At 57.6% G+C, this 115,343-nt stretch carries 87 protein-coding genes and 25 pseudogenes (1 of these 112 only partly in view); 87 read left to right on the forward strand and 25 right to left on the reverse strand.

The window, feature by feature from the left end:
- Positions 1 to 44: 44 nt before the first annotated feature.
- From ABOC21_RS00860 to ABOC21_RS00870, 3 genes and pseudogenes are all read left to right on the forward strand, one after another.
- Positions 45 to 194: a hypothetical protein gene (locus ABOC21_RS00860; RefSeq protein ID WP_426812009.1), complete on the forward strand. Its 150-nt coding sequence runs from the start codon at positions 45 to 47 to the stop codon at positions 192 to 194.
- 20 nt (positions 195 to 214) lie between these two features.
- Positions 215 to 535, forward strand: a complete 321-nt coding sequence (locus tag ABOC21_RS00865) for a CII family transcriptional regulator (RefSeq protein ID WP_426811962.1) — start codon at positions 215 to 217, stop codon at positions 533 to 535.
- A 333-nt stretch (positions 536 to 868) separates the two neighbouring features.
- Positions 869 to 1,219: pseudogene (locus ABOC21_RS00870) on the forward strand (replication protein); the annotation flags it as partial.
- 29 nt (positions 1,220 to 1,248) lie between these two features.
- Here ABOC21_RS00870 and ABOC21_RS00875 read toward each other — a convergent pair.
- Positions 1,249 to 2,417, reverse strand: a protein-coding gene (locus ABOC21_RS00875) for an IS3 family transposase (protein WP_426811963.1) whose coding sequence is annotated in 2 segments (ribosomal slippage) — positions 1,249 to 2,162 and positions 2,162 to 2,417 — 1,170 coding nt in all. Because the reading frame shifts where the segments join, the coding sequence is not laid out codon by codon here.
- Positions 2,418 to 2,571: 154 nt separating this feature from the next.
- Here ABOC21_RS00875 and ABOC21_RS00880 point away from each other — a divergent pair.
- From ABOC21_RS00880 to ABOC21_RS00940, 13 genes and pseudogenes are all read left to right on the forward strand, one after another.
- Positions 2,572 to 3,108: a hypothetical protein gene (locus ABOC21_RS00880; protein WP_426811964.1), complete on the forward strand. Its 537-nt coding sequence runs from the start codon at positions 2,572 to 2,574 to the stop codon at positions 3,106 to 3,108.
- Positions 3,108 to 3,698, forward strand: coding sequence for a DUF6475 domain-containing protein (locus ABOC21_RS00885; RefSeq protein WP_426811965.1), 591 nt, complete (start codon positions 3,108 to 3,110; stop codon positions 3,696 to 3,698). The genes ABOC21_RS00880 and ABOC21_RS00885 overlap by 1 nt, the downstream gene beginning before the upstream one ends.
- 68 nt (positions 3,699 to 3,766) lie before the next feature.
- The gene (locus ABOC21_RS00890) at positions 3,767 to 4,282 is read left to right on the forward strand and encodes a lysis protein (RefSeq protein WP_426811966.1); all 516 of its coding nucleotides are present in this window, start codon (positions 3,767 to 3,769) and stop codon (positions 4,280 to 4,282) included.
- Between the two features lie 36 nt (positions 4,283 to 4,318).
- Complete coding sequence (locus tag ABOC21_RS00895; protein ID WP_426811967.1) at positions 4,319 to 4,483, forward strand: hypothetical protein; 165 nt, start codon at positions 4,319 to 4,321, stop codon at positions 4,481 to 4,483.
- 506 nt (positions 4,484 to 4,989) lie between these two features.
- Complete coding sequence (locus ABOC21_RS00900) at positions 4,990 to 5,505, forward strand: hypothetical protein (RefSeq protein ID WP_426812010.1); 516 nt, start codon at positions 4,990 to 4,992, stop codon at positions 5,503 to 5,505.
- Positions 5,429 to 6,240, forward strand: a pseudogene (locus ABOC21_RS00905) (hypothetical protein). Before ABOC21_RS00900 ends, ABOC21_RS00905 begins: the two are co-directional and overlap by 77 nt.
- A gap of 237 nt (positions 6,241 to 6,477) precedes the next feature.
- Positions 6,478 to 7,116 (forward strand): annotated as a pseudogene (locus ABOC21_RS00910) (anti-CBASS protein Acb1 family protein); the annotation flags it as partial.
- 34 nt (positions 7,117 to 7,150) lie between these two features.
- Positions 7,151 to 7,699 (forward strand): phage minor head protein, encoded by a 549-nt coding sequence (locus ABOC21_RS00915; RefSeq protein WP_426812011.1) that lies wholly within the window; start codon positions 7,151 to 7,153, stop codon positions 7,697 to 7,699.
- A 477-nt stretch (positions 7,700 to 8,176) separates the two neighbouring features.
- Positions 8,177 to 9,375 (forward strand): annotated as a pseudogene (locus tag ABOC21_RS00920) (DUF2213 domain-containing protein).
- Between the two features lie 11 nt (positions 9,376 to 9,386).
- A pseudogene (locus ABOC21_RS00925) lies at positions 9,387 to 9,865 on the forward strand (structural cement protein Gp24).
- A gap of 11 nt (positions 9,866 to 9,876) precedes the next feature.
- Positions 9,877 to 10,408 (forward strand): annotated as a pseudogene (locus tag ABOC21_RS00930) (major capsid family protein); the annotation flags it as partial.
- A gap of 37 nt (positions 10,409 to 10,445) precedes the next feature.
- Positions 10,446 to 10,613 (forward strand): annotated as a pseudogene (locus ABOC21_RS00935) (head-tail adaptor); the annotation flags it as partial.
- Positions 10,605 to 11,192, forward strand: a pseudogene (locus ABOC21_RS00940) (DUF3383 family protein); the annotation flags it as partial. The pseudogenes ABOC21_RS00935 and ABOC21_RS00940, both read left to right, overlap by 9 nt.
- On the opposite strand, the gene ABOC21_RS00945 reads toward ABOC21_RS00940, so the two are convergent.
- The gene (locus ABOC21_RS00945) at positions 11,187 to 11,384 is read right to left on the reverse strand and encodes a hypothetical protein (protein WP_426811968.1); all 198 of its coding nucleotides are present in this window, start codon (positions 11,382 to 11,384) and stop codon (positions 11,187 to 11,189) included. The pseudogene ABOC21_RS00940 and the gene ABOC21_RS00945 overlap by 6 nt on opposite strands.
- Positions 11,385 to 11,459: 75 nt before the next feature.
- Here ABOC21_RS00945 and ABOC21_RS00950 point away from each other — a divergent pair.
- From ABOC21_RS00950 to acpS, 9 genes and pseudogenes are all read left to right on the forward strand, one after another.
- Positions 11,460 to 11,618: pseudogene (locus ABOC21_RS00950) on the forward strand (recombinase family protein); the annotation flags it as partial.
- Positions 11,619 to 11,628: 10 nt separating this feature from the next.
- Positions 11,629 to 11,709 (forward strand): annotated as a pseudogene (locus ABOC21_RS00955) (helix-turn-helix domain-containing protein); the annotation flags it as partial.
- 763 nt (positions 11,710 to 12,472) lie between these two features.
- The gene (lepA, locus tag ABOC21_RS00960) at positions 12,473 to 14,272 is read left to right on the forward strand and encodes a translation elongation factor 4 (RefSeq protein WP_426811969.1); all 1,800 of its coding nucleotides are present in this window, start codon (positions 12,473 to 12,475) and stop codon (positions 14,270 to 14,272) included.
- 16 nt (positions 14,273 to 14,288) lie between these two features.
- A pseudogene (gene lepB, locus ABOC21_RS00965) lies at positions 14,289 to 15,264 on the forward strand (signal peptidase I).
- Positions 15,265 to 15,557: 293 nt separating this feature from the next.
- Positions 15,558 to 16,238, forward strand: coding sequence for a ribonuclease III (rnc, locus tag ABOC21_RS00970; RefSeq protein WP_041146753.1), 681 nt, complete (start codon positions 15,558 to 15,560; stop codon positions 16,236 to 16,238).
- Positions 16,235 to 17,140 (forward strand): GTPase Era, encoded by a 906-nt coding sequence (gene era, locus ABOC21_RS00975; RefSeq protein ID WP_426811970.1) that lies wholly within the window; start codon positions 16,235 to 16,237, stop codon positions 17,138 to 17,140. The genes rnc and era overlap by 4 nt, the downstream gene beginning before the upstream one ends.
- Positions 17,141 to 17,271: 131 nt before the next feature.
- Positions 17,272 to 18,012 carry a DNA repair protein RecO gene (gene recO / locus ABOC21_RS00980; RefSeq protein WP_426812012.1) on the forward strand — a complete coding sequence of 247 codons (741 nt, stop codon included), beginning with the start codon at positions 17,272 to 17,274 and terminating at the stop codon, positions 18,010 to 18,012.
- Positions 18,013 to 18,020: 8 nt separating this feature from the next.
- Complete coding sequence (gene pdxJ / locus ABOC21_RS00985) at positions 18,021 to 18,752, forward strand: pyridoxine 5'-phosphate synthase (protein ID WP_426811971.1); 732 nt, start codon at positions 18,021 to 18,023, stop codon at positions 18,750 to 18,752.
- Positions 18,752 to 19,132, forward strand: a complete 381-nt coding sequence (gene acpS, locus ABOC21_RS00990; RefSeq protein ID WP_426811972.1) for a holo-ACP synthase — start codon at positions 18,752 to 18,754, stop codon at positions 19,130 to 19,132. The genes pdxJ and acpS overlap by 1 nt, the downstream gene beginning before the upstream one ends.
- On the opposite strand, the gene ABOC21_RS00995 is transcribed toward acpS, so the two are convergent.
- Together ABOC21_RS00995 and ABOC21_RS01000 are read right to left on the reverse strand one after the other, a co-directional pair.
- On the reverse strand, positions 19,129 to 19,389 hold the full coding sequence (locus tag ABOC21_RS00995) for a YfhL family 4Fe-4S dicluster ferredoxin (protein WP_426811973.1): 261 nt from the start codon (positions 19,387 to 19,389) through the stop codon (positions 19,129 to 19,131). The two genes, acpS and ABOC21_RS00995, sit on opposite strands and share 4 nt — an antisense overlap.
- Positions 19,390 to 19,444: 55 nt before the next feature.
- Positions 19,445 to 20,294: pseudogene (locus ABOC21_RS01000) on the reverse strand (MurR/RpiR family transcriptional regulator).
- A gap of 220 nt (positions 20,295 to 20,514) precedes the next feature.
- Between ABOC21_RS01000 and yfhb the strand changes: the two are divergent.
- Together yfhb and tadA are read left to right on the forward strand one after the other, a co-directional pair.
- A complete protein-coding gene (gene yfhb, locus ABOC21_RS01005; RefSeq protein WP_189339871.1) occupies positions 20,515 to 21,138 on the forward strand; it encodes a phosphatidylglycerophosphatase C in 624 nt (207 codons plus the stop codon).
- Between the two features lie 60 nt (positions 21,139 to 21,198).
- Complete coding sequence (gene tadA / locus ABOC21_RS01010) at positions 21,199 to 21,705, forward strand: tRNA adenosine(34) deaminase TadA (protein WP_426811974.1); 507 nt, start codon at positions 21,199 to 21,201, stop codon at positions 21,703 to 21,705.
- On the opposite strand, the gene mltF is transcribed toward tadA, so the two are convergent.
- Positions 21,702 to 23,321 (reverse strand): membrane-bound lytic murein transglycosylase MltF, encoded by a 1,620-nt coding sequence (gene mltF, locus ABOC21_RS01015; RefSeq protein WP_426811975.1) that lies wholly within the window; start codon positions 23,319 to 23,321, stop codon positions 21,702 to 21,704. The genes tadA and mltF overlap by 4 nt on opposite strands.
- Before the next feature lie 174 nt (positions 23,322 to 23,495).
- Between mltF and purL the strand changes: the two are divergent.
- The 5 genes and pseudogenes from purL (at position 23,496) to glnB (ending at position 32,021) form a co-directional block, all read left to right on the forward strand.
- Positions 23,496 to 27,384: pseudogene (gene purL, locus ABOC21_RS01020) on the forward strand (phosphoribosylformylglycinamidine synthase).
- Positions 27,385 to 28,039: 655 nt separating this feature from the next.
- A complete protein-coding gene (locus ABOC21_RS01025) occupies positions 28,040 to 29,476 on the forward strand; it encodes a sensor histidine kinase (RefSeq protein WP_426811976.1) in 1,437 nt (478 codons plus the stop codon).
- 17 nt (positions 29,477 to 29,493) lie between these two features.
- The gene (qseG, locus tag ABOC21_RS01030; protein WP_426811977.1) at positions 29,494 to 30,198 is read left to right on the forward strand and encodes a two-component system QseEF-associated lipoprotein QseG; all 705 of its coding nucleotides are present in this window, start codon (positions 29,494 to 29,496) and stop codon (positions 30,196 to 30,198) included.
- Entirely contained in the window at positions 30,185 to 31,522 is a 1,338-nt protein-coding gene (glrR, locus tag ABOC21_RS01035) for a two-component system response regulator GlrR (RefSeq protein ID WP_426811978.1), read from the forward strand. Before qseG ends, glrR begins: the two co-directional genes overlap by 14 nt.
- A gap of 160 nt (positions 31,523 to 31,682) precedes the next feature.
- Entirely contained in the window at positions 31,683 to 32,021 is a 339-nt protein-coding gene (glnB, locus tag ABOC21_RS01040) for a nitrogen regulatory protein P-II (RefSeq protein ID WP_041146740.1), read from the forward strand.
- A 37-nt stretch (positions 32,022 to 32,058) separates the two neighbouring features.
- On the opposite strand, the pseudogene hmpA reads toward glnB, so the two are convergent.
- Positions 32,059 to 33,250: pseudogene (gene hmpA / locus ABOC21_RS01045) on the reverse strand (NO-inducible flavohemoprotein).
- 322 nt (positions 33,251 to 33,572) lie between these two features.
- On the opposite strand from hmpA, the pseudogene glyA reads away from it, so the two are divergent.
- Positions 33,573 to 34,828 (forward strand): annotated as a pseudogene (glyA, locus tag ABOC21_RS01050) (serine hydroxymethyltransferase).
- A gap of 66 nt (positions 34,829 to 34,894) precedes the next feature.
- On the opposite strand, the gene ABOC21_RS01055 reads toward glyA, so the two are convergent.
- Positions 34,895 to 35,317, reverse strand: a complete 423-nt coding sequence (locus ABOC21_RS01055) for a DoxX family protein (RefSeq protein WP_426811979.1) — start codon at positions 35,315 to 35,317, stop codon at positions 34,895 to 34,897.
- Between the two features lie 74 nt (positions 35,318 to 35,391).
- Entirely contained in the window at positions 35,392 to 36,585 is a 1,194-nt protein-coding gene (locus ABOC21_RS01060) for an ROK family transcriptional regulator (protein WP_426811980.1), read from the reverse strand.
- Between the two features lie 115 nt (positions 36,586 to 36,700).
- Between ABOC21_RS01060 and ABOC21_RS01065 the strand changes: the two are divergent.
- The 7 genes and pseudogenes from ABOC21_RS01065 (at position 36,701) to ABOC21_RS01095 (ending at position 46,887) form a co-directional block, all read left to right on the forward strand.
- Positions 36,701 to 39,986: pseudogene (locus ABOC21_RS01065) on the forward strand (DUF5107 domain-containing protein).
- Positions 39,987 to 40,126: 140 nt separating this feature from the next.
- Positions 40,127 to 41,110 carry a substrate-binding domain-containing protein gene (locus tag ABOC21_RS01070; protein ID WP_426811981.1) on the forward strand — a complete coding sequence of 328 codons (984 nt, stop codon included), beginning with the start codon at positions 40,127 to 40,129 and terminating at the stop codon, positions 41,108 to 41,110.
- 31 nt (positions 41,111 to 41,141) lie between these two features.
- Positions 41,142 to 42,656 (forward strand): sugar ABC transporter ATP-binding protein, encoded by a 1,515-nt coding sequence (locus ABOC21_RS01075; protein ID WP_426811982.1) that lies wholly within the window; start codon positions 41,142 to 41,144, stop codon positions 42,654 to 42,656.
- Positions 42,657 to 42,683: 27 nt separating this feature from the next.
- Positions 42,684 to 43,682 (forward strand): ABC transporter permease, encoded by a 999-nt coding sequence (locus tag ABOC21_RS01080; protein WP_426811983.1) that lies wholly within the window; start codon positions 42,684 to 42,686, stop codon positions 43,680 to 43,682.
- Positions 43,683 to 43,709: 27 nt separating this feature from the next.
- The gene (locus ABOC21_RS01085; protein WP_426811984.1) at positions 43,710 to 44,771 is read left to right on the forward strand and encodes a zinc-dependent alcohol dehydrogenase family protein; all 1,062 of its coding nucleotides are present in this window, start codon (positions 43,710 to 43,712) and stop codon (positions 44,769 to 44,771) included.
- Between the two features lie 9 nt (positions 44,772 to 44,780).
- Positions 44,781 to 45,662: an aldose 1-epimerase gene (locus ABOC21_RS01090; RefSeq protein WP_426812013.1), complete on the forward strand. Its 882-nt coding sequence runs from the start codon at positions 44,781 to 44,783 to the stop codon at positions 45,660 to 45,662.
- Positions 45,663 to 45,753: 91 nt separating this feature from the next.
- The gene (locus ABOC21_RS01095) at positions 45,754 to 46,887 is read left to right on the forward strand and encodes a 3-phenylpropionate MFS transporter (protein WP_426811985.1); all 1,134 of its coding nucleotides are present in this window, start codon (positions 45,754 to 45,756) and stop codon (positions 46,885 to 46,887) included.
- Here the strand turns inward: ABOC21_RS01095 and csiE are convergent.
- Positions 46,884 to 48,161 (reverse strand): stationary phase inducible protein CsiE, encoded by a 1,278-nt coding sequence (gene csiE / locus ABOC21_RS01100; RefSeq protein WP_426811986.1) that lies wholly within the window; start codon positions 48,159 to 48,161, stop codon positions 46,884 to 46,886. The genes ABOC21_RS01095 and csiE overlap by 4 nt on opposite strands.
- Positions 48,162 to 48,285: 124 nt before the next feature.
- Between csiE and ABOC21_RS01105 the strand changes: the two genes are divergently transcribed.
- Both ABOC21_RS01105 and ABOC21_RS01110 read left to right on the forward strand, forming a co-directional pair.
- A complete protein-coding gene (locus ABOC21_RS01105; RefSeq protein ID WP_426811987.1) occupies positions 48,286 to 48,924 on the forward strand; it encodes a DUF1007 family protein in 639 nt (212 codons plus the stop codon).
- Positions 48,915 to 49,895, forward strand: a complete 981-nt coding sequence (locus ABOC21_RS01110; RefSeq protein WP_426811988.1) for a nickel/cobalt transporter — start codon at positions 48,915 to 48,917, stop codon at positions 49,893 to 49,895. The genes ABOC21_RS01105 and ABOC21_RS01110 overlap by 10 nt, the downstream gene beginning before the upstream one ends.
- 43 nt (positions 49,896 to 49,938) lie before the next feature.
- On the opposite strand, the gene suhB is transcribed toward ABOC21_RS01110, so the two are convergent.
- The gene (suhB, locus tag ABOC21_RS01115; RefSeq protein WP_426811989.1) at positions 49,939 to 50,742 is read right to left on the reverse strand and encodes an inositol-1-monophosphatase; all 804 of its coding nucleotides are present in this window, start codon (positions 50,740 to 50,742) and stop codon (positions 49,939 to 49,941) included.
- Positions 50,743 to 50,862: 120 nt separating this feature from the next.
- On the opposite strand from suhB, the gene trmJ reads away from it, so the two are divergent.
- The 11 genes from trmJ to sseB all read left to right on the forward strand — a co-directional run bounded on the left by trmJ (position 50,863) and on the right by sseB (position 59,925).
- Complete coding sequence (gene trmJ / locus ABOC21_RS01120) at positions 50,863 to 51,594, forward strand: tRNA (cytosine(32)/uridine(32)-2'-O)-methyltransferase TrmJ (protein WP_426811990.1); 732 nt, start codon at positions 50,863 to 50,865, stop codon at positions 51,592 to 51,594.
- A gap of 241 nt (positions 51,595 to 51,835) precedes the next feature.
- Positions 51,836 to 52,327, forward strand: coding sequence for a Fe-S cluster assembly transcriptional regulator IscR (gene iscR, locus ABOC21_RS01125; RefSeq protein ID WP_426811991.1), 492 nt, complete (start codon positions 51,836 to 51,838; stop codon positions 52,325 to 52,327).
- 173 nt (positions 52,328 to 52,500) lie between these two features.
- A complete protein-coding gene (gene iscS, locus ABOC21_RS01130) occupies positions 52,501 to 53,715 on the forward strand; it encodes a cysteine desulfurase (protein ID WP_426811992.1) in 1,215 nt (404 codons plus the stop codon).
- Positions 53,716 to 53,741: 26 nt separating this feature from the next.
- A complete protein-coding gene (gene iscU, locus ABOC21_RS01135) occupies positions 53,742 to 54,128 on the forward strand; it encodes a Fe-S cluster assembly scaffold IscU (protein ID WP_005120408.1) in 387 nt (128 codons plus the stop codon).
- Between the two features lie 15 nt (positions 54,129 to 54,143).
- The gene (iscA, locus tag ABOC21_RS01140; RefSeq protein ID WP_110272092.1) at positions 54,144 to 54,467 is read left to right on the forward strand and encodes an iron-sulfur cluster assembly protein IscA; all 324 of its coding nucleotides are present in this window, start codon (positions 54,144 to 54,146) and stop codon (positions 54,465 to 54,467) included.
- Between the two features lie 145 nt (positions 54,468 to 54,612).
- Positions 54,613 to 55,128: a co-chaperone HscB gene (gene hscB / locus ABOC21_RS01145; protein ID WP_426811993.1), complete on the forward strand. Its 516-nt coding sequence runs from the start codon at positions 54,613 to 54,615 to the stop codon at positions 55,126 to 55,128.
- A 75-nt stretch (positions 55,129 to 55,203) separates the two neighbouring features.
- Positions 55,204 to 57,054, forward strand: coding sequence for a Fe-S protein assembly chaperone HscA (hscA, locus tag ABOC21_RS01150; protein WP_426811994.1), 1,851 nt, complete (start codon positions 55,204 to 55,206; stop codon positions 57,052 to 57,054).
- A gap of 1 nt (position 57,055) precedes the next feature.
- Complete coding sequence (gene fdx / locus ABOC21_RS01155) at positions 57,056 to 57,391, forward strand: ISC system 2Fe-2S type ferredoxin (RefSeq protein ID WP_041146722.1); 336 nt, start codon at positions 57,056 to 57,058, stop codon at positions 57,389 to 57,391.
- A 1-nt stretch (position 57,392) separates the two neighbouring features.
- A complete protein-coding gene (iscX, locus tag ABOC21_RS01160) occupies positions 57,393 to 57,593 on the forward strand; it encodes a Fe-S cluster assembly protein IscX (protein WP_041146721.1) in 201 nt (66 codons plus the stop codon).
- A 179-nt stretch (positions 57,594 to 57,772) separates the two neighbouring features.
- A complete protein-coding gene (gene pepB, locus ABOC21_RS01165) occupies positions 57,773 to 59,059 on the forward strand; it encodes an aminopeptidase PepB (RefSeq protein ID WP_426811995.1) in 1,287 nt (428 codons plus the stop codon).
- A gap of 89 nt (positions 59,060 to 59,148) precedes the next feature.
- A complete protein-coding gene (gene sseB, locus ABOC21_RS01170) occupies positions 59,149 to 59,925 on the forward strand; it encodes an enhanced serine sensitivity protein SseB (RefSeq protein ID WP_426811996.1) in 777 nt (258 codons plus the stop codon).
- Positions 59,926 to 59,956: 31 nt separating this feature from the next.
- On the opposite strand, the pseudogene sseA reads toward sseB, so the two are convergent.
- Positions 59,957 to 60,803 (reverse strand): annotated as a pseudogene (gene sseA / locus ABOC21_RS01175) (3-mercaptopyruvate sulfurtransferase).
- Between the two features lie 205 nt (positions 60,804 to 61,008).
- On the opposite strand from sseA, the pseudogene ABOC21_RS01180 reads away from it, so the two are divergent.
- From ABOC21_RS01180 to der, 10 genes and pseudogenes are all read left to right on the forward strand, one after another.
- Positions 61,009 to 65,959 (forward strand): annotated as a pseudogene (locus tag ABOC21_RS01180) (alpha-2-macroglobulin family protein).
- A pseudogene (gene pbpC / locus ABOC21_RS01185) lies at positions 65,960 to 68,285 on the forward strand (peptidoglycan glycosyltransferase PbpC).
- Positions 68,286 to 68,445: 160 nt separating this feature from the next.
- Positions 68,446 to 68,877, forward strand: a complete 432-nt coding sequence (gene ndk, locus ABOC21_RS01190) for a nucleoside-diphosphate kinase (protein WP_041146713.1) — start codon at positions 68,446 to 68,448, stop codon at positions 68,875 to 68,877.
- A 334-nt stretch (positions 68,878 to 69,211) separates the two neighbouring features.
- A complete protein-coding gene (locus tag ABOC21_RS01195; protein WP_426811997.1) occupies positions 69,212 to 70,378 on the forward strand; it encodes a bifunctional tRNA (adenosine(37)-C2)-methyltransferase TrmG/ribosomal RNA large subunit methyltransferase RlmN in 1,167 nt (388 codons plus the stop codon).
- 272 nt (positions 70,379 to 70,650) lie between these two features.
- Positions 70,651 to 71,640, forward strand: a complete 990-nt coding sequence (gene rodZ / locus ABOC21_RS01200) for a cytoskeleton protein RodZ (protein WP_426811998.1) — start codon at positions 70,651 to 70,653, stop codon at positions 71,638 to 71,640.
- Between the two features lie 26 nt (positions 71,641 to 71,666).
- The gene (gene ispG, locus ABOC21_RS01205; protein WP_426811999.1) at positions 71,667 to 72,788 is read left to right on the forward strand and encodes a flavodoxin-dependent (E)-4-hydroxy-3-methylbut-2-enyl-diphosphate synthase; all 1,122 of its coding nucleotides are present in this window, start codon (positions 71,667 to 71,669) and stop codon (positions 72,786 to 72,788) included.
- A 91-nt stretch (positions 72,789 to 72,879) separates the two neighbouring features.
- On the forward strand, positions 72,880 to 74,154 hold the full coding sequence (gene hisS, locus ABOC21_RS01210; protein ID WP_426812000.1) for a histidine--tRNA ligase: 1,275 nt from the start codon (positions 72,880 to 72,882) through the stop codon (positions 74,152 to 74,154).
- 34 nt (positions 74,155 to 74,188) lie between these two features.
- Positions 74,189 to 74,809: a YfgM family protein gene (locus ABOC21_RS01215; protein ID WP_426812001.1), complete on the forward strand. Its 621-nt coding sequence runs from the start codon at positions 74,189 to 74,191 to the stop codon at positions 74,807 to 74,809.
- Between the two features lie 10 nt (positions 74,810 to 74,819).
- Positions 74,820 to 75,999, forward strand: a pseudogene (gene bamB / locus ABOC21_RS01220) (outer membrane protein assembly factor BamB).
- 114 nt (positions 76,000 to 76,113) lie between these two features.
- Entirely contained in the window at positions 76,114 to 77,592 is a 1,479-nt protein-coding gene (gene der / locus ABOC21_RS01225; protein ID WP_426812002.1) for a ribosome biogenesis GTPase Der, read from the forward strand.
- A gap of 796 nt (positions 77,593 to 78,388) precedes the next feature.
- Here the strand turns inward: der and ABOC21_RS01230 are convergent.
- Complete coding sequence (locus ABOC21_RS01230; protein WP_426812003.1) at positions 78,389 to 78,487, reverse strand: YoaK family small membrane protein; 99 nt, start codon at positions 78,485 to 78,487, stop codon at positions 78,389 to 78,391.
- A gap of 500 nt (positions 78,488 to 78,987) precedes the next feature.
- Here ABOC21_RS01230 and ABOC21_RS01235 point away from each other — a divergent pair, with 500 nt between their 5' ends.
- Positions 78,988 to 79,287: a PerC family transcriptional regulator gene (locus ABOC21_RS01235; protein WP_426812004.1), complete on the forward strand. Its 300-nt coding sequence runs from the start codon at positions 78,988 to 78,990 to the stop codon at positions 79,285 to 79,287.
- Positions 79,288 to 79,494: 207 nt separating this feature from the next.
- On the opposite strand, the gene ABOC21_RS01240 is transcribed toward ABOC21_RS01235, so the two are convergent.
- Complete coding sequence (locus ABOC21_RS01240; protein WP_426812005.1) at positions 79,495 to 79,989, reverse strand: MarR family winged helix-turn-helix transcriptional regulator; 495 nt, start codon at positions 79,987 to 79,989, stop codon at positions 79,495 to 79,497.
- Between the two features lie 86 nt (positions 79,990 to 80,075).
- On the opposite strand from ABOC21_RS01240, the gene ABOC21_RS01245 reads away from it, so the two are divergent.
- From ABOC21_RS01245 to ABOC21_RS01270, 6 genes and pseudogenes are all read left to right on the forward strand, one after another.
- Positions 80,076 to 80,642 (forward strand): class I SAM-dependent methyltransferase, encoded by a 567-nt coding sequence (locus tag ABOC21_RS01245; protein ID WP_426812006.1) that lies wholly within the window; start codon positions 80,076 to 80,078, stop codon positions 80,640 to 80,642.
- A 141-nt stretch (positions 80,643 to 80,783) separates the two neighbouring features.
- A pseudogene (locus ABOC21_RS01250) lies at positions 80,784 to 81,019 on the forward strand (transposase); the annotation flags it as partial.
- A 174-nt stretch (positions 81,020 to 81,193) separates the two neighbouring features.
- A complete protein-coding gene (locus tag ABOC21_RS01255) occupies positions 81,194 to 81,571 on the forward strand; it encodes a TonB family protein (RefSeq protein ID WP_426811835.1) in 378 nt (125 codons plus the stop codon).
- A gap of 55 nt (positions 81,572 to 81,626) precedes the next feature.
- Positions 81,627 to 82,019 (forward strand): cell envelope integrity TolA C-terminal domain-containing protein, encoded by a 393-nt coding sequence (locus ABOC21_RS01260; RefSeq protein ID WP_426811836.1) that lies wholly within the window; start codon positions 81,627 to 81,629, stop codon positions 82,017 to 82,019.
- Between the two features lie 254 nt (positions 82,020 to 82,273).
- A complete protein-coding gene (locus tag ABOC21_RS01265; protein ID WP_426811837.1) occupies positions 82,274 to 83,365 on the forward strand; it encodes a Gfo/Idh/MocA family oxidoreductase in 1,092 nt (363 codons plus the stop codon).
- A gap of 49 nt (positions 83,366 to 83,414) precedes the next feature.
- Complete coding sequence (locus ABOC21_RS01270) at positions 83,415 to 83,639, forward strand: zinc ribbon domain-containing protein (RefSeq protein ID WP_426811838.1); 225 nt, start codon at positions 83,415 to 83,417, stop codon at positions 83,637 to 83,639.
- Here the strand turns inward: ABOC21_RS01270 and xseA are convergent, their stop codons facing one another.
- Positions 83,640 to 85,010, reverse strand: a complete 1,371-nt coding sequence (gene xseA, locus ABOC21_RS01275; protein WP_426811839.1) for an exodeoxyribonuclease VII large subunit — start codon at positions 85,008 to 85,010, stop codon at positions 83,640 to 83,642.
- 158 nt (positions 85,011 to 85,168) lie between these two features.
- Between xseA and guaB the strand changes: the two genes are divergently transcribed.
- Entirely contained in the window at positions 85,169 to 86,635 is a 1,467-nt protein-coding gene (gene guaB, locus ABOC21_RS01280) for an IMP dehydrogenase (protein ID WP_426811840.1), read from the forward strand.
- A gap of 65 nt (positions 86,636 to 86,700) precedes the next feature.
- Positions 86,701 to 88,278 (forward strand): glutamine-hydrolyzing GMP synthase, encoded by a 1,578-nt coding sequence (guaA, locus tag ABOC21_RS01285; protein ID WP_426811841.1) that lies wholly within the window; start codon positions 86,701 to 86,703, stop codon positions 88,276 to 88,278.
- A 119-nt stretch (positions 88,279 to 88,397) separates the two neighbouring features.
- Here the strand turns inward: guaA and ABOC21_RS01290 are convergent, their stop codons facing one another.
- The gene (locus ABOC21_RS01290) at positions 88,398 to 88,784 is read right to left on the reverse strand and encodes a DUF6157 family protein (RefSeq protein ID WP_426811842.1); all 387 of its coding nucleotides are present in this window, start codon (positions 88,782 to 88,784) and stop codon (positions 88,398 to 88,400) included.
- A 167-nt stretch (positions 88,785 to 88,951) separates the two neighbouring features.
- Positions 88,952 to 89,924: pseudogene (locus tag ABOC21_RS01295) on the reverse strand (AraC family transcriptional regulator).
- Positions 89,925 to 90,021: 97 nt separating this feature from the next.
- Between ABOC21_RS01295 and ABOC21_RS01300 the strand changes: the two are divergent.
- From ABOC21_RS01300 to ABOC21_RS01315, 4 genes are all read left to right on the forward strand, one after another.
- Positions 90,022 to 90,801 (forward strand): SDR family oxidoreductase, encoded by a 780-nt coding sequence (locus ABOC21_RS01300; protein WP_426811843.1) that lies wholly within the window; start codon positions 90,022 to 90,024, stop codon positions 90,799 to 90,801.
- Between the two features lie 307 nt (positions 90,802 to 91,108).
- Positions 91,109 to 91,546: a nuclear transport factor 2 family protein gene (locus ABOC21_RS01305; RefSeq protein WP_426811844.1), complete on the forward strand. Its 438-nt coding sequence runs from the start codon at positions 91,109 to 91,111 to the stop codon at positions 91,544 to 91,546.
- 10 nt (positions 91,547 to 91,556) lie between these two features.
- The gene (locus ABOC21_RS01310; RefSeq protein WP_426811845.1) at positions 91,557 to 92,060 is read left to right on the forward strand and encodes an RNA polymerase sigma factor; all 504 of its coding nucleotides are present in this window, start codon (positions 91,557 to 91,559) and stop codon (positions 92,058 to 92,060) included.
- Positions 92,061 to 92,081: 21 nt separating this feature from the next.
- Positions 92,082 to 92,915 carry an anti-sigma factor family protein gene (locus ABOC21_RS01315; protein WP_426811846.1) on the forward strand — a complete coding sequence of 278 codons (834 nt, stop codon included), beginning with the start codon at positions 92,082 to 92,084 and terminating at the stop codon, positions 92,913 to 92,915.
- A gap of 74 nt (positions 92,916 to 92,989) precedes the next feature.
- On the opposite strand, the gene ABOC21_RS01320 is transcribed toward ABOC21_RS01315, so the two are convergent.
- Both ABOC21_RS01320 and ABOC21_RS01325 read right to left on the reverse strand, forming a co-directional pair.
- Complete coding sequence (locus tag ABOC21_RS01320) at positions 92,990 to 94,447, reverse strand: YncE family protein (protein WP_426811847.1); 1,458 nt, start codon at positions 94,445 to 94,447, stop codon at positions 92,990 to 92,992.
- A 50-nt stretch (positions 94,448 to 94,497) separates the two neighbouring features.
- On the reverse strand, positions 94,498 to 94,926 hold the full coding sequence (locus ABOC21_RS01325) for a DUF305 domain-containing protein (RefSeq protein ID WP_426811848.1): 429 nt from the start codon (positions 94,924 to 94,926) through the stop codon (positions 94,498 to 94,500).
- A gap of 288 nt (positions 94,927 to 95,214) precedes the next feature.
- On the opposite strand from ABOC21_RS01325, the gene ABOC21_RS01330 reads away from it, so the two are divergent.
- The 3 genes from ABOC21_RS01330 to bhsA all read left to right on the forward strand — a co-directional run bounded on the left by ABOC21_RS01330 (position 95,215) and on the right by bhsA (position 97,690).
- Positions 95,215 to 95,955: a response regulator gene (locus ABOC21_RS01330; protein WP_426811849.1), complete on the forward strand. Its 741-nt coding sequence runs from the start codon at positions 95,215 to 95,217 to the stop codon at positions 95,953 to 95,955.
- Entirely contained in the window at positions 95,952 to 97,268 is a 1,317-nt protein-coding gene (locus ABOC21_RS01335) for an ATP-binding protein (protein ID WP_426811850.1), read from the forward strand. Before ABOC21_RS01330 ends, ABOC21_RS01335 begins: the two co-directional genes overlap by 4 nt.
- Positions 97,269 to 97,432: 164 nt before the next feature.
- Positions 97,433 to 97,690 carry a multiple stress resistance protein BhsA gene (bhsA, locus tag ABOC21_RS01340; protein ID WP_133601199.1) on the forward strand — a complete coding sequence of 86 codons (258 nt, stop codon included), beginning with the start codon at positions 97,433 to 97,435 and terminating at the stop codon, positions 97,688 to 97,690.
- Between the two features lie 153 nt (positions 97,691 to 97,843).
- On the opposite strand, the gene ABOC21_RS01345 is transcribed toward bhsA, so the two are convergent.
- A complete protein-coding gene (locus tag ABOC21_RS01345; RefSeq protein WP_426811851.1) occupies positions 97,844 to 98,434 on the reverse strand; it encodes a TetR/AcrR family transcriptional regulator in 591 nt (196 codons plus the stop codon).
- A 115-nt stretch (positions 98,435 to 98,549) separates the two neighbouring features.
- On the opposite strand from ABOC21_RS01345, the gene ABOC21_RS01350 reads away from it, so the two are divergent.
- Positions 98,550 to 99,317, forward strand: a complete 768-nt coding sequence (locus ABOC21_RS01350) for an SDR family oxidoreductase (protein ID WP_426811852.1) — start codon at positions 98,550 to 98,552, stop codon at positions 99,315 to 99,317.
- Between the two features lie 42 nt (positions 99,318 to 99,359).
- On the forward strand, positions 99,360 to 100,115 hold the full coding sequence (locus tag ABOC21_RS01355) for an SDR family NAD(P)-dependent oxidoreductase (protein WP_426811853.1): 756 nt from the start codon (positions 99,360 to 99,362) through the stop codon (positions 100,113 to 100,115).
- 1 nt (position 100,116) lies between these two features.
- Here ABOC21_RS01355 and ABOC21_RS01360 read toward each other — a convergent pair whose 3' ends face one another.
- A complete protein-coding gene (locus tag ABOC21_RS01360; protein WP_426811854.1) occupies positions 100,117 to 101,313 on the reverse strand; it encodes an MFS transporter in 1,197 nt (398 codons plus the stop codon).
- 98 nt (positions 101,314 to 101,411) lie between these two features.
- On the opposite strand from ABOC21_RS01360, the gene ABOC21_RS01365 reads away from it, so the two are divergent.
- Positions 101,412 to 102,299: a LysR family transcriptional regulator gene (locus tag ABOC21_RS01365; RefSeq protein WP_426811855.1), complete on the forward strand. Its 888-nt coding sequence runs from the start codon at positions 101,412 to 101,414 to the stop codon at positions 102,297 to 102,299.
- A gap of 39 nt (positions 102,300 to 102,338) precedes the next feature.
- Here the strand turns inward: ABOC21_RS01365 and ABOC21_RS01370 are convergent, their stop codons facing one another.
- On the reverse strand, positions 102,339 to 102,512 hold the full coding sequence (locus tag ABOC21_RS01370) for a YfgG family protein (RefSeq protein ID WP_426812014.1): 174 nt from the start codon (positions 102,510 to 102,512) through the stop codon (positions 102,339 to 102,341).
- 370 nt (positions 102,513 to 102,882) lie between these two features.
- Between ABOC21_RS01370 and ABOC21_RS01375 the strand changes: the two are divergent.
- Positions 102,883 to 105,112, forward strand: a pseudogene (locus ABOC21_RS01375) (EAL domain-containing protein).
- Positions 105,113 to 105,153: 41 nt separating this feature from the next.
- Here the strand turns inward: ABOC21_RS01375 and ppx are convergent.
- The 4 genes and pseudogenes from ppx to purM all read right to left on the reverse strand — a co-directional run bounded on the left by ppx (position 105,154) and on the right by purM (position 110,713).
- Positions 105,154 to 106,687 (reverse strand): annotated as a pseudogene (gene ppx, locus ABOC21_RS01380) (exopolyphosphatase).
- A 3-nt stretch (positions 106,688 to 106,690) separates the two neighbouring features.
- Positions 106,691 to 108,751, reverse strand: coding sequence for a polyphosphate kinase 1 (gene ppk1, locus ABOC21_RS01385; protein ID WP_426811856.1), 2,061 nt, complete (start codon positions 108,749 to 108,751; stop codon positions 106,691 to 106,693).
- A 286-nt stretch (positions 108,752 to 109,037) separates the two neighbouring features.
- Complete coding sequence (purN, locus tag ABOC21_RS01390) at positions 109,038 to 109,679, reverse strand: phosphoribosylglycinamide formyltransferase (RefSeq protein ID WP_426811857.1); 642 nt, start codon at positions 109,677 to 109,679, stop codon at positions 109,038 to 109,040.
- The gene (purM, locus tag ABOC21_RS01395; RefSeq protein ID WP_426811858.1) at positions 109,676 to 110,713 is read right to left on the reverse strand and encodes a phosphoribosylformylglycinamidine cyclo-ligase; all 1,038 of its coding nucleotides are present in this window, start codon (positions 110,711 to 110,713) and stop codon (positions 109,676 to 109,678) included. The genes purN and purM overlap by 4 nt, the downstream gene beginning before the upstream one ends.
- Positions 110,714 to 111,019: 306 nt before the next feature.
- On the opposite strand from purM, the pseudogene bglK reads away from it, so the two are divergent.
- The 4 genes and pseudogenes from bglK to uraA form a co-directional block, all read left to right on the forward strand.
- Positions 111,020 to 111,872: pseudogene (gene bglK / locus ABOC21_RS01400) on the forward strand (beta-glucoside kinase BglK).
- 10 nt (positions 111,873 to 111,882) lie between these two features.
- Complete coding sequence (locus ABOC21_RS01405) at positions 111,883 to 113,313, forward strand: 6-phospho-beta-glucosidase (RefSeq protein ID WP_426811859.1); 1,431 nt, start codon at positions 111,883 to 111,885, stop codon at positions 113,311 to 113,313.
- A 183-nt stretch (positions 113,314 to 113,496) separates the two neighbouring features.
- Positions 113,497 to 114,123, forward strand: a complete 627-nt coding sequence (gene upp / locus ABOC21_RS01410) for a uracil phosphoribosyltransferase (RefSeq protein WP_045856265.1) — start codon at positions 113,497 to 113,499, stop codon at positions 114,121 to 114,123.
- Positions 114,124 to 114,218: 95 nt separating this feature from the next.
- On the forward strand, positions 114,219 to 115,343 hold the 5' portion of the coding sequence (gene uraA / locus ABOC21_RS01415; RefSeq protein WP_426811860.1) for a uracil permease. The gene runs 174 nt beyond the window's last position; only the first 1,125 of its 1,299 coding nucleotides appear in the window; the start codon lies at positions 114,219 to 114,221; the stop codon falls past the right edge of the window.

Raw genomic sequence — 115,343 nt, forward strand, 5'->3', positions numbered from 1 at the left:
TGCAATCAAGCGCGCTATCGATATTGCTGGCTCTCAAACAGAGGCTGGCGAGAAAAACCGGCGTAAACCAATCAACCGTTAGCAAATGGCTCAATGGAGCGGAAATTGGCTCCCGATTTATCAAGTCAATTGTTGTTGCTACTGAAGGAAAGGTCAGCGCTGCTGAAATCCTTAACTCCATTTCCCACCGTTAACACCAGAGGAAGTATCACAGATGAAAAACTCAATATCCCGCAATTCAGAACCTCCCGTCATCAAACCGACTGAGATTGAGAGTGTGCTGCTCAACCGCCTTTCGTCCATCAGTCAGAAGGTTTACGCCGAACATCTTGGGATTAGCGAGTCGGCAGCCAGCCGCCGAAAGGGGGAAGGGCACTTTGCCGTACTGGCAAGAGAACTCTCGATTCTTGGTCTGCAGATTGTGCCACCCGAATCGGTGGTCGTTTCCCGTCCTTACCTGGAGTCATTAGAGACTCTGGCTGATATTGGCCTTCGCGCCAAAAGAGGTCGGGATGAGGCATCGGGATGGTGCTGAATGAACCACATCGAATTCATTGAGAAGAACGTCCGCGAAGAGCTCATGCGTCAGGGGTTCACCCAGGCAGTGGCTCAGGGGGGGGGGCATACGAGGCCGTCGATATGTACAAGCGCATGTCACAGGCAAGTCGTAAGGGGAGGATTTTTGATGATGTTTTACGCCACGCAAAGCTATGGGCAGAGAAGCAGACATTGCCGTCTGACAAGTTCGAAAAGAAAAGAGCAAAGCCTGTTAAGCGGCAGGGGCTGTTCTGAAAAAGGCGAAAGCCGCAGTGCTCGAACACTAACGGCTTTCTACGCGAATTAACTGGATCAATTCACAGGAGTAATTATGGCAAATACCGCCGAATTAATCAATTTTCCTGTGCCTGTCGTGGCACTACAGGAGCTACGTGTGGCCGATACAGACGATGGATATACCCGTCTGGCTAACGAGCTGTATGAGGAGCTTATCGGTGCGAACCTGACTAAAAATCAGGCAAAGGTTGCTCATGCCGTTTGCCGCAAAACTTACGGGTTCAACAAAAAGCTGGACCGTATTGCAGACACTCAGCTTGCACAGTTGACCAGACTCCCACGGCAGAAGGTGAACGCAGCTAAAAATGAGCTTCTTGAGATGCGCGTACTTGTCGCGGAAGGGGCTTTAATTGGCCCGAATAAAAATCTGAACGAGTGGGAAGTGCCAGCTGCTAAAACAGGGCCTTGTAGTGGTCAACTAATACTGGCCACCGCATTAGACTGTATGTAGTACAGTCGCTCCGATTCGTTTGGCGTTAAGCCGCCGTTGTACCAGTGAGGCCGCACGGCGCTGTAATAGCCCGTGATATATCGGATTATCGCGCTCTGGGCCTCGTTGAAGCTGTTGTAGCCCTTCGTCGGCACCCATTCTGTCTTCAGGCTCCGGAAGAACCGCTCCATTGGGGCGTTATCCCAGCAGTTGCCCCGCCGACTCATGCTTTGCTTTATCCGACAGCGCCACAGTGCTTGCCGATATTTGCGGCTGGTATAATGGCTGCCCTGGTCACTGTGGAACATTACGCCTGTTGGGCGACCTCGCATCTCCCAGGCCATCTGCAACGCTTTGACCGTCAGTGTCGAGTCCGGCAACGTCGACATGGCCCAGCCCACCGGTTTACGGGCGAACAGATCCAGCACCACCGCCAGATAAGCCCAGCATTTACCTGTCCAGATGTAGGTCACATCGCCACACCAGACCTGGTCTGGTTCTGTGACCGCGAACTGGCGGTTGAGATGATTCAGTATTTCAACGTGCTCGTTACCGCCACGCCTGTACTTGTGGGTGGGTACCTGACAGCTGGCGATGCCCAGCTCAGTCATCAGCCTACCGGCCAGCCAACGCCCCATTTTGACACCGGAGTCCCGGGTAACGATGCTCGCGATGCTTCGGGCGCCGGCAGAACCGCCACTGGCGTTCCAGGCCTCCATGACCTGGCTGCGTTTATTCACGCGCTCCCCGTCTGGCTCATTGGCCGAAGCCTGCCAGTGCCTGTAGCTGCTGCGATGTACCTTAAAGGTCAGGCACAGGGTCGTAACCGGGTATCGCGCCCTTAGCCTGTCGACTACCGTGAACCGTTGAGTGAGTCCGACATTAAGAGCGCCGTAGCCTTTTTTAATATTTCATTTTCCATTTCAAGGCGTTGTATTTTTTTCTTCATCTCACGCAGCTCAAGCTGCTCAGGGGTGAGAGGAAGCCCGGCAGGGGTTTTACCTTGTCGCTCCAGCCTGAGTTTATTGACCCAGCGAGTCAGAGCGGAATGGCTGACATTAACCGCTTCGGCGGCCTTAACAAATGTGTAGCCGTGGTCGACAACCAGTTTTGCAGCTTCGAGCTTAAATTCAGCCGTGAAATGTTTAGCCATTTGATCACCTGTCGTGTTGTGGAGGTGAGCATATCACCTCCGATCAGGTGGCCAGTATCAGTGTGCCACTACACCTGTACGTCACCATGGTAGTGACAGCAAATGTCACCACGGTGGTGACAGTCACCATGATGGTGACACTGTCCCTACGGTGGTGACAAAAAGTGTCACCAAAACAGTGACAGACCTGTCACCACAACAGGGACACACAAAAGACACTATTACAAAAGACAAGAAAGACAATATTACCCCTATAGTCCCCGCCGGGGACGAGTGTGAAAAACCGGCTGGCGATGACGTGATTCAGGAAGAACTCAGGACCGACCCTGTAAGACTGGTTTTTACTCACTGGCAGACCGAACACCACCACCCAACAGCAAAGCTTGACGACAAACGCCGCAAGCGCATCAAGGCCCGACTGGCAGAAGGTTTCACCGCAGATGAACTCTGCCGGGCAATATCCGGAGCCAAAGGTGATCCGTGGCTCATGGGCAAGAATCCTTCCAGAAAACGCTATGACGGCATTGAAACACTTCTGCGTGACGCCGCGCAGGTCGAAAAGTTGCGTGACCTGGCTGGAGATGCTCATGCCATGGCAATCGCGCAAGGGCAGTACTCAGCAACAACCGCACGTAACCTCGAAACCCTCCAGCGCTGGGCTGGCGGATCTGATTCAGGAGAGCTTTTCTGATGAACGACACTGAAAAATCAAAATTCGCCCAGTCCATGGCGGCAATTGGGGAGATTTACGGGAAGGACATCTCCGAAGTGATGATAGGGATTTACTGGAACGCGCTGAAGCCGTACCCGGTTGAGGACGTAATGCGCTCTTTCCAGGGGCATACCCGAGATACCGACACCGGCCAGTTTTTTCCAAAGCCTGCTGACCTTCTGCGCCATATCGAAGGCAACAAAGACGGTCGGGCGCTGCTTGCCTGGTCTAAGGCCTACAAAGCCATTTGCAGCTACGGTCGGCGCAATAGCGTTGTGTTCGACGACCCGACTATCCATGCGGTGATTGCTGATATGGGGGGATGGATTGAGTTCGCCGGGATGAGTGAAGAGGAAACGCCGTTTCGGGCTCGCGAGTTCGAAAAACGCTACCGCTCTTACCTGATTACGGGCGTCAGCAAATGCGAAACGGTGATGATCGGCATGGATGATGCGCAGAACATGCGGGCTGGCTTCCAGCGCGAACCAATGCCTTTCCTGATTGGCGAGAAGGATAAAGCCAAACTCATTCGCAACGGGCAGGCGCTCATTGAGCACAGGTGGCAGTGATGAAACGTATATTGATGCAGACGGTGAAAACACTTGGGTTGAATGGGATAGCGTCAAGGAGGCACAGCATGACTGATATCACCGAACTGGCGCTGATTGCCAAAATCAAAAAACAGCTCGAAAACTTTGACACTGTGGTGCTTCGAGAGGCTGATGCTAACGCTCTGGTAGCCGCGCTGGCTATCGCGGCCAGCCATTACAAAGATAAGGCTGAACACGAAGCAAACCGCGCTGATAGCGCCGAGCACAAGCTAAACCTGGCGAACGACACCATCACCGACATGCAGACCCGCCAGCGCGACGTTGCGGCACTGGATGCCAAATACACCGGAGAACTGGCAGATGCTAAAGCCACTATCGATCAGCTTGAGCGTGATGTTGCTTCTGGCAAGCGTCGGCTGCAGCTCAACGCCACCTGCCCAGCGAACGGAGCGACCGGCACCGGCGGCATGGGCGATGCTTCCGGCCCCCGACTTACAGACTCCGCTGAACGGGATTATTTCACCCTCAGAGAGCGAATCGACACAGTGACGAAGCAGGTCGGCTATCTGCAGGACTACATCCGCACACAGTGCCTGAAATAGAGGAGTTAGCATGCTGCTGATTTCGGTCAACTTTCCGTGGCATTAAAAGCAAAAATGCCAACGGCTAACGAACTTTTTTCCATCGTAAAGCAGGTTGAAGATGAGATGGCTGACAAGCCACTTAATGCCGAAACAGTCTTTACCTTCGTAGAGGAAGTAAAAAAGCGCGTAGCTGACCTGATTATTATTGAAGTGGCATAGCGGCATTACAGGAGCCATTCACCGAGTGGCTTCGATAATGCTGGTAAGAAAAGGACCTGAAGAAGGAGGGCTCATCCTTGAGCCTGGTCAAGCTTAACTTTATCAGAACAGGACAAAGTCTTATTAATCATATGGCAGATCAGGTTTTTAACAAGTTTGAAACAATACATTAGGAGTTTTCCTGGGGTGTCAGTGGCCAACATTCCTGAGGATAATATCTACGTGAGGGATTGATCATGACTAAGCCTGACTGGGAGGCCATAAAAGCGGCGTACCAGACTGGCGAGGCAGTAAGGAGCATTGCTCGCAGGTTTGGTGTTTCGCATACAGCGATAAATAAGCGAGCAAAGGATGAGGGGTGGGAAAAGGTTTCCACTGGAAAGTTTCCACTGGAAACTGGAAACCAGAAGCGGAAACCAGATAAAGCCAGTAAAGGCAATGCTTCGGGAGAAGTTTCGATTCCGAAGAGTGACAATTCACCACCAGATACGAAACCGATACGCGGGGTGCGTACCGATCCCCCGACCAACCCATTCCAGCGCGGGAATCAGGAAGCTGTAAAACATGGTGGTTATGCCCGGAGAATGCTTTTCAAAGATGACGTCATTGAAGATGCCAGGGTACTGCAACTTGAGGATGAACTCTTTCGTCTTCGGGCTAATAACCTGACAGCTGCTGAGAATATAGGCCGCTGGCTAACGTTGATGGAAGATGCTGAAAGTGATGAGGCGCGGGACAAATTGGCAGCGCTCATGGTTGCTGCTGATAAAGCCATGATGCGTAACACAGTGCGCATTGAGTCCATCGTCGGCACGCTTGCGACGGTAGGCAAAATATTTGCTGACACGGATTATCGCAAAGCCGCTACTGACAAGGTATCACTGGAGGCAGATCGCTTGCGCCGTGATGCTGGCATAGATGATGGCAACGGAGAGCGTGACCTCAATGACTTCTACTCTGATATCCAGGCCGACGCTGAATCCGGCACTACGTCCGTTCTGGGCGACGAGAGCCAGGAATAAAGTGCTTTACGGAGGCCGTTCATCGTCAAAATCATGGGATGCTGCTGGTATTGCTATATTCCTGTCGAACAAATACAGCCTTCGCTTGACGTTGCCGATAGCGGCGCAGATAAGTGCGCTAACGTCTATCGCCACGGTTCGGTAGTGTACTGGGCTGATGAGTGGAAGGCGAAAGAGGACGAATTGCTGAAGAGCTGCCAGCGTACCTATCAGGCAGCAATGGGACGTGAGGCGGATATTGTTTACGACTCTATTGGTGTCGGCGCTTCAGCTGGCGCCAAATTCTCAGAGATAAACGAGGATCGCAAGCGAGAGAACATGTACGCCTCGCACATTAACTACCAGCGGTTTAATGCTGGTGCCAGCGTAAACGAGCCAGACAATGAATACATTGGCATTCCGAATAAAGACTTTTTCGCAAACCTTAAGGCACAGGCATGGTGGCTGGTAGCGGATCGCTTCCGTAATACCTTCAACGCGGTTAAGAACGGTGAGCAGTACCCGGTAGATGAGCTGATAAGTATCGACTCATCTTGTCCGCTGCTGGAAAAGCTCAAGCTGGAACTTACCACCCCGCATCGCGATTTTGACAAAAACGGGCGCGTGATGGTGGAAAGCAAGAAGGACCTCGCCAAGCGTGACGTTCCATCTCCTAACGTTGCTGACGCTTTCATAATGGCGTTTGCACCGACGGATTCCGCACTGGATATCTGGGAAGCGTTGGGAAACAGCTAAACACCAGGAAATACCCCCTTCGACATAAATCCGGGCTATTCACTTTTAGGCCCTGTTTATGCACGTTTTATTCATGCACTTTTAGCCACTTTACCCTGTGAAATAAGCCTTTGGCGGACATTTCATCATGGGAGGGATCCGGCTGGTGCGGGTAACAGTCATTATGTTAAATCGGGTCGTTTTTTAACAACTTATCTGTTTCGTCACTGGTATCAAAATAACTGGAGTATCAACGCAATGGCGAAGAAAACAGGACGAGTCGCCACGGCGGATTCGTACGATAACTTTATTGCCCGTGTCGGCATGCAGCAGCCAAACCAGCATGCCGCATCGACCTACAGGGCGAACTATACCAGCCGTAACCGCCTGCTCATCGAGTGGGCTTATCGTTCCTCCTGGATTATTGGCGCTGCTGTCGATTCGAAAGCAGATGATATGACGAAAAAGGGCGTGCGGATCACCAGTGAGATAGACCCGAAACGTCGCGGCGTCCTGGAGTCGAAATTTGATGAGCTGAAGCTATGGGACTGTATCAACGAAACGTTGAAGTGGTCCCGACTGTATGGCGGGGCAGTGGCGCTGATTCTGATTGAAGGTCAGGCACCACTGACGCCGCTGATTCTGGACAAGGTTGGTAAGGGCAGCTTTAAAGGTCTGGCTGTACTTGACCGCTGGATGATTAACCCGCAGCTCACCAGGCGCATTAAAGCGCTTGGGCCTAATCTCGGTAAGCCTGAGTTCTACGACATCGTGACGACGGCGCAGGGGCTGCCTGCGTGGAACGTTCACCACAGCCGCCTGATCCGTATGGATGGTGTGAAACTGCCTTACCAGCAGAAAATCACCGAAAACGAATGGGGCATGTCCATTGTTGATTGACTACTCAGGGGTAATTGACGACTGGGCTGAAATGGTTGGCCGCAAGATGTTCGCCCAGGTAGAACAGGAAGAGTGGAATCAGTGGCGGTCTGTCTCTGAAGAGATTTCGGTAGGGTTGCGCGACGTGGTCAGCAACACCCCGATCGGTATGGTGGCGCAGGATATTGTCTACCGCCAGATTCGCTATATGAAGTCCCTGCCATTAGAGGCGGCAGGCCGCGTAAGAGAAATTCAGGAAAGAGCCATACAGGCCGTTATCAACGGCGAGCGCCCGGATCAGCTCTACGAGATGATTATGGAAACGGGCGGCGTAGCAGCCAGCAGAGCACGCATGATAGCCCGTACGGAGATTGGCCGCGCTACCGGAGCATTGACGCAGGCGCGAGCGCTGGCCGTTGGTTCTGAGGGTTACTGGTGGCGTATTGAAGGGGCTGGCACCCGACCATCACACCGCAAAATGAAAGATAAGTTTGTGCGCTGGGATAACCCGCCAACGCTAGACGGGATGACAGGCCATGCAGGATGCCTACCGAACTGCAAATGCTGGTCGGAAGTTCAGATACCGGAGCCGAGAAAATGAGTAAACACAACTATTACACTTATTTCGAGGGTATTAACAAAGACGGAGTTGCCGTGTATAGCGGCAATAGCAGCTTCTACACTGAGCCATCCTGTGCTGATGGCGAGATTATTGAAGAGCACTCCAGGTACTTGCTTCTCGTTGCTCAACAAGCAAATCCCAAGGTTTTACGAATAGTGATAAAGAGCATTACAAAACTGTAGGTAATAACTTAAGAAAATACAGCTTTCACCACCGACTCTAACCGAAACCTCATACCCGTTAAATGTTATCAAAATGTTGCATTCGAAAAGGCTTCATTTCTGGTTAGATAAACGCTGGTTTCAGGGCTTTAGCGGGACATTTTAATTCAGTCCAATTTCGGTGGTGCGGGTAAGAACCATTATGTTAAATAGCCCGGTATTTCGGACAATTATCCCTTTACTGAAGGTCGCCAATGATCGGCCTTTTTTCTTGCCTGATAGCAGCAGGTAACTCATGAAATATTTCTTTAAAACCCGTCTGGGGAACACGCGATTCCAGCTCGCTGATGGGTCGGTGCTATTCAAAGATGTGCCGATCGGTCGCACAGGCGAGCAGGAGTACGACAAGACCGAGCGACCAGAGCCTGAAATCATCCCGGATTCGCGCGGGAAGATCATTGTACGTCGGACACCTGAGGAGGTGTTCAGTGAGCGTGCCATTGCTTCTTTCGAAGGTATGGCCGTAACGATTGGTCACCCTCGTGATTTCAATGGCGAAATTATTTTTGTTGCCCCTGATAACTGGCGGCTGCTGGCTCACGGACACATTCAAAACGTCAGGCGCGGGGAGGGCGATAAGTCCGATCTTCTGCTTGCTGATGTCATTGTCAAAAGCCCTGAAGGACTCCAGGCGATTGATGATGGCGATGATGAGGTTAGCTGTGGATACATGCTGACTATAAATCAATTTCACCCGGTCTCGCGATTCAGTCTGCGATAACCGGAAATCATCTGGCTCTTGTTCCTAATGGCAGGGCTGGTATCCGATGCAAAATAGGGGACGCTATGCAAAGCACTACTAAAAACTGGTTTACCCGGCTCCTTAAAGCCCGCAAAACCGGGGACGCCGCTGAAATGGCGAGCCTTATCGATAACCCGCCTGATGATGTCACGGGCGATAACGATGTATCGACCTCTATGACACCCGGCGGAGTGGTCATTAACCTTGCGCCGCAAAATCCGCTTCCCGGCCCGGCATTGCCTGGTACCGGCGATGGTGAGGAAGAAATTCCTGCATGGGGTAAGGCGCTGATTGAGACGGTTGCCAAGCTGACCCCGGCAGCGGCAACAGGTGATGAAGATGAAGAAGAGAAGGACGAGAAAGAGGGCGCCGTTACTGGTGACGCCGCTTATCGTGCCGATCTTATTCAGCCTGGTATCCAGTTACCATCTTCGGCAAAACCGACCGCGTTCAAGCGCTCTGTGCTGGCAACCGCTGATCAGGTGATGGTGCGCTCTATCGTGGGTGATGCTGATATCACCAAGCTAAAAAAAGCCACTGTGGATATGGCCTTTAACGCGGTGTCTGAGCTGGCGAAAAACCGCAATACCGCATTGCAAACAACAGACAGTATTCGTTCTATGAATACCACCACTATCAAAACCATCGCGGAAATTAACGCTGCCGCGAAGGAACTCTGGGCTAAACGCTAACGAGGCATTCAATGGACAACACTATTCTCTACCGGATGTCTTCGGGCATCGCCGGTGCAATTTCACGTCCGCAAGATCTGACGGTTGAACCCCAGACGCTGGACAGCACGAAGGTATTCGCCGCGTACGGCCTCGCCGGGAAGTTCTCTGCAGGAAAGTTTGTGCCGATTGAGGCGGCTGATACGGCTGCTGTTGTGGTCGGTATCTATGTTCGTCCATATCCGACGGCATCTCAGCCTGACAAGGTTCGCCAGATTGGCACTGGCTTTAACTTCGCGGGCGACTGCATGAAGCGTGGCTATGTGGGGGTGAATCTCGGTGCAGATGCCAGCGCTGTGGCGCTTGGTGGCGCGGTGTTTATGCGCGTGCAAGCCCGCTGGGTGCCTTCCTCGCGGCTGCGGATGGCGCGAATACCGTGCAGATCACCAACGCTTACTTCAATGGCCCTGGCGACACGAACGGCTACATTGAACTGGCCTTTAATATTTAAGGAAATCGCAAATGCAGACATTTGACCAGGCCACCATCGATAGCACTGGTGCCTTTCTTATTCATGAACTGGAACGCCTCGATCAGACGCTGAACCTGCCTCTGACTATCCAGACGTGGAGTCGCGACATTCAACTGCGCGAAGACGTGTCTATCGCGGACGAAATCAGACTCGTTCACTAACTCCACCTTTGCGGCATCGGGTACGCCTAATGCCAACGGTAAGAACTGGATCAGTCCGCTGGCCACTGCGATTGCCGGTGTCAATGTTGATATCGAAAAATCAGGCTTTCCGCTCACGTTATGGGGGATGGAACTGGGCTGGACAGTTATTGAACTGAATGCTGCGGCGCAGGTCGGTCGCCCCATCGATACCCAGAAATACGACGGCATGCAGCTGAAGTGGGGTATGGATACCGATGAGCAGGTTTATATCGGTGACACGGCAAAAGGCGCTAAAGGTCTGCTTAACCTGTCTCAGGTGACGCCGACCAACGCAACCAAAACGTGGGCCACCTCAAACCTCTCTATGCGCATGGCTTCCTTTTGCGTGCGATTCAATACGTCGTGAGGAAAAAATAATGCCGTTTCTCGATGTGACTGAAGTCCTGTTAGACCCGGATTTTGTCGATCTGACGCTGGTATGTCACCGGCAGGTGCAGACGGTTGACGAAGATAACTTCCCGATCAATACGCCGCAGGATATCCCGTTCTCCGGGGTGGTGACCGTTGACCGCTCTCTGGAAGCTAATGCCTCGCTGGAGTATACCAACTGGTACGGGCTGGCAATTGCCGACAGTGCCGATCTGGTTGATGCTGACGTAATTTCGGTTGCTGCGGCGATCGAGGCATCCAGCCTGAGCCGCATTCTGGCCGTTACCACTGATGATGTGAATGTGCTGGTGTCGGGAAATACCGACAACATCGGCTATAAGCTGAAAGCCGCTGGCTACAGCCGTACGTTCTGGCAGTACAGCTCCAGCAGCAAATATGCTGCTATCTCGGCCTTTGGCCGCGCATTCACGGTGAATTTCACCGGCAGCAATACCACCATCACCCTGAAGTTTAAAACTGAGCCGGGTATTACCTACGAGACGCTGACAACCGCACAGGCCGCTGCTATTGATGCCATTAACGGTAACGTCTACGTCTACTACGCCAACGATACGGCGATTATCCAGCAGGGTGTGATGGCGAACGGTGACTTCTTTGATGAGCGCCACGGACTGGACTGGCTGCAGAACTTCGTTCAGACCAATCTCTATAACCTGCTGTACACCTCGACCACCAAAATCCCGCAGACCGACGCAGGCGTTACCCGGTTACTGATCATATCCTAGGTAGGGAATGCGCAGAGAGGTTGCGCGGGCCCTGGCCTCGGCTTCAATGTCCAGCGGGTTAACTGCGTCTCTGTCTCCTCCAAAGTCCATAAGGCTCATCGACTCAGCGTTTTTATCATGCTGAGTTCTTGAAACCGCGCCATCCACAGTCAGTTTTGCAGCAAGCAAATAGTCGCCCATACCCTCTTCGCCTGAACCCAGGTTTACGCGAAGAACCCAGCCAATTTACAATCAGCTTTTTCAGAGGGTTACAACATGCTGATTGGTTATGCACGGGTGTCCACGGGGGATCAAAACCTCGATTTACAGAAAAATGCGCTGATTCGCGCAGAATGTGAGCTGATTTACGAGGATACGGCGAGCGGAAAGAACGCGAGGAGACCGGGATTAAAGCGCGCGCTCCGGCGGCTCCGGTAACGGCGCCACACGGCAGCAGGTCGCGGACGTGATCGGGGTGGGCGTGAAAACGGTTTACAAATATTTTCCCGCTGACGGATCAAGGTAAAAAGCCCCTCGTTGGAACGAGGGGAACCAGGTTTACGTGCTACCTATTTTTTATTCACTCACTCAATGCGTTCATTTCCCTGTGAACGCTCTCTTTATACATAAAGAATATGGAAAAAATATGGAAAAAGAGAGATATGGCTCAGGTGGTATGGCCGTCGAAGGCATTAACTTCATGAGATAAGTAAACTCATTGCCAACAGAACCAGCATGCAGACGAAGGTTGTTTCAAGTCCCAAAACGGAACCTTATCGATAAAGAAAAAAAACCGCCCAGAGAAAGGCGGTGTCAAATTCGACAGTGAAATATGCTACACACACATTCAGGAGCCCCATCGTAGCTCCAGACCTCATAGCAATGAGGTTTTCAGATGATAATTCATCAAACTGGTGGAAAAATGGAGGGTTTAAGGAGTTGTTTGTTTAAAATATTTCATCTGAACAAAGGTAGCGGGCGATGCGCTAACAACAGTGGATGGTGAGGCGATAGAGGGTGAGGGTGTTTACGGCGTAGTCACATTTTCCGTTAACGATCTGCGTCGGGATGACTGCCCTGTTTAATGAAAGGATTTAGTTTCTCGATAAAACATAAGAAGAGCCTTGCGATAATCCTAGTTCGTTCCTGTAACGTATCCCTTGCTGACGATTAAGGCGCTACAGTGTAATATGCAGACCAGTATACGGACAGGTAGGTTTGCGATAGTGTCCACCGATGCGTCCATTAAATAGAAAACGTTACAAAGTAAGGTTAAAAAATCCTTATATATGAAGAATATAAGAAACTTTTCAATCATCGCCCACATCGACCACGGTAAGTCTACGTTGTCTGACCGTATCATCCAGATTTGCGGTGGCCTTTCCGATCGTGAAATGGAAGCCCAGGTACTGGATTCCATGGATCTTGAGCGTGAGCGCGGCATTACCATTAAAGCGCAGAGCGTCACCCTGGATTATAAGGCTACCAACGGCGAGACCTACCAGCTGAACTTTATCGACACCCCGGGACACGTCGACTTCTCCTATGAAGTTTCGCGCTCTCTGGCCGCCTGCGAAGGCGCGCTGCTGGTTGTCGATGCTGGTCAAGGGGTTGAGGCCCAAACGCTGGCGAACTGTTATACCGCGATGGAAATGGATCTGGAAGTTGTGCCGGTCCTCAACAAAATCGACCTGCCTGCGGCCGATCCGGAGCGCGTGGCGGAAGAAATTGAAGATATCGTCGGCATTGACGCCACCGATGCGGTGCGCTGCTCGGCGAAGACCGGCGTAGGCGTTCCCGACGTGCTGGAGCGACTGGTGCGCGACATTCCGCCGCCGGAAGGTGATCCGGACGCCCCGCTGCAGGCGCTGATCATCGACTCCTGGTTCGATAACTATCTCGGCGTCGTTTCGCTGGTGCGGATTAAAAACGGCACCATGCGCAAGGGCGACAAAATCAAGGTCATCAGTACCGGACAGGTTTATAACGCCGATCGCCTCGGTATCTTTACGCCGAAACAGGTCGATCGTACCGAGCTGAAATGCGGCGAAGTAGGCTGGCTGGTATGCGCGATTAAAGACATCCTCGGCGCGCCGGTGGGCGATACCTTGACCACTGCCCGTAATCCGGCGGACAAAGCGCTGCCAGGTTTCAAAAAGGTCAAACCGCAGGTATACGCCGGCCTGTTCCCGGTTAGCTCTGACGATTACGAAAGCTTCCGCGATGCGCTGGGCAAGCTGAGCCTCAACGACGCCTCGCTGTTCTATGAACCAGAAAGCTCGACGGCGCTGGGCTTTGGCTTCCGCTGCGGTTTCCTTGGCCTGCTGCACATGGAGATCATCCAGGAGCGTCTGGAGCGCGAATACGATCTGGACCTGATTACCACCGCGCCAACGGTGGTCTATGAAGTCGAGACCACGGCGAAAGAGGTTATCTACGTCGACAGCCCGTCCAAGCTGCCGCCGCTGAATAACATTTACGAGCTGCGCGAGCCGATTGCCGAGTGTCATATGCTGCTGCCGCAGGAGTACCTCGGCAACGTCATCACCCTGTGCATTGAGAAACGCGGCGTGCAGACCAACATGGTTTACCACGGTAAACAGGTTGCGCTGACCTATGAAATCCCGATGGCGGAAGTGGTGCTCGACTTCTTCGATCGCCTGAAGTCAACGTCCCGCGGCTACGCGTCGCTGGACTACAACTTCAAGCGCTTCCAGGCATCCAACATGGTGCGCGTCGATGTGCTGATCAACGGCGAGCGCGTCGATGCGCTGGCGCTGATCACCCACAACGATAACGCCCCGTACCGCGGCCGCGAGCTGGTGGAGAAGATGAAAGAGCTGATCCCGCGTCAACAGTTCGATATCGCCATTCAGGCGGCAATCGGCAACCACATCATCGCCCGTTCCACCGTTAAGCAGCTGCGTAAAAACGTGCTGGCGAAGTGCTACGGCGGTGACGTCAGCCGTAAGAAAAAGCTGCTGCAGAAGCAGAAAGACGGTAAGAAACGTATGAAGCAAGTGGGCAACGTTGAGCTGCCGCAGGAAGCGTTCCTCGCCATTCTGCACGTCGGTAAAGACGGAAAATAACCATTAAGGAGCTGTCATGGCGAACATGTTTGCCCTGATCCTGGTGATCGCAACCCTGGTAACGGGGCTTTTATGGTGTCTGGATAAGTTTATCTTCGCACCGAAGCGCCGCGCAGCCCAGGCCGCCGCTCAGGCGGCGACCGGCGAAGGGCTTGATAAAACAACGCTGAAGAAAGTCGGCCCGAAACCGGGCTGGCTGGAAACCGGGGCCTCGGTGTTCCCGGTGCTGGCCATCGTGCTGGTGGTGCGCTCATTTATTTATGAGCCGTTCCAGATCCCGTCGGGCTCGATGATGCCGACGCTGCTGATCGGCGATTTTATTCTGGTAGAGAAGTTTGCTTACGGGATTAAAGATCCTATCTACCAGAAAACGCTGATCGAAACCGGGCATCCGAAGCGCGGCGATATTGTGGTGTTTAAATACCCGGAAGATCCGCGTCTCGACTACATCAAGCGCGCGGTGGGCTTACCGGGTGATAAAGTCACCTACGATCCGCTGACCAAGCAGGTGACCATCTTGCCGGGATGCAGCTCCGGCCAGGCGTGCGGCAACGCGCTGCCGGTCACTTACTCCAACGTCGAGCCGAGCGATTTTGTTCAGACCTTCTCGCGCAGCAACGGCGGGGAAGCGACCAGCGGATTCTGGCAGACTGCCGAAGGGCGAGAGCAAGGCGGACGGTATCCGTCTGACCGAGCGCAAAGAGACGCTGGGTGAGGTGACCCATAGGATTCTGACCGTGCCGATTGCCCAGGATCAGGTGGGGATGTACTACCATCAGTCCGGTCTGCCGCTGGCGACCTGGATTGTGCCGCCGGGCCACTATTTCATGATGGGCGACAACCGCGATAATAGCGCGGATAGCCGCTACTGGGGCTTTGTGCCGGAAGCAAACCTGGTGGGCAAAGCTACCGCCATCTGGATGAGCTTCGAAAAACAGGAAGGCGAGTGGCCGACCGGCGTGCGTTTATCGCGCATCGGCAGCATCCACTAATTTCCCCGGCCGATTCACGCTGCCGCCGCAATATTGGCAGCGTGAATTATTTAATATTTAAATCCATCCAAACTAACGACATCCCCTGTCGTTGCGTATAGAATATCCCCCCGAAGTTTGGTTGTCTCTCGTAAGAGTGACACTGCACACGAAACCGCGTTGGTTGTTTATTCTCTCAATAATTTGGGTTGCAGAAAGGCGACAAGCAAGCGCGCATGCAACGTGAAGTTGGCGAGAGTGCTCAGGTCGGTTTCGTGTGCTGCATTTTTGACGCATTCATCTATTGGTAACGCATGAACCCCATCGTAATTAATCGGCTTCAACGGAAGCTGGGCTACACTTTTAATCATCAGGAGCTGTTGCAACAGGCATTAACTCACCGCAGTGCCAGCAGCAAACACAATGAGCGCCTGGAATTCTTAGGCGACTCTATTTTGAGTTTTGTGATCGCGAATGCGCTCTACCATCGCTTCCCTCGGGTTGACGAAGGCGATATGAGCCGCATGCGCGCGACGCTGGTACGAGGCAACACGCTGGCGGAAATCGCCCGCGAGTTCGAACTGGGTGAATGTCTGCGTCTGGGGCCGGGTGAATTGAAAAGCGGTGGCTTCCGTCGTGAGTCGATTCTGGCTGATACCGTCGAAGCGTTAATTGGCGGAGTCTTCCTCGACAGCGATATCCAGAATATCGAACGTCTGATCCTCTCCTGGTACCAAACTCGTCTGGACGAAATTAGCCCGGGCGATAAGCAAAAAGATCCGAAGACCCGTCTGCAGGAGTATCTGCAGGGTCGCCACCTGCCGCTGCCATCCTATTTGGTGGTGCAGGTGCGCGGGGAAGCACACGATCAGGAATTTACTATCCACTGCCAGGTTAGCGGCCTGAGTGAACCGGTGGTCGGCACGGGTTCCAGCCGTCGCAAGGCGGAGCAGGCTGCCGCCGAACAGGCGCTGAAAAAGCTGGAGCTGGAATGAGCGAAGAAAAAAATTACTGCGGGTTTGTTGCCATCGTTGGCCGCCCGAACGTGGGTAAATCCACGCTGTTGAACAAGCTGCTTGGGCAGAAGATTTCGATTACTTCGCGTAAAGCGCAGACCACCCGTCACCGCATCGTCGGTATCCATACCGAAGGGCCGTATCAGGCAATCTACGTTGATACCCCTGGCCTGCATATGGAAGAGAAGCGGGCGATTAACCGCCTGATGAACAAAGCGGCAAGCAGTTCGATTGGCGACGTTGAGCTGGTGATCTTCGTGGTTGAAGGTACCCGCTGGACCGCCGATGACGAAATGGTGCTGGGCAAGCTACGCGACGCCAGGGCGCCGATTATTCTTGCGGTGAACAAAGTCGATAACGTGCAGGAGAAGGCCGATCTGCTGCCGCACCTGCAGTTCCTGGCAAGCCAGATGAACTTCCTCGATATCGTGCCGATTTCCGCAGAAACCGGGACCAACGTCGATACTATCGCCGGGATCGTGCGTAAACATCTGCCGGAAGCGATTCATCACTTCCCGGAAGATTACATCACCGATCGCTCCCAGCGCTTTATGGCTTCTGAAATCATCCGTGAGAAGCTGATGCGCTTCCTCGGCGCCGAGCTGCCGTACTCCGTTACGGTTGAGATCGAGCGTTTCCAGGCCAACGAACGCGGCGGTTATGATATTAACGGCCTAATCCTCGTTGAGCGCGAAGGGCAGAAGAAGATGGTGATTGGCAACAAAGGTGCCAAAATCAAAACCATCGGTATTGAAGCGCGTAAAGACATGCAGGATATGTTCGAAGCGCCGGTTCACCTCGAACTGTGGGTGAAGGTCAAATCCGGCTGGGCCGACGACGAGCGCGCGCTGCGCAGCCTCGGCTACGTTGACGATCTCTGAGTTAAATACTCTATGGCTTACGAGGCGCAGGCAGGCGGCACGATCGCGAGTCTCCGGGAGCTTAGCGCAGTCAGCGTCCGGGGTGAGTGGGCGCGGTCAACGCCCCCGCAGCCTGCAAGACGACGCGTATGATGGAAGGCTGGCAGCGCGCTTTCGTCCTGCATAGCCGCCCGTGGAGCGAAACCAGCCTGATGCTGGACGTCTTCACGGAAGAGTCGGGCCGTGTGCGCCTTGTTGCCAAAGGCGCGCGTTCCAAACGCTCCAGCCTCAAAGGCGCTCTCCAGCCTTTTACCCCCTTACTGCTCCGCTTTGGCGGCCGTGGCGAAGTCAAAACGCTGCGCAGCGCCGAAGCCGTCTCGCTGGCGCTCCCGCTCAGCGGGATCGCGCTCTATAGCGGCCTCTACGTCAATGAGCTGCTCGCCCGCGTGCTCGAACACGAAACCCGCTTCTCTGAGCTGTTCTTCGATTATCTGCACTGCCTGCAGGCGCTGGCCGGGGCGAGCGGTTCGCCGGAACCCGCTTTACGGCGCTTCGAGCTGGCCCTGCTCGGGCATCTCGGCTACGGCGTCGATTTCCTGCACTGCGCCGGTAGCGGCGAAGCGGTCTCCGATACCATGACCTATCGCTATCGCGAAGAAAAAGGCTTTATCGCCAGCCTGGTTATTGATAACAGCAGCTTTACCGGGCACCATTTGAAGGCGCTGGCTAGCCGTGAATTTCCGGATAGCGATGCCTTACGTGCCGCCAAACGCTTTACCCGTATCGCCCTGAAGCCGTATCTTGGCGGCAAACCGCTGAAGAGTCGGGAGCTGTTTCGCCAGTTTATCCCCGCCAGCGCGGCGCGAGCGGATAAAACAAATAATGAACAATGAGGATTGTCATGGCTGAATTACTGTTAGGGGTCAACATTGACCATATCGCAACGCTACGTAACGCTCGCGGCACCGCATACCCGGACCCGGTACAGGCCGCTTTTATCGCCGAGCAGGCCGGCGCCGACGGCATTACCGTGCATCTGCGTGAAGATCGCCGCCATATCACCGACCGCGACGTGCGCATCCTGCGTCAGACGCTGGATACCCGCATGAATCTCGAAATGGCGGTGACCGAAGAGATGCTGGCTATCGCCTGCGAAACCAAACCCCATTTCTGCTGCCTGGTGCCGGAAAAGCGCCAGGAAGTGACCACCGAAGGCGGCCTGGACGTGGCCGGCCAGCGCGAAAAAATGCGCGACGCCTGCCGGCGTCTTGCCGATGCCGGCATTCTGGTTTCGCTGTTCATTGATGCCGATTTTGCGCAAATTGAGGCGGCGGCGGAAGTCGGCGCGCCCTATATCGAAATTCATACCGGCTGCTACGCGGATGCCGAAAGCGACGCGCAGCAGGCCAAAGAGCTCGAGCGCATTGCCAAAGCGGCCACCTATGCCGCCAGCCTTGGCCTGAAGGTTAATGCCGGCCACGGCCTGACCTACCACAACGTCAAGGCCATCGCCCGGCTGCCGGAAATGCATGAGCTGAATATCGGCCACGCGATTATCGGTCGCGCGGTGATGAGCGGCCTGAAGGAAGCGGTTGCTGAAATGAAGCGCCTGATGCAGGAAGCCCGTCCGTAATGGCTATTCTCGGGCTGGGCACGGATATCGTTGAAATTGCCCGCATTGAAGCGGTGATCGCCCGCAGCGGCGATCGCCTTGCCCGACGCGTATTAAGCGATAGCGAGTGGGCCATCTGGGAGCAGCACCAGCAGCCGGTGCGTTTTCTGGCCAAGCGCTTTGCGGTCAAAGAGGCGGCGGCAAAAGCGCTGGGTACCGGGATTCGTAACGGTTTGGCTTTTAACCAGTTTGAAGTCTACAACGATGAGCTGGGTAAACCGAAGCTGCGCTTATGGGGTGAGGCGAAGAATCTGGCGCAGCGCCTGGGGGTCAGCGCGATTCACGTCACGCTGGCCGATGAGCGCCACTACGCCTGCGCAACGGTCATTATCGAAAGCTAGATTTTATCCGCGTGGTGCATCAGCACAAACTTATCCCACAGTTGCTCTTCGCTCTCGGGACGCGCCGGATCTTTGAGGATCGTATTGGGGATCGGGCACACTTTTTGACAGGTGGGCGTTTCATAATGGCCCACGCACTCCGTGCAGCGATCGCTGTTAATTTCATAAATGCTATCACCCATCGAAATGGCCTCGTTGGGGCATTCCGGTTCGCACATATCGCAGTTGATGCATTTTTTGGTAATTAACAGCGCCATCGGGTAATTCTCAGAAACAACACAAACAGGGCGGCATTATACGCCCATTTTCTGCTCACACCAGTTTTTTCACCAGCGCCTCGCTGTGGCGAATGCGGTCCGGCGCATGCTCAAGATCCTGCTGGACCAGCGCCATAAACAGCAGATCCGTCAGCATCATCTGCGCGCTGGTTGAGGAGATCGCCGCGCTGCGCGTCGCCTGCTCTTCGGCAATGGTATACAGGCACTGGGAGGCCTGCTGCTGCAGCGCGTTGGGGCTGAAACCGGTGATCGCCAGGATCCGGCAGCCAACGCGCAGGGCTTCTGCCGCCGCCATGTTGATTTCGCGCCGCTCGCCGGAGTAGGAGATGGCGAACAGCAGATCGTCCGGCGACATCGCCTGGACGGTGGCCAGCAGGGCGTGCATATCCTGCTCGGCGACGGCGTTAATGCCAATCTTCATCAGCTTCCAGTCTGAAGTTGCGCGCCACCAGGCCCGAGGCGCCGATGCCGGTAATAATGACCCGACGGGCGGTGCGCAGCAGCGCAACGGCCTCCAGCAGCTTCTCTTCGCTGTTAACGTCCAGCGAGGCGTGCATCGCCGCCACGTTATCCTTAATCAGCTTTTCGCCCACCAGACGCAGCGGATCGTCGCCGAGGATCTGGTTATGCACCGGGACCGACTGCGGGTCGGGCGCGCTGGCCAGCGCTTCGCTCAGCGCCAGCTTCAGGGCCGGGAAACCTTTGAAACCCATCTTCTGGGCGAATTTCACCACGCTGGACTGGCTGACGCCCGCTTCGCCCGCCAGCTGCTGGGAGCTGAGGTGCCGGGTCTGGTCCGGCTCGGCGAGGATAAAATCAGCCAGCTTTTTATCGCTTACCGCCAGCGACGGATAGCGCTGGCGAATGCGGATTAAACAGTTCATAGGTTTTCCTGAGGACGGCCTTCACCCTCTGCTGAAAGAATTTTGTATTCGATTATAAGAGGATTATGGCGAATTAAAAATTCTGGCGCTGAGATTTCTTGAGGAACGACCTTAACCCAAACTCAACGCCCGCAGATGTTTTTAATATTAAGGAGGTAAGGCTGGTAAGCTATCAGGCAGCCGGAATGACGAAAAGAAGAGGTTGGATTTGAATAGCGCTATGCGTCGGGTGGTCTTTTTTGATCTTGATGGAACCCTGCATCAGCAGGATATGTTTGGCAGCTTCATACGCTACGTGTTGCGTCATCAGCCTCTGAATCTGCTGCCGGTGATGCTGTTGCTGCCGCTTATCCTCGGCGGGCTGCTGGTCAACGGCAGGGCGGCGCGCTGGCCGATGAGCCTGCTGCTATGGGCATCCACCTGCGGGCGCAGTGAGGCGAAACTCAAGCGCCTGGAGGCGAACTTTGTCCGCTGGTTTCGCCAGCACGTGACGGCGTTCCCGGTGGTGCATGCCCGGCTAACGGGCTACCTGACCAGCACCGATGCCGACGTCTGGCTGATCACCGGTTCGCCGCAGTCGCTGGTGGAGCAGGTCTATTTTGATACGCCCTGGCTACCGAGGGTGAACGTGATTGCCAGCAGGATGGCGCGGCGCTACGGCGGCTGGGTCCTGACTCTGCGCTGCCTGGGGCACGAAAAAGTGGTTCAGCTGGAGCAAAAAATTGGCGCGCCGCTGCGGTTGTATAGCGGCTATAGCGACAGCGAGCAGGATAATCCGCTGCTCTGCTTTTGCCAGCATCGCTGGCGGGTGACGCCGCAGGGCGACCTGCATCAGCTAGAGTGATAGTGTCTAATGCACGGCCGGCATGTATAATGCGCCCCGCTTTTGCACAGGAGTCCCGCTTTGTCTGACCATGAACGCAATGATGAATACTGGATGCGTCACGCTTTGACGCTGGCTAAACGCGCCTGGGAAGAGGGCGAAGTGCCGGTGGGCGCCGTGCTGGTACACAATAACCAGGTCATCGGCGAGGGCTGGAATCGGCCAATCGGCCGTCACGATCCGACCGCGCACGCCGAGATCATGGCCATCCGCCAGGGCGGGCTGGTGCTGCAAAACTACCGCCTGATTGACGCTACGCTGTACGTGACGCTCGAGCCCTGCGTGATGTGCGCCGGGGCGATGGTGCATAGCCGCATCTCGCGGCTGGTATTTGGCGCCAGGGATGCCAAAACCGGCGCCGCCGGATCGCTGATCGACGTGTTGCACCATCCGGGGATGAACCATCGGGTTGCGATCGCCGAAGGCGTTCTTGCTGAGTCGTGTTCGGCTATGCTGAGCGATTTTTTCCGCTGGCGGCGGGAAGAGAAAAAGGCGCTGAAAAAGGCGCGCCAGGAGGGCGAGGGCTAGTAGTGGCTCAGCCCGGGCATTTTGAATTTGGCGTTATCGACCAGCGCTTCGGCGCGGAACTGAAAGAACGGTAGCGTCTGCTCCTCCTTTTTATCTACCTCATCCGGCATCACCGCCGGATAGTCGCCGGCCATCGCCAGCGCCTGCTCGTCCTTACTCTCTTTTTCGGACAGATAGCCCACCAGGCTAATATGGTATTTGCGGATGTTCTCGACGTAAGCGTACGCTTCATGACCCCGCGCGTAGCCGTATTTCAGCCTGCTGTAGTAGGATTTTTGACTGAGCAGCGGCAGGCGCTGCTTGACGTCTGCCCAGCTGTTGGGGTTACCTTTCTGTTTTTTCGTCAGGGTGATGGCGTCGAGAATATGCGCGTAGCCCATATTGTAAGCCGCCAGCGCAAACCAGATCCGCTCATCTTTGGGGACCGAATCCGGAATCTTATTCATCATATCCTGCAGATAACGCATGCCGCCGTTGATGCTCTGTTCGGCATCGGTGCGGTCGGTTAATCCCAGGCTCTGGGCGGTGTTTCTGGTGAGCATCATCATCCCGCGAACGCCGGTCGGCGAGGTCGCCTGCGGGTCCCAGTGCGACTCCTGCCAGGAAATCGCCGCCAGCAGGCGCCAGTCGATCTGGCGGGCGTACTTTTCAAACATCGGCTGCAGGTCCGGCAGGATATTTTCCACCGCCCGCAGGAAGGTGCGCGTATCGACATAATCGAAATCGTTGCCGTGCCCGAGATACTTCTCTTCCAGCCGCGCCAGCGTGCCGTCTTCATTAATATTGTTGAAGAAATCGAGCATCGCCGCCGATAGCGAATTGTCGTCGCTCTTGACGCTAAACCAGGTCACCGGCTGCTCATCGGTGATGTCCAGCGCCACCGCCAGCTCAGGGTGAACGCGCTGAAACAGGCTGACCGCCACGGAGTCGGCGATGGTGTAGCTCAGATCGCCATCGATGACCGCCTGCATCAGCGCCGTGGTGCCGCGTTTCTCATCGACGCGCCAGCTGAGGTCGGGGTATTTACTCTCCTTCAGCGCCTGCAGGTCGTTAATCGCGACGTGGCCCGGCGCGATAGCCAGCTGGTCCGCATTGAGGTTGGCGAGGGTGCGCGGGCGGGCGTTGCCGACCCGGTAGACCAGCTGCTGCGATACCGAGTAGTAGCTCGGTCCCGGCTGATAGTTCTTCACCCGCTCGGAGTTATAGACCAGCCCGGCGCCGAGCATATCGGCCTTACCGTCATCCAGATCGTCGAAGAGCTGGCTGATATTCTGCCGCACGGTGACCTTCAGCTTGACGCCGAGGTAGTCGGCGAACTGCTGCGCCAGTTCGTAATCAAGGCCGTAGCTTTTGTCATTGATGGCCGCAAAGGTCATCGGCGAATTGATGGTGCTGAGCCGCAGTTCTCCGCGCGATATGATCCCCGCAACCCGATTCTCCGGTTTGCCCGACCACGGGATCGACGGCCACAGGGCGGCCGCCAGCAGTAAGGTCACAATGCCGATGAGCAGATAATTAATCTTTAGTTTTTTCAGATGGTTAATCTTCTGCAGCTCTGTGTTCCTCAGCAGACTATGACCGGAAAAAGTAAAAGGTTGTCGGTGAATGTGCGGCATTTTGCTTAAGAATGCGCCAGTTGGCAACTTATTCGCGATAAAGGTCACATTTATTGGTAAACCCAGGGAATGATTTTATTTCCACGCAAACGGTTTCGTCAGGGCGCAGGATTCACTATAATAGCGCCCGTTTCCCCCCTGGCTCATATTGAAAGCTTCGAAGACGAGAGACTTATGATGGAAATTTTGCGTGGTTCACCTGCACTGTCGGCATTTCGTATCAATAAACTGCTGGCACGTTTCCAGGCGGCCAACATCCCGGTAAGCACAATATATGCAGAGTATGTTCATTTTGCCGACCTGAACGCCCCGCTCGACGGTGAGGATCGCGAGAGGCTGGCACGACTGCTCAAGTATGGCCCAAGCTTAAGTAGCCATACGCCAACCGGTAAATTACTGCTCGTCACTCCCCGCCCTGGCACCATCTCCCCCTGGTCTTCTAAAGCTACCGATATCGCCCATAACTGCGGCCTGGCACAGGTTGTGCGCCTTGAGCGCGGCGTGGCGTACTACGTTGAAGCCGGCACGCTGAGCGCAGAGCAGTGGGCCGTCGTTGCGGATGAGCTGCACGACCGGATGATGGAAAGCGTATTTAACGCGCTGGAAGAGGGCGAGAAGCTGTTCGCTCAGCATCAGCCTGCGCCGGTCACCAGCGTTGACCTGCTGGGCCAGGGCCGCCAGGCGCTGATTGACGCCAACCTCCGTCTGGGGCTGGCGCTGGCGGAAGATGAAATCGACTATCTGCAGGATGCTTTCAAAACGCTGGGTCGTAACCCGAACGATATCGAACTGTATATGTTCGCGCAGGCTAACTCCGAGCACTGCCGCCACAAGATTTTTAACGCCGATTGGGTCATCGACGGCGAACAGCAGCCGAAGTCGCTATTTAAGATGATCAAAAATACCTTTGAGAAGACCCCGGACTACGTCCTGTCCGCCTATAAAGATAACGCCGCGGTGATGGAAGGCTCAAACGTCGGTCGCTTCTTTGCCAGCCATCAGGACGGGATTTATGACTACCATCAGGAAGCGGCGCATATCCTGATGAAGGTAGAAACGCATAACCACCCGACGGCGATTTCCCCGTGGCCGGGCGCGGCGACCGGCTCCGGCGGCGAAATCCGCGATGAGGGCGCAACCGGACGCGGGGCGAAACCCAAAGCGGGCCTGGTCGGGTTCTCGGTTTCTAACCTGCGCATCCCGGGCTTCGAACAGCCGTGGGAAGAAGATTTTGGCAAACCGGACCGCATCGTAACCGCGCTGGACATCATGACCGACGGCCCGCTGGGCGGCGCGGCGTTTAACAACGAATTTGGTCGTCCGGCGCTGAACGGCTACTTCCGCACCTATGAAGAAAAGGTTACCAGCCACAACGGCGAAGAGCTGCGCGGCTACCACAAACCGATCATGCTGGCTGGCGGCATCGGCAACATTCGCGCTGAGCACGTGCAGAAAGGCGAAATTAGCGTGGGGGCGAAGCTTATCGTTCTCGGCGGCCCGGCGATGAACATTGGCCTCGGCGGCGGCGCGGCATCGTCTATGGCATCCGGTCAGTCCGATGCGGATCTCGATTTTGCCTCCGTCCAGCGCGACAACCCGGAAATGGAGCGCCGCTGTCAGGAGGTCATTGATCGCTGCTGGCAGCTGGGCGACGCCAACCCGATTCTCTTTATTCACGACGTCGGCGCGGGCGGTCTTTCGAACGCGATGCCGGAGCTGGTGAGCGACGGCGGCCGCGGCGGTAAATTCCAGCTGCGCGATATTCTTAGCGATGAGCCGGGCATGAGCCCGCTGGAAATCTGGTGTAACGAATCGCAGGAGCGCTACGTGCTGGCGGTGGCGCCGGACCAGCTGCCGCTGTTCGACGAGCTGTGCCGCCGCGAGCGAGCGCCTTACGCCGTGATCGGCGACGCCACCGAAGAGCTGCATCTGAATATGAGCGACAGTCATTTCAACGACCAGCCGATCGATTTGCCGCTGGACGTGCTGCTGGGCAAAACGCCGAAAATGACCCGCGACGTGCAGACCCTGAAGGCGAAAGGTGAAGCGCTGAATCGCCAGGGCATGACCGTTGCCGATGCGGTAAATCGCGTTCTGCACCTGCCGGCGGTGGCGGAAAAAACTTTCCTCGTCACCATCGGCGACCGCTCCGTTACCGGTATGGTGGCGCGCGATCAGATGGTTGGCCCGTGGCAGATCCCGGTGGCTAACTGTGCGGTCACCACCGCCAGCCTCGATAGCTACTACGGCGAAGCGATGGCGCTTGGCGAGCGTACGCCGGTGGCGTTACTGGACTTTGCCGCCTCCGCCCGCCTGGCGGTGGGCGAAGCGCTGACCAACATGGCGGCCACGCAGATTGGCGCGCTGAACCGCGTGAAGCTTTCGGCAAACTGGATGGCGGCGGCCGGACACCCGGGCGAAGATGCCGGCCTGTACGAAGCGGTGAAAGCGGTTGGTGAAGAGCTGTGTCCGGCTCTGGGCCTGACTATCCCGGTCGGCAAAGATTCGATGTCGATGAAAACCCGCTGGCAGGAAGGCGGCGAGCAGCGCGAGATGACTTCTCCGCTGTCGCTGGTGATCACCGCTTTTGCCCGCGTGGAAGATGTGCGTCGTACCGTGACGCCGCAGCTCTCCAGCGAAGACAACGCCCTGCTGCTGATTGATTTAGGCAACGGCCGCAACGCGCTGGGCGCGACCGCGCTGGCGCAGGTCTATCGCCAGCTGGGCGATACTCCGGCAGACGTGCGCGACGTCGCGCAGGCTGAAAGGCTTCTGGGACGCAATGCAGGCGCTGGTGGCCGAACGTAAGCTGCTGGCTTACCACGACCGTTCTGACGGCGGCCTGCTGGTGACGCTGGCCGAGATGGCCTTTACCGGCCACTGCGGCGTGGATGTGGACATTGCCGCGCTGGGCGACGATAGCCTGGCGGCGCTGTTCAACGAAGAGCTGGGGGCGGTTATTCAGGTTCGCGCCGCGGATCGCGAGGCGGTTGAAGCGCTGCTGGCGTCCCACGGCCTGGCGGAGTGCACCCACTACCTCGGTCAGGCAACGGCGGGCGACCGCTTCGTCATCACCGCCGACGGCAGCCCGGTATTCAGCGAAAGCCGCTCTACGCTGCGTACGTGGTGGGCAGAAACCACCTGGCAGATGCAGCGTCTGCGCGATAACCCCGAGTGCGCCGATAGCGAACACGCCGCGAAAAGCAACGACAGCGATCCGGGCCTCAACGTTAAGCTCTCTTTCGATATCAGCGAAGATATCGCCGCGCCGTACATTGCGACCGGCGCGCGTCCGAAGGTGGCGGTACTGCGCGAACAGGGCGTCAACTCGCACGTGGAGATGGCCGCGGCCTTCCATCGCGCGGGCTTTGATGCCGTTGACGTGCATATGAGCGACCTGCTTGCCGGCCGTACCGGTCTTGCCGATTTCCAGGCGCTGGTGGCCTGCGGCGGTTTCTCCTATGGCGACGTGCTGGGGGCGGGCGAAGGCTGGGCGAAATCGATTCTGTTCAACGACCGCGTGCGCGATGAGTTTGCGACCTTCTTCCATCGTCCGCAGACCCTGGCGCTGGGCGTGTGTAACGGCTGTCAGATGATGTCCAACCTGCGGGAGCTGATCCCGGGAAGCGACCTGTGGCCGCGCTTCGTGCGTAACTACTCTGACCGCTTTGAGGCGCGCTTCAGCCTGGTTGAAGTGACGCAAAGCCCGTCGCTGCTGCTGCAGGGCATGGTCGGCTCGATGATGCCTATCGCAGTTTCTCACGGTGAAGGGCAGGTGGAGGTGCGCGACGGCGCGCATCTGGCGCAGCTCGAGAGCAAAGGGCTGGTCGCGCTACGCTTCGTGGATAACTTCGGTAAAGTCACCGAAAGCTACCCGGCGAACCCGAACGGCTCGCCGAACGGAATTACCGCCGTCACCAGCGAAAGCGGTCGCGCCACCATCATGATGCCGCACCCTGAGCGTGTCTTCCGCAGCGTGGCAAACTCCTGGCACCCGGAAAACTGGGGAGAGGACAGCCCGTGGATGCGTATTTTCCGCAACGCGCGTAAGCAGCTGGGCTAAACCGGTCCCGGGCGCTTTGCTCTAAAAGGCCTCCCGCGAAAACGGGGGGCCTTTTTGTTTGTGATGGATATCGCGGCGGGGTGTCGGGATTTACCGACAAACGCGGGGAAGGAGTGTCTCCAAAAGGAGACATTTAATTGGTTGATTTTAAAAGATGTTGCCAGGCCAGTTGTGAAGCGTTGCTAAATGGCGACAGTATGGTTAAAAAACAGACATCGTTGTTTTGAATGTGAAGTGTAGGAAATCTATTACATTTCATTGTGTTAACAAAATGTTTTGTAATGTGGCATAGATCGTGCATAATAATATGCAGTGGCTCATTCACCTTCTTATGTCAGCCCCTTCGGGACGCGCTACATAAACTTCGAATGACGCACAACAAGGTGCCTGCCGTCCAACTCCTGATAATAGCTCAGCTTTATCAGCCATCGGGCGAAACGTCGAGTTAGGCACCGCCTTATTTCTTAATAAAGCCAGGCAAATGCCTGGCTTTATTATTTCCGCTCCAGGGCAAGCCAGCGGCGTGATTATCCGCGCCGCCGACCGGCTTCGCTCCGGACCGTCGCCTTTCGCGCGGCAGATCTGCTGATTGCTCCTGTTACTCTGCGGCATCCTCGGTTAGCATCGTCTTAAGCTAATGTTTGAGGCTATATACTTGAAGCGACTCTCTCTTTTCCCCCGCTCATTGCGCCAGCTGGTGACGCTCTCCTTTGTGCTGATCCTGCTACCGCTGCTGGTTCTGGCCTGGCAGGCGTGGCAGAGCCTGAACGCTCTCAGCGCCCAGGCCGCGCACATCAACCGGACCACGCTGGTTGACGCCCGCCGCAGCGAGGCCATGGTTAACGCTTCGCTGGAAATGGAGCGCAGCTACCGCCAGTACTGCGTGCTGGACGATCCGACGCTGGCGAAGGTTTATCAGAATCAGCGCCAGCGCTACAGCGAAATGCTGGACGCCCACGCCGGCGTTCTGCCGGATGAGAAAATCTGGCAGGCGCTGCAACAGGATTTGAACGATCTGGCGCAGCTGAGGTGTAAAAACAGCAGCCCTGACGCAAAGTCCGCAGAGAGCCTGGAAGCCTTCGCCACGGGCAACAGCGTGATGGTGCAGGCCACCCGAACGGTCGTCTATTCCCGCGGGCAGCAGCTGCAGCAGGAGATCGCCGAACGCGGGCAGTTCTTCGGCTGGCAGGCGCTGGTGCTGTTCCTGCTCAGCCTGGCGCTGGTGCTGCTGTTTACCCGCATGATCATCGGCCCGGTAAAGGGGATTGAGAAGATGATTAACCGGCTGGGGGAAGGGAAGTCGCTGGATAACGCCGCGCTGTTTACCGGGCCGCGCGAGCTGCGCTCGGTCGGCGAGCGCATCATCTGGCTGAGCGAGCGCCTGGCCTGGCTGGAGTCGCAGCGGCATCAGTTTTTACGTCATCTCTCGCATGAGCTGAAAACCCCCTTAGCCAGCATGCGCGAAGGTACGGAGCTGCTTGCCGACCGCGTCGCCGGGCCTTTGACCGCCGAGCAGCAGGAGATTGTCGAGATCCTCGATGGCAGCAGCCGCAATCTGCAAAAGCTGATTGAACAGCTGCTTGATTACAACCGCAAACAGGCCGACGGCCCGGTGGCGCGCGAGACGGTTAATCTTACGGAGCTGGTCGAAAGCGTCGTCTCCGCCCACAGTCTGCCGGCAAGAGCTAAACTGATGCGAACGGATCTCAGCCTGGAGGCCCGCTTCTGCCAGGCTGAGCCGGCTTTGCTGGAGAGCGTGCTGGATAATCTCTACTCCAATGCGGTGCACTATGGTGCTGAATCCGGTAACATTCATATCCATAGCTACCGGCACGGCGAGCAGGTGCGCATCGACGTAAGCAACAGCGGCGAGCCGATACCGCCGGCGGAAAGAAAAATGATTTTTGAGCCCTTTTATCAGGGAAGTCACCAGCGTAAAGGGGCGGTAAAAGGCAGCGGTCTCGGGTTAAGCATTGCGCGGGACTGCGTGCGACAAATGCAGGGCGAGCTAAGTCTGATCGACGATATACCCGGGCTGATCTGTTTTCGCGTCACGCTACCCGCCGGCGAGCCGGGAAAAATCAACACATAAATCAACAATGGGTGACTATGTCCCACTTTTTCGCATGGGTTCGTCCCGCCAGGGTCTGGCTGCTGTCCGGCATTTCCTGCCTGGCGCTGGCCGGATGCTCCGCGGCTTTATCGCCGCATACGGCAGGCGACAAAGCGCAGCCCGAACTGCCGCAGCGCCAGGTGGCGGATTTCCTCTCGGTTGACTGCGCGGATATCTGGTCCCTGAACGGTGATATCAGCGACAAAAATCCGCTCTACTGGCTGCGCGGAATTGACTGCGCCGATCGTCTTGCGCCGGTACAGGCGCGGGCGGAGGCCCGGCTGCACGGCGACGACCGCTGGCAGGATGCGTTTAAGCGCGGCATTTTGCTGGCGGACGCCAAAATTACCCCGGACGAGCGGCGCGAGCTGGTTTCTCGCCTGGATACCTTCAGCGCGCAAATTGCCGTGCAGGTGCGCCCGCTTTATCAGCTCTGGCGCGACGGCCAGAGCCGACAGCTGCAGCTGGTGGAAGAGCGCTCCCGCTACGCGAAGCTGCAGCAGAGCAACGATGCCGAGCTCGACGCGCTGCGCCAGCAGGAGCAGCAGCTGCGCGGCGAGCTGGAGCTCACCACGCGTAAGCTGGAAAATCTTACCGATATTGAGCGTCAGCTCTCCACCCGCAAGCCGGGAGGAAATTTTAATTCTGACGTCGGTCACGGCGGCGATAAAGTCCCGGAGGCCAATCATGACGAGCCGTAAACCCGCGCGGCTGCTGCTGGTGGACGATGACCCGGGGCTGCTGAAGCTGCTGGGAATGCGTCTTGTCAGCGAAGGATACAGCGTGGTCACTGCCGAAAGCGGCGCCGAGGCGCTGCGCGTGCTGGGGCGCGATAAGGTCGACCTGGTGGTCAGCGATTTGCGCATGGATGAAATGGACGGCCTGCAGCTGTTTGCCGAAATCCAGAAGGTGCAGCCGGGGATGCCGGTGATTATTCTCACCGCCCACGGTTCGATTCCGGAGGCGGTGGCCGCGACCCAGCAGGGGGTATTCAGCTTCCTCACCAAACCGGTGGACAAAGACGCGCTATATAAAGCCATTGATGACGCGCTGGAGCACAGCGCGCCGGCGGCGGATGAGCGCTGGCGCCAGGCGATTGTGACCCGCAGCCCGCTGATGCAGCGCCTGCTGGAACAGGCGGGCATGGTGGCGCAGTCGGACGTCAGCGTGCTGATTAACGGCCAGAGCGGCACCGGCAAAGAGATCGTCGCCCAGGCGATTCATAACGCCAGCCCGCGCCACGCTAAGCCGTTTGTCGCCATTAACTGCGGCGCTCTGCCGGAACAGCTGCTGGAGTCGGAGCTGTTTGGCCACGCCCGCGGCGCCTTTACCGGCGCGGTCAGCAATCGGGAAGGGCTGTTTCAGGCCGCCGAAGGGGGCACGCTATTTCTCGATGAGATCGGCGATATGCCGGTGGCCCTGCAGGTAAAACTGCTGCGCGTCCTGCAGGAGCGCAAGGTCCGCCCGCTGGGCAGCAACCGCGATATCGACATCGACGTGCGGATCGTCTCCGCCACCCACCGCGATCTGCCTAAGGCAATGGCCCGCGGCGAGTTCCGCGAAGATCTGTTCTATCGCCTGAACGTGGTGAACCTGAAGATCCCGCCTCTTGCCGATCGCACCGAAGATATTCCGCTTCTTGCCAACCACCTGCTGCGGCAGTCTGCCGACCGGCACAAGCCGTTTGTCCGCGCCTTCTCCACCGATGCGATGAAGCGGCTGATGGCCGCCAAATGGCCGGGCAACGTGCGTCAGCTGGTGAATGTGATTGAGCAGTGCGTGGCGCTGACCTCATCGCCGGTGATCAGCGACGCGCTGGTGGAGCAGGCGCTGGAAGGTGAAAATACCGCGCTGCCGACCTTCGTTGAGGCGCGCAATCAGTTTGAGCTGAACTACCTGCGCAAGCTGCTGCAAATAACCAAAGGTAACGTGACGCACGCGGCCAGAATGGCCGGACGCAACCGCACCGAATTTTATAAATTGCTGTCGCGCCACGAGCTCGACGCCAACGACTTTAAAGAGTAGCTCCGCGCCATAGCGCAAGTTATGATACGGTGAGCAACCGGTTACGCGACTAAGGGCCTATCCCAGTAGGCGTTATTGTCGCAGGCAGTTTGAGCACTGACCAGGTTCAAAATGGCAAGTAAAATAGCCTTAGTGGGATAGGCTCTAAGACAGGAAAACCATGAAAAAGATTGATGCGATTATTAAACCTTTCAAGCTGGATGACGTGCGTGAAGCGCTGGCGGAAGTCGGCATCACCGGGATGACGGTAACGGAAGTGAAGGGCTTTGGCCGCCAGAAGGGCCATACCGAGCTGTACCGCGGTGCGGAGTATATGGTGGATTTTCTGCCAAAAGTGAAAATCGAAATCGTGGTTACGGATGATATCGTCGATACCTGCGTGGATACCATTATCCGCACGGCGCAGACCGGTAAAATCGGCGATGGCAAAATCTTTGTCTTTGACGTGGCGCGCGTGATTCGTATCCGTACCGGCGAAGAAGACGACGAAGCGATCTAAGTTTTAACCCTCTCCCCGGTGGGGAGAGGGGCATCAATTACAGTACCTTGTGCGGGCCAAAGCATTCGTAATGAATGCGTTCGCCATTGACGCCAAGCGCCAGCAGACTGCTTCGCCGCGTGCTGCATAAAGGCGACCGGGCCGCAGAGGTAGAACTGCATCAGCGGGTCGCGCAGGCTCTCTGCCTGAGCGGTCAAATCCATCAAACCTTCGCTATTAAAACGCGCCGCCTGGCGGTCCTCTTCGCCAGGGCTGCGATACCAGACGTGAGAAGCAAACTTAGGCAGAGTTGCTCCCAGCGCGCTGACTTCATCGGCAAAGGCGTGAACCTCGCCGTTTTCCGCCGCGTGGAACCAGTTAACCTGCGCCGGATGGCGCGCTTTGGCCAGCGAATCCAGCATCGCCAGCATTGGCGTCTGGCCGACGCCGCCGGAAAGCAGCGTTACCGGGGTTTCGGCGTCAACGGTAAGGAAGAAGTCGCCCGCCGGCGCCGCCAGGTGCACCACATCCCCTTCGCTTGACGCATTGTGCAGCCAGTTCGATACCTGGCCGCCGCTCTCGCGCTTCACGGCAATGCGATAGCCTTTGCCATCCGCTTTACGCGTCAGGGAGTACTGGCGAATTTCCTGATATTCAAACCCTTCGGGCTTCAGCCAGACGGCCAGGTATTGGCCCGGCTGATAATCAGCCACCGGCTGACCGTCTACCGGCTCCATGTCGAAGCTGGTGATCAGCGCGCTGCGCGGGGTTTTCTTCACGATGCGAAACGCGCGGGTCCCTTCCCAGCCGCCGGTCTTGCGGGCGCTATCCTGATAGATTTCGGCTTCGCGATTGATAAAGACGTTCGCCAGCACGCCGTAGGCTTTGCCCCAGGCATCAAGCACTTCCTGACCCGGGCTGAACATTTCATCCAGCGTCGCCAGCAGGTGGCCGCCGACAATATTGTACTGCTCCGGTCTGATCTGGAAGCTGGTGTGCTTCTGGGCGATTTTTTCTACCGCCGGCAGCAGGGCCGCCAGGTTATCGATATTGCTCGCGTAGGCGGCAATAGCGTTAAACAGCGCCTCACGCTGATCGCCGTTGCGCTGGTTGCTCATATTGAAGATTTCTTTGAGTTCGGGGTTATGAGCAAACATGCGATCGTAGAAGTGGGCGGTCAGTTTCGGACCGGTTTCAACCAGCAGGGGAATGGTGGCTTTGACCGTAGCGATGGTTTGAGCGTCGAGCATAGCAGCTTCCTTTAGCGTTATCTTAATGATGTATTTTAAATGCATCTTATATAAATAACCCTGCAATGTAAATGGTTCTTTAACACTCTCCCTTGAACCAGTTACAACATGAGAAATTTACATCACAAACCTGAAAAGAAATCCGTTGATACTTGCAGAGACGTTATTGCTCAAAGCCTTGTACCATGCGGAGCCAATCGTTTGCGTAAAATCGTTTGTCAAGACCTGTTATCACCGAACGATTCAGTTATACTGTGGGCCGTCGCCCAAAAAGGCCCCCTTTTAGAACTGTAATCTATTGTTAGCTGAGCAGGAGATGCGGATGTTAAAGCGTGAAATGAACATTGCCGATTATGATGCCGAACTGTGGCAGGCTATGGAGCAGGAAAAAGTACGTCAGGAAGAGCACATCGAACTGATCGCCTCCGAGAACTACACCAGCCCGCGCGTTATGCAGGCCCAGGGTTCTCAGCTGACCAACAAATATGCCGAAGGCTATCCGGGCAAGCGCTACTACGGCGGCTGCGAATACGTTGATATCGTCGAGCAGACTGGCTATCGATCGCGCAAAAAGAGCTGTTTGGCGCCGACTACGCCAACGTCCAGCCGCACTCCGGTTCGCAGGCTAACTTCGCGGTTTACACCGCTCTGCTGCAGCCGGGCGATACCGTTCTCGGTATGAACCTGGCGCAGGGCGGCCACCTGACTCACGGCTCCCCGGTTAACTTCTCCGGCAAGCTGTACAACATCATTCCTTACGGTATTGATGAGTCCGGTAAAATTGACTACGAAGATATGGCGAAGCAGGCGCAGACCCACAAGCCGAAGATGATCATCGGCGGCTTCTCTGCCTATTCCGGTATCGTTGACTGGGCAAAAATGCGTGAAATCGCCGACAGCATCGGCGCATACCTGTTCGTCGATATGGCCCACGTCGCCGGCCTGATCGCCGCAGGCGTTTACCCGAACCCGGTTCCACACGCTCACGTTGTCACCACCACGACCCATAAAACCCTGGCGGGTCCGCGCGGCGGCCTGATCCTGGCGAAAGGCGGCGACGAAGAGCTGTACAAAAAGCTGAACTCTGCCGTCTTCCCAAGCGCTCAGGGCGGCCCGCTGATGCACGTTATCGCCGCGAAAGCCGTGGCGCTGAAAGAAGCGATGGAGCCAGAGTTCAAAGTCTACCAGCAGCAGGTCGCGAAAAACGCCAAAGCGATGGTGGAAGTGTTCCTGAACCGCGGCTACAAAGTGGTCTCCGGCGGGACTGAAAACCACCTGTTCCTGCTGGATCTGGTCGATAAGAACCTGACCGGTAAAGAAGCTGACGCCGCCCTGGGCCGCGCCAACATCACCGTCAACAAAAACAGCGTGCCGAACGATCCGAAGAGCCCGTTCGTGACTTCCGGTATCCGTATCGGTTCTCCGGCCGTTACTCGCCGCGGCTTCAAAGAAGCGGAAGTGAAAGAGCTGGCCGGCTGGATGTGTGACATTCTGGACAACATCAATGACGAAGCGGTCACCGAGCGCGTTAAAGGTAAAGTTCTGGATATCTGCGCCCGCTTCCCGGTTTACGCATAACGCTGAGCCGTTGAAAGCGAATAAAAGGCCGCGAATGCGGCCTTTTTTACGTCCGTTGCCCGATGATTAACGTCGATCGAGGGAGATAGCGCCCGGGCCGACTATCGCCAGCAGCAGGAAGGCGCCGGCAATGCTGACGTTTTTGTAGAAGTTAATCATATTTGGCAGCACCGCATCGCCGGACATATCCCAGAAATGGTGGCCGATAACCGCCGTGCCGAGGGTATAAAAAATAAAGATGACCGCCAGCGGACGCGTGAAGAAGCCGAGAATAATCAGTATCGCCGCCGGGACCTCCATCACGATGGCGATAATGGCCGCCAGCGTCGGCAGCGGCGCGCCGGATGAGGCCATATACTGCACGGTGCCGCTAAAACCCATCAGCTTGGGGTAGCCAAAAATAATAAACAGCAGCACCACGGCAATTCGCGCAATCAGCAGCAGCAGGTGGCGTGAGGAACCAAAATCAAAATAGCGTAATGCGTTCATAACCAGCACCTTATGAAAGACGAGTTATTTAAACGTAATACACAATTTTGCTCCCCGCCACGCGCTGCCCGGGATTAGCGCAGCGTTTGTAGCTGCTCCTCAATGTACAGATACCCGATGCCCATCAGCTGCTGCGCCCGGGTTAGCTGGCCGAAGCCGATTTGGGTGGCGCGAGTACGAGGGGAGTCCCGATGATCAAACGGATTAAACCCGGTCTGCCTGATGATGGTATTCAGCCACTCCTCGCCAAAGCCACAGCTGCGGCCGTACAGTAATATATTGTTTATATTTAATATATTCAGGAAGTTGTAGAGACTGAGCCCGATGGCGTTTGCGGAGTCTTCCACCCAGGTATGAAGGCGTGAGTCACCCTGCTGCCATTTTTCGATTAGGGCATCGATGGTCAGCGCTTCCGGATTATCCGCGAGATCGGGCTGCGTTTTAAGCCATATCCGCGCCTGCTTTTTCAGCGCGCTGAGGGAGGCCACGGTCTCCAGGCAGCCGTAGCGGCCACAATCGCAGGCTACGCCGTCAGGATTAATAATGGTGTGGCCAATCTGGCCGCTGCCATAGAGGCTACCGCGCCAGACTTGGTCGTTGATAACAAAAGAGGAGCCAATACCGTAATCGACGTTGATAACGCAGAAGTCCCGATACTGCCCGTCATTTTGCCATTTCTCCGCCAGGGCCAGCATCACGCAGTCGTTATCGACCATTACGCGAACGTTGAGCTTTTCTTCCAGCAGATATTTCATCTCCACGGGCTGTTTCCAGGGAGCCTGCGGCATGGTCTGGGAGACCCCCGTTCCCGCATCAACCTGCCCATGAACCGCCAGCGCCAGATTGATTTTACGCCTGGGCCAGTTTTTGCGGTATTGATGCCAGCACTTCTCAATCGCTGCCAGCAGTGCCTGAGGGGTTGGGGCGTCGATGGCGTGGTATTCGACATCACCCTTCGCGCTCAGACAGGCGTTACCAAGCTGACACTCGATACTGGTGGGCGTGATATTCATACACAGAGTCCAGTCGCCATCGGGCGCAATAAGCCAGGCGCCGCTGCTATGGCCGCGGGCGAGATGCTCATCCTGCACGTTGACCACGCGTCCTTCTTCTTCCAGCTCCTGGAGGATATTGCTGACCGCGGGGATCGAGATTTGCGCCAGCCGCGCGAGCGCCGATTTACTGGCCCGTTTCTTACGGTACAGATACTCCAACAGCACGCCCTTGTTGTAATGGCGGATTTGCTGATTGTTAATGCAGGCTTTCATAAACTAAACCTTGTTAACTAAATTGCGTGATTATTGTGCGTAAATGCGCTGATTCTGTCTATTAAACTGCTCTCATTATTTCACTTCAGTATGTCTTGTTAACTTTGAGGGCATTATGAGTTCAGTAAACGTTTGGCAGGAAACGGTACATATTCCAACCTATGAAACGGGGGCTCAGGACGTTCATCCCATGTTTCTGGAAAATCGGGTTTACCAGGGGGCTTCCGGGGCGGTGTATCCCTATGGCGTGACGGATACGCTGAGTGAGGAAAAAACGCTGAAGGCCTGGCAGGCGGTGTGGCTGGAAAATGATTACATTAAAATCATGATCCTGCCCGAGCTGGGAGGCCGCGTGCATCGCGCGTGGGATAAGGTCCGGCAGCGCGATTTTGTGTATCACAACGATGTCATCAAACCTGCGCTGGTTGGCCTGCTTGGCCCGTGGATCTCCGGGGGGATTGAGTTTAACTGGCCGCAGCACCACCGTCCCACCACCTACATGCCGGTTGATTTTACGATTAGCGACAATGACGATGGCTCAAAAACCGTTTGGGTTGGCGAGACGGAGCCGATGCATGGGCTGCAGGTGATGACCGGGTTTACTCTGCGTCCGCAGCGCGCGGCATTGGAGATTGGTAGCCGGGTCTACAACAGCAACGCCACGCCGCGCCACTTCTTGTGGTGGGCGAACCCAGCGGTTAAAGGTGGTGATGGACATCAAAGCGTATTCCCTCCGGATGTTACCGCGGTGTTTGATCATGGCAAGCGCGCGGTTTCCGCGTTTCCGATTGCTACCGGCAGCTATTACAAGGTGGACTATTCGGCCGGCGTCGACATCTCGCGCTATAAAAATGTCCCGGTACCGACCTCCTATATGGCGGAAAAGTCAGAGTACGATTTCGTCGGCGCCTGGTGCCATGATGAAGATGGTGGGCTGCTGCACGTCGCTGATCACCATATTGCGCCGGGGAAAAAGCAGTGGAGCTGGGGTTACAGCGAGTTTGGTCAGGCGTGGGATAAGAACCTGACGGATGAGAATGGGCCTTATATCGAGTCTGATGACCGGCATTTTTGCCGATAACCAGCCTGATTTTACCTGGCTCGATCCGTTTGAAGAAAAGCGCTTTGAACAATACTTCCTGCCTTACCATTCGCTGGGCATGGTACAGAACGCTTCGCGCGATGCGGTGATCAAACTGCAGCGTGAAGAGAGCGGCATTGTATGGGGTATTTATGCTATTTCACCTTTGACCGCCCATCGGCTCAGGGTTAGCGAAGAGGGTAACCCGCAGCCGCTGCTGGATGAAATGATTGAGCTGACGCCATGCGCTGCCCTTCAGGGAACGTTAGCCGGTATTGCTCCTGCTCGCCTGACGATGGAGCTGCTGGATAGTCACGGCAGATGCGTTTTGCGCTATCAGGAACATCAGCCGCAGGAGCTACCGTTGCCGGAAGTGGCGGTAACGCCCTTAAGCGCCGGCGCGATAAGCAGCGTGGATGAGGCATGGTTTATCGGCCAGCACCTGGAGCAGTATCATCACGCCAGCCGCTCGCCGTTTGACTACTACCTGCGCGGCGTTGAGCTTGACCCGCAGGACTATCGCTGCAATCTGGCGCTGGCGATGCTGGAATACAACCGCTCTGACTACCCGCAAACCATCGAGTATGCGACCCAGGCGTTGTCGCGCGCGCATCGGTTGAACAAAAATCCGCAGTGTGGGCAGGCGAGTTTGATTCGCGCCAGCGCCAGAGAGCGATTGCAGCAGTGGCATGATGCGCAGGAGGATTTTTGGCGCGCGGTGTGGAGCGGCAATAGCAAGGCCGGAGGATATTACGGACTTGCCCGGCTGGCGACGCGCAGCGAGCGCAACGATGATGCGCTGGCATTTTGTCGGCAGAGCCTGCTGGCGTGTCCCACTAATCAGGATGTGCTGTCGCTAGAGATCTTTTTACTGCACCTCACCGGTCGTCGCAGTCAGGCTCTACGGCAGATTGAAACGCTGTTGGTCGACTATCCGCTAAATCCTACCCTGTGGTGGCTCAATGCAACAATATCAGGGGCTGAAGCGGATACGGCGCAATGGCTAGCAATATGTCAGGCGCGGGATATTAACGCGCTGCTGACCGCCGGGTTGGTGCTGAGCTGGGGAATGCCGGGACAGGCGAAAGTCGTACTGGAGACGCTTAACTGTAAGAAGACGCTACCGCTCTATTTACAGGCCAGCCTGGCCGAAGGAGGCGAACGCATCGCGCTGATCAACCGCGCTCGCGAGGCGTTTCCTGACTTCGTGCGTTTCCCCAATCTGCTGGTGGAAGTGGCCGCGCTGGAGAATATAACCGAATGCTATTTTGCTCAGCATCTGCTTGCCTGTTTCCACTATAGCCGGCGTAACTATGAGAAAGCGACGCAGCTGTGGCATCGCTGCGTTGAAATGGCTCCTGATTTTGCCGATGCCTGGCGAGGGCTGGCGATTCATGCATGGAATAAACAGAGTGATGCTCGCCTGGCGGCAGAGTATCTGGATAAAGCCTGCGCCCTGCAGCCGCAGGATGCTCGTCTGCTTTTTGAACGCGACCTGCTGGATAAGCTGACCGCGGTGGTGCCGGAAAAACGCCTTGCCCGGCTGGAGGCCAATCTCGCGACCGCCTTGAAACGCGATGATTTAACGGCGGAGCTGCTTCATCTTTGGCACCTGGCAGGCAACGCTGAGCAGGCGGCAAACGTGCTCGCTACGCGTAAATTCCATCCCTGGGAAGGCGGTGAAGGCAAGGTAACCAGCCAGTTTGTTATCAACCAGTTATTACGTGCCTGGCAGTATCTTCAGCCGCAGCCGCAGCCGCAGCAGGCGGAAGCGCTGCTGCTATCGGCGCTGCACTATCCGGAAAACCTGAGCGAAGGGCGTCTCCCGGGACAGACGGATAACGATATCTGGTTCTGGCTTGGCGTTTGCGCCAGGCAGCAAGGCATGGAAGAACGCGCGGTCGAGTGTTTCCGCAAGGCGGCATCGGGGGACCGGACGATCAATATTCATAGCTACTACAACGATCAGCCGGTGGACTACCTCTTCTGGCAAGGCGTGGCTCTGCGGATGCTCGGCGATCGTCTGGCAAGCGAACATCTTTTCACTGAAATGTTGCAGTGGGCTGAGCATATGGAAACGGCGCGGATAGAGGCCGATTTCTTCGCGGTGTCGCAGCCTGACCTGCTGGCGCTATATGCCGATATCCAAAAGCAGCATCAGGAGAAGTGCCTTTTAGTACGCGTTCTGGCGACCGCAGGATTAGGCGGCGGATCGAGGTATGAACAGGCGCTGTCGGAGCTGGAAGCGTTAAACCCAGCCTGGGCGAAAGCGGCGTTATTCCGCAAAACGCTGCCGTTTGTGCTGCACCTCATTAACTAAAGACAGTTTACTGTAATTTTTGAGCGGTCTGACCCGCCGCTCTCATCGAGATGTTTAGAATATGTGAAATCGTGCTGCGGCAGGCCCGCCTGCCGTAGAAGCCAAACAACAATAAATGCCTGACCCTACAGGAGGCACGTATGTCTAAAAATAAGGCAGTCTCATTTTTTTTCTGTTTACTGTTAACGTCGTTGAGTATTTCATTCCCCGGCTATAGCGCAGTAAAAGATATCACCGTTGGCGCTATCTACCTTGATACCCAGGGCTATTACGCCGGCGTACGGCAGGGGGTTCAGGATGCGGCAAAAAGCACCGATGCGAAAATCCAGCTGATTGAAACCAATGCGCAAGGCGATATTTCTAAAGAGAGTTCATTTATCGATACGCTGGTGGCGCGTAACGTCGACGCCATCATTCTTTCCGCCGTTTCAGAAAATGGCAGCAGCCGCGCGGTTCGTCGGGCCAACGAAGCCGGTATTCCGGTAATTTGCTACAACACCTGTATTAATGAGAAAGGCGTCGACAAATATGTCTCTGCCTATCTGGTCGGCGACCCGCTTGAGTTTGGCAAAAAGCTTGGCGAGGCGGCGGCGGATTATTTTATTGCCAACAAAATTAGCGCACCGAAAATTGCGGTCATCAACTGTGAAGCATTCGAAGTGTGCGTACAGCGGCGCAAAGGTTTTGAAGCCGCGCTGAAGGCGCGGGTTCCGGATATGCAGATCGTTGCGAATCAGGAGGGAACCGTTCTGGATAAAGCTATTTCGGTTGGTGAGAAACTGATTATCTCCTTGCCCGATCTGGACGCCATTATGGGAGAGTCTGGTGGCGCAACGCTGGGGGCGGTAAAAGCGGTCCGCAACCAAAATAAGGTCGGGAAAATCGCCGTATTTGGCTCCGATATGACCACGGAAATAGCCCAGGAGTTAAACAGCTATCAGGTACTAAAAGCGGTGGTGGATATTTCCGGCAAAAAAATGGGTAACGCCGTTTTCGCGCAAACCCTGAATGTGATTAATAAAACTCCGCCAGCCAATAAAATTATCCCTGTTGCTATCGATACCTACACCAAATCTGAAGACGGTAAGCAGTGGCTGGCTACGCATGTCGATGGTTTGCCTTAATTCCCCTGTCGAAAGCTGAGGTAAAGACCCAATGACGGCAACAGAAAAAACGGCGGTGCCGGTGGCACAGATCTTAGGGGGAAATAAGCGTTATCCCGGCGTAGTCGCGCTGGATAACGTTGATTTTACGCTATCAAAAGGTGAGGTTCGGGCATTATTGGGGAAAAATGGCGCCGGGAAGTCCACTCTAATCCGCATGCTGACCGGAAGCGAAAGCCCCGATAGCGGCGAGATTTGGCTGGCCGGCACGCGTCTTGAAGGTAATGACGCAACGCTCACCCGCCGGGCAGCGGAGCTGGGGGTCAGAGCCGTATACCAGGAGTTAAGCCTGGTAGAGGGATTAACGGTGGCAGAGAACCTCTGTCTCGGCCAGTGGCCGCGCCGCAATGGCATGGTTGACCAAAGCATTATGGCCCGCCAGGCCAGGGAGGCATTGGCCGCGCTTGGCGCTGATGTTCCGCCAGATGCGCTGGTCGACACGCTCAGTCCGGCGCAAAAGCAGCTGGTAGAGATAGCCCGCGTGATGAAAGGCCAGCCGCGGGTGGTGATTCTTGATGAGCCAACCAGCTCGTTGGCCAACGCAGAGGTCGAGCTGGTGATCAACGCGGTGAAGCGAATGTCGGCTCTCGGCGTTGCTGTGGTTTATGTCAGCCATCGCATGGAGGAGATCCGCCGCATCGCCTCTTGCGCCACCATCATGCGCGATGGCCAGGTAGCGGGCGACGTCACGCTGGAGAGGACGACAACCCAGGAAATCGTATCGCTGATGCTGGGAAGGGAGCATATCGATCTTCCGCTGGTTAAATCTGAAATCGCGCTGACAACCCCGGTACTGCAGGTGGCCCGGCTGCGTCATCCACCCAAGCTTCAGGATATTAATTTTACCCTGCACCGTGGCGAAGTGCTGGGTATTGCCGGGCTGTTGGGATCGGGTCGTAGCGAACTACTTAAGGCCATAATCGGTTTGGAAACGTTTGCTGAGGGGGAAATCACGCTAAATGGCACGCGCATCTCGCGTCCGCGGTATACCTCAATGCTCAAGAGCGGAGTGGGCTACACCCCGGAAAACCGTAAGGAGGCGGGCATCATTCCGCTGCTGGGCGTGGATGAAAATACGGTGATGACCAACCGACATAAAGTTAGTCGGCGCGGCATTCTGAACTGGCAGAGGATCCAGCAGTTGACCGCCGCGGTTATGAGCCGAATGACGGTCAAGGCGGCGAATACGGAGACCGCAATCGGGACGCTATCGGGCGGCAATCAGCAAAAAGTAGTGATTGGCCGCTGGGTTTACGCCGGAAGCGAAATTCTGCTTCTTGATGAACCCACGCGCGGCGTTGATATCGAAGCTAAGCAGCAGATTTATCGTATTGTGAGGGAGCTTGCGGCTGAAGGAAAAAGCGTCGTATTTATTTCCAGCGAAGTAGAGGAGCTGCCTTTAGTCTGCGATCGTATTTTACTGTTGCAAAACGGCGAATTTACCCGCGAGCTTTTGGCTCCCGTTAATGTCGATGAATTAATGTCGGCAATTCTATCCACGCATTAGCCATAACGTTTATTGAGGAATTAACAGATGTCTGCCTCATCATTAACGCTGCCGCAAGGCAAAAATGCCGCACCTAAGCAGTTTATCAGTCGCCATATTAACGAAATTGGCCTGCTGGTGGTGATCGCTATTTTGTATCTGGTATTTTCATTTAACGCACCGGGATTTATTTCTTTAAACAATCAAATGAACGTGTTGCGCGATGCGGCGACGATTGGTATTGCTGCATGGGCGATGACGCTGATTATTATCTCCGGCGAAATTGATGTCAGCGTCGGCCCAATGGTGGCGTTTATTTCCGTCTGTCTGGCCTTCCTGCTGCAGTTCCAGGTACCGCTTAGCGTTGCCTGCCTGCTGGTGCTAATCCTTGGCGCTGGGTTAGGAACCCTCGCAGGCGTATTACGCGGCGTATTTAGCGTGCCCAGCTTTGTCGCGACCTTAGGTTTATGGAGCGCCTTACGCGGCATGGGGCTATTCATGACCAACGCATTACCGGTACCCATTGATGAAAATGAGGTCCTGGACTGGTTCGGCGGGCAACTCTTTGGCATCCCCGTTTCGGCGCTCATTATGCTGATTCTGTTCGTCATCTTTGTCTTTATCAGCCGCAAAACCGCCTTTGGCCGATCGGTGTTTGCCACCGGCGGTAACGCAACGGCAGCGCAGCTCTGCGGGATTAACGTCAGGCGGGTGCGTATTTTGATTTTTACGCTTTCAGGCTTGCTGGCCGCGATTACCGGCATCTTGCTGGCAGCGCGACTTGGATCGGGCAATGCGGGGGCCGCTAACGGCCTCGAGTTTGACGTTATTGCTGCGGTGGTGGTCGGTGGTACCGCGCTGTCCGGTGGCCGCGGTTCGCTATTTGGCACCTTATTAGGCGTACTGGTTATTACCCTTATTGGCAATGGGCTGGTGCTTCTGGGCATTAACTCATTTTTCCAGCAGGTTGTTCGCGGATTAATTATCGTGGTTGCTGTCCTGGCGAATATATTGCTGACCCAACGTAACAGTAAACTTAAACATTAATATTCATAAATTTGTATCGAGGGAATTATGAAAACAATGTTGGCTGCTTTTCTACCGGGGAACTCAAGCGTTGAGCTGCGTGAAGTATCTGTACCAACCCCGGGGATTAATCAGGTTCTGATTAAAATGAAATCCTCAGGAATTTGCGGTAGCGATGTCCATTATATTTATCATCAGCATCGTGGTACCGCCGCCGCGCCGGATAAACCGCTGTATCAAGGCTTTATTAATGGCCATGAACCCTGCGGGCAAATTGTGGAGACGGGGGCCGGTTGCCGGCATTTCAAAGCGGGCGATCGGGTGCTGGTTTACCATATTTCCGGCTGTGGCTTTTGTGCCAACTGCCGTCGCGGTTTTCCGATCTCCTGCACCGGAGAGGGCAAAGCGGCCTACGGCTGGCAGCGCGATGGTGGCCATGCGGAATATTTGCTGGCGGAGGAAAAAGATCTGATTCATCTGCCAGACGCGCTTAGCTATGAAGATGGCGCGTTTATTAGCTGCGGCGTAGGGACAGCCTACGAAGGCATTTTGCGCGGCGAGGTTTCCGGCAGCGACAACGTTCTGGTTGTCGGGCTAGGGCCCGTTGGCATGATGGCGATGATGCTGGCGAAAGGACGCGGTGCGAAACGCGTTATCGGCGTCGATATGCTGCCGGAGCGTCTGGCGACGGCAAAACAGCTGGGGGTGATGGATAACGGCTTCCTGGCGACAACGGAAAATCTTCCGGCGCGGATTGCCGAATTGACGCACGGCGGGGCGGATGTGGCGCTGGATTGTTCTGGCAATGCCGCGGGGCGTCTGCTGGCGTTACAGTCTACGGCGGATTGGGGAAGAGTAGTGTACATCGGCGAAACCGGAAAGGTTGAGTTTGAGGTCAGCGCCGATCTGATGCACCACCAGCGGCGTATTATCGGCTCCTGGGTGACCAGTTTGTTCCATATGGAGAAGTGCGCCCGCGATCTGACCGACTGGAAACTGTGGCCGCATAGCGCGATTACCCATCGTTTTTCGCTTGCCCAGGCAGGGGAGGCCTATGCGCTGATGGCCAGCGGTAAATGCGGCAAAGTGGTGATTAATTTCCCCGATTAAGGAGCCATGATGACGCTTTTTACACTGGATAACGGCCAGCTGCGGCTACAGGTTGCGGATCGCGGCGGCGCGATCGAGGGTCTATGGTGGCAGCATCAGGGGAAAACGCTCCCGCTGCTGCGTCCGGGTCTGAATAGCGGCGTGGCGGTGGAGTCCTCTTGCTTTCCGCTGGTGCCGTTTGGCAATCGGGTGAGCGGTAATCAGTTTTCTTCGCCGGCAGGAGAGCATCGGCTGGCGCCGAACGTTGAGTGGGATCGCCACTATCTTCACGGCGATGGCTGGCTGAATAGCTGGCGCTGTATGGATCAATCTCCCACGCACCTCACGCTAGAGTATGTTCATCGCCAGGGGCTCTATCATTACACCGCGCAGCAGCGCTTTACCCTAAGCGAAAACGGCATTGAGGTGGAACTGAGCGTGACGAATGATGGCGACGCGCTGCCGTTCGGCCTGGGCTGGCATCCGTACTTACCGCTGTCGCATGACACGCGGGTGCAGGCGCAGACCGCCGGCTACTGGCTGGAGAGAGAAGGTTGGCTAACCGGTGAGCATCAGGAGAGTTTACCGCAGGAGCTGGATTTCAATCAGCCCGCACCGCTCCCCCGACGCTGGGTCAATAATGGCTTCTCCGGCTGGGATGGTATCGCGACGATCCGGCAGCCGGGGCTGGGGTATCAACTCTCCATGACCACCGAACCGCCGGCGCCATGCTATTTTGTTTTTGTGTCCGATCCGGCGTTTGATAAAGGCTATCAATTTGATTTCTTCTGTTTTGAGCCAATGAGCCACGCGCCTGACGATCATCATCGTCCGGGCTTTGGTCAATTAACCCTGCTTTCACGCGGCGAGAGCATGCGGCAAAAAATGGTGTTGAAGGTCCATCCGCTTTAAGCCCGACCTGCCCGGAGACGGGCAGGTACAACTTCACCTTGCGGCTTTGCGGGTTTATCGCCAGACTGTCGCCTCCATTCGGGAGGAAATCATGGTCTTGCACTCCACGCGCTGGCTGGCGCTTAGCTACTTTACCTACTTCTTTAGCTACGGCATCTTCCTGCCGTTCTGGAGCGTCTGGCTGGCAGGCGCGGGCCTGGCGCCGGAAACCATCGGCGTGCTGCTCGGCGCCGGGCTGGTGGCGCGTTTTCTCGGCAGCCTGCTGATTGCGCCGCGGGTGAGCGATCCCTCGCGGCTCATTTCAGCCCTGCGGGTCCTCGCGCTGCTGGCGCTGCTGTTTGTCCTTGGCTTCTGGGCCGATAGCCGCGTGGCCTGGCTGATGGTAGTGCTGGTCGGCTTCAATCTGTTCTTCTCTCCGCTGGTGCCGCTGACCGATGCGCTGGCGAATACCTGGCAAAAGCAGATAACCATGGACTACGGGCGGGTGCGCCTGTGGGGATCGGTGGCGTTTGTGATCGGCTCCGCGCTGACCGGCAAGCTGGTCAGCCTGTTTGATTATCGGGCGATCCTGGTCATGCTAAGCCTCGGCATCGCCTCAATGCTGCTGGGGATGCTGCTTAAACCCTCGGTGATGCCGCGGGGGGAAGTTCGCCACCAGCAGGCGGCCGGACTCCCGGCATGGCTGAAGCTGGTGCGCCAAAGCTGGCGCTTCCTCGCCTGCGTCTGCCTGCTGCAGGGCGCGCATGCCGCCTACTATGGCTTCAGCGCGATTTACTGGCAGGAAGCGGGCTATTCCGCTTCGGCGATCGGCTACCTGTGGTCGCTGGGAGTGGTCGCGGAGGTGGCGATCTTTGCGCTGAGCAAAAGGGCGTTTAGCCGCTTTAGCGCGCGGGATTTACTGCTGCTTTCCGCCGTGTGCGGGCTGGTTCGCTGGACCCTGATGGGCTGGACCACGGCGCTGCCGTGGCTCATCGTCGCGCAGATCCTCCACTGCGGCACCTTTACGGTATGTCACCTGGCGGCGATGCGCTATATTTCGGCGCGTCAGGGCGGGGAGGTGATTCGCCTGCAGGCGGTCTACTCCGCGGTCGCCATGGGGGGCAGCATCGCGGTGATGACGGTATTTGCCGGCTTCCTCTACCAGCACCTGCACCAGGGCGTTTTCTGGGTGATGGCGCTGGTCGCCCTGCCGGCGCTGGTTCTGCGGCCGAAGGCGGTGGCCTAGTCCTCGAGCATTTTACAAATATGCTGCCGCTGGTGATCGCTGAACATCTCCTCGGCGTGAAACAGCGGCGGTGAAAACAGCGGCAGCGCGGTAGCATAAGGGGTCACCACCAGCGCCACGCCCTTCGGCGGGCCTTCCTTTTGAAAAGCGTGAACGTTTTGATATTTGATATTGAGCGGCAGCAGGGTCAGCTCGCGCAGCTGCAGCTCAAGCGCCTGCTCAAGGTTGGGATTGTCGTGGGTCAGCAGCACCACCTGCTTCTCGTGCAGTTCGCTTTTCTGCATCAGCCATGCGCCGAAAATCACCGCAATCAGCCCCACCTCCTCCTGATTAAAACGAACCCCGTAGGCGCTTTCAAACTCCTCCAGCGCCGTTTTGGTGGTGCGCATCAGGCGCGGATAGAGGCGGTTCATCTCTTCCGGTAGCGCATTATCGATGCCGATCGCGAACACGCTGCGGTTCAGCGCCTGGGAGAGATGAATATAGAGCTGATCGCTCAGCCCCTGCTCGTCGCTAAACGAGCGGCCCGATAAATCCTGGAAACGGTGGATTAGCCCGGAGATAGCCAGGTGCAGGCGCCGGTCCTGCCGGTGGCCATCGCGAATAGGATCGGGGGTTTTGAGCAGCATAAACAGCAGGGTCAGAAAGAGCTGCTCGCCGGCGTGCGGCGCGGTGGCGACCCGCCGCCGCCAGTGGCGGATAATCTCCGCGGCGAGAACCGACTCCGCCGCCTCCTGGGTCCAGCGCTGCTGCTGTTCGGTAAAGGCCGGCGTCAGCCCGAGATGGTGCTGAAGCAGGCAGTACTGCAGATACAGACGCAGAAAATGAATGTCCCGACAGTCAAACTGGCGGTTAAGCGTCCGGGCGCAGCGGTTGACCAGCGCCTGCAGGTTGGTGTCGTCGTATAAGGTGCGCGCCACGCCCTGCAGTTTAAGCTGCGTTTTTAATGCCGGGGTAAAATGGTGGCTGATAAAATGCGGGCACAGGCGCATCGCCCGGCGTAAGCCGTGCAGCAGGCACAGGCGTTGATCGATTGCGGCGCCTTCAATCCGATAGCTGCCGTCCACCTGCAACGCGAGGGTCAACCGGTGGTAACGCTGAATTTCACGCTCCGTCTCCGCAATATCTTGCCGGGCCGTCGCCTCATCAACAAAGTTGATAGCGCTAAGCCGCTCGGGGGTGACCGGCTGCCCGGGCAGATAAAACATCAGCAGGGCCTGGTTACGGCGCTGTGGACTGGAAAGCGCAGATGGTGGTTCAATCACGGTCATCATCTGATAAGTTCCAGTTAGGGTTTTCGCTAAGAATAGCCAATGGATGCGCAGAGAGCAGGGCAGGCCGGCGTCTTTACGTCAGGATTGCTGGATAGGTTCACAGAATTTTTCACGCGAGGAACGGATGAAGAGAGTGAAACAATGCACCGGTGCGGCATTTTTCATGGTTTTATCATTGAGCGCGCTGGCGCATCCGCATAGCTTTATCAGCCTGCGGACGGAGGCCGTCGCCGATAACGGCCAGCTCACCGGTTTCAAAATGCGCTGGAGGATGGATGAGATCACCTCCTCAGACCTGCTTTACGATGCCGGGAACGCGAAGCCGGGAGATGAAGTCTGGAAAAAGCTGGCGGCGGAGGTGATGGCGAACGTCCTTGGGCAGCACTATTTCAGCGAGCTTTGGCATAACGGCCAGCACGTGAAGTTTGCTAATCGCCCCGACGGCTACGGTCTTGAGCGCGACGGGAGCCAGGCGGTTCTGACCTTTACGCTGTCGCTGGCTAAGCCGCAGCCCTTAGCGGGACAAACCCTGACGCTTTCAACCTACGACCCGACCTATTACGTCGATATGTTCTATGAGAAGCCGGGCGATTTCACCCTGCCTGCGGCGCTAAGCGCGGAATGTAAGGTTAAGGTCGTGACGCCAAAGCCGAATGATAAAATGACGGCCTTTGCGCAATCGCTTGATAAAGCCGACGCGCCGCCGGAAGATATGGCGCTCGGAACCTACTTTGCTCAGAAGGTGACGCTGACATGTCGGTAATATTCTCAACTCCCACCCGGGCTTCCCGTCTGCGCCAGCTGTGGCCTCTGGCGCTGTTTCTCGCGCTGGCATCGGGCGCGGGCGTCTGGCTATGGCAGGCCTGGCCGGAGGTAATGCTGCAGAGCGCTATCTGGCAGCGGGCGCTAAGTGTTGAACTCAGCGGGCTACTCAAAGCGGTGGCGGAAAATCCGCGAGCGGCAGGGCTTTCGCTGCTGGCGTTTAGCTTTATCTACGGCGTTCTGCACGCCCTGGGGCCGGGGCACGGCAAGATTGTCATTACCACCTGGCTGGCGACCCATCCCGCGAAGCTCAGGTCGAGCATTGCGCTGACGCTGGCCGCCTCGCTCCTGCAGGGCGCGGTGGCGATCGTGCTGGTGGTGGTGGTGGTGACCCTGCTGCAGCTGCCCGCAAGGCAGCTTCATCTCAGCAGCTTCTGGCTGGAAAAGGGGAGCTATTTGCTGGTTGGCGTGCTGGGCCTGCTGCTGTGCTGGCGGGCGCTGAAGAAGCTGCGCGGGCAGCTGCGTCGGCCAACCCTTACCGCCTTTACGCCGCATCACGTCCATCATGCGCACTGCGGCTGCGGACATCAGCATATGCCGGCGCCGGAACAGCTGCAAAGCGGCGATGACTGGCGCGCGCGGCTGGCCATCGTTCTGTCGATGGGCATGCGTCCCTGTTCAGGGGCGATCATGGTCCTGCTGTTTAGTAAGGTGATTGGCGTATTTGGCTGGGGAATGGCGGCGGCGCTGACCATGGCGGCGGGAACCTCGCTGACCATCAGCGGCCTGGCGCTGCTGGTGCACGGCTTTCGTCAGCTGGCCGTTAGGCTTAGCGCGCATAAAACGCCGCCTCTCTGGCAGCAGGTTGGCTGGTCGACGCTGGCGCTGTCCGGCGGCGTCATTTTAGTGGCGGCGGCGGCGGTGATGTGGAGCAGCGCGGTGCCTGGCGGCGGCGGGCTGCGGCCGTTTTGAAGGATATTCTCACCCCGGGCGGGCCGGGGCGAGGTGAGAGAGATTAACGCTTCAGCGCTTCGCTCAGTTCGTCACGCATGTTGGCCAGCATCGCTTTCACAACGCGCGGGTTGCCCGCCACGATGTTGCCGCTATGCAGGTAGTTATGGCCACCGGTGAAGTCGCAAACGATAGCGCCCGCTTCGCGAGCGATCAGCTCGCCGGCGGCGAAGTCCCAGGGCTTCAGCGCGATTTCGAAGTAGCCATCAACGCGGCCTGCGGCAACGTAGGCCAGATCCAGGGCTGCGGAACCGGTGCGGCGGAAGTCAGCGCATTCGGTAAACATTTTGCCCAGAATATTCATGTAAGAGGTGGCGTGCTGTTTCGCTTTGAACGGGAAACCGGTGGCGATAATGGTGCCATCCAGATCGCGAGCGGAGCTGCCGCGCAGGCGATAGCCGTTCAGCTGAGCGCCCTGGCCGCGGGTCGCGGTGAACAGTTCGTTGCGCATTGGATCGTAAACCACGGCGACTTCGGTACGGCCTTTAATGCGTACGGCGATGGAAACGGAGAAGTGCGGCAGACGTTTTACGAAGTTGGTGGTGCCATCCAGCGGATCGATAACCCATTGAACATCCTGATCTTCACCTGCGTGCTCACCGCTTTCTTCGGTGATAATGGTGTGCTGCGGGTAAGATTTGCGAATCGTTTCAATAATCAGCGCTTCGGCTGCCTTATCAACGTTAGTCACAAAATCATTGCTGCCTTTCTGGCTGGTTTCTACGGAGTCTGGAGTTTCGTAGTGCTTGGCAATTAAATTACCCGCCTTGCGCGCTGCGCGCACGGCGATATTCAGCATCGGATGCATCGGTCTCTCTCACTGGATGTTAAAGAACGGGAAAAAACGGCGCACATAATAACAGTGAAATCTGCCTATGTCTTCGTTTTATGATAGCATGCGCGAATAATCTTTAGCCGAAGAACACTAATGCTGCAAAATATTCGTATCGTACTGGTAGAAACATCACACACTGGCAATATGGGCTCCGTGGCCCGGGCAATGAAAACCATGGGCCTGACTAATCTGTGGCTGGTTAATCCGCTGGTTAAGCCTGACTCGCAGGCGATCGCCCTGGCGGCCGGCGCCAGCGACGTTATCGGCAATGCGCATATCGTTGACACCCTGGATGAAGCTCTGGCCGGATGTAGCCTTGTGGTCGGTACCAGCGCGCGTTCGCGTACTTTGCCGTGGCCGATGCTCGACCCGCGCGAGTGCGGGCTGAAGAGCGTATCTGAAGGCCAGCACGCCCCGGTGGCGCTGGTATTCGGCCGCGAGCGCGTCGGTCTGACCAACGACGAGCTGCAGAAATGCCATTACCACGTCGCGATTGCCGCCAACCCGGAGTACAGCTCGCTGAACCTGGCGATGGCGGTGCAGGTCATCGCTTATGAAGTGCGGATGGCGTGGCTGGCGACGCAGGAGCAGCCGCTGGTCGAACGACAGGAAGAGGCGCCGTATCCGCTGGTCGATGACTTAGAGCGCTTTTACGGCCACCTCGAGCAGACGCTGCTGGCGACCGGCTTTATTCGCGCCAGCCATCCGGGACAGGTGATGAATAAACTGCGCCGCCTGTTTACCCGCGCCCGCCCTGAAAGCCAGGAGCTCAATATCCTGCGCGGAATGCTGGCGTCGATTGAGCAGCAGAAGACCAAAGAGTAATCGCGCCGCTTTGCGGCGCCTCAACGCCGCGTACGGGCGCGCGAGCCAATGACCCGGCCGCCCGCAGAGCCGCCGGGAATCCCGGCGCCAGGACGACAGGGCACAGATAGCCAAATACCTGACTAAAACAGTCAAGTAAATAGTTGACCAAATTACTCGGGAATGTCAGACTTGGCCCTGCTATGCAATACCCATATTAATAAAAAGCCCGGGCAGGGGCGAGTTTGAGGTTAAGTAAGACATGAGACTGACATCTAAAGGGCGTTATGCTGTGACCGCGATGCTGGACGTCGCGCTCAACTCTGAATCGGGTCCGGTTCCGTTGGCCGATATTTCTGAACGTCAGGGGATTTCGCTTTCCTATCTGGAACAGCTGTTTTCCCGCCTGCGTAAAAATGGTCTGGTATCGAGCGTTCGCGGTCCAGGCGGCGGTTATTTATTAGGGAAAGAAGCCGGTAGCATCGCCGTTGGTGAAGTTATCAGCGCGGTTGATGAATCCGTTGACGCCACCCGCTGTCAGGGTAAAGGCGGCTGCCAGGGCGGCGATAAATGCCTGACCCACGCGCTGTGGCGCGACCTGAGCGAGCGCCTGACCAGCTTCCTGAATAACATCACGCTGGGCGAACTGGTGAACAACCAGGAAATCCTTGATGTTTCAGGCCGTCAGCACAGCCATGAATCCCAGCGTAATACCCGCACTCAGGAAGCGATTAACGTCAAACTGCGTGCGTAGTACTCGTTCTGTTTCAGCTTGCGGCACGTTCGCTGCAGGGTGAAACGTTCAGGGTAACAATTATAAAAGATTTTCGAATCAGGCCGGGATGTTGCGACATCCCGTATCCTCGGTCGTACATCAGGCCGGCCGCCTGGTTCCTTGCATTGAGTGATGTACGGAGTTAAAGAGCAATGAAATTACCGATTTATCTCGATTACTCCGCAACAACGCCGGTGGACCCGCGTGTTGCCGAGAAAATGATGCAGTTCCTGACCCTGGACGGGACCTTTGGTAACCCGGCCTCTCGTTCACACCGTTTTGGCTGGCAGGCTGAAGAGGCGGTAGATATCGCCCGTAATCAGATTGCCGAGCTGGTCGGTGCCGATCCGCGCGAAATCGTCTTTACCTCAGGCGCAACGGAATCCGACAACCTGGCGATCAAAGGTGCAGCCAACTTTTATCAGAAAAAAGGCAAGCACATTATCACCAGCAAAACCGAGCACAAAGCCGTGCTGGACACCTGTCGTCAGCTGGAGCGTGAAGGCTTCGAGATCACCTACCTGGCGCCGCAGCGCAACGGGATTATCGATCTGAAAGAGCTGGAAGCGGCCATGCGCGATGACACCATCCTGGTCTCCATCATGCACGTGAACAACGAAATCGGCGTGGTGCAGGACATCGCCACCATCGGCGAAATGTGCCGCGCGCGCGGTATCATTTACCACGTTGACGCCACCCAGAGCGTGGGCAAACTGCCTATCGATCTGAGCCAGCTGAAAGTTGACCTGATGTCCTTCTCCGGTCACAAAATTTATGGCCCGAAAGGCATTGGCGCGCTGTACGTCCGTCGCAAACCGCGTATTCGTATTGAAGCGCAGATGCACGGCGGCGGTCACGAGCGCGGCATGCGTTCAGGCACTCTGCCTGTCCACCAGATCGTCGGTATGGGTGAAGCTTACCGTATCGCGAAAGAAGAGATGGAAACCGAGATGGCGCGCCTGCGCGGTCTGCGTAACCGTCTGTGGGAAGGCGTAAAAGATATGGAAGAGGTTTACCTCAACGGTGACCTCACCCAGGGCGCGCCGAACATTCTCAACGTCAGCTTCAACTATGTTGAAGGCGAATCGCTGATTATGGCGCTGAAAGACCTCGCTGTTTCCTCCGGCTCCGCCTGTACCTCAGCGAGCCTCGAGCCATCCTACGTGCTTCGCGCGCTGGGCATGACCGATGAACTGGCGCACAGTTCTATCCGTTTCTCTTTAGGTCGTTTTACTACCGAAGAAGAGATTGACTACACCATCAACCTGGTTCGCAACTCCATTGGCCGTCTGCGCGATCTTTCTCCGCTGTGGGAAATGTTCAAGCAGGGCGTGGATCTGAACAGCATTGAATGGTCACATCATTAATCGGTAGGTATTAAGGAGAATTTATCATGGCATACAGCGAAAAAGTTATCGATCACTACGAGAATCCGCGCAACGTCGGCTCTTTTGACAACAGCGATGAGTCAGTTGGTAGCGGCATGGTCGGCGCGCCGGCGTGCGGCGACGTGATGAAGCTGCAGATTAAAGTCAACAATGAAGGTATCATTGAAGACGCGCGCTTTAAGACCTACGGCTGTGGTTCCGCTATCGCCTCCAGCTCCCTGGTTACCGAGTGGGTGAAGGGCAAGTCTCTGGACGAAGCTCAGGCTATCAAGAACACCGATATCGCCGATGAGCTCGAGCTGCCGCCGGTAAAAATCCACTGTTCTATCCTGGCGGAAGACGCGATTAAAGCCGCGATTGCGGATTACAAAAGCAAGCGTGAAGCGAAATAATTAAGAGGTTATTGTATGTCGATTACTCTTAGCGATAGCGCAGCGTCGCGAGTGAATACCTTCCTGGCCAACCGCGGCAAAGGCTTTGGCCTGCGCTTAGGCGTTCGCACCTCCGGCTGTTCAGGTATGGCCTACGTGCTGGAATTTGTTGACGAGCCGGCGGCAGAAGACACCGTGTTTGAAGATAAAGGCGTCAAGGTAGTGATCGACGGCAAAAGCCTGCAGTTCCTCGACGGCACTCAGCTGGACTTTGTCAAAGAAGGCCTGAACGAAGGGTTTAAGTTTACCAACCCGAATGTTAAAGATGAGTGCGGCTGCGGCGAAAGCTTCAACGTGTAATCTGCACTATATCCGCTGAATTTCGGCGCGGCGACAGCAGGCGAACGCCGCCGGTTAAGATGCGACCAGAGAGGCGCGGATATATAACCCCACTGCGGAGCACCGTGCGTGGGGTTTGCTTTATCTCGTTAACCCTGAGGTTACTATGGACTATTTTGCCCTCTTCGGGTTACCGGTCAGTTATACCCTTTCGCAAGAACAGCTGGCTGTCCGGTACCAGGATTTGCAGCGTCAATATCATCCCGATCGGTTCGCCAGCGCCAGCGCCGCCGAACAGCTCGCCTCCGTGCAGCACTCCGCGACGATTAATCAGGCGTGGCAAACGCTGCGTCATCCGCTGTCCCGCGCCGAATATATCCTTTCGCTTCACGGCTTTGATTTAGCCAGCGAGCAGCACACCGTGCGCGATACCGCGTTCCTGATGGAACAGCTGGAGCTGCGCGAAGAGCTGGATGAGATCGAAAAAGCGCAGGATGAAGCGCGTTTGAGCGCGTTTATTCAGCGCGTGAAGGGGATGTACGACGTTCGCCAGCGGCAGGTCGTTGAGCAATTAGACGGCGAAGCGTGGGAGGCCGCGGCGGATACCGTGCGTAAGCTGCGTTTTCTCGATAAGCTTCAGAACGTAGCAGAACAACTCGAAGAAAAGTTTTTTGCACTCTAACGTATTCGGGTCGTCGTGCAGCCAACGTAGCTGCAGCACAGATTATGACGAGTAAATTAATATTCGGAAGCAATTATGGCCTTATTACAAATTAGTGAGCCTGGCCTGAGTGCCGCGCCGCACCAGCGTCGTCTGGCGGCGGGTATTGACCTGGGCACCACCAATTCGCTGGTCGCCACCGTGCGTAGCGGCCAGGCCGAAACTCTGCCCGATCGCCAGGGGCGCCACCTGCTGCCTTCGGTGGTCAACTACCAAACGTCCGGCCTGAGCGTCGGCCATGACGCCCGCCAGAATGCGGCGCTGGATCCGGTGAACACCATCAGCTCGGTGAAGCGCATGATGGGCCGCTCGCTGGTCGATATTCAGACCCGCTACCCGCATCTCCCCTATCAGCTGCAGGCCAGCGAAAACGGTCTGCCGATGATTCAAACCGCCGGCGGTCTGCTCAATCCGGTCCGCGTTTCTGCCGATATCCTCAAGGCGCTGGCCGCCCGCGCGACGGAAGCCCTTGCCGGCGACCTCGACGGCGTGGTGATCACCGTCCCGGCCTATTTCGACGATGCGCAGCGCCAGGGCACTAAAGACGCCGCGCGTCTGGCCGGCCTGCACGTCCTGCGCCTGCTGAACGAACCGACGGCGGCGGCGATCGCCTACGGCCTCGACTCCGGTCAGGAAGGGGTTATCGCGGTGTACGATCTCGGCGGCGGCACCTTTGATATTTCCGTTCTGCGTCTTAGCCGCGGCGTCTTCGAAGTTCTGGCCACCGGCGGCGACTCGGCCCTCGGCGGCGACGATTTCGACCATCTGCTGGCGGACTATCTGCGCGAGCGGGCGGGCCTCGGCGATCGCCGCGATAACCGCCTGCAGCGCGAGCTTCTGGATGCGGCTATTGCGGCCAAAATTGCCCTCAGCGCGGCGGAAACCGCTCGCGTTGACGTCGGCGGCTGGCAGGGCGAAATCACCCGTAGCCACTTTAATGAGCTGATTGCTCCGCTGGTTAAGCGCACTCTGCTGGCCTGTCGTCGCGCGTTGAAGGACGCCGGCGTAAGCGCGGAAGAGGTGCTGGAAGTGGTGATGGTGGGCGGCTCCACCCGCGTGCCGCTGGTGCGCGAGCGCGTCGGCGAGTTTTTTGGCCGTACCCCGCTGACCGCCATCGACCCGGATAAAGTTGTCGCCATTGGCGCCGCTATTCAGGCCGATATTCTGGTCGGCAATAAGCCGGACAGCGAACTGCTGCTGCTCGACGTTATCCCGCTCTCTCTGGGGCTGGAAACGATGGGCGGCCTGGTGGAGAAGGTGATCCCGCGCAATACCACCATTCCGGTGGCCCGCGCCCAGGAGTTCACCACCTTTAAAGACGGTCAGACGGCGATGTCGATCCACGTCATGCAGGGCGAGCGCGAGCTGGTGCAGGACTGCCGTTCGCTGGCGCGCTTTGCGCTGCGCGGTATCCCGGCCATGCCGGCGGGCGGGGCGCATATTCGCGTTACCTTCCAGGTCGATGCCGACGGGCTGCTGAGCGTCACCGCCATGGAGAAATCGACCGCGGTCGAAGCGTCCATTCAGGTGAAACCCTCCTACGGCCTGAGCGACAGCGAAATCGCCACCATGATCAAAGATTCGATGAGCCACGCCGAGCAGGACGTTCAGGCGCGAATGCTGGCCGAGCAAAAAGTTGAAGCCGCACGCGTTCTGGAAAGCCTGGGAAGCGCGCTGGCCTCAGACGCCGCGCTGTTAAGCGCCGCAGAACGTCAGGCTATCGATGACGCAACGGCGCAGCTGCGCGCGGTGGCGGCAGGCGATGACGCCGATGCAATAAAAGAAGCCATTAAAAATATAGACACACAAACCCAGGAGTTTGCCGCACGCCGCATGGACCAGTCGGTCCGTACCGCGCTGAAAGGCCAATCCGTGGACGAGGTTTAATATGCCAAAGATTGTTTTTCTACCCCACCAGGACCTGTGCCCGGATGGCGTAGTTGTGGAAGCTGAGATCGGTGAGACCATTCTTGATGCCGCGCTGCGTAGCGGGATTGAGATTGAACATGCCTGTGAAAAATCCTGTGCCTGCACCACCTGCCACTGCATCGTGCGTGAAGGTTTTGACTCGCTGGCCGAAAGTACCGAAGATGAAGACGATATGCTGGATAAGGCCTGGGGGCTGGAACCTGACAGCCGTCTGAGCTGCCAGGCGCGCGTGACCGCCGACGATCTGGTCGTCGAAATTCCGCGCTATACCATCAACCACGCACGCGAGCATTGATATGGCACTGAAATGGACCGATAGTCGTGAAATCGGCGAGGCGCTGTATGACGCCTTCCCGGATCTCGACCCGAAAACCGTTCGCTTCACCGATTTGCATCAGTGGATTTGCGAGCTGGAAGAGTTTAATGACGATCCAAACGCATCCAATGAAAAAATTCTGGAGGCAATTCTGCTAGTCTGGTTAGACGAAGCAGAATAATTTTCGCGTCATGCTCCACGTTGCAGATGCGTTGGCCGCGTTCGCTCACCCCAGTCGCATAGTTATCTATGCTCCAGGGGATTTGCTTACTTGCCGCCTTCCTGCAACGCGAATCATTTAGCGGAAAAATTTTAACGGGCTGCCATAGGGTGGCCCGTTTGCTAATAAGGATGAATAAAATGACCGAAGCCATGAAGATTACGCTGACGACCCAACCTGCAGACGCGCGCTGGGGAGAAAAAGCGGCTTACAGCATTAATAACGACGGCGTCACCCTGCATCTGAACGGTAAAGACGATCTGGGCCTGATTCAGCGCGCGGCGCGTAAAGTTGACGGCATGGGCATCAGGCACGTTGCGCTTGATGGCGAAGGCTGGAATACCGATCGCGCGTGGGCGTTCTGGGCCGGCTATAAAGGGCCGAAAGGCAGCCGTCAGGTTGAGTGGCCGGCGCTGGATGACGCGCAAAAAAGCGAGCTGGATAACCGTCTGGCCATTATTGACTGGGTGCGCGACACCATTAACGCCCCGGCGGAAGAGTTAGGTCCGGAGCAGCTGGCCCAGCGCGCGGTCGACCTGCTGTGCGGCGTTGGCTGCGACAACGTCTCTTACCGCATCACCAAAGGCGAAGACCTGCGCGAGCAGAACTATCTTGGCCTGCACACCGTTGGCCGCGGCTCCGAGCGGCCGCCGGTCCTGCTGGCGCTGGACTACAACCCAACCGGCGATAAAGACGCGCCGGTCTACGCCTGCCTGGTCGGGAAAGGCATCACCTTCGATTCCGGCGGCTACAGCATCAAGCAGAGCGCGTTTATGGATTCGATGAAGTCCGACATGGGCGGCGCGGCGACGGTCACCGGCGCGCTGGCGTTCGCGATTACCCGCGGTCTGAACAAACGCGTGAAGCTCTACCTGTGCTGCGCCGACAACCTGATCAGCGGCAACGCCTTTAAGCTGGGCGACATCATTCATTATCGCAACGGTAAAACCGTGGAGATCATGAACACCGACGCCGAAGGCCGTCTGGTGCTGGCCGACGGTCTGATCGATGCCTCGGCGCAGAAGCCGGAGCTGATTATCGACGCGGCGACGCTGACCGGGGCGGCGAAAACCGCGCTGGGCAACGATTACCACGCGCTGTTCAGCTTCGACGACGCGCTGGCGGCTCGCCTGCTGGCGAGCGCGCAGGCGGAGAACGAAGCCTTCTGGCGTCTGCCGCTGGCGGAATTCCACCGCGGCCAGCTGCCGTCGAACTTCGCCGAGCTGAACAACACCGGCAGCGCCGCCTATCCGGCGGGCGCCAGCACGGCGGCAGGGTTCCTCTCCCATTTCGTTGAGAACTATCATCAGGGCTGGCTGCACATCGACTGCTCCGCGACCTACCGTAAATCCGCCGTTGAGCAGTGGTCAGCCGGCGCGACGGGGCTCGGCGTGCGCACTATTGCCAATCTGTTAACCGCAGAGTAAAAAAATGGCGGGGCGCTGGCGCCCCGGATTGTCTCACCCCGGCCCGTGTCCGCGGCCGGGGGATCTCTGATTCTGATGTTGTGAGAGCCATGTCCGAAACGAAAAATGAATTAGAAACGCTGCTGGAAAAGGCGGCGATTGAGCCCGGCCATCGCCCGGCTTTTTTCCGTACGCTGCTGGAGTCCACCGTCTGGGTCCCCGGCGCGGCGGCGGAAGGTGAACAGGTTGTCGAAGAGAGTGCCGTAGACCTGCAGCACTGGGAAAAAGACGATGGCGCCTCGGTCATTCCCTTTTTTACCTCGCTGGAGGCGCTGCAGCAGGCGGTCGAAGACGAGCAGTCTTTTGTGGCGATGCCGGCGCGTACGCTGATGGCGATGACGCTGGGCGAGACGCTGTTCCTCAATGCCAAACTGCCGGCCGGAAAAGAGTTTACGCCGAACGAAATCAAGCATCTGCTGGGTGAAGATGGCGGTCCTCTCAGCGCGCAAACCGTGCTGGAAGGCGGGCAGCCGCTGCTGCTGTCTGAGGTGGCCGAGCCGCCGGCGCAGATGGTGGATTCGCTGACCACGCTCTTTAAATCCCTGAAAACCGTAAAGCGCGCGTTTCTGTGCTCGATTAAGGACAGCGCCGACGCGCCGGCGAATCTGCTTATCGGCATTGAGGCCGAGGGGGATATTGAAGAGGTCATCCAGGCGACCGGCAGCGTGGCAACCGACACGCTGCCCGGCGATGAGCCGATCGATATTTGTCAGGTCGTGGAAGGGGAGAAGGGCATCAGCCACTTTATGATTGCCCATATCGCGCCATTCTATGAAAAGCGCTGGGGCAGCTTCCTGCGCGATTTCAAGCAGAACCGCATTATCTGATGACGGCGGGGCGCTAACCCCGCCGCTATTTTTATTGCGCCGGCTCGATCGGCAGATCGGAGCGGGCGCCCCATTCGCTCCACGAACCGTCATACAGGCAGACGCCGTTAACGCCCAGGGTTGTCAGCGCCAGCACCACCACCGCCGCCGTGACGCCGGACCCGCAGACTGGCGATAATCGGCCGCTCGAAATCCACGCCCTGGCGCAGGAAAATATCATTCAGCTCGTCGGTAGTTTTCAGCTCGCCGTTAATCACCAGCTCGGTCCACGGCACGTTCAGCGCCCCGGGAATATGCCCCCGGCGCAGGCCAGGGCGCGGCTCATCGACAAGTCCGTTAAAGCGCCCGGCCGGACGGGCGTCGACGATCTGGGCCGATCCTTCATGGCTCACCAGCAGCACGTCGGTCAGGCGTTTAACCACCAGCGGATCGAAGCGGCCGTCGAATTCACCCTCCGGTAGCTGCGGATCGTCCTGCTCCAGCGGCAGCTCATCGCGCTGCCAGCCGGCCAGCCCGCCGGCGAGAATAGAGACTTTTTCTACTCCGAAGGTTCGCAGCATCCACCAGGCGCGCGGCGCCGAGAAGAGGTTGCCTTCATCGTAAACCACCAGATGCTTATCGCTGCTCACGCCAAGTTCGCGCATCGCCACGGCGAAGGCTTCCGCGCGCGGCATCATATGCGGCAGCGGGCTGGTGCGATCGGAAAGCGCTTCAATATCAAAAAATACGGCGTTGGGAATATGGCCCGCGCGATATTCGGCGTGCAAATCGCGATCTTCCTGCCCGGGAGGTGCCATTCGGGCGTCGATAATCTGGATTTCCGGGTCATCAATATGTTCCGCCAGCCAGTCGGCGGCGACAAAAAAAGAGGTGGACATGGAGGCCTCCGTTTTATTATCCATCAATGAATTGTCGACGTTTTCCCGCAGGCTGACAAGTAATGTGCGTCGGAGTTGCGACGCGGCTGACGCGGTAAAAAATCGATAGTCTGATTCTATTATGGCGGCTGGGCGATTTTCCGCCCTTCGCGCATAATAATGCGTTTACTGTCTGCATCAGGCCGTTGGGCCAAGGGGTTAAAGGATGAAACCATTTCGTTTAGCGACGCTATCTCTGGCGCTGCTTACCGCGCTTTCGCTTGCCGGCTGCGACGACAGCGGCAAAACTCAGACCACTGCGCCAGCCGCATCTTCTTCCGCGGATAATCAGGGCGCAGCGAAACCGGACGCCGCCCAGCTTGCTAAGCTGGCGGAGAAAAGTAAAGGCAAGGCGCTGACGCTGCTCGACGCCTCGGAAGTCCAGCTGGACGGCGCGGCGACGCTGGTCCTGACCTTCTCCGTTCCGCTGCAGCCGGATCAGGATTTCTCCCGCAGCGTGCACCTTGTCGATAAAAAAAGCGGGAAGGTTGACGGCGCCTGGGAGCTGGCGCCGAACCTGAAAGAGCTGCGCCTGCGCCATCTTGAGCCGAAACGGGAGTTGATTGTCTCCGTTGACCCCACGCTGACCGCGCTGAATACCGCGACCTTCGGCACCTCTTTTGAAAAAACCATCGCCACCCGCGACGTCGCCCCCAGCATCGGCTTTGCCAGCCGGGGCTCGCTGCTGCCGGGTAAAGTGGTGGCCGGGCTGCCGGTGATGGCCCTGAACGTCGATAGCGTCGACGTCAACTTCTTCCGTATCAAACCCGAATCGCTGTCCGCCTTCGTCAGCCAGTGGGAGTACCGGAATTCGTTAAGCAACTGGGAGTCCGACGAGCTGCTGAAAATGGCCGACCTGGTCTATAGCGGACGTTTTGACCTCAATCCGGCGCGTAATACGCGGGAAAAGCTGCTGCTGCCGCTGGCGGATATCAAACCCTTGCAGCAGCCGGGCGTCTACGTGGCGGTGATGAACCAGGCGGGCCATTACAGCTATAGCAACGCCGCGACGCTGTTTACGCTCAGCGATATTGGCGTCTCGGCGCATCGCTACCACAACCGGCTGGACGTCTTTACCCAAAGCCTCGAAAACGGCGCGGCGCAGTCCGGTATCGAGGTTCAACTGCTCAACGCCCAAGGGCAGACGCTGGCGCAAGCCAAAAGCGACGACCAGGGCCACGTGACGCTGCAAACCGATAAAGAGGCCGCGCTGCTGCTGGCGCGCAAAGAGGGGCAAACCACCCTGCTGGATCTCAAGCTGCCGGCGCTGGATCTGGCGGAGTTCGCCATTTCCGGGGCCCCCGGGTTTAGCAAGCAGTTCTTTATGTTTGGCCCTCGCGACCTCTATCGCCCGGGGGAGACGGTGATCCTCAACGCGCTGCTGCGCGACGGCGACGGCAGGCCGCTGGCCGATCAGCCGGTGAAGCTGGAAGTGGTTCAGCCGGACGGCCAGGTGATCCGTTCCCTGGTGAGCCAGCCGGTGAACGGCCTGTATCAGTTTACCTGGCCGCTCGACGCCGGCGCGCCAACCGGCATGTGGCATATCCGCGCCAGCACCGGCGACAATCAGCCGCGCGAGTGGGACTTCCACGTTGAAGACTTCATGCCCGAGCGGATGGCGCTGAACCTGAGCGGGCAAAAGGGCGCCGTGGCGCCGGATGCCGACGTGACCTTTGCCGTCGCCGGGGCCTATTTATACGGCGCGCCTGCCAGTGGCAACCAGCTGCAGGGGAAACTATTCCTGCGCCCGCTGCGCGATGCGGTCGCCGCGCTGCCGGGCTTCCAGTTCGGCGATATTGCCGAGGAGAACCTCTCCCGCAGCCTCGATGAAGTACAGATGACGCTGGACGAAAAAGGCCATGGGGAAGTAACCACCGCCAGCCAGTGGCAGGATAGCCACTCGCCGCTGCAGGTGATTTTGCAGGCCAGCCTGCTGGAGTCCGGCGGTCGTCCGGTGACCCGCACCGTGCAGCAGGCTATCTGGCCTGCCGATGCCCTGCCGGGCATCCGTCCTGAATTCACCCTCAAAGACGTGTATGACTACCGCACAGACAGCACGGTGAAGCAGCCGGTGGTAGATGAAAACAGCAACGCTGGCTTCGAGATTGTCTACGCCGATGCCGCCGGAGACAAAAAAGCGGTCTCCGGACTGCAGGTGCGCCTCATTCGCGAACGCCGCGACTACTACTGGAACTGGTCGGATAGCGAAGGCTGGCAGTCGCAGTTCGACCAGAAAGATCTGCAGGAGGGCGAAGAGTCGCTGGATCTGCAGGCCGGACAAACGGCGAAGGTCAGCTTCCCGGTGGAGTGGGGCTCTTACCGGCTGGAGGTGAAGGACCCGGAGGGCGCGGTCAGCAGCGTGCGCTTCTGGGCCGGCTACAGCTGGCAGGATAACAGCGACGGCGCGGGGGCCGCGCGCCCGGATCGGGTCACCATGAAGCTGGATAAACCGGCCTACAAACCCGGTGACACTATCAAGCTGCATATCGCCGCGCCGGCGGCAGGCAAAGGCTATGCGCTGGTCGAGTCCAGCGAAGGCCCGCTGTGGTGGCAGGAAATTGACGTTCCGGCAGCGGGGATGGATCTGTCGATCCCGGTCGATAAAGCCTGGAACCGCCATGACCTCTACCTCAGCACGCTGGTGATTCGCCCCGGCGACAAATCGCGTTCCGCGACGCCGAAACGAGCGGTGGGGCTGCTGCATCTGCCGCTCGGCGATGAAAACCGCCGCCTGACCCTTGCCCTGGATGCGCCGGAAAAAATGCGGCCCAACCAGCCGCTGACGGTAAAAGTGAAAGCCAGCGTTAAAGAGGGCGAGACGCCGAATCAGGTGAAGGTCCTGCTCTCGGCCGTTGATAGCGGCGTGCTGAACATTACCGACTACGCGACGCCGGACCCGTGGAACGCCTTTTTTGGCCAGAAGCGCTACGGAGCGGATATTTACGATATCTACGGCCAGGTGATTGAGGGCCAGGGACGCCAGGCGAGCCTGCGCTTCGGCGGCGACGGTGACGAGCTCAAGCGCGGCGGTAAGCCGCCGGTCAACCACGTGACGATTGTCGCGCAGCAGGCCCAGCCGGTAACGCTCGATGACAACGGCGAAGGAACCGTGACCCTGCCGATCGGTGATTTTAACGGCGAGCTGCGGGTGATGGCCCAGGCGTGGACCGCCGATGATTTTGGCAGCAGCGAAGACAAAGTGGTGGTCGCCGCGCCGGTCATTGCCGAGCTGAATACGCCGCGCTTCCTCGCCAGCGGCGATACCACGCGCCTGGCGCTGGATCTCAGCAACCTGACCGACAGGCCGCAAACCCTGAACGTTGCGCTTAGCGCCGGCGGCCTGCTGCAGCTCGCGCAGCCGGCAATCGCGCCGGTTGAGCTGGCGCCGGGCGCGCGCCGCACCCTGTTTGCGCCGGTTAGCGCCAAAGAGGGGTTTGGCGACGGCCAGCTCAGCGCGACCATTAGCGGCCTGAACCTGCCGGGCGAGACCTTCGCCCCGCTGCAAAAACAGTGGAAAATTGGCGTCCGTCCGGCCTTCCCGGCGCAGACGGTCAACGTTGGTGCGGTGCTGCAGCCCGGCGAAAGCTGGCAGGCGCCGCCGGAGCAAACGCTCGGCTTCTCGCCGGCGACCCTGCAGGGGCAGCTGGTGTTCAGCGGCAAGCCGCCGCTCAATCTGGCCCGCTATATTCGCGAGCTGAAAGCCTATCCTTACGGCTGCCTGGAACAGACCGCCAGCGGATTGTTCCCGTCGCTCTACGCCAGCGCGGCGCAGGCTGAAAACGCTGGGTATTGAGGGCGACAGCGATGAAAAACGCCGCGCGGCGGTGGATCTCGGCATCGCGCGCCTGCTGCAGATGCAGCGCGACGACGGCGGCTTTGCGCTATGGGATAAAAACGGGCCGGAGGAGTACTGGCTGACCGCCTACGCTATGGACTTCCTGGTTCGGGCGGGCGAGCAGGGCTACAGCGTGCCGGCCAACGCTATCAATAACGGTAACCAGCGCCTGCTGCGCTATCTGCAGGAGCCGGGGCTGATGACCGTGCGCTACAGCGACGACGCGGCGGCCAGCCGCTTTGCCGCCCAGGCCTACGCCGCTCTGGTGCTGGCCCGTCAGCAAAAGGCGCCCCTTGGCGCGCTGCGTGAAATCTGGACCCGCCATGACCAGGCGCGATCCGGCCTGCCGCTGCTGCAGCTTGGCATTGCGCTGAAAGCGATGGGCGACGCGCCGCGCGGCGAGCAGGCGCTGAAGCTGGCGATGAGCACGCCGCGTCAGGATCGGGACCGCTGGCTGGGCGATTACGGCAGCGCGCTGCGCGATGATGCGCTGAAGCTGGCCCTGCTGGAGGAGAATAAGCTGCTGCCGGAGGCGCAAAACTCGCTGCTGAGTAATCTGGCTGACGAGGCCTACGGCCAGCGCTGGCTCTCCACTCAGGAGACCAACGCGCTGTTCCTTGCCGGCCGCGCGCTGCAGGATTTACCCGGCAGCTGGCAGGCGCAAACCTCATTGCAGGCGCAGCCGCTGGCGGCGGATAAAGCGCAGACCCGCAACCTGACCGGCGACCAGTTGGCGGCGCTGCAGGTCAGCAATACCGGCAGCCAGCCGCTCTGGCTGCGTCTTGACAGCAGCGGCTATCCGCTTAGCGCCCCGCAGCCTGCGGGCAACGTGCTGGGTATTGAACGGCAGATCTTCGACACTCGCGGGCAGCAAAAATCGCTGAGCTCGCTGCGCAGCGGCGAGCTGGTGCTGGTGAAGCTGGAAATTACCGCTACGCGCAACGTGCCGGATGCGCTGGTCGTCGATCTGCTGCCGGCGGGGCTTGAGCTGGAAAACCAGAACCTGGCAAACAGCAGCGCTAGCCTGCAGGAGAACGGCGAGGCGGTGCAGAACCTGCTCAACCAAATGCAGCAGGCGGATATTCAGCATCTCGAATTCCGCGACGATCGCTTTGTTGCCGCGGTAGCGGTAAACGAAGGGCAGCCGGTGACGCTGGTTTACCTGGCGCGGGCGGTGACGCCCGGAAGCTATCAGGTGCCGCAGCCGCAGGTGGAATCGATGTACGTTCCGCAGTGGCGGGCAACCGGTACGGCCAGCGGCCCGCTGATCGTCACTCCGTAAATGCGGCGATTGGTGAAGATAAGGCGCCGCTGGCGATGGCTGGCGGCGACGCCGTTCCTGCTGTGGCTGGCGCTGCTGGCGGCGGATCGTCTGTGGCCGCTGCCGCTGCACGAGGTGGCTCCGGCCCGGGTGGTGGTGGCGCAGGACGGTACGCCGCTGTGGCGCTTTGCGGACAATCAGGGCGTCTGGCGCTATCCGGTGACCCTCGATGACGTATCGCCGCGCTATCTGCAGGCCCTGATCCAGTACGAAGACCGCTGGTTCTGGGATCACCCTGGCGTAAATCCGCTGGCCATTGTCCGCGCGGCCTGGCAGGACGCAACCTCCGGGCGCGTCATTTCGGGCGGCAGCACGCTGACTATGCAGGTTGCGCGCCTGCTCGACCCTCATCCCCGAACCTTCGGCGGCAAGCTGCGCCAGCTGTGGCGCGCGCTGCAGCTGGAGTGGCATTTATCGAAAAGCGAGATCCTGACCCTGTATCTCAACCGCGCCCCGTTTGGCGGCACGCTGCAGGGGATCGGCGCCGCCAGCTGGGCCTACCTCGGGAAACCGCCGGCCCGGCTCAGCTACGGCGAAGCGGCCCTGCTGGCGGTGCTGCCGCAGGCGCCGAGCCGTCTGCGTCCGGATCGCTGGCCGCAGCGGGCTCAGGCGGCGCGCGATAAAGTGCTGGCGCGTATGCAAACCCAGGGCGTGTGGTCGGAGAAGACGGTGCGCGAGGCCACGGAAGAGCCGGTGTGGCTGTTCCCCCGGCAGATGCCGCAGCTGGCGCCGCTTTTTTCCCGGCGGATGCTGGCAAGCAGCGGCGAAGACAAGGTGGTGACGACCCTCGATGCCGGGCTGCAGCGCCAGCTGGAGGATTTAGCCCTCAACTGGAAATCGCGCCTGCCGCCGCGCAGACTCGCTGGCGATCGTCGTCGTCGATCATACCGATATGCGCGTGCGGGGCTGGGTCGGCTCGGCGGATATTAGCGACGACAGCCGCTTTGGGCACATCGATATGGTGTCGGCGATCCGTTCACCGGGCTCCGTACTGAAGCCGTTTGTCTACGGCATGGCGCTGGACGAGGGGCTGATTCATCCGGCCTCTCTGCTGCAGGACGTCCCGCGACGGTTTAGCGATTATCGGCCCGGTAACTTTGACAGCGGCTTTCATGGCCCGGTCAGCGCCAGCGATGCGCTGGTGCGCTCTCTGAACCTGCCGGCGGTGCAGGTGCTTGAAGCCTACGGGCCAAAACGGTTTGCCGCCAAGCTGCGCAACGCCGGCCTGCCGCTGATGCTGCCGGCGGGCGCCGAGCCCAATCTGTCGCTGATCCTTGGCGGCGCCGGCGCCCGGCTGGCGGACATTGTAGCGGCGTATAGCGCGTTTGCCCGTCACGGCAGGGCGGGGCGGCTGCGGATGACGCCGGACGCGCCGCTGGTGGAGCGGCCGCTGCTGTCGCCGGGGGCGGCGTGGATAGTGCGGCGCATCCTGGCCGGTGAATCCCTGCCGCTCCCCGACGATTCGCTGGTTCAGGTGGTGCCGCTGGCGTGGAAAACCGGCACCAGCTACGGCTATCGCGACGCCTGGGCGGTTGGCGTTAACGCCCGCTATCTTATCGGTATCTGGACCGGGCGGCCTGACGGTACGCCGGTGGTCGGGCAGTTTGGCTTCGCCAGCGCGGTACCGCTGCTCAATCAGGTCAACAATATGCTGCTGGCGCGGCCGACGGCGGGGCGCGACGGGCTACCCGCCGATCCGCGTCCGCCGTCGGTGAGGGCGGCCACTATCTGCTGGCCCGGCGGGCAGAACCTGCCGCCGGGCGACGCTAACTGCCGCCGTCGGCTGGCCACCTGGCTGCTCGACGATAGCCAGCCGCCGACGCTGCTGTTGCCGGGTCAGGAAGGCGTGCGCGGCATCCGTTTCCCGGTATGGGTCGATAAGCACGGGCTGCGGGTGGCGGCGGACTGTCCGGGGGCGATGGAGAAAAGCATCGACGTCTGGCCGCTGCCGCTGGAGCCGTGGCTGCCGGCGAACGAGCGCCGGCGGGCGAGGCTGGGGCCGGCATCGGCGGAGTGTCCGCCGCCGTCAGGCGCAGATGCCGCGCCGCTGGTGCTTTCCGGTATCCACGATGGCGCGGTCATTAAGCGTTTGCCCGGCGCGGCGCGGGTGGTGGTGCCGCTGCAGACCACCGGCGGCGAAGGGCGGCGCTGGTGGTTTCTCAACGGCGAACCGCTGGCGGCGACGGGAGCCGGCGCCAGCCTGACCCTGGAGCGGCTGGATAGCTATCAGCTGGTGGTGATGGATGAGGCGGGGCAGGTTGCGGCGGCGAATTTTACTCTACAATAAAGTCGGGGCGGTAAGGCCCTGCTTTTTGTGTTGCTAAAGCTCGTGTTATTTTAACAAAATGTTACCTTCATCCATAGGCAGCGCCTGAGTTGCTCATTATAATGCGCGCCAGGCCATACGATCGTATGCCCAACAACATAAAATTTATTTAGAGGTAATCATGGCTATTGAACGTACTTTTTCCATCATTAAACCAAACGCGGTGGCAAAAAACGTTATTGGCGGCATCTTTTCTCGCTTCGAAGCTGCAGGGTTCAAAATCGTTGGCACCAAAATGCTGCACCTGACCGTTGAGCAGGCTCGCGGCTTCTACGCCGAGCACGAAGGTCGACCGTTCTTTGACGGTCTGGTTGAGTTCATGACCTCCGGCCCGATCGTGGTCTCCGTTCTGGAAAGCGAAAATGCCGTGCAGCGTCACCGTGACCTGCTGGGCGCCACTAACCCGGACAACGCGCTGGCCGGCACCCTGCGCGCCGACTACGCTGACAGCTTCACCGAGAACGGCACCCACGGTTCCGACTCCGTTGAATCCGCTGCCCGCGAAATCGCGTTCTTCTTCGCCGAAGGCGAAGTTTGCCCGCGCACCCGCTAATCTCCTGCGTCTTTCACGCCACCGCTTTGTTGGCTTCATTCGCGCACCCCGGTCACATAGCTATCTATGCTCCCGGGGATTTGCGAACTTGCCGCCTCGCCGTGACGTGAAATACTTTGGAGATTCAGAGCCTCAGCTCTTCGACAATCGAAAAGCCATAGAGGATTAAGTACGCGGCAACAGATTTTTTCATCATTGCCGCGTGCAAACGTGGTATTGATACACCAGACTTTGTACAATGCAGCGCCCCTGGACGAGCACTCGTTCATTGGGGCGCTTCTTTTTTTCAACCCTCCTGGGGCCATAACGTGTAACAACGAGGCCGGAATAGATTATGTCTGAACATATTGTCACGCCTGATAACGCCGCTCTGACGGTGCCGAACAAAGATGCCAAAATTAACCTGCTGGATCTGAACCGTCAGCAGATGCGCGAGTTTTTCAAAAACATGGGCGAAAAGCCCTTCCGCGCCGATCAGGTGATGAAATGGATGTATCACTACTGTAGCGATGACTTTGATGATATGACCGATATCAACAAGGTGCTGCGCAATAAGCTGAAGGAAGTTGCGGAAATCCGCGCGCCGGAAGTCGTCGAGGAGCAGCGCTCCAGCGATGGCACCATCAAATGGGCGATTGCCGTCGGCGATCAGCGCGTTGAAACGGTCTACATCCCGGAGGACGATCGCGCGACGCTGTGCGTCTCCTCTCAGGTTGGCTGTGCGTTAGAGTGTAAATTCTGCTCGACGGCGCAGCAGGGCTTTAACCGCAACCTGCGGGTATCCGAAATTATCGGCCAGGTTTGGCGCGCGGCGAAAATCGTCGGTGCGGCAAAAATTACCGGCCAGCGTCCGATCACCAACGTGGTGATGATGGGAATGGGCGAGCCGCTGCTGAACCTGACCAACGTCGTGCCGGCGATGGAGATCATGCTCGACGACTTCGGTTTTGGTCTCTCCAAGCGTCGCGTAACGCTCTCCACCTCCGGCGTTGTCCCGGCGCTGGACAAGCTCGGCGATATGATTGACGTCGCGCTGGCGATCTCTCTGCATGCGCCGAACGATACGATCCGCGATGAGATCGTGCCGATCAACAAAAAGTACAACATCGAGACCTTCCTGAACTCGGTGCGCGGCTATATCTCCAAGTCCAACGCCAACCAGGGCCGGGTGACGATCGAATACGTGATGCTCGATCACGTCAATGACGGCACCGAACATGCGCACGAACTGGCAGAGCTGCTGAAGAATACGCCGTGCAAGATCAACCTGATCCCATGGAACCCGTTCCCGGGCGCGCCGTATGGCCGCAGCTCCAACAGCCGCATCGACCGTTTCTCCAAGGTGCTGATGGATTACGGCTTCACCACCATCGTGCGTAAAACGCGCGGCGACGATATCGATGCCGCCTGCGGACAGCTTGCCGGTGACGTTATCGACCGTACCAAACGTACGCTGCGCAAGCGTATGCAGGGCGAATCGATCGACGTGAAAGCGATCTGATAAATGTGCAGCGCGCAATATTTCACGCGCGCTGCACGGCAATGTTTACCCGGCGGGTGAATCAGGTCGCTTCGGCCAATAATTACGGTGCGTTTTTATCGACTTTGAGGCAGTATGTAGCGGCACAACAACCGCTTAGCATTCAATATTAATAAGTATCTGTGATAGTTCGCCATACGGACTTATACTGTTGGTTTGACGTTTAGCAGATGTTTCGCGGCGCGGGTTTTACCGGCGCTGACCTTTAAATTTCACGTACCAGTAGTTGTCGAATGAATACTGAAGCCACTCAAGATCATCAAGAAGCAAACACTACGGGCACGCGTCTGCGCAATGCCCGCGAACAACTCGGACTCAGCCAGCAAGCGGTGGCTGAGCGCTTATGCCTGAAGGTTTCCACGGTTCGTGATATCGAAGACGATAAGGCGCCCGCCGACCTCGCTTCAACCTTCCTGCGCGGTTACATCCGCTCCTACGCGCGTCTGGTGCATATCCCGGAAGAAGAACTGCTGCCGATGATGGCGAAACAGGCGCCTATCCGCGCGGCGAAAGTTGCGCCGATGCAGAGCTTCTCTTTGGGCAAACGCCGTAAAAAGCGCGACGGCTGGCTGATGAGCTTCACCTGGCTGGTGCTGTTTGTGGTGATTGGCCTGAGCGGCGCCTGGTGGTGGCAAGACCATAAGGCGCAGCAGGAAGAGATTACCACGATGGCCGACCAGTCCAGCGCCGAGCTGAATGCGGGCGACAGCGGCAGCCAGAGCATTCCCTTAGATAACGGTGCCGATAGCCCGGCGCCGGACGCCGACAACGGCGTGGCGAACAGCGCGCCTGTGGATACCTCCACCGCGCCGGCCCCGGCCCCGGCAGCGCCTGTGTCAACCGCGGCGAATAATAACGCCGTCGTTGCCCCGTCTCAGGCGCAGGTCGATACCGCAGCAGGCGCTGCGGCTCCGGCCTCTCCGCTGCCAACCGATCAGGCGAACGTGACCGCCGCCGCCGCGGCTCAGGATCTGGTGCTGAACTTCTCTGCCGACTGCTGGCTGGAAGTTAGCGATGCAACCGGTAAGAAGCTGTTCAGCGGTTTGCAACGCAAAGGCGGCAACCTGAACTTAAGCGGTCAGGCACCTTATAAGCTGAAAATCGGTGCGCCGGCTGCGGTACAGATTCAGTATCTGGGTAAACCAGTCGATTTGAGTCGTTTTATCAGAACTAACCAGGTTGCGCGTCTGACCCTTAATGCCGAAACATCACCGGCGCAGTAACAGACGGGTGACACGGGAGATTTTTCATGCATAACCAGGCTCCGATTCAACGTAGAAAATCGAAACGAATTTACGTTGGGAATGTGCCGATTGGCGATGGCGCCCCCATCGCCGTCCAGTCGATGACCAATACGCGCACCACCGATGTGGCCGCGACCGTGAATCAAATCAAAGCGCTGGAGCGCGTTGGCGCGGACATCGTCCGCGTCTCGGTTCCGACGATGGATGCGGCGGAAGCGTTCAGGCTTATCAAACAGCAGGTCAACGTACCGCTGGTCGCCGATATCCACTTTGACTACCGTATCGCCCTGAAGGTGGCGGAGTATGGGGTGGATTGCCTGCGCATCAACCCGGGCAACATCGGCAACGAAGAGCGCATTCGCACGGTGGTTGACTGCGCCCGCGATAAAAATATTCCTATCCGCATCGGCGTTAACGCCGGTTCGCTGGAAAAAGATCTGCAGGAAAAGTACGGCGAGCCGACGCCGCAGGCGCTGCTGGAGTCCGCCATGCGTCACGTCGATCATCTCGATCGTCTGAACTTCGACCAGTTCAAGGTCAGCGTCAAGGCGTCGGATGTTTTCCTCGCGGTGGAGTCCTATCGCCTGCTGGCGAAGCAGATCGATCAGCCTCTGCATCTTGGGATCACCGAAGCCGGCGGTGCCCGTAGCGGCGCGGTAAAATCGGCGATCGGCCTCGGCCTGCTGCTTAACGAAGGGATCGGCGACACGCTGCGTATTTCGCTGGCGGCGGATCCGCTTGAAGAGATCAAGGTTGGCTTCGATATCCTGAAGTCTCTGCGCATTCGCGCTCGCGGAATTAACTTTATCGCCTGCCCCACCTGTTCGCGTCAGGAGTTTGACGTGATCGGCACCGTTAACGCGCTGGAGCAGCGGCTGGAAGATATCATTACTCCGATGGATATTTCGATCATCGGCTGCGTGGTGAACGGCCCGGGCGAAGCGCTGGTTTCGACGCTCGGCGTCACCGGCGGCAATAAGAAGAGCGGCCTGTACGAAGACGGCGTGCGTAGAGACCGGCTGGATAACGACGATATGATCGATCAGCTCGAGGCGCGTATCCGTGCGAAAGCCTCGATGCTTGATGAAGCGCGCCGTATTGACGTCCAGCAGGTTGAAGAGAAATAATCCGGGGCAGCGTAAGACTTCCCGTGTATGATTGGACCCGCGGGCGCAACGCGGCGGGGTTCATTTTTGTATATATATAAAGAGAATAAACGTGGCAAAGAACATTCAAGCCATCCGTGGCATGAACGATTATCTGCCGGGCGAGACCGCTCTCTGGCAGCGCATTGAAGGCTCACTGAAACAGGTGCTCGGCAGCTACGGTTACAGCGAAATTCGGTTGCCGATTGTAGAGCAGACCCCGTTATTCAAGCGCGCGATCGGCGAAGTGACCGACGTGGTTGAAAAAGAGATGTACACCTTCGAGGACCGCAATGGCGACAGCCTGACCCTGCGTCCGGAAGGGACTGCGGGCTGCGTACGTGCCGGCATCGAGCATGGTCTTCTGTACAATCAAGAACAGCGTCTGTGGTACGTCGGGCCGATGTTCCGCCACGAGCGCCCGCAAAAGGGCCGCTATCGCCAGTTCCATCAAATCGGGGTTGAAGTCTTTGGCCTGCAGGGGCCGGATATCGACGCCGAGCTGATTATGCTCACCGCCCGCTGGTGGCGCGAGCTGGGCATCTCCGGGCACGTTGCGCTGGAGCTGAACTCCATCGGTTCGCTGGAAGCGCGTGCCAGCTATCGCGACGCGCTGGTCGCTTATCTTGAACAGTTTAAAGATAAGCTCGACGAAGACTGCAAACGCCGCATGTACACCAACCCGCTGCGCGTTCTGGACTCTAAGAACCCGGAAGTGCAGGCGTTGCTGAACGACGCGCCGGCGCTGGGCGACTACCTGGATGAAGAGTCCAAACAGCATTTTGCCGGACTGTGCGCGCTGCTGGACGCTGCGGGCATCGCCTATACCGTTAACCAGCGCCTGGTGCGCGGGCTCGATTACTATAACCGCACCGTATTTGAGTGGGTAACTACCAGCCTCGGCTCGCAGGGAACCGTCTGCGCCGGCGGCCGCTATGACGGTCTGGTCGAGCAGCTGGGCGGGCGCGCAACGCCGGGAGTCGGTTTTGCGATGGGGCTGGAACGTCTTGTTTTACTGGTCCAGGCCGTTAATCCGGAATTTAAAGCCGATCCTGTTGTCGATATATACCTGGTGGCCTCCGGAACCGATACCCAGTCCGCAGCGATGCGTCTGGCTGAGCGGGTTCGCGATGAGCTGCCCGGCGTTAAGCTGATGACCAACCACGGCGGCGGCAACTTTAAGAAGCAGTTCGGCCGTGCTGACAAGTGGGGCGCTCGCATCGCTCTTGTGGTCGGTGAATCAGAAATTGCTGACGGAAACGTGGTAGTGAAGGATTTACGCTCAGGTGAGCAAACTACCGTAACGCAGGATAGCGTTGCCGCGCATTTGCGCACACTTCTGGGTTAATCTCCCGGGAATTACTAGTCAGGAGAAGGACTGCGTGGAAACGTATAACAACGAAAACGATCAGATCGACGCGCTGAAGCGCTTCTTTGCCGAAAATGGCAAAGCGCTGGCCGTTGGGGTGATTTTAGGGATTGGCGCGCTGGTTGGCTGGCGCTACTGGAGCGCTCACCAGCAGGATACGGCCAGAGACGCCTCTTTAGCCTACGAGAACGCCATTTCCGCGCTTAAATCGGACAAGCCTGAAGCGCTGAATTCGGCGCAAACGTTCGCCGCTGACAGCAAAAATGCCTACGGGGCGTTTGCTTCTCTGGAGCTGGCGCAGCGCTTTGTTGAGAAAAACGATCTGCAGAATGCTGAAAAGCAGCTCCAGCAGGGCTTAGCCGCCGCGCCGGATGACAATCTGAAGTCGGTTATCAATATGCGTCTTGCTCGCGTGCAGCTGCAGCTGAAAAATCCTGACGCGGCGCTGAAAACCCTTGAGGGGATTAAAGGCGAAGGCTGGACCGCGATTGTTGCCGATCTCCGCGGTGAGATTCTGCTGGATAAAGGCGACAAGCAGGGCGCTCGCGCGGCGTGGGAGGCGGGCGTGAAAAGCGATGCTTCACCGGCGCTCAGCGAAATGATGCGTATGAAAATAAATAATTTGTCCATCTGAGAGGGACTCGATGCAATTGCGTAAATTACTTTTGCCAGGGCTGCTTTCCGTTACCTTATTGAGCGGTTGTTCGCTGTTTAATAGCGAAGAAGATGTGGTGAAAATGTCGCCGCTGCCGACGGTGGAAAATCAGTTTACGCCGTCCACGTCCTGGAGCACCTCTGTTGGCGATGGTATCGGCGAATTTTACTCTAACCTCCATCCGGCCTTTGCCGACGGCGTCGTTTACGCGGCCGACCGTAAAGGTACCGTTAAGGCGCTGAGCGCCGACGACGGGAAAGAGGTTTGGTCGGTGAACCTCGCCGAGAAAGACGGCTGGTTCTCCCGCGCGCCTGCGCTGCTCTCCGGCGGCGTCACCGTCTCCGGCGGTCACGTCTATATCGGCAGTGAAAAAGCGCAGTCTGTTTGCCCTGAATACCAGCGACGGTACCGTGGCATGGCAGACCCGCGTAGCGGGTGAAGCGATTTCTCGTCCGGTCGTCAGCGACGGCATGGTGCTGGTCCACACCAGCAACGGCCAGCTGCAGGCGCTGAACGAAGCCGATGGCGCGGTGAAGTGGACCGTCAACCTGGATATGCCGGCGCTTTCTCTGCGCGGTGAATCCGCACCGGCGACCGCTTACGGCGCAGCCATCGTTGGCGGCGACAACGGTCGCGTTAGCGCGGTACTGATGCAGCAGGGTCAGATTATCTGGCAGCAGCGTATCTCTCAGGCCACCGGCCCAACGGAAATCGATCGCCTGAACGACGTTGACACCACTCCGGTTATCGTCAACGGCGTCGTGTATACCCTGGCTTACAACGGCAACCTGACCGCGCTGGATCTGCGCAGCGGCCAGATCATGTGGAAACGCGAGCTCGGCTCGGTGAACGACTTTATCGTTGACGGCAATCGTATCTACCTGGTCGATCAGAACGATCGCCTACTGGCGCTGACCACCGAAGGGGGCGTGACGCTGTGGACGCAGAGCGATTTACTGCATCGTCTGCTGACCGCTCCGGTGTTGTATAATGGTAATCTGGTCGTCGGCGATAGCGAAGGCTACATGCACTGGGTGAACCCGGAAGATGGGCACTTTGTCGCCCAGCAGAAGGTCGACAGCTCCGGCTTCCGTACTGACCCGATCGTCGCCGACGGTCGCCTGCTCATCCAGGCAACGGACGGTACGCTGTACTCGATTACGCGTTAAGTTACGCGGTAGTCAGGATTGAGAAACGGCCCCTGGTATACAGGGGCCGTTTTCCTGTTTTTAAAAGCGTCGAGAAAAACGACGCTGCATAGTAATTTGTATGAGGCATTTAACATGATACCTGTGGTCGCGCTTGTCGGGCGCCCTAACGTTGGAAAATCCACGCTTTTCAACCGTTTGACTCGCACTCGTGATGCGCTGGTCGCGGATTTTCCGGGGCTGACTCGTGACCGTAAGTACGGTCGTGCTGAAGTAGAAGGCCGTGAATTTATCTGTATCGATACCGGCGGTATCGATGGCACGGAAGATGGCGTTGAAACGCGCATGGCTGAGCAATCGCTGCTGGCGATTGAAGAAGCTGACGTGGTGCTGTTTATGGTCGACGCGCGCGCGGGCCTGATGCCTGCGGACACGGCGATCGCCAAACACCTCCGTTCTCGTGAGAAGCCGACTTTCCTGGTGGCCAACAAAACCGACGGTATCGATGCCGATCAGGCCATTGCCGACTTCTGGACGCTGGGCCTCGGCGATATCCACCCGATCGCCGCCTCGCACGGCCGCGGCGTGACCAGCCTGCTGGAGCACGTGCTGCTGCCGTGGGCGGAAGAGATCGATCCGTCGGAAGAAGTCGACGAAGATGCCGCCTACTGGGCGCAGTTTGAAGCCGAGCAGAATGGCGAAGCGCCGGAAGAGCCGGAGGATGACTTTAATCCGCAGGATCTGCCGATTAAGCTGGCCATCGTTGGTCGTCCGAACGTCGGTAAGTCAACGCTGACCAACCGCATTCTCGGCGAAGATCGCGTTGTGGTTTACGACATGCCGGGCACCACCCGCGATAGCATTTACATTCCAATGCAGCGCGACGAGCGCGAATATGTGCTGATTGATACCGCGGGCGTACGTAAGCGCGGTAAAATTACCGATGTGGTGGAAAAGTTCTCGGTTATCAAAACGCTGCAGGCGATCGAAGACGCTAACGTGGTGCTGCTGGTTATCGATGCGCGGGAAGGTATTTCCGATCAGGATCTCTCCCTGCTGGGCTTTATCCTCAACAGCGGCCGCTCGCTGGTGATTGTTATCAACAAGTGGGACGGCCTGAGTCAGGAAGTCAAAGAGCAGGTGAAAGAGACTCTCGACTTCCGTCTGGGCTTTATCGATTTCGCCCGCGTGCACTTTATCTCTGCGCTGCACGGCAGCGGCGTCGGCAACCTGTTTGAGTCGGTACGCGAAGCCTATGACAGCGCGACCCGTCGCGTGGGCACGGCGATGCTGACCCGTATCATGACCATGGCGGCGGAAGACCATCAGCCGCCGCTGGTACGCGGCCGTCGCGTGAAGCTGAAATACGCCCACGCCGGTGGCTATAATCCGCCGATCGTGGTGATCCACGGCAATCAGGTCAAAGACCTGCCGGATTCCTACAAACGCTATCTGATGAACTACTTCCGTAAATCGCTGGAAGTTATGGGCACGCCGATCCGTATCCAGTTCAAAGAGGGCGAGAATCCGTTTGCCAACAAACGCAATACCCTGACGCCGAACCAGATGCGTAAGCGTAAGCGTTTGATCAAGCACATCAAGAAAAGCAAATAAGCTATCAGGACGATTTACCCACGATCAAGAACCCCCAAAGCCCGCATATGCCGGGCTTTTTTGTTATCAGGGGCTATCATAAAGACGCAACAAAGCACATGATTGGCGTGTACACACAGGTGTGCCCATAATGCAGCGCTGTGATTTTGGGTATATCTAATTGGTGTGCGAAAAATGGAGTTGTATGCTGCCGAATGGTCAGAGTTCGATCATTGATAATGAGGTTTGACATCTTCCTGGTTCGCGGGCAAAGAATGGCGATGATATCGATATTCCCGCGGCCAGCGCCAGTGATCGTTTCCCCGGTTTTCTATCTTTTGATCACGCAGGTGGAAAGGATAGTGCAGAGTGATTTGAATCCCTAATTTCAGAATATAACCAAGTTACCCTAAGTGTCGAAAGGCGCATTTCATATTTCATGCCTGACATGAATAATCCAGAAGTATGATGATACGCCCGGCCTCTTTTAAGGCATCTATCAATGCGTATCCTGTGCATGATCATATAACTGATTGCATATACAGTACTGCTAATAAACCATCACTCAAACACCTCATCAGCCCATCACCTGGCGGTAACGCAATCTCAACCAACGACATTGAGGTGGACAAGAATTGCCACTGTGATGGGCGCCATAGACCAAATGGTTACGTTCTGCCACTTGGTCCAACCAAACCTCTATCCGGCTACTATCCAGCCACAGGACGCACTAACTCAGTTAAACCGGTAGCAACCACATCATCAGATAGACCATAAACACGCATATCAGTGTCGGGTGCCAGATGAAACTCATTCCCTAAGCACCAGGATTCGCATAGCCACCCAGAATGAACCAAGCGAGAAATATCATAGCAATGATGAACACTATCACCGGAAAGGCAATCCCTATTCGCATAATCCCTCACTTAACCAAAAGAACCGTAGCCTGAACGAGAAACAGAACGCACATTACTAGCGATATAACTATCAGTGCAAATCTAGTTGAATCCTTCATATGACCTCCGAAGTCGGGGGCTGAAAATATCACCACAGGCTGGGACTTTGTAACCGATCACCAATGCATATATGTTATGCAGATAAAATATGAACAATATTAGATCGGAAAGTAGCAAGGGTGATACCTGTGTATTTATCAGGGATGACCTGCCAGCTTAGTTATGCTTCGGTCGTCCTCTCAGGCTTTTGGTCAGTCACCTGATGGTCTTGTAATTAATCGGAATATGAGCATTGTTAGTGTGTGTAGGATGACGCAAGATTAAACATCTTGTGGAGAAGAGTGGACGGCAAACCTTGGGCTGCTCCCACCTCGCAGCATGGGTAATATGCTTAATGACTTTGATTAATTTCATATATTCGATGATTATTCATTGTGAATGAAAGGGGGAGGGGCATTGAATGATAAAGGACTCTAAAGCGGAATTACTCGAAACTCGGGGATTATACCGTCGGGCTGCCGTACGGTGGGCTGAAGTCATGTATTTAAGCACGGATAACCTTATTCGGGAAAAGGCTCGTCGCCGGCGCGATAAATGTCTGGAGAAAGCAAAGCGTCCTCCAGCCACAGAAACGAGTTTAAGTGGCCTGCAGAAAGCTGCGAGGGAGACACAACAGCTCATGGGTATCGCCCGGCCAAACGGAGAGGCATTCAGGTTGCCAGTTAGCAGGAAGAAAACTGGGCCCAAAAAAGGTTCATAATAAAAGATTATCTGATAGTTGCGTACCTGACCGAGATTGGCTGCTGGTCATCGTAGCGTGTCGGTTTGGGCGTTACATAAAGCATGAGGATCGCCCAATGGGTAAGGCAGAAAAGAGTTCCCACGGTGGCTCGCATCGAAATTGATGATATCCGCATATTCCTGTGCGGATATCACCGGCCGAGGCTGGTCACCAGAATGACGGTGCTCAGTAATTCGAGTCTGACTCCGCTGCAGGCGCCGAAGGAAGCTTAACCCGCATCTCTCCCAGGTTAACGGCAACACGGCGCAGGGCGGAAAGCAAGGCCGAGCGCTCATCAGGACTAAATCCCCGAACCGCCGCTTCGGCGATCTCTGTAAGCACCTGTTTTGCTTCCGGCACGCGCTGTCTGGTCGTAACCGATAATTCAAAACGACTGGATCGCCGATCGTATGGGTGAGGAGTTCTGATAACCACGCCGTCTCGCTCCATCCTGGAGAGCAGTGCGGCCATCGTTGGTTGCTCGACGTCGATGAGCTCGACGAGCTGCTTTTGTTGAAGTGGTCCATTTTCCTCCAGTGCGGTGATAACGGGAAGGTAGGCCATTCCAAAGCCAAGTGGGCGAAGACGAGCCTCAAAATCCCGCATAAGCAACCGGGAAGCATGATTGATCCAGAATGTCGGCTGTTCGCTAGGGTTCCAGGTATTGTCATAATTTTTCATAGCATGCTATCTTCCATTTGGATTTATTTATAGTATGCTATATAAAAAATTAGCTGGTTCCAAGATCCATGTAACAGGAGAATTTGATGAAAGCCCCGACGACATGCCATGAGTTCGATAAAGCCTACGCGGCCCTTTTCACACTATGGGGCGACTTTCGCATTCCCGGTGAGGTAAAGGAGCTCATTGACAGGCTCACGCCGGCCCGAGCCCTGGAGCTCGGCTGCGGCGTCGGCCGAATTTCGCGCTATATGGCTGGTCTGGGATTAGAGGTCACCGGAGTCGACTTTTCGGCGCTGGCCATAAAAAAGGCAAAAGAGCGGGTGGCCAATGACCAGGTGCGACCTCAATTCCTTGTTGATGATGTCCGGACAATGACGTCGGTGACCGGGCCGTTTGATCTGTCGGTGGATATCGGCTGCTTTCATTGTCTGGACCGCGACGGGCAGGCTCATTACGTGGCCACGCTGGGGAGGCTACTCCGTGAAAGGGCTACCCATCTCATGTGGGTGATGGACAATGCCCCTGGCGAGCAGTCGATGTCTCCGACGGATATTGCCGCGACGTTCGCTCCAATGTTTAGCGTAGCGAGGGTCGAAAACCGCAAGCGACGGCTGGTTTCGTCGCACTGGTATTGGTTAACCCGTGTCTAAAAATTTCTCATCCTGGATCCGGGTAATAGTGTGAACTGACCCCACCCCGGTAGACGATCCTGCCCTATAGTTTGAGCATAGGCGGAGCATATGGGCACACCACGATTTACACCTGAATTTAAGGAAGAAGCCGTCCGTTAAATAACGGAACGCGGTTATTCCGTTGCCGAAGTATCTGACCGTCTGGGCGTTTCTGCGCACAGCCTCTATAAGTGGCTACGGGCTATCAAGCCTGATAACAGCGAACAGCATGCCCGGGATTTACTGGAAGCCAAAAGCGAGATCCTGAAACTACGCGCGCAGCTAAAACGCACCGAAGAGGAACGAGATATCCTGAAAAAGGCCGCGCGGTACTTTGCAAGGGAGCCCGACTGAAGTAACGCTTTATCAATGAGCACCGTACTGTATGGAGTGTGATGACGATATGTCCAAGGACTTTACGTTTTTAGGCAACTGAACCAATACATTTTGCATGTATATAGAGAAATTTTTCAAACTGGGCCAAAATGTTACCTCGATGAGGATTATTGTTTTGTAATAATGAGGACGAAATGAAAGGACTTCTCACTCTCCTGCTGCTGCTTAGTATTCCAGTAACATATGCTGCTGAATCACAGTCTATCGAACCTCTCATGACTCCTGTTTATCCAGCTAAACCCGCCATAAAAGGGATTCCGGGTAAGGTCAAAGCGCAATTTGACGTAGATGCTAATGGTCTTGTGACAAACATCCAGCTATTAAGCCCAGATCCCTCTGGAATGTTTGATAATAAGGTCAGGCAAGTAATGAAAAAATGGCGATTCGTCAAAGGGAAGCCCTCCAGGGACAACATTATCACGATCAAATTCTCTTCTGCTGGTACTTCCGAAGAAGTTCCAAAACCAAATCAACCGGGTAGTATTCAAAGCAAGGAAGTCCCTTTTAGATAAGGAAGGGAACGAACAGCTATAGGATAACTTTTTAAGGGAGGCTCCAGGAGTAGGAATGAAAAAAATAATGATGTTGGTCATTCTGACCATTTTTACAAGTAGTTGTACGCCGCTTCATCCTTCTGACTGCCATAAGACTACAGCACTTGGAAGCTGTAGCTCTGGGCGATTCACCGATGATGATGAATACGGCAAACAGGCCAGTGCTATCAAAGTATCCATCGAGTCACAGTTACGCGACCGTTACGCGTGGAGCGGTAAAAAATGCAGGATACATATGAGTTTTCGCTACAATGGAAAACTTAACAGTATTACCACGAGTGAAGGTAACAAGCAGTATTGTGCTGCGCTGGTTGAGGCTGCCAATCGGGCAACTTTTCCACCTTTTACCGATAAGAAAGTCTATGATGCTTTTTCTCAATCCAGATTTGATATGAAAGGCGAATAATATTAGGCATTGTCAAAAATGATGTACACATGGGTGTGCACAAAATTAATGTTTTTTTATTTCCTTATATATCAATGTATTTAAATGCTTGTTTGCTTTTCACATCAAGAAAAGCAAATAAATCATAAACCCGCCGCTGGCGGGTTTTTTTATTCCCGCTTAACGCAAGATTCGCTGCGCAATCTCAAAATCGTTATCCCATAATCCCTTATCATTTCAGCCGATTATTTTGTACCAACGATGGCGGGGTAACGATGCAAGCAGGGTTTATTGGGCTGGGCGCGGTAGTGGAGACGGCCTGGCTGCCGGCGTTGAAAAATCTGGCGCTACCGCTGGCGGCGTGCCGGGGTTTTGATAGCAATCCTCAACGGATGCCGGAGGGCGTCAGCCGCTGCGACTCGCTGGCCGCGCTGCTGGCAAAGCCGCTGGACATCCTGTTTATCACCACCGCCTCATTGCAGCATCTTCCGGTGCTGGAAGCGGCGCTCGCCTCCTCCTGCCCGCGAATTGTGGTGGAGAAACCGATCGTCGCGACCCTGCAACAGATTGCGCGCCTGCGCGCGCTGCTGCGTGCGCCGGAAAACGCTCGCCGGGTGCTGGCGCTGGACCACTGGATGGCGCGTGACGGCGCGCTGAAGCTGGCGCTGGGCCAGCTGGATGCCCGTTGGCAGCCGGAGAGCGGGGTACAGGGCGACCGGCGACTGCTCTTCTCGCCGCAGGATATTGCGCGTATTGACGGTTTTCTCCAGGAGCCCAGCGGGTTTGACGAACGGGGCGATCCGGTGGCGCTGAATTTTGCCACCGGCAGGCCGGATACGCGCCAGCTGCGCCATCCCGACGGCGTGATCCTTGATATTGGAACCCATGTGCTGGCGATGCTGCGGGAAACGATCCGCTACTGCGGCGGCGGCGACCGAATTCACCTTGCGGTACGGCAGGCGAAAGATCGTCTGGGCCAGGCGATCGCGCCCGGCGATACGCAAACCGCGGAAGGGGAGGCGCATCTACAGGGGGAGTTGAGCGGGATCCCGCTCAATATCTGGCTCAATAAGTATGCCGGCCCGGCGGGAGGTCAGAAGGGCATGCGGATAGCGCTGCGCGACGGGCGGATTATTAACCTCGATCGCCGCGAGAATAGCGAAGTAGTTGAGCTCATTGCCGGCGAGCAGGTGCTGCGCTGGCGGCGTAGCGGGGCGATCTACGAGCACTGCCTGGGGGAACATATTCTCGGCGCAGGCAGCCTGTTTGCGCGCGCGTCCGATGAGGTCGCCCGGATAACCCGGCGGCGCATCGATGAAGTGGCTCTGCTGCTGCAGCTTCAGCAGCAATTGCGCGGCCCGCATTGAACGGCGGTCGTGGTAAACTGGGCCGACGAAAACTGCGTAAGGAATCACCATGGAACTTGCCTGTCCCCTTTGCCACACGCCGCTGGAGCCGCAGGGCGGCCGCGCGCACTGCGGCCGCTGTGAACAAGACTTTGCCGTAGAAGCCCGTTGTCCCGAATGCCAACAACCGCTGGAGGTTTTAAAAGCCTGCGGGGCGATCGACTATTTTTGCCAGCACGGGCACGGGTTGATTTCGAAGAAGCGCGTTGAGTTCGCGCTGCCTGACCAGGGATAGCTATTTCTTCTTCGCGCGCGCTTTTTTAACGGGAGCGATGGTTTTCACTTCGCTTTCGACCCAGCCGTCATTTAAGCGGGTGGTCAGCAGATCGCCCGCCTTCACCTGTTTCGTTTGCTTGAGCACGCTTCCGTCGCTGGCGGAGGTGACGCTATAGCCGCGGGCGAGGGTTGCCAGCGGGCTGACGGCTTCCAGATGGGTCACCGTGTTGCCGAAACGCTCGCGCTGTTCGCTCAGTCGCGCGCGGATGCTCTCGGCGAGACGATACTCCAGCTGCTGGATACGCGACTGGCCGCGATGAATACGCGGCTGCGGATTGTGCGCGTTCAGGCGCTGCAGAGCGCGCTGCTGACGCTGATCGGCGCGCTTCATCTGCGTATCAAGGGCCAGACGCATCCGCTGGCGCAGCCGCTCAAGCGCCGTCTGCTGACGCGCTAAGCGCAGCTGTGGATGCTGCTGCTGCAGGCGGTGGAAAAGCTGGGTAAACCGGCGATGGCGGTTCGCGAGGAAATAGTCCATCGCCATTTCCAGACGCTGCTGCCCGGAGCGCAGCTGGCGCAGCAGCTCCTGCTGATTGCGGCTGACGATCTCGGCGGCCGCAGAGGGCGTCGGCGCCCGCAGGTCGGCGACAAAATCGGCAATCGTCACGTCGGTTTCATGGCCGACGGCGCTAACCACCGGAATGCGGCTGGCAAAAATCGCCCGCACCACCCGCTCATCGTTAAAGCTCCATAAATCTTCCAGCGAACCGCCGCCGCGGCCGACGATCAGTACGTCGCACTCCTGACGCAGGTTGGCTAACTCTATGGCGCGCACGATCTGTCCCGGCGCGTCATCACCCTGCACCGCCGTCGGATAAATAATCACCGGCAGAGAGGGATCCCTGCGTTTGAGAACCTGCAAAATATCGTGCAGCGCGGCGCCGGTTTTAGAGGTAATCACCCCCACGCAGCGGGCCGGGGAGGGGAGCGCCTGCTTGTGCTGCTGGTCGAACAGGCCTTCTGCCGCCAGCTGCGCTTTCAGCTGTTCGTACTTCTGCTGCAGCAGCCCTTCACCGGCGGGCTGCATGCTCTCGACGATGATCTGATAGTCGCCGCGCGGCTCGTACAGTGTGATATTGGCGCGCACCAGCACCTGCTGCCCGTGCTGCGGACGAAAGGTGACGCGGCGGTTGCTGTTGCGGAACATCGCACAGCGCACCTGGGCGTTATCGTCTTTTAAGGTGAAGTACCAGTGGCCGGAAGAGGGCTGGCTGAAATTAGAGATTTCGCCGCTGATCCAGACCTGGCCCATTTCCTGTTCCAGCAGCAGGCGGACCGTCTGGTTCAGGCGGCTGACCGTAAAAATTGCGGGGGATTGAGATGGCAACATGTGAGCAAGATCAAACTTTAAATCAGCAGGTTAATTAGTCAATAGTAACCTGCTGGAAGGCGATCGCAAGTATTATTTGCAAAAAAGGGTAGATGCAATCGGTTACGCTCTGTATAATGCCACGGCAATATTTATCCACCCTGGTCGAGATATTGCCCATGCTACGTATCGCTAAAGAAGCTCTGACGTTTGACGACGTTCTCCTCGTTCCCGCTCATTCTACCGTTCTGCCGAATACCGCCGATCTCAGCACTCAGCTGACGAAAACAATTCGTCTGAATATTCCAATGCTCTCTGCAGCCATGGATACCGTAACGGAAGCACGTCTGGCAATTGCCCTCGCACAGGAAGGCGGCATCGGCTTTATTCATAAAAACATGTCCATTGAGCGCCAGGCGGAAGAAGTTCGCCGCGTGAAGAAACATGAATCCGGCGTGGTGTCTGACCCGCAGACCGTACTGCCAACCACTACCCTGCGCGAAGTGAAAGTGCTGACCGAGCGCAACGGGTTTGCCGGCTATCCGGTTGTCACCGAAGATAACGAGCTGGTCGGGATTATCACCGGCCGCGACGTCCGTTTCGTTACCGACATGAACCAGGCCGTGAGTGTTTATATGACGCCGAAAGAGCGTCTGGTGACCGTGCGTGAAGGCGAAAGCCGCGAAGTCGTGTTTGCTAAAATGCACGAGAAGCGCGTCGAGAAAGCGCTGGTAGTGGACGAGAACTTCCACCTGATCGGTATGATTACCGTTAAAGATTTCCAGAAAGCGGAACGTAAGCCGAATGCCTGTAAAGATGAGCACGGTCGTCTGCGCGTAGGCGCGGCGGTTGGCGCCGGCGCCGGTAACGAAGAGCGCGTTGATGCGCTGGTTGCCGCAGGCGTTGACGTTCTGCTGATCGACTCCTCTCACGGCCACTCTGAAGGCGTTCTGCAGCGCATTCGCGAAACGCGGGCAAAATATCCGAACCTGCAAATCATCGGCGGCAACGTGGCGACCGGCGCCGGCGCGCGTGCGCTGGCTGAAGCCGGCGTGAGCGCGGTGAAGGTCGGGATCGGTCCTGGCTCTATCTGCACCACGCGTATCGTCACCGGCGTAGGCGTGCCGCAGATTACCGCCGTTTCCGACGCGGTTGAAGCGCTGGAAGGCACCGGGATCCCGGTTATCGCCGACGGCGGCATCCGCTTCTCCGGCGATATCGCCAAAGCGATTGCCGCGGGCGCTGCGGCGGTAATGGTGGGCTCGATGCTGGCGGGTACCGAAGAGTCTCCGGGCGAAATTGAGCTTTACCAGGGCCGTTCATACAAATCCTACCGCGGTATGGGCTCTCTGGGCGCGATGTCCAAAGGCTCCTCCGACCGCTACTTCCAGAGCGATAACGCCGCCGACAAGCTGGTACCGGAAGGTATCGAAGGCCGCGTAGCCTATAAAGGCCGCCTGAAAGAGATCATTCACCAGCAGATGGGCGGCCTGCGTTCCTGTATGGGCCTGACCGGCTGTGGTACCATCGATACCCTGCGCACCAAAGCGGAATTCGTGCGTATCAGCGGTGCGGGCATCCAGGAAAGCCACGTTCACGACGTGACGATCACCAAGGAATCCCCGAACTACCGCATGGGCTCCTGATTTTCATCGCCCGGCCATGCGCCGGGCGATTTTATTTAATTGCTACTGCTCTGGAATAAACGTCAATGACGGACAACATTCATAAACATCGCATTCTTATCCTCGACTTCGGTTCTCAGTACACCCAGCTGGTTGCGCGTCGCGTACGTGAATTAGGCGTTTACTGCGAACTGTGGGCCTGGGACGTGACTGAAGCTCAGATCCGTGAATTCAACCCAAGCGGCATCATTCTTTCCGGCGGCCCGGAAAGCACCACTGAAGACAACAGCCCGCGCGCGCCGGAATACGTTTTCGAAGCCGGCGTGCCGGTCTTTGGCGTGTGCTACGGCATGCAGACCATGGCAATGCAGCTGGGCGGCCACGTTGAGGCCTCCAGCGAGCGCGAGTTCGGCTATGCGCAGGTTGAAGTACAAACCGATAGCGCGCTGATCCGCGGCATTGAAGATTCCCTGAGCGCCGACGGCAAAGCGCTGCTCGACGTCTGGATGAGCCACGGCGACAAAGTGACCGCCATCCCGTCTGACTTCGTGACCGTTGCCAGCACCGAGACCTGCCCGTTCGCCATTATGGCGAACGAAGAAAAACGCTTCTACGGCGTGCAGTTCCACCCGGAAGTGACCCACACCCGCCAGGGCCTGCGTATGCTGGAGCGCTTCGTGCGCGATATCTGCCAGTGTGAAGCGCTGTGGACGCCGGCTAAGATTATTGATGATGCCATTGAGCGCATTCGTCAGCAGGTTGGCGACGACAAAGTGATCCTCGGCCTGTCCGGCGGCGTCGACTCTTCCGTTACCGCCATGCTGCTGCACCGGGCGATCGGCAAAAACCTGACCTGCGTGTTCGTTGATAACGGCCTGCTGCGCCTGAACGAAGCCGCGCAGGTGATGGATATGTTCGGCGACCGCTTTGGCCTGAACATTGTTCACGTTGCCGCGGAAGATCGTTTCCTCGGCGAGCTGGCTGGTGAGAACGACCCGGAAGCGAAACGTAAAATTATCGGCCGCGTGTTCGTTGAGCTATTCGACGAAGAAGCGCTGAAGCTGGAAGACGTTAAGTGGCTGGCGCAGGGGACTATCTACCCTGACGTAATCGAGTCTGCGGCCTCGGCTACCGGTAAAGCGCACGTTATCAAATCTCACCACAACGTCGGCGGCCTGCCGAAAGAGATGAAGATGGGCCTCGTTGAACCGCTGAAAGAGCTGTTCAAAGACGAAGTGCGTAAAATCGGCCTCGAGCTGGGTCTGCCGTACGACATGCTGTACCGTCACCCGTTCCCGGGGCCGGGCCTCGGCGTACGCGTGCTGGGCGAAGTGAAGAAAGAGTACTGCGACCTGCTGCGTCGCGCGGACGCTATCTTCATCGAAGAGCTGCATAAAGCCGACCTGTACAACAAAGTGAGCCAGGCGTTCACCGTGTTCCTGCCGGTTCGTTCCGTCGGCGTGATGGGCGATGGCCGCAAATACGACTGGGTTGTTTCCCTGCGTGCGGTCGAAACCATCGACTTTATGACCGCCCACTGGGCGCACCTGCCGTACGACTTCCTCGGCCGCGTCTCCAACCGCATCATCAACGAAGTGAACGGTATTTCCCGCGTAGTCTATGATATTTCCGGCAAACCGCCAGCGACGATCGAGTGGGAATGATTTCGCGTCCGGCAACCGCCCGCACGTTAAAGCCGTAACATCTCTAAGCCCGCGTCACTGCGGGCTTTTCTGTTTTTGTACCCGGCCTTTCCCGGCGTTCCTGTCGCCGGTGGAAACGGCTATCCCTTCCGCGCGCTACGCATTCCCGGGCGTTTCTCAACGTCCGGATCGGCCAGCCGCCGCGCGTAGGCTTCGCTCTCTACCGCGACCAGCGCGACCCGGCTCTCCCGGTTGTGATGCAGACCATAGCCGTGTTTCTTCACCAGGGGAGAAGCGCGCAGGCAGGCCTGCGGCCTGGCGAAGAACGCTTCCGCCGTCACCGGGTCTTTGCGATCGTTCTCGACCGCGAGAAGCAGTTCATCTGACGTCATGGCGTATGGCGCGGCTGAAAGCCTGGCGAACTGCCGTTCGGCGATCGTGCCCTCTTTCGTTGGCGGCGTTGCCACCGCCACCGGGCAATCATCCGATACGACGATCAGCGTATTCCGGTAATTGGTGCTGTGCATGGTCATATCCCGCTTAATCCGTTAGCCCAATTTATCGTCGGAGACTCGTTGGCTCCAAATCTGCTGCGTCCCCGAAGTATAGAAAATCCGCCGCCGGCGGCAAATCCGGGCTCCCCAGGCTGTGGAATATGGACTATCGTTCGGGAATGGCGTGCAACAGGCCGGCGTTAGCTGAACGGCCGATCGCCGAGCGGATCGGGGTTATCCTGCTCCCCATCCTGCAAAAGCGCAGGCGGGGGCGGGGCTACCGAGCGCGCATACCGGGCGGGAGGCATACCGACATAGCGGGTGAACGCGATGCTAAAGCTGCTTGCCGACCGATAACCCACCTGAACGGCCAGCCGATCGATACTCAGTTTTCGGCTCCGCAATAGCTGCTTCGCCAGCGCCATGCGCCAGGCTAGTAAATACTCCATCGGCGGCAGGCCGACGATGCGGCTGAATCTGGCAAAGAAGGCCGAGCGGGAGAGGGCGGCTTTGGTGGCCAGCTCGGCAACCGTCCAGGAGTATTCAGGTTGAGTATGCATACAGCGCAGCGCGATCGCGAGACGCTCGTCAGCCAGGCCGCGTCCCAGGCCTGGAACGGATGTGGTCTCCGTGCCGGATCGCAAAACCTCGATCAGCAGTACCTCAAGAAGTCGCTCCAGCACGAGCTCTTTTGCCGACCGCCGCTCTCGCGTTTCTTCGTCGATCAGCTGTATCAGCGTGGTCAGCCGGGGACGATCGCGTACCACAACCACGTCCGGCAGCAGCGAGACCAGCAGCGCCGCATCCGACGCGGCGAAGCTGCAGTGGCCGATGAGCATGCGCAGATCGGCAGCACCCTGCTGGCGCCCAACGCGAAAATGTCCCTCGGTGATCCGCACGGGCGAAGTGAAGGGCATATCGTCCGGCGCATCGAGGCTGCCGTTGACCAGATCCTGCATTGCCGGGGCGAGAATAAAGTCGCCCGCATGGAGGATGAATGGTTGGTTCCCGTCGAAGGTGACGCGGCAGTCTGCCTTCAAGAATCACGCAATACAGGGGGTCGCCTGTCGCCTCACGATGGATCCGCCACGAGCCGGCGCACTCCACCAGCTTGGAAAAACGGGCGGCAGGCTGCAGCAGCGTAACGATCTGGGCAAGCGGATCGGGAGTCATGATCGAGACTCTCTCTAAAGTAATGACGACTGTAAGCTATATTACGTCCAATTTTTGGCGACTACTATAAGAGCGTCAACGTTTAATGGAGATGCTTATGCCTACGATATTGATTACCGGTTGTTCATCCGGCTTCGGCCTGGAAACCGCGAAGCTGTTCCTTGCCAGGGGTTGGGAGGTGATTGCCACGATGCGTACGCCGACCGAAGAGGTGCTCCCGTCCTCTGAACGGCTGCGGGTGCTGGCGCTGGATATCACCGATCCGACCAGCATCGCGCAGGCGCTGGCGGCGGCGGGACCCGTCGACGTCCTGGTCAATAATGCCGGTTTCGGCGCGCCGGCGCCGGTTGAGCTTATCGCTGCGGAAACCGTCCATGCCCTGTTTCAGACGAACACCATTGGCACGTTGGCAATGGTTCAGGCCTTCGTGCCGCAAATGCGTCAGCGCCGGGCCGGCGCGATCATTAACGTGACGTCTACGGTAACGGTCAAAGCGTTGCCGATCGTCGGGATTTACCGGGCAAGCAAGGCGGCCGTCAATGCCTTCACCGAGTCCCTGGCGGTGGAGATGGCGCCCTTCGGCGTCCGCGTACATATCGTTTTGCCCGGTTGTTCGCCTGAAACCCGCTTCGGCGATAACGCTCGTCCCCACGTGCGCGGCATGGAGGATCCGGACTACGCTCCGATGCTGCAGCAGTTTATCAAAAGCGTCCTGGAGGACCCGGGCCCGGTGACTCATGCTGGCGATGTGGCAGAAGCGATCTGGCGGGCCGCGACCGACGCCTCCGCGCCGCTGCTTATTCCCGCTGGCGCCGATGCCGAGCTTTGGATGGCTGAAGCCGGCCGCCAGGCGGAATCGCACGCTTTTCAACCATGAGGGCAGATGCCGCTTTCCTGCCGCGCTGACCCTCAGGCGAAAAGCATTCCGCTGCGGTTGCGGCGGATAATTTCGACGAAATATCGATAAGCCCGCATGCGTACGGCACCTGACTCAACGGGTGCCGTACGCATGCGGGTTTTTTATTGTGGGCGGGCCGGGCGACAGCCGTTGCCTTTCGCCGGGAAGCGGGTATTGGGGTCAATCGATAAAAAAGCTGCGCGAGCGGGAATAAAATTCAACGCCCATACGTCTGCATGATGACGGCTCACTGCGGGCCTTTCTCTGACCTCTTCAGGAGTGGACCATGTTAAGAACCAAACTGCTTGTCCCTGCAACTGCTTTACTGGCTCTGGTATCGGCTTATAGCTTTGCGGCGCCAAAAGATGATGCTCAGGCCCATTTTGCGGCGATTGCCGCAGGCAACGTGACGGAGATCATGAAGCATTATGATAGCCGGGCGCATCTCGAGTGGGTCGGCGGCCCGCTGGACGGGGCGTATAGTACGCCGCAGGCGATTGGCGGCGTGTGGAAAAAATTCACCATCGCTCAGGGGACGATGAAGCTAAGCGTGGCCTCGGTTGAAGAAGCCGCCAACCCGAAAGGCGCAACCGTCACGGCGAACGTCCTGTTTGAAGGGAAAATGCCGGTGAAGGTGCGCTATGTCCTGACCTGGCGTAACGGTAAAATCGTGGACGAAATCTGGCAGGTTGCGCCTTCGCTAAACGTCAGCGCATCCTACTGACGCGATCCTCGTGCGCCAGTCCCACGATAACCGGCTGTTACCCTGGCTTCCGCGCCTGCGCCGCTACGCGCAGGCGTTGACGCATAACCGGGATGATGCTGACGATTTGGTCCAGGATACCCTTGAGCGGGCTTGGGCGAAATCGGCGCACTGGCCCCTTATTCTTGATATGCGCGCCTGGCTATTCAGCATTATGCACAACCTCTATATCGATGGCGTACGGCGCCCGCGGGTGCCGGTAAGCGAGATGGCAGAGCATGACGCCAGCGTCGAAGCGCATCACGATAAGCAGCTGACGCTGATGGATCTTCAGGCGGCGCTGCGCCATCTGCCGCCGGAGCAAAAAGAGGTGGTTCTGCTGGTGGCGTTGGAGGATATGGCCTACGCCGATATTGCGCATATCCTTAACATCCCTGTCGGCACCGTTATGTCCCGTCTTTCACGCGGCCGCGTGCGTCTGCGGCTGTTAATGGAAGGGCCGCGTAACTCAGTCCGCGTGACGCGGGTGAAATAATTCTCAGCACCGGAGCCGCCAATGCCTATCACTGATGACGATCTTCACGCCTGGCTTGATGGTGAACTGAGCCATGAACGGATGCAGCAGGTCGCAAGCTACCTGGCAGCCCACCCCGATGAAGCGCAAAGAGTTGCGGCATGGCGGGCGCAGAATGAGGCGCTCCGCGCGCTCTACGATCCCATTCTCGATGACTCGCCGCCGCCGCGCCTGCTGCGCGCCGCGCTACAGCCTCAGCCTGCGCAACGTTCGCCACGCAGGCTGCTGCCCATCGCCGCATGCGTGGCGCTGGCGCTTGTCAGCGGCATCACCGGCTGGGCGCTACGCGCTATTTCGGCTTCGCCGGATATCGTCTGGCAACATCCGGCGCAACCATTACCTGCTGCCGTTCCGACGGCAGGATTTGTACAACGCGCCGCCGTTGCCCACGCCGTCTATGCCGTGGATGAGCGCCGTCCGGTAGAAATTGACGCCGCACACGAAGCGCAGCTGGTGAAATGGCTGTCAAAACGCATGGGAGCGCCGATGAATCCGCCGCATTTACAGGCGGTGGGCTATAGCCTCGAAGGGGGGCGCCTGCTGCCCGGCGGCAGCGGGCCGGTGGCGCAGTTTATGTATCAGGACCGCAACGGTAAAAAATTGACCCTGTATGTCTCCAATGAAAGAACCGCGCATCGCACGGAGCCGCAGGGGAGCACGGCTTTTCAGTTTGCCCGCCAGGGAAATATCAGCGTGTTTTACTGGATCGATCGCGGTTTTGGCTATGCGCTATCCGCGGAGGAAGACAAAGCGGAGATGGCGCGGGTATCGAACGAGGTATGGCGGCAGTTAACGGATGATCGCAGGGAGAAATAGCCGGCGCTGCTTGCGGCGATAAAAAAGCCAGATTCACGGCGTGAATCTGGCTAACGGTACGGACGGGGAAAGGATTAGCGCACCTGGACCTGTACCGGTTTGCCGTGCTGCTCGGCGGTGCCTTTCACAATCACCAGGTAGCGGCGTTCATCGGCGTGGCGGCTATCAACCACCTGGCGGATAGGGCCAACGGCGTTGACGATTGCCGCCCCGGCCGGGTTAGTCATAAACTGCGCCAGCGGTTCCAGCTGGCCTTTACCTTCCGCATCCGGCGAGAGCGCCAGCAGATAGGCCTGCTTCGGTTCGAGGCCGGTGGCCGACGCCTGCAGGACCTGGGTCAGCCCCTGATCGAACAGCGACAGCGTCGTTGCCGGCTGCGCTCCTGCGGCGGCATTCACGTTTTTCAGCGCCAGATGCGCCGCCTTGCCGGCGAGGCCGAGAGGAACCAGATTCTGCTTGCCGTCGCCCTGCGGTACGGCATTGGGCACATACACCACCGCCTGCGGCGCCTGGCCGATAGGAACGGTGGCAATGACTTTATTCGTCAGCGTATCAATGGCGGTCAGCGCGTCGGCGTTTTCCAGGCCGACATAGACGCGGCTACCGTCGCCTGATGGCCAGACGCCGTGCGGCAGGTTGCCCACCGCAATGGTGGCGACCTGGCTGAAGTCATCGGTACGATACACGTTCACCTTATTCAGGCCGCCGATGGTGACGTAGGCAAAGGTCCCTTTGGCGTTATGCACAATGTTGACGTGGTTGGTAATCGGGCCGCTGTCGATGGTTTTGAGCAGGCTAAACGGCGGATGCGCATCGAACACCTGCACTTTGCCAACGTCTTTTAAGGTGAACCATACCTGCTTGCCGTCCGGGGTCGCCGCAATATTCGGGCAGAACGGGCTGGCCTGCTGAATGCTGCCGACAATTTTATGCTGCTTAACATCCACCACCACGGTTTGCGGGTTGAAAGAGGAGCAGACATAGCCGTACTGACCATCCGGGGAGAAAATCTGCATCCCCGGGCCGCCGGGGACCTTAATCCGCGTTTTCTCTTCGCCGCTGGCGCCGTCCAGCACGGCAACATAATCTTCACCGCGTACGGTCACCCAGATTTCTTTGCCGTCCGGGGTAAAGAAGGCCTCGTGTGGCGAACGCCCGACGTAGGTCACGTGCTTCACCGCGTTGGTTGCGGTATCAATCAGGCTGACGGAGTTCGAGCCAATGGAGACCACGGCAAGCGTCTTGCCATCCGGAGAGAAGCCTAAACCATGCACCAGCACCTGGCCTTTGTACAGCGGGCTGAGGTTGGCGGGCTGCGCATCGCCCAGTTTAATCACCCCGAGCAGGGTGTTGCTGGCCGGATCGGTGACCGATACGGTATTGGAGAACTGTTCTGCGGCATAAACGCGGTCGCGATGACTCACGCCGATATCTGCCGCAGAGGCCGCATAGGGCGCTTGCCCTGCCGAGGCGAATGAGGACGCCAGCGCCACCGTTGCCGCCAGCGCCGAGCGTACGAATATTCTTGTCATAATGGGTATCCCTTTAACTGTCGAGTATTATCGTGACCACGCAAGGTGGCTTATTTCCCCTGCGGAGCAGCAGGCGCGGATTCAGATTGGATTTGATCGGGTGCGGGTACAGCAGGAGGAAGCGGTTTGCCCAGAGCCTGGTACATGGCGACGATCTCTTGCTGCTGGGTGACAATGATTTCCTGGGCAATGCGTTTTAGCTGTTCGTTTTTGCCGTAACGCAGTTCGGCCACGGCCATATCCATCGCGCCCTGGTGGTGGGGCGTCATCATGGCAACGAAGTCCTCGTCGATGTTGCCCGTCGGCTCAATCGCCATTTTCGCCATCATGGTATCCATCGCCTGCGCATTCTCTTTCCAGAACCCCTGTTCCTGCGTAAGCGCGGTAGCGTCAGCGGCGTGATGTTCATGAGCGCCTGCGCTCTGGCTCAGCAGCAGCAGGCCGTTAACAATAAGGAAATAGCGAACAATACGGTTCATAGCACACCCTTTAGCGGATCAATCAGGACCGGATGGGCCTGTCATGGCGCCTATATAAGCAAAGCGATGTATCAGGACTGTTTCTTACCGTGGGGGATTTTGTATTTTTATGTAGCGGGATGACGGAATGTTTCTGGCAAAACGACCCAGCGGACCTGATGGCGACAGGCTGCGGCCTGAAAACGGCCCCCGCGCTGGATACAGTACGGTACAAAGCCCGACACTTTTGCGTAACAACTGCGATAAACTGGCCGCCGTGAGATCATGTCTGAGAAGAGGAAGTGCGCCGTGGAACATGTCGATCATATTTTGATTGTCGATGACGATCGTGAAATTCGTAGCCTGATAGCCGATTACCTCAAGAAAAACGGTCTGCGTACCACCGAGGCCGCGGATGGGCGGCAAATGCGCAGCTTCCTGGAAACCACGCCGGTCGACCTGATTGTCCTCGACGTGATGATGCCGGGTGACGATGGCCTGACCCTGTGCCGTGAGCTACGCAGCAGCAAGCATAAAGGCACGCCGGTACTGATGTTAACGGCGCGCAGTGAAGACACTGACCGTATCATTGGCCTTGAAATGGGCGCGGATGATTATCTGGTCAAACCCTTTGTCGCCCGTGAACTGCTGGCGCGAATCAAAGCGGTGCTGCTGCGCACGCGGATGATGCCGCCGAATCTGGTGATCTCTGAAGCCGCGCGCATTCTGGCGTTTGGCGACTGGGAGCTGGACACCACCTCGCGCAACCTGATCGATAAAGAGGGGGTGATGGTGGCGCTAAGCGGGGCGGAGTATCGTCTGCTGCGGGTTTTCGTGGACCATCCGCAGCGCGTATTAAATCGCGATCAGCTGCTGAATCTCACCCAGGGCCGCGATGCCGAGTTGTTCGAACGCTCGATTGATTTACTGGTAAGCCGCTTGCGCCAGCGTCTCAACGACGTCGCCCGCGAACCTTCTTATATTAAAACGGTGCGCAGCGAAGGCTACGTCTTCGCCATGCCCGTGGAGCTGCGCGAGGCCAGAGAGTGAAACGCCTGACACAATGGTGGCCCAAACGTCTGGCATCGCGCCTGATGCTGATTTTGCTGCTGGGTTTGCTGCTGGCGAATGGTTTAACGCTGGGGCTGCTGTTGCTGGAGCGTTCTCAGAGCACGAAGGCGATGATGATGGACAACCTGGAGTATGACGTTGCCACCAGCATCGCCATCCTTGACCGTCTGCCGGTGGCGGAGCGTGTCGCGTGGACCGCACGTCTCGATCGCAGTAACCATCACTATCTTTTACACGCCAGCCCGTCGGGCAAACCTGTACAGAGCAAACGCCTGCAGGATACGGCGGCAGCCCTGACCCGGGTGCTGGGCGGGCGCTATCCGCTGAGCTTTAGCGTGGATCCGGTGAGCCCCGGGCAGATGATGGCGCATCTGCGCCTGAGCGATGGCAGCCCATTAACCATCGATCTGCGGCCGCGCAATATGCCGTTCGCCCGCTGGCTGCCGATTGTACTGATCGGGCAGTTTATTCTGCTGCTGGGTTCCGCCTGGCTGGCGGTGCGCAGCGCGGTACGTCCGCTGACGGTGCTGACCCGCGCGGCCGAAACGCTGCATCCCGATCCGGGCGAAACCGTACAGATGTCGGAAGAGGGGCCGGTTGAGGTGCGTAACGCCGCGCGGGCTTTTAATGCCATGCAGGAGCGTATTACGACTTACCTGAAAGAGCGCATGCAGATCCTGGCGGCGATCTCTCACGATTTACAAACGCCAATCACCCGCATTCGGCTGCGCTCAGAAATGATGGATGATACCGAAATCAAGTCCCGACTTTTACAGGATCTCGAGGAGATGACGCTGCTGGTGCGCGAAGGGGTGGCCTACGCGCGTACCAGCGAAAGCAGCAGCGAAAAGCCCTGCCGCATTCAGCCGCACGCCTTTATCGATAGCCTGGTGTGCGATTATCAGGATACCGGTCAGCAGGTGGTATTACGGGGGAAATTAAATGGCTCGCTAAGCACCAAACCCCACGCGCTGCGGCGAACGCTGAGTAATCTGATCGATAATGCGCTCAAGTTCGCCGGCAGCGCGGAGGTGGCGGTGAGCCAGGACGCTGACGCCATCACCATTGAGGTTCTCGATCGCGGTCCGGGGATTCCGCCGGCGGAGATGTATGCGGTGATGCAGCCGTTTTATCGGGTGGAAAATTCGCGCAATCGCGCCACCGGCGGCACCGGGCTGGGCTTAGCGATTGCCCAGCAGCTGGTGGCCTCGCTGGGCGGGGAATTGACGCTCGCTAATCGTCGGCAGGGCGGATTGCGGGTGACGGTGACCCTGCCGGGCAGCGGGCGCTGAAATGTATCGCAGTGTATATAAAGGCGCGATAGCGAAACCCCGGTACACTTTCACCTTATTGTCGATATGTTACCGATACATTGCAGTGGTGTAATTCAGTCATCGGGCAGCGAAACGTTTTAACGCTCTCTGCCCCTGGTTAATTACACTTATTGAGGTGACATATGAAAAACGTAAAAATGATTCTGGCCGCACTGATCCTTGGTTCTGTTTCCGCATCCAGCTTTGCGGCGATGGAAACCACCATGCCGCAGGGGATGACCCGTATCGGTACGATTTCTGACAGCAGCGGAGCGACCACGCTTTCAGAACTGGACGCTAATCTGGCGGCAAAAGCGCAGGCCGCAGGGGCCAGCAGCTACCGAATTGTGGCCGCCGGCGGGAATAATGTTTTCTTCGGCACCGCCGATATTTATAAGTAAGCGTGCCTTGCCTGTCGCGCAATGCGAAATAAGGATATCCGCATTGCGTCTGCTTTTTCCTTACCCTTCTTTGCCTCCGACCCGGAGGCTTTTTTACCCGCGCTACGATTATCCCGCCTTAAGGCGGGTTTTTTTATGCCGGCGACGAGGGGATTAGCGGGCTGCGGAGGGCCACGTCGCCAGCGCGTGCTCGACCAGCGCGTCAAGCATCTGTCTGCTGGCCCCGGCTTTGGCCTGCACGGCCATCCCCTGAGATAGCGTCATGACGAAGGAAGCCAGGGTGGCGCAGTCCGCCGATGGCGGTAAATCGCCCTCCCGGCGCGCCCGCTCCAGGCGTTCGTTCAGCGCCTGCTGGGTTGCGGCGCGGCGGCGAATCAGCTCGCGGCGAATGGGCTCCGCATCATCGGAACAGGCCAGCGCGCCGTTGATGCCCAGGCAGCCCGGATGATCGGCGCTTGCCGTCTGGACGCTGGCCGACTCTCGCAGGATCCGCGCCACGACCTCGCGGGACGTCGGTTCATCCAGCGCCTCGCGCATAAATCCCATATACGCGGCGTCGTAGAGATCGAGGGCCTTGAGGAAGATTTGCTCTTTGTTGCCGAATGCCGCATAGAGGCCGGGGCGGGCTACGCCGGTGGCCCGCGTGAGATCTTCGAGGGAGGTCCCCTCGTAGCCTTTCTGCCAGAAGACAGAGAGCGCCGCCTCCAGCGCCTCATTTTCGTTGAACTGTCTGTGACGTCCCATTGATTTTCACCTGCATATTTCAATACCGACCAGTATAAATCGCTTGACACCTCAGCGGCAAATACAATACCGTTCGATATGGTATCGATCGGTATTGTATTTAAGGAATATCATCATGACGAATACCCACGCTCAGCTTCACGATAAGGTCGCTCTGGTGACCGGCGGCGCACGCGGCCTCGGGCTGGAGATTGTTCACCAGCTTGCTGCGCTCGGCGCCCACGTTATTATTGGCGCCCGCGATGAGCGCAAAGCCCGACAGGTGGCGGACGAGCTGCTTGGCCAGGGCGGCAAAGCATCGGCGCTTAGGCTCGACGTGACCCGCGAAGCGGATCGGCAGGCGGCCAGCGCGGAGATCGGCAGGGCTTATGGCAGGCTTGATATTCTGATTAATAACGCCGGTATTCTGCTGGACAGCCCCGACGGCGGCACGCCGGCGACCCGCCCGCCGAGCGAGGCGCCAGCGGACGCGGTGCGTGACACATTTGAGGCTAACTTCTTCGCTCCCGTTTTTCTGACGCAGGCTCTGCTGCCGCTGCTGAGACGCTCGGCGGAGGGACGCGTCGTCAACGTATCGAGCATCCGCGGGTCGCTTGCCCATTTATCCGATCCGCATTCGCCGGTCTATCCGATTCGCGCCCTGGGGTACGACACCTCCAAAGCCGCGCTCAACGCCTTCACCATCCTGATTGCGGAAGAGCTGCGCGGGACGCCAATCAAAATTAACGCCGTTCATCCCGGCTGGCTGCAAACCAGCATGGGCGGCGAACGCGCGGATATGAGCGTCGCAAGCGGCGCTCGTACTGTCATTCGCTATGCCTGCATTGGGGAAGAGGGGCCAACGGGCGGCTTCTTCTTTCAGGACCAGCGGCTGCCGTGGTGAAGCGGCATTTCCCTTTCAATCCAACCTACTGAGGAATTTGCAATGAATAAAACACTCGCAGGAAAAGTCGCGCTCATCACCGGCGGTTCGCGCGGTCTCGGCGCGGCGATCGCTGACGTGCTGGCCGATCGGGGGGCGGATATCGCCATCACCTACGTGGCCTCCGCCGATAAGGCGCATGCCGTTGTGGAGAAACTCATCGCGAAAGGCGTACGCGCCGTGGCGATCCGGGCCGATCAGGGGGAGCCGTCCGCCGCGGAGCCTTTGGTGCGTGAAGTGGTGGAGAAGCTTGGTCAACTCGATATTCTCGTCAATAACGCGGCCGTCGCGTGGCAGGGGAAAACGATCGATGCTCCCGATATCGACAACGCGGCGATGGATCGGCAGTGGGTTATCAATACGATGGGCGTGATCGCCAACATCCGCGCGGCGGTGCGGGTGCTGCCGGACGGCGGGCGGATTATTTCGGTCGGCTCCGGCCTTGGCACGCGCATCGGTTTCCCCGGCACCACCGATTATGCCGCCAGTAAAGCGGCGATCGTGGGCTACAGCAAGGGCGCGGCGCGCGATCTGGGGCCGCGTAACATCACCGTCAACGTGGTGCAGGCGGGCATCATGGACACCGACATGGCGGCCGGCGCGCTGGACCATCTGCCGCCGGTGGTGATGGCATCCCACGCGATTCAGCGCTATGCCACTGTTGAGGAGGTCGCCGCGACGATTGCCTTCCTCGCCGGACCGGATGCCGGTTTCATCACCGGCTCGGTGATTGACGTCAACGGTGGCTTCACGGCCTGATTCAGACGCGGTCGTTAACCGTCTCCGCCGGGAACTGACGCTGGTGCAGCGCAATCGCCAGCGCCAGCGCGGCCACGACCAGCGCGAGCAGCGCGGAAACCGCTAAACTCCCCTCAACGCCCAGCCGATGGTTAAGCCAGGCGTAGGCAAACGGCGATGCGGCCGCTAGCAGCTGGGCGGGGATCAGAAAAATCCCGGTGCGCCGGGCGTAATCCTGCGCGGCAAACAGCTGCAGCGGCAGCGTGGCTTTGAATACCGTGGTTAAGCCATTAATGGCGCCATATCCCAGCACAAACCCGGCGGCGGCCCCCGCTAAATAGGGGCCGCTCAGGCCGAGCGCAAAGCACAGCGGCATCAGAAAAGTCGTTAGCAGCGTCAGCCTGAGCGGCGTTAATGCGGAACCGGAAGCCACCTCCAGAAAACGGGCGCCGGTTTGCCCGACTCCCCACAGCATCCCTGTCGCCACGGGCAGGCCGTAGCTGGCGATAAATTCCGGCAGGTGAGTTGAGGTTCCGTTAGAGACAAAGGTCACCAGCGCGATCAGCGCCGCATACAGCAGGCCAGCGCGTCGATTGCGGCCTGATGTCGGTCGGCGCGCTTCACGCCGCGGCGTCAGCGGGAGCCGGGCATTCGGCATTGTCCACAGCAGCAGCGCGCTGAGCACGCCGAACAGCGCGTAGATCTGCAGCGCGTGTCGCCAGCCGATCGTCGTCAGAAGCCAGGCGCCAAGCGGCCAGAAAACGGCGGAGGCTAACCCGCCCGCCAGCGTCACCCGCGAGAGAGTCGCTCTTGAGCGCTGTCCGTAAAGGTTGACCAGCGCGGCGAACAGCGCGTCATACAGCGCCAGGCGCATACCGACGCCGGTCAGCAGCCAGGCGCTAAACCACACTGGCAGAGTATGCGCATTCGCCATAGTTAAACATCCGCCGGCGATGATCAGCGTGCCGGAGACTACCACGCGCTGGCCGCCGATGCGGGCCAGCAGGCGGGCAACAAAGGGCGAGACCATCGCCATCATCAGCATCGCAAGGGTCAGGCCGAGATAGATTTGCGCCGCGGACCAGCCGGTATCCTGCGCGATGGCCCGGGCAAAGGTGCCGGGCATATAAAAGGAAATGCCCCAGTTGATAAGCTGGTTGCATCCGGCAGCAAAGGTGAGCAGGGCGGGGGCGGAGTGCGATTTTTCGGTAACTTTCATGGTCTTCTGTTCAGTTATAAGGTTGTCGGCAGCATAACCCGCAGGCTATTGTGCTGGCAGACCCGTCCGTTTATGCCCCTTATAAGAGAAACTTTGCGATGATGACGCTGAATCTGGGAAACCTGGCGACCTTCCGGCTGGTGGTGCAGCGAGGGAGCTTTTCCGCTGCCGCCGACGTGCTGGGGCTGTCGCAACCCGCCGTCAGTCTGCAGGTGCGCCAGCTGGAGCAGTTCCTCCAGACCCGGCTGCTTGAGCGCACCGGGCGAGGCGTGAAGGCGACGGCGGCCGGCCTGACGCTGCTGGCCCACGGCGAGCATATCGAGCAGGCGGTCAGCGCGGCGCTGCAGTCCGTCGGCGAGTTTAGCCATGAGATCAGCGGCGCGATCGCCCTCGGCACCGGGGCCACGGCCTGTATTCATCTTTTGCCGCCGATACTGCAGCAGCTGCGCGAGAACCACCCGCTGTTGACGGTGGGCGTGACCACCGGAAATACGCTCGACATCGTGCGGGCGGTGGAGGAAAACCGGCTCGACCTTGGGCTGGTGACGCTGCCGGCAAACGGACGTTACCTGGCGGTGACCCCGGTTCTTGATGAGGAGTTTGTGTTTATTTTTGCCAGCGAGGGCCAGACGCCGCCGTCGCGGCTGACGCCTGACGTTCTGCACGCCCTGCCGCTAATAGCCTTTGAGGCGGGAAGCGGTACCCGGGCGCTGATTGACGGCTGGTTTGATGCCGCAGGCCTGGCGATTGCGCCGGTGATGCAGCTCGGAAGCATCGAGGCGATCAAGCGCATGGTACGCGCGGGGCTGGGCTATAGCATTGTGCCGCGCATGGCGGTGGAGCACACGGAGGATCGTCGCGGGCTAAGCGTTCACTCGCTGACGCCGTACCTGCATCGCCGGCTGGGCGTGGTGATGCGTCAGGATAAAATCCTCAGTAAAGGGATCGCCGAAATGCTGCGCCTGCTGCGGCACCCTGGCAACTGATCGGCCATCGGATACGGCGAGCGCCTTGTTACGGCCTGGCTACTCTCGGGTCTGCGTGACGGCCGGGGCGGAGGATTGCTGCGACTCTTTTTTGTCCTGATGATGGTACCAGGCGCCGATAGAGGAGTAGACGAAGCGTCCAAAGAAAAAGATAAAGCTGATAAGCAGTACGATACGGGTCATGCGACGGTTAAATCGATGGCGTTTACGCATACTGGGTGCCTGACTCACAAAAGGTTCCTTGAAGTATACCCATAACACGGGCGTTAGGCGTATTAAGGCACAGGAAAGGTGCGGGGTCAATTGATGGGAAGGTAAAAATGCTCCGGCCAAAGCATTAGTTAATGTTATATAACGCAATCGTTGCATTTACATGGTTTCTTTTTCCAGCGGCCGGCGGTAAAAAATAAGCTTTCTTAATATTAGCTAAATGATTTTTTGATTTATATCAACAGTCTGTTTTCGTTGGTAACTAGAATCTCCAGCCAGTTCCGCGTCGTTATTCCTTGCGCGGTTGAGATGGTTGGGTTGGATGCCTGCCTGAATATACCCTGCTGGAATTTGGGTTATCCGTAGAGCATCTATGAGCATAATTAATCTGTACAGACAATATCGGGACAAATGGTGGGCGCTGCCGCTGGTATTACCCACTCTCTTACTTCCCCTGGCGAGATGGACGAATACCTACGCTGAGCTCAACGGCAATGAGGTTCCTCTTTACTATTTACCGCTGGCGCTGGTATTGAGCCTGATGCTGTTTTTTGGCTGGGACGCGCTGCCGGGCATAATCATCGGGCTGTGGTGCACGGTGGCCCGCGATATGGCTCCGGAAGAGGCGATTGGCGTTATCTTCCACTTTCTGATCCCGGTGGTGCTGTGCTGGGGCGGATACCGCATTTTTGTTCCGCGCAGGCAGCAGATCTCTCACGGTAACGCCGGCCTGATGCCGCAGAGGCTGTTCTGGCAAATGCTGCTGCCGTCGGCAATATTCCTCGTGCTCTCCCAGTTTGCCGAGTACCTTGGCCTTCATCCTCATACCACGGGCCTGATCGGTATCGATCCCTTTAGTTTACGATCGCTAATCACTTTTCAGGCGCTGATGGTCGGGTGTTTAACCGGCGTACCGCTGTGCTATTTCCTGCTGCGCATTATTCGTAATCCATTACATATTCGCGGATTTATTTCGCAAATCCGCCTGCAAATTGACCCGAAAATAAAGCGGACTGAGTTTTGTTTATGGGCGCTAACGCTGTTAATGTTATTAGTGCTGTTATTAATACCTTTGAGTAATACCAGTACGATATTTAGCACAAATTATACATTGTCATTACTTATGCCGGTGATGCTGTGGGGCGCCATGCGCTTTGGCTATAGCTTTATCGCTCTGATCTGGACGCCGGTATTAATTCTTATTATCCATTTTCATTACCGCTATTTGCCGTTGTCGGTTGGCTACAATAATCAGTCTGGCTATCACCTCATCCAGCTATCTGGTGTCCTCATTTATTATCGCCTATATGGCCATGCTGGCGACGCAGCAGCGTCTGATCCACGCGCGCGTGCGGCGAATGGCCTTTCTCGACCCGGTGGTGCATATGCCGAATTTACGCGCGCTAAGCCGGGCTCTCGAAAACTCGCCGTGGTCGGTGCTGTGCTTTTTGCGCATCCCGGAGCTGGAGCTGCTGGGGCGGCACTATGGGGTGATGCTGCGCATTCAGTACAAGCAGAACCTGGCGGAACATCTTAGCGCCTTGCTTCAGCCGAATGAGGTCGTGCACCATCTCTCGGGGCACGACCTGGTCATTCGCATGAACTGCGACGATCATCAGGCGCGAATTGAGGCGCTGGATAAGCACCTGAAGCAGTTTCGCTTCGTCTGGGACGGGATGCCGCTGCAGCCCGCGGTGGGCGTAAGCTACTGCAGCGTGCGCTCGCCGGTGAAGCATCTGTACCTGTTATTAGGTGAGCTGAATACCGTTGCCGACATGTCGCTAACCAGCGGCCACCCGGAAAATATGCAGCGTCGGGGCGCGCTCCACGTCCAGCACGGGCTAAAGGATAAGGTGGCGATAATGAATCAGATCCTGCAGGCGCTGGAGCGGGATCGTTTTTGCCTGATGGCGCAGCCGATAGTTGGGATCCGCGGCGATAGCTACCATGAAGTGCTGTTGAGAATGGTGGCTGAGAATGGCGAAATCATCAGTCCGGACCGCTTCCTTCCGGTAGCCCACGAGTTTGGCCTCGCTTCGCGGATCGATCTTTGGGTGCTGGAAAATACGCTCTCCTTTATGAACCAGCATCGGCACGTTCTCCCGGGCATGCGGCTGGCGGTGAATCTTTCGCCGGTATCGGTGAGCCGCAACCAGTTTCCTGACGAGGTGGAGCAGCGGCTGGCGCACTACGGGGTTGAGCCCTGGCAGCTGATATTTGAGCTGACCGAAAATCACTCGTTAACCAACCCGCAGCAGGCGCGACAAACGCTGGCTCATTTACAGGCGCTGGGCTGCCGGGTGGCGATCGATGATTTTGGCACCGGCTATGCCAGCTACGCGCGGCTGAAAAGCCTCAACGTCGACCTGCTGAAAATCGACGGCAGCTTTATTCGCAATCTGGTCACCAGCAGCCTCGACTATCAGGTGGTGGCGTCGATTTGCCATCTGGCGCGGATGAAGAACATGCAGGTGGTGGCGGAGTATGTCGAAACGGCGGAGATTCGTCAGGCGGTGATATCGCTGGGTATCGACTATATGCAGGGTTATGAGATTGGCGAGCCCGTGCCGCTGGATGCGCTGGCTAACGTGGCCACGGTTTAATCGGTAAACGGGCCGGACGCTCAGGGCGCCCGGCCGGCCTGTTAGCTATCGGGCTTTTCTTCGGCGATCTTCAGCAGCCAGTCAGGCACGCCTTCCCAGTACTGCTGCTCTTTTTCCAGATCGAGCAGCACCAGCGCATTTTGGCTAAACCAGTCGTGCGGGAACACCAGCGTCCAGTGGTTGGCTTCGGTCTTCAGCTTCAGCGTCGGCGGCGTTGTCGTCGCCTGGCGCTGGTTGTTCAGCAGAATGCCGAGGCGCAGTAGCTGAATGAGCGGCAGGAACTGCTTTTTCTTAAACAGCGTAAAGCGCGGCAAATCGTCGAGCTTGATAGCCTTACGGTGAAAGCGCACCAGCGTGGCCATCAGCATCTGCTGCTCCTGATTAAAGCCGGGCAAATCGCTGTTCTGCAGGATATACGCCGAGTGGCGATGCATACCGCTGTGGTTAATATTCAGCCCCACTTCGTGCAGCATCACCGCCCATTTCAGCAGCGCCGACAGGTTCGGGTTGTCGAGCTTGGGGTTCTGATCCTGCCACTGCTCAAAGATGTGGGTGGTGGTTTCCAGCACCCGACGCGCCTGTTCGCGGTCGATATTGTACTGGTTTGCCAGGCTTTGTGCGGTGCGGCTGCGGATATCCTGATGGCGGAAACGACCCTCCATCTCGTACAGCACGCCTTCGCGCAGCGCCCCGTCGGACAGGCGCAGACTCTTTAATGGCCAGCGCATCAAACACGCCGCACAGAATCGCCAGCCCCGGAGCAAATACCGCCTTGCGCTCTTCGGAGAGGCCCGGCAGGCTTAGCGCGTCGAAGTTCTTATATTTCAGCAGCTCGGCGACCAGCATTTCAAGGCGTTCAGGCGTGATAAAGCCGTCCTTCTCGCCCATGGCGACCAGTACCTCCTGAGCGGCCTTAATGGTCCCGGAAGCGCCCAGCGCGACCGTCCAGCCCTGAATGCGGAACTGCCACGCCAGCGTCTCCAGCTTTTGCACCGCCGACAGGCGCGCGCGCTGGAAATTCTCTTTGTTGATAATGCCGCCCGGGAAGTAAATCTGCGAGAAGCTGACGCAGCCCATTCTGCGGCTTTCGACCAGACGCGGTTCGAAATCCTCGCCGATGACCAGCTCGGTTGAGCCGCCGCCGATATCAATCACCAGCTTGCGGCCGCGCTCGGGCTGAGTATGCTCGACGCCCATAAAAATCAGGCGCGCCTCTTCATTACCGGAGATTATCTCAATCGGGTAGGGGATAACCTGCTCCGCGCGCTTGAGAAACTCAGCCGCGTTCGTCGCCTGGCGCAGCGTATGCGTGCCGACGATGCAGACGCTGGCGGGGGCAAAACCCTGCAGGCGTTCGGCAAACAGCGACAGGCAGCTAAGCCCGCGCGCGATCGCCTCTTCGCTGAGCACGGAGTTTTCATCCAGACCGTCGGCCAGATGAACCCGCTGTTTAAGGCGACCGATGATCTGCATTGCCCCGTCGACGACACGGGCGATCACCATATGAAAACTGTTTGAACCAAGGTCGACCGCAGCAAACTCCTGGGGGCGAGGGGCTTTTTCGTTTATAGGCATAGGTTAATCGGGCTGTTCGAGTGATTTGAGATAGTCATAGATCGCCATCTGAGCGCGAACTTTACGGCGGTTGCCGCGCGGCACGTAGCTATTACTCAGCTCTTTATCAAGATAGCGTGCTTTCACCGTGTCGTTGAACAAGATGTCAAAAATATCCAGCACCCGCTGCTTCAGACGCGGGTCCAGCAGCAGCGCGGCGACTTCGATGCGGTAGTCGATATTGCGCGTCATCCAGTCGGCGGAAGAGAGCCAGACCTGCTTATCGCCGCCGTTTTCAAAGACATAGACGCGGTCGTGCTCAAGGAAGCGGTCAACGATGCTGGTAACGCGAATATTGTCGCTAATCCCCTCAAGCCCCGGGATCAGGGAGCACATGCCGCGGATTAGCAGGTTAACGGGCACGCCGGAGCTGGAGGCCGCATACAGGCGGTCAACCAGGCCCTTATCGACCAGGTTGTTCAGCTTAAGGGTGATCCCGGAGGGCTGGCCGTTCTGGGCGTTAGCAATTTCCCGATCGATCATCTCATACAGCAGGCGGCGCGAGTTCTGCGGCGAAACCAGCAGATAGTCAAAGCTAACCGGACGGTATGGGTTTTCGATAAAGTTGAACACGCGGCGGACTTCATTGGTAATACGCGCATCCGCGGTGATTAGGGAGTAGTCGGTATACAGACGGGCAGTTTTTTCGTTGAAGTTGCCGGTGCCGATATGGGCGTAGCGGACCACCTCGTCGCCCTCTTTACGCGAAATCAGGAACAGCTTGGCGTGGATCTTCAGGCCAGGGGCGGAGAAGATAACGTGCACGCCGGCTTCGGTCAGGCGCTTCGCCCAATGAATGTTGGCCTCTTCGTCAAAGCGCGCCTGCAGCTCGACCACGACGGTGACTTTTTTACCGTTGTGGGCGGCGTGAATCATGGAATCGATAATCCGCGAGTCTTTGGCGACGCGGTAAATATTGATTTTAATCGCCAGCACGCTGGGGTCGAAGGAGGCCTGGCGCAGCAGTTCCAGCACGTGCTCAAAGGTGTGGTACGGATAGTAGAGCAGCACGTCGCGTTCGCGAATGGCGTCGAAACCGTTGCGGAACTTATCAAACCAGGTGTGGCGCAGGCGCGGCAGCGGCTTGTTGACCAGATTCGCCTTGCCGACGTTCGGGAAGCCGATAAAGTCTTTAAAGTTGTGGTAGCGGCCGCCCGGCAGCATTGAGTCATAGCGCGAAATCGAGAACATTGCCCGCAGCATTTCGACCATCGCGTCCGGCATATCGCGCTGGTAAACGAAGCGTACCGGTTCGGCGGTGAGACGCTGCTTCAGGCTGGAGGACATTAGCTCCATCAGGCTCGATTCCATCTCGTGCACCAGATCGTACTCGGCGTCGCGGGTCATCTTCATCGAATAGGCGTTCAGCGTATCGTAATCGAAGAAGCCTTTAAAAATATCATCCAGGCAGTAGCGCAGAATGTTATCAAGCAGGATCATCGGCTTACGGCGACGCGGGGCTTCCGGCGGCAGGTTAACAAAGCGCGGAACCTTATCTGACGGAATTTCCAGCAGGGCGTAGTTAACGGTTTCGCCGCGAATGATTTCCACCGCCAGATAGGTGTAATCATCTTTCAAAAACTGGATCAGGTCCGTTTCGCGGTTAATCAAAATAGGGGTGATGTGCTGGCGCAGGTACTGCTTAAAGTAGTTGCGCAGCCAGGACTGCTGGTTGACCGACAGCTGGCGTTCGTTGATCAGGAAGATCTGATTACGCGCCATCTCCAGCAGCAGCTCGTTATAGAGGCTGTCAAACTCCTGGTCGGCCTTCAGGACCCGGGCCTGAATTTTACCTAACAAGTGGCGAGAATGGGCGGTACTGCCTTGCTCTTCACTGATGATGATGCGGCGCTTGAGTTCAGCGAAGCGCACTTTATAAAATTCATCGAGGTTGTTGGAGTAAATGCCCAAAAAGCGCATGCGCTCAATCAGGGGGTTGCTTTTATCCGCCGCTTCCTGAAGTACGCGTTCGTTAAAGGACAACCAGCTGAGTTCTTTCTCGATGTATAGCTTTTCCTGGCCCATTACAACTCACACTCCGGTTGATTGATGTTGCATTTTCATTATGGCGAGCTTTGCCATTGAATGTCCAACTATGTCAAAGAAGTATGACAGTTTTCTTTCAACGCGCTGCGCAGAAAAGGCGGTCGCTTCCCTTTGCTTATTCTGTGTGCAAAACAGGTTAATTCTGGTGATTGTCGCCGGGCATTGGGCGGCAAAAAACATCCGTCGCCGGTGGGAGCTGATGCGGATAAACGGCGGTGGCGATGGCGAAAAAAACGCCTCTGGCGGATGCGAGAGGCGCTATCGATTACTCTTCTGCCGCATACCCTTGCGGCGGGAGAGGGGCGCCGTCAAGCCAGGCCTGGCTCCCCTCCATGCGCAGACGGCCGTCGACAAACCAGCTGACGACGAGCGGGTAAATGGCGTGTTCCTGCGCCTGCACGCGAGCGGTAACGTCATCTTCGCTATCGCCGGCGAAAACCGGCACTTTGGCCTGCAGAATGACCGGTCCGCCGTCCAGCTCATCGGTGACGAAATGCACCGAGGTTCCGTGCTCTTCATCGCCGTTTTCCAGCACCTGGCGATGGGTGTGCAGGCCGGGGTATTTAGGCAGCAGGGAAGGGTGGATATTCAGCAGCCGCCCCTGGTAGTGGGCGACGAACTCCGGGCTAAGAATGCGCATGTAGCCCGCAAGGACCACCAGATCCGGCGCGTAGGCGTCGATCTCGTGCATCAGCTCGCGATCGAACGCTTCGCGGTTGGCGAACTGGCTGGCGGTGAGCGCATGGGTCGGGATATCGGCCTCACGCGCGCGTTCAAGGCCGAAGGCATCGGCCTTGTTGCTGAATACCGCTCGCAGGGTGCCGCCGATCTGTTTCCGCGCGCAGGCGTCAATAATTGCCTGCAGATTACTGCCGCTACCGGAAATCAGCACCACGATATTTTTCATTCAATGACCACACGCTGTTCGGAATCAGAGGCTTTGATATAGCCTATTTTCCACGCGTTTTCACCTTTTTCGTTCAGCAGAGCGATGGCGTTATCGACGGCTTCCGGCGGCAGCGCGATGACCATGCCGACGCCGCAGTTGAAGGTCCGATACATTTCGTGGCTGCTGACGTTGCCGGCAGTTTGCAGCCATTTGAAGACTTCCGGCCACTGCCAGGAGGATTCGTCGATCACCGCCTGGGTGTTATCCGGCAGAACGCGCGGGATATTTTCCCAGAAGCCGCCGCCGGTCAGGTGCGCAATGGCGTGAACTTCGACGTTGGCGATCAGGTCCAGCACCGATTTGACGTAGATGCGGGTCGGCGCCAGCAGATGGTCGGCCAGGGATGCGCCGTTCAGGTCGGTGGTCTGCGGGTCGACGCCGCTGACTTCAATAATTTTACGCACCAGCGAATAGCCGTTGGAGTGCGGGCCGCTGGAGCCCAGCGCGACCAGCACGTCGCCGTCGGCAACTTTGCTGCCGTCGATAATTTCTGATTTTTCTACAACCCCGACGCAGAAGCCCGCAACGTCGTAATCATCGCCGTGGTACATGCCGGGCATTTCCGCCGTTTCGCCGCCCACCAGCGCGCAGCCTGACTGCAGGCAGCCTTCGGCGATCCCGCTGATGACGCTGGCCGCCGTGTCGACGTCCAGTTTGCCGGTAGCATAGTAGTCGAGGAAGAAGAGCGGCTCGGCGCCCTGAACCACCAGGTCGTTTACGCACATGGCAACCAGGTCGATACCGATAGTGTCGTGACGCTTGAGGTCCATTGCCAGACGCAGCTTGGTGCCGACGCCGTCAGTGCCGGAGACCAGTACCGGCTCGCGGTATTTCTGCGGCAATGCGCACAGTGCGCCGAATCCGCCCAGTCCACCCATCACTTCCGGGCGGCGGGTTTTCTTCACCACACCCTTAATACGGTCGACGAGAGCGTTGCCTGCATCAATATCTACGCCGGCATCTTTATAGCTGAGAGAGGTTTTATCGGTCACTGCGAAGTCTCCACACATTTGCGGTAGCAAGAAAAATCGGCGCAATTCTAACAGGGATAGCAAACGTTTGCGAGCCTGCTTTGCAGTCGGCGTTAATCGGCGGCGAGATGGACAAATTTGATACTGTTCACGAAAATGAAACCGGGTACATTCTTGTGCTTGCCTCCGTACGCCAGAATGATCATCATGCCACTGAAACCGGTTTCTTTTTTTATTTAAGCGAGCCGAACGACGGTACTGAGGGGATTCTGCAGGGGGGACAGAGTGATAATTGCCGCATTTGATATTGGTGGCACGGCGCTGAAAATGGGTACCGTAGCCAGCCTCCGGCGAGCTGCTGGAGAAGGGCAAGCAGCCGATTCGCGACAGCGACGGGGAGCAAATTTTGCAGGCCATGCTGGCGTGGATTGCCGCGCACCCGGAGTGCGAAGGCGTGGCGATCGGCGCGCCCGGATACGTTAATCCGCACACCGGCTATATCGAAATGGGCGGCGCTATCCGTAGATTCGATAATTTCGCCATCAAAACCTGGCTTGAACAACGGATCCGGCTTCCCGTCGCCATTGAAAATGACGCCAACTGCGTCCTGCTGGCCGAGCGCTGGCTGGGCAAGGCCGCCAATATGAGCGATTTTCTGGTCCTGACCATCGGCACCGGCATCGGCGGCGCGATTTTCTGTAATAACCGGCTGGTGCACGGAGCCAGCTTTCGCGCCGGCGAATTCGGCTATATGCAGACCCAACGGCCCGGCACCCGCGACGTGCGTCGCTACTCGATGAATGAGAACTGCACCCTGCGCATCTTGCGCCAGCGCTACGCCGACCATTTTGGCAAAACGCTGGAAGAGGTGACCGGGGAAGAGATATTCGATCGCTACGATACGGGCGATGCGACCTGTCAGCGGCTGGTGATTGAATTCTTTAACGGTCTCGGCACCGGCCTTTATAACCTCGTCAACGTGTTCGATCCGCAGACCATCCTCATCGGCGGCGGCATCGTGGAACGCCCGGGCTTTTTGCCGCTGCTGCGTGAACATCTGGCCTGGTTCGGCATTGCCGACTATATCGACACCGTCAGCCACGGCAACGACGCCGGGCTGATTGGCGCCGTTTACCATTTCAATCAGCAATACCGGTCGCCGACGGGCGATCGCGCATAAGGAAGAGAACATGTCTGGATTTAAAGAGGGTTTTCTGTGGGGCGGCGCGGTTGCGGCGCATCAGCTGGAAGGGGGCTGGCAGGAGGGCGGCAAAGGCGCGAGCGTTGCCGACGTGATGACCGCTGGCGCCCACGGCGTGGCGCGTGAAATTACCGACGGCGTGCTGGCGGGTAAAAATTACCCTAACCATGAGGCGATTGATTTTTATCATCGCTATAAAGATGACATCCAGCTGTTTGCGGAAATGGGCTTCAAATGCTTCCGTACCTCCATCGCCTGGACGCGTATTTTCCCGCTGGGCGACGAGCTGGAGCCGAATGAGGCCGGGCTGCAGTTCTATGACGATCTGTTCGATGAGTGCCTGAAGCACGGAATTGAGCCGGTGATTACGCTCTCCCACTTTGAGATGCCTTACCACCTCGTTCGCGAATACGGCGGCTGGCGCAACCGTAAGCTAATTGATTTCTTCGTGCGCTTTGCGCAGGTGGTATTAAACCGCTATCAGCATAAAGTGAAGTACTGGATGACCTTTAACGAGATCAACAACCAGGCAAACTTCCACGAAGACTTTGCGCCGTTCACCAACTCGGGGCTGAAGTTCCTGCCGGGTGAGGATCGCGAGCCGGTGATGTATCAGGCCGCGCACTACGAGCTGGTCGCCAGCGCGCTGGCGGTGAAAGCCGCGCGGGAGATTAACCCGGCGCTGCAGGTCGGCTGCATGATTGCGATGTGCCCGATTTATCCGCTCTCCTGCGCGCCTGATGACATGATGATGGCGATGAACGCCATGCACCGCCGCTACTGGTTCACCGACGTTCACGTGCGCGGTAAGTACCCTCAGCATCTGCTCAACTACTTTGCGCGCCGCGGCTTTGCGCTGGATATCACCGACGAAGATCGCGCGGCGTTGAGCGAAGGCTGCGTCGACTATATTGGCTTCAGCTACTATATGTCGTTCGCCACCAAGGCCACCGAGGATAATCCGCTGCTGGATTATGATGAGACGAAGAGCCTGGTCTCCAACCCGTACGTGCAGAAATCGGACTGGGGCTGGCAGATTGACCCGGTTGGGCTGCGCTACTCCCTGAACTGGTTCTGGGATCACTACCAGCTGCCGCTGTTTATTGTCGAAAACGGCTTTGGCGCCATCGACGTGCGCGAAGCTGACGGTACGGTAGACGACCAGTACCGCATCGACTATCTCTCCGCGCATATCGCAGAAATGAAAAAAGCGGTGGTGGAAGATGGGGTTGACCTGATGGGCTACACCCCGTGGGGCTGTATCGATCTGGTCTCCGCCGGAACCGGCGAGATGAAAAAGCGCTACGGTTTTATCTACGTCGATAAAGATAATGAAGGCAACGGCACCCTGGCCCGCAGCCGCAAGAAATCTTTTGCCTGGTATCAGCAGGTTATCGGCAGCAATGGCGAAAAGCTTTAAACCGGCCTGAAGCCCCCGTGAAACCCCGCCTGCGCGGGGTTTTTTTATTTTGATTTATACTGGCTCAGGCAGCGCAAAGCATTTTGGTTGATCCCGGTCAAACATATCGGCTATGGCGCAAATGAGAAAAAGCGGTATAATCCCGCGATTTTTTTTGTGGCTGCCCCTCAGAGGAGAAAGAGAATGAAGATTGTGGAAGTGAAACACCCACTCGTCAAACACAAGCTGGGCCTGATGCGCGAGCACGACATCAGCACCAAACGCTTCCGTGAACTCGCCTCAGAGGTTGGTAGCTTACTAACTTATGAAGCCACCGCCGACCTGGCGACCGAAAGGGTCACCATTGAAGGCTGGAATGGCCCGGTTGAAGTTGAGCAGATCAAAGGTAAGAAAATTACCGTTGTGCCTATTCTGCGCGCCGGCCTCGGGATGATGGAAGGCGTTCTGGAACACGTCCCGAGCGCGCGCATCAGCGTCGTTGGCATCTACCGCAATGAAGAAACCCTTGAGCCGGTGCCTTACTTCCAGAAGCTGGTATCCAATATCGACGAACGCATGGCGCTGGTGGTTGACCCGATGCTGGCAACCGGCGGTTCGATGATCGCCACCATCGACCTGCTGAAAAAAGCGGGCTGCTCCAGCATCAAGGTGCTGGTACTGGTTGCCGCTCCGGAAGGGATTGCCGCGCTGGAGAAAGCGCACCCGGACGTTGAGATGTACACCGCGTCCATTGACCAGGGCCTCAACGAGCACGGATATATTATTCCCGGGCTCGGCGACGCCGGCGATAAGATTTTTGGTACTAAATAATTGCAGCATTAATAAGAAGCCGACTTTAAGAGTCGGCTTTTTTTTGAATAAAACACGCCAACAGCAACCAATAACGACACTCAGAGGAAAACACTATGACGCGCCGCGCAATCGGGGTGAGTGAAAGACCGCCGCTTTTACAGACAATCCCGCTAAGTCTGCAACATCTGTTCGCTATGTTTGGCGCAACGGTGTTGGTGCCAGTCCTGTTTCATATCAACCCGGCTACCGTTCTGCTGTTTAACGGTATCGGCACGCTGCTGTACCTGTTTATCTGCAAGGGCAAAATTCCGGCCTATCTGGGATCGAGCTTTGCGTTTATCTCCCCGGTTCTGCTGCTGCTCCCGCTGGGCTATGAGGTCGCGCTGGGCGGCTTTATTATGTGCGGCGTGCTGTTCTGCATCGTCTCCTTTATTGTTAAAAAGGCCGGCACCGGCTGGCTGGACGTGATGTTCCCGCCGGCGGCCATGGGGGCTATCGTCGCGGTTATCGGCCTTGAGCTGGCCGGCGTCGCGGCGAATATGGCCGGCCTGCTGCCCGCTGACGGGCAGTCACCCGATAGCAAAACCATTATTATCTCGATGGTGACGCTGGCGGTGACGGTCTTCGGTTCGGTGCTGTTCCGCGGTTTCATGGCCATCATCCCGATTCTTATCGGCGTGCTGGTGGGCTACGCGCTCTCCTTTGTGATGGGCGTTGTCGACACTACGCCGATCGCCGAGGCGCACTGGTTTGCGCTGCCGACCTTCTACACCCCGCGCTTTGAGTGGTTTGCGATTTTCACCATCCTGCCCGCCGCGCTGGTGGTGATTGCCGAGCACGTGGGGCATCTGGTGGTGACGGCGAATATCGTTAAAAAGGATCTGATTCGCGATCCCGGCCTGCACCGCTCGATGTTTGCCAACGGCCTGTCGACGATAATCTCCGGCTTCTTTGGCTCGACGCCCAACACCACCTACGGCGAAAACATCGGCGTGATGGCGATTACCCGCGTCTACAGTACCAGGGTGATCGGCGGGGCAGCGATTATCGCCATTCTGCTCTCCTGCGTCGGCAAGCTGGCGGCGGCCATTCAGATCATCCCGCTGCCGGTAATGGGCGGCGTATCGCTGCTGCTGTACGGGGTGATCGGCGCATCCGGTATCCGCGTGCTGATTGAATCTAAGGTCGATTACAACAAGGCGCAGAACCTGATTCTGACCTCGGTGATTTTGATCATC

The organism is Klebsiella sp. WOUb02 (assembly GCF_050058015.1).
Classification (GTDB): Bacteria; Pseudomonadota; Gammaproteobacteria; order Enterobacterales; family Enterobacteriaceae; genus Klebsiella.

Coding starts and splice junctions, on each gene's coding strand:
- ABOC21_RS00865 (WP_426811962.1), top strand. CDS start 215: ATGAAAAACTCAATATCCCGCAATTCAGAACCTCCCGTCATCAAACCG.
- ABOC21_RS00885 (WP_426811965.1), top strand. CDS start 3,108: ATGAACGACACTGAAAAATCAAAATTCGCCCAGTCCATGGCGGCAATT.
- ABOC21_RS00890 (WP_426811966.1), top strand. CDS start 3,767: ATGACTGATATCACCGAACTGGCGCTGATTGCCAAAATCAAAAAACAG.
- ABOC21_RS00915 (WP_426812011.1), top strand. CDS start 7,151: ATGGTTGGCCGCAAGATGTTCGCCCAGGTAGAACAGGAAGAGTGGAAT.
- ABOC21_RS00945 (WP_426811968.1), bottom strand. CDS start 11,384: ATGGGCGACTATTTGCTTGCTGCAAAACTGACTGTGGATGGCGCGGTT.
- lepA (WP_426811969.1), top strand. CDS start 12,473: ATGAAGAATATAAGAAACTTTTCAATCATCGCCCACATCGACCACGGT.
- rnc (WP_041146753.1), top strand. CDS start 15,558: ATGAACCCCATCGTAATTAATCGGCTTCAACGGAAGCTGGGCTACACT.
- era (WP_426811970.1), top strand. CDS start 16,235: ATGAGCGAAGAAAAAAATTACTGCGGGTTTGTTGCCATCGTTGGCCGC.
- recO (WP_426812012.1), top strand. CDS start 17,272: ATGGAAGGCTGGCAGCGCGCTTTCGTCCTGCATAGCCGCCCGTGGAGC.
- pdxJ (WP_426811971.1), top strand. CDS start 18,021: ATGGCTGAATTACTGTTAGGGGTCAACATTGACCATATCGCAACGCTA.
- acpS (WP_426811972.1), top strand. CDS start 18,752: ATGGCTATTCTCGGGCTGGGCACGGATATCGTTGAAATTGCCCGCATT.
- ABOC21_RS00995 (WP_426811973.1), bottom strand. CDS start 19,389: ATGGCGCTGTTAATTACCAAAAAATGCATCAACTGCGATATGTGCGAA.
- yfhb (WP_189339871.1), top strand. CDS start 20,515: ATGCGTCGGGTGGTCTTTTTTGATCTTGATGGAACCCTGCATCAGCAG.
- mltF (WP_426811975.1), bottom strand. CDS start 23,321: ATGCCGCACATTCACCGACAACCTTTTACTTTTTCCGGTCATAGTCTG.
- qseG (WP_426811977.1), top strand. CDS start 29,494: ATGTCCCACTTTTTCGCATGGGTTCGTCCCGCCAGGGTCTGGCTGCTG.
- glrR (WP_426811978.1), top strand. CDS start 30,185: ATGACGAGCCGTAAACCCGCGCGGCTGCTGCTGGTGGACGATGACCCG.
- glnB (WP_041146740.1), top strand. CDS start 31,683: ATGAAAAAGATTGATGCGATTATTAAACCTTTCAAGCTGGATGACGTG.
- ABOC21_RS01055 (WP_426811979.1), bottom strand. CDS start 35,317: ATGAACGCATTACGCTATTTTGATTTTGGTTCCTCACGCCACCTGCTG.
- ABOC21_RS01060 (WP_426811980.1), bottom strand. CDS start 36,585: ATGAAAGCCTGCATTAACAATCAGCAAATCCGCCATTACAACAAGGGC.
- ABOC21_RS01070 (WP_426811981.1), top strand. CDS start 40,127: ATGTCTAAAAATAAGGCAGTCTCATTTTTTTTCTGTTTACTGTTAACG.
- ABOC21_RS01075 (WP_426811982.1), top strand. CDS start 41,142: ATGACGGCAACAGAAAAAACGGCGGTGCCGGTGGCACAGATCTTAGGG.
- ABOC21_RS01080 (WP_426811983.1), top strand. CDS start 42,684: ATGTCTGCCTCATCATTAACGCTGCCGCAAGGCAAAAATGCCGCACCT.
- ABOC21_RS01085 (WP_426811984.1), top strand. CDS start 43,710: ATGAAAACAATGTTGGCTGCTTTTCTACCGGGGAACTCAAGCGTTGAG.
- ABOC21_RS01090 (WP_426812013.1), top strand. CDS start 44,781: ATGACGCTTTTTACACTGGATAACGGCCAGCTGCGGCTACAGGTTGCG.
- ABOC21_RS01095 (WP_426811985.1), top strand. CDS start 45,754: ATGGTCTTGCACTCCACGCGCTGGCTGGCGCTTAGCTACTTTACCTAC.
- csiE (WP_426811986.1), bottom strand. CDS start 48,161: ATGATGACCGTGATTGAACCACCATCTGCGCTTTCCAGTCCACAGCGC.
- ABOC21_RS01105 (WP_426811987.1), top strand. CDS start 48,286: ATGAAGAGAGTGAAACAATGCACCGGTGCGGCATTTTTCATGGTTTTA.
- ABOC21_RS01110 (WP_426811988.1), top strand. CDS start 48,915: ATGTCGGTAATATTCTCAACTCCCACCCGGGCTTCCCGTCTGCGCCAG.
- suhB (WP_426811989.1), bottom strand. CDS start 50,742: ATGCATCCGATGCTGAATATCGCCGTGCGCGCAGCGCGCAAGGCGGGT.
- trmJ (WP_426811990.1), top strand. CDS start 50,863: ATGCTGCAAAATATTCGTATCGTACTGGTAGAAACATCACACACTGGC.
- iscR (WP_426811991.1), top strand. CDS start 51,836: ATGAGACTGACATCTAAAGGGCGTTATGCTGTGACCGCGATGCTGGAC.
- iscS (WP_426811992.1), top strand. CDS start 52,501: ATGAAATTACCGATTTATCTCGATTACTCCGCAACAACGCCGGTGGAC.
- iscU (WP_005120408.1), top strand. CDS start 53,742: ATGGCATACAGCGAAAAAGTTATCGATCACTACGAGAATCCGCGCAAC.
- iscA (WP_110272092.1), top strand. CDS start 54,144: ATGTCGATTACTCTTAGCGATAGCGCAGCGTCGCGAGTGAATACCTTC.
- hscB (WP_426811993.1), top strand. CDS start 54,613: ATGGACTATTTTGCCCTCTTCGGGTTACCGGTCAGTTATACCCTTTCG.
- hscA (WP_426811994.1), top strand. CDS start 55,204: ATGGCCTTATTACAAATTAGTGAGCCTGGCCTGAGTGCCGCGCCGCAC.
- fdx (WP_041146722.1), top strand. CDS start 57,056: ATGCCAAAGATTGTTTTTCTACCCCACCAGGACCTGTGCCCGGATGGC.
- iscX (WP_041146721.1), top strand. CDS start 57,393: ATGGCACTGAAATGGACCGATAGTCGTGAAATCGGCGAGGCGCTGTAT.
- pepB (WP_426811995.1), top strand. CDS start 57,773: ATGACCGAAGCCATGAAGATTACGCTGACGACCCAACCTGCAGACGCG.
- sseB (WP_426811996.1), top strand. CDS start 59,149: ATGTCCGAAACGAAAAATGAATTAGAAACGCTGCTGGAAAAGGCGGCG.
- ndk (WP_041146713.1), top strand. CDS start 68,446: ATGGCTATTGAACGTACTTTTTCCATCATTAAACCAAACGCGGTGGCA.
- ABOC21_RS01195 (WP_426811997.1), top strand. CDS start 69,212: ATGTCTGAACATATTGTCACGCCTGATAACGCCGCTCTGACGGTGCCG.
- rodZ (WP_426811998.1), top strand. CDS start 70,651: ATGAATACTGAAGCCACTCAAGATCATCAAGAAGCAAACACTACGGGC.
- ispG (WP_426811999.1), top strand. CDS start 71,667: ATGCATAACCAGGCTCCGATTCAACGTAGAAAATCGAAACGAATTTAC.
- der (WP_426812002.1), top strand. CDS start 76,114: ATGATACCTGTGGTCGCGCTTGTCGGGCGCCCTAACGTTGGAAAATCC.
- ABOC21_RS01230 (WP_426812003.1), bottom strand. CDS start 78,487: ATGCGAATAGGGATTGCCTTTCCGGTGATAGTGTTCATCATTGCTATG.
- ABOC21_RS01235 (WP_426812004.1), top strand. CDS start 78,988: ATGATAAAGGACTCTAAAGCGGAATTACTCGAAACTCGGGGATTATAC.
- ABOC21_RS01240 (WP_426812005.1), bottom strand. CDS start 79,989: ATGAAAAATTATGACAATACCTGGAACCCTAGCGAACAGCCGACATTC.
- ABOC21_RS01245 (WP_426812006.1), top strand. CDS start 80,076: ATGAAAGCCCCGACGACATGCCATGAGTTCGATAAAGCCTACGCGGCC.
- ABOC21_RS01255 (WP_426811835.1), top strand. CDS start 81,194: ATGAAAGGACTTCTCACTCTCCTGCTGCTGCTTAGTATTCCAGTAACA.
- ABOC21_RS01260 (WP_426811836.1), top strand. CDS start 81,627: ATGAAAAAAATAATGATGTTGGTCATTCTGACCATTTTTACAAGTAGT.
- ABOC21_RS01265 (WP_426811837.1), top strand. CDS start 82,274: ATGCAAGCAGGGTTTATTGGGCTGGGCGCGGTAGTGGAGACGGCCTGG.
- ABOC21_RS01270 (WP_426811838.1), top strand. CDS start 83,415: ATGGAACTTGCCTGTCCCCTTTGCCACACGCCGCTGGAGCCGCAGGGC.
- xseA (WP_426811839.1), bottom strand. CDS start 85,010: ATGTTGCCATCTCAATCCCCCGCAATTTTTACGGTCAGCCGCCTGAAC.
- guaB (WP_426811840.1), top strand. CDS start 85,169: ATGCTACGTATCGCTAAAGAAGCTCTGACGTTTGACGACGTTCTCCTC.
- guaA (WP_426811841.1), top strand. CDS start 86,701: ATGACGGACAACATTCATAAACATCGCATTCTTATCCTCGACTTCGGT.
- ABOC21_RS01290 (WP_426811842.1), bottom strand. CDS start 88,784: ATGCACAGCACCAATTACCGGAATACGCTGATCGTCGTATCGGATGAT.
- ABOC21_RS01300 (WP_426811843.1), top strand. CDS start 90,022: ATGCCTACGATATTGATTACCGGTTGTTCATCCGGCTTCGGCCTGGAA.
- ABOC21_RS01305 (WP_426811844.1), top strand. CDS start 91,109: ATGTTAAGAACCAAACTGCTTGTCCCTGCAACTGCTTTACTGGCTCTG.
- ABOC21_RS01315 (WP_426811846.1), top strand. CDS start 92,082: ATGCCTATCACTGATGACGATCTTCACGCCTGGCTTGATGGTGAACTG.
- ABOC21_RS01320 (WP_426811847.1), bottom strand. CDS start 94,447: ATGACAAGAATATTCGTACGCTCGGCGCTGGCGGCAACGGTGGCGCTG.
- ABOC21_RS01325 (WP_426811848.1), bottom strand. CDS start 94,926: ATGAACCGTATTGTTCGCTATTTCCTTATTGTTAACGGCCTGCTGCTG.
- bhsA (WP_133601199.1), top strand. CDS start 97,433: ATGAAAAACGTAAAAATGATTCTGGCCGCACTGATCCTTGGTTCTGTT.
- ABOC21_RS01345 (WP_426811851.1), bottom strand. CDS start 98,434: ATGGGACGTCACAGACAGTTCAACGAAAATGAGGCGCTGGAGGCGGCG.
- ABOC21_RS01350 (WP_426811852.1), top strand. CDS start 98,550: ATGACGAATACCCACGCTCAGCTTCACGATAAGGTCGCTCTGGTGACC.
- ABOC21_RS01355 (WP_426811853.1), top strand. CDS start 99,360: ATGAATAAAACACTCGCAGGAAAAGTCGCGCTCATCACCGGCGGTTCG.
- ABOC21_RS01360 (WP_426811854.1), bottom strand. CDS start 101,313: ATGAAAGTTACCGAAAAATCGCACTCCGCCCCCGCCCTGCTCACCTTT.
- ABOC21_RS01365 (WP_426811855.1), top strand. CDS start 101,412: ATGATGACGCTGAATCTGGGAAACCTGGCGACCTTCCGGCTGGTGGTG.
- ABOC21_RS01370 (WP_426812014.1), bottom strand. CDS start 102,512: ATGCGTAAACGCCATCGATTTAACCGTCGCATGACCCGTATCGTACTG.
- ppk1 (WP_426811856.1), bottom strand. CDS start 108,751: ATGGGCCAGGAAAAGCTATACATCGAGAAAGAACTCAGCTGGTTGTCC.
- purN (WP_426811857.1), bottom strand. CDS start 109,679: ATGAAAAATATCGTGGTGCTGATTTCCGGTAGCGGCAGTAATCTGCAG.
- ABOC21_RS01405 (WP_426811859.1), top strand. CDS start 111,883: ATGTCTGGATTTAAAGAGGGTTTTCTGTGGGGCGGCGCGGTTGCGGCG.
- upp (WP_045856265.1), top strand. CDS start 113,497: ATGAAGATTGTGGAAGTGAAACACCCACTCGTCAAACACAAGCTGGGC.